Source organism: Chryseobacterium sp. JAH (assembly GCF_001507335.1).
Taxonomy (GTDB): Bacteria; Bacteroidota; Bacteroidia; order Flavobacteriales; family Weeksellaceae; genus Chryseobacterium.
This window is the reverse complement of sequence record NZ_LMAH01000001.1, coordinates 115,344-230,686: the sequence shown is the minus strand read 5'-3', so window position 1 is coordinate 230,686 and position 115,343 is coordinate 115,344. Positions and strand designations below refer to the sequence as shown.

Genomic DNA, 115,343 nt, shown 5'->3' with positions numbered 1-115,343 from the left:
AAATTATGAAATTGATTTTTATTGATTCTGATTTTGTTGAAGATAAGCATCTATTACATCGAATGCTTTCTTCTCATCAAGCAAATCTACCATTACCTTCAGCGAAGTCGCAGTAGGTGTTGTCGTGAAAGTTAAATAATTATTTTCAACGGTATTGGTGATCTGCGCATCTTCTAATTTAGACTTGATTAACTGAATTTCTGAAGGTTTATCGCTTTCAAAAACTGATACTCTCGTGTTACGTTCCATATAAAATTACATTTTGAGTATCTAAATATAGGGTGTTTTTTTTACAATTCCAAATTTTGAAATTTTAAATTTTATTAATATTGCCCTCAATTTTATCTAAAGCAGTCTGAATTTCTTCTTTTGTAACATTCAAATGCGGTCTGAAACGCAATGATTGGTCACCACATGAAAGTATGATTAAACCTTCTTCAAACAAAATTTCTCTCAAATGGTTTCTTTGTTCGTGTGTTGGCAAATCAATAGCACACATCAACCCTCTTCCTCTAGCATTAGCAATTTTATCAGGATATTTTTGAGCTAAATTTTGAAGGCCTTCTAATAAATAGTTGCCGACAACTCTGGCATTTTCAACTAAATTTTCCTTTTCAATTACTTCCATCACCAATTGGAAACGCAGCATATCAATAAAGTTACCACCAAAAGTGGAATTGATTCTTGAGCTTTCTCTGAAAACATTGTTTGGCACTTCGTCAAATTTTTCTCTGTTGGCTAAAACCCCGCAAACCTGTGTTTTTTTTCCGAAAGCAATAATGTCTGGTCTTACACTAAAATGTTCAAATGACCACATTTTTCCAGTAATTCCAATTCCGGTCTGTACTTCATCAAAAATTAATAGAACTTCGTGCTCATCACACAGTTTTCTCAATTCAACGAAAAATTCATCTCTGAAGTGATTGTCACCACCTTCTGCCTGAATAGGCTCGATGATGATACACGCAACCTTGTCAGGATTTGATAAAATTGCTTCGCCAATATTAAGTAAAGCTAGGTTTTCATTATTGATCGTTTCCTCAAGATTTTCCTCTGTGATAGGGAAATTCAGTTTAGGATTGATAATTCTTGGCCATTCAAACATCGGGAAATACTGATATTTTCTTGGATCTGACGTATTTGTTAAGCTTAAAGTATAACCACTTCGTCCATGAAACGCCTGTCTGAAATGAATGCATATTCCGGCTTCAATATCAAGACCTTTATCGAAATTTTTTCTTGTTTTCCAGTCAAAACATGCTTTCATCGCATTCTCAACTCCTAGAGTTCCACCTTCGATGAAGAATGCATACTGAAGCTCGTTTGGCATCACTACTCTTTCGAAAGTATCCAAGAAGTCTGCATATTCTTTAGAATAAACGTCTGCTAAAGTTGGTTTATTGATGGCCATTTTTCCCAACCAATCTGATTTTTCAACCAGGTAAGGATGATTGTAGCCAATGGAAGCTGAGCCGAACATTGAAAACATATCCAGATAATTTTTACCTGTTAGAGAATCATGAATCCACGATCCATGAGAATTTTCTATGTCCATGACAAAATCAAAACCGTCTGCTAAAACGTGCTTTCCTACGGTTTCTTTTACTTTATTTATTTTTGTTTCTACTGTGTGTTCCATATTATTGTGATTGAATAATTAAAAATGTTTAAAGATTTTTAATTGTAAATTTTTGCTTTTTAGATCTTTAAATGACTTGAATATTTTAATTGAATACTTTATAAATCAAATTTAATTCCCTGTGCTAATGGAAGATTTGCGGTATAATTAATCGTGTTGGTTTGCCTTCTCATGTAATATTTCCAAACATCAGATCCCGATTCTCTACCACCTCCTGTTTCTTTTTCACCACCAAAAGCTCCGCCGATTTCTGCACCGGAAGTTCCGATATTGACGTTTGCAATTCCACAGTCTGAACCGGCCTGAGAAAGAAATAATTCAGCTTCTCTAAGATTTTGAGTCATAATTGCAGATGATAATCCTTGAGGAACATCATTCTGAATTTCAATGGCTTCCTCCAAAGTCTTATATTTAATTAAATACAAAATTGGTGCAAAAGTTTCGTGTTGTACGATTTCAAAAGAATTTTCAACTTCAGCGATACACGGTTTTACATAGCATCCAGATTCATAATCTTTCCCTTCTAAAACTCCGCCTTCCACAACAAATTTTCCGCCTTCCTGAATACAGTTTTCTATGGCCATTTCGTACTGATTCACTGCATGAACGTCGATAAGTGGTCCAACGTGCATATTTTCGTCTAAAGGATTTCCAATTTTTAACTGTCCGTAAGCTTTTACCAAGCGGTTTTTCACTTCATCATAAACATCTTCATGAATGATCAATCTTCTGGTTGATGTACATCTTTGTCCTGCAGTTCCTACGGCTCCGAAAACTGCTCCGATGATTGACATATCCAAATCGGCATCTTTAGAAATGATGATGGCATTATTTCCACCCAATTCTAGGATTGATTTTCCGAATCGTTCAGCTACTTTAGAAGAAACCATTCTTCCTACTTTGGTTGAACCAGTAAATGAAATCAATGATACTCGTTTGTCATCAACTAATTTTTGTCCGATTTCGTGATCTGAAACCAAAACACTAGAAATACCTTCTGGAAGATTGTTTTCCTTTAAAACTTCCATCATAATATTCTGACAGGCAATGGCACAGAAAGGAGTTTTCTCTGACGGCTTCCAAATCGTAACATTTCCACAAATCCATGCTAGAGCGGTATTCCAAGCCCACACAGCAACAGGAAAGTTGAAAGCGGTAATAACACCAACAATTCCAAGCGGATGATATTGTTCGTACATTCTGTGTCCCGGTCTTTCGGAATGCATTGTGTAACCGTGAAGCTGTCTTGAAAGTCCAACCGCAAAATCACAGATGTCGATCATTTCCTGCACTTCACCAAGACCTTCCTGTAAAGATTTCCCCATTTCATAAGAAACAAGTTTCCCTAAATCGTCTTTATATTCTCTTAATTTCTGACCCAATTGTCTTACGAACTCTCCTCTCTTAGGAGCAGGAATCATTCTGAATTCTTTGAAAGCAGTTTGTGCAGTTTCGATTACCTTGTCGTAATCTTTCTCTGCCGAAGTTTTTATTTTTCCGATTAATCTTCCGTCTGACGGCGAATAACTTTCAATCGTTTTTCCGGAAGCGAAAAATTTACCTCCTGTGGAAGTTCCTTTATTTTCATCTTTTATTCCAAGATTTTTTAAAGATTTTTCAATTCCGAAGTCTTTGACTTTTTTTGACATAAATATTACTTTTCGTTTTGCCTAAGATAAAAAGATTTCTTAGACTAATGAAATTTTAATCATTTAAAGCTATTTTTATTTGGAATGATTATAAACATCTTTATCTTTGTAGTATAAATCTTTGTCGAAATGGAAACCAATAAATCTGTAAAAGAACCTACAGAAGAGAAAAAATCTCGCTGGAAGAAAATGCTGAAGAAATTTGGAATCGGCGGAATTATCTTTTTTACAATAAAGGGAATTATTACCTCCACATTGATTTACTTTTTAGGTAAAAATTTCTGGACAATTATCAGTGGATATTTTTCGGGAATATTCCAATAAAAAAGGCAAAGAATTTCTTCTATGCCCATCATTTTAATTAAAACTTTACTATCATTTTTTTTCTCCCAGAATTGACTAAAAAAATCAATATTCGTTAATGAAGATTTTTTCAAAAATAGTTTTGCCCTTGACTGATCTCTGATTCAAGTTTATTTTATTGCTTACATCACAAGCTGCTTAACACCTCTAAAATGTTAGTATAAACCAAGTCTAATTCATTAGCGGTGATACAATAAGGAGGTACCAAATACATTACATTTCCCAAAGGGCGCATGATAATTCCTCTTTTTAAGAATTTATTATATAGAAGTTTTCCTATCTCATTAAAATAAGAAGTCTGTTCATTATTTTTAATTTCCCATGCCAAAATAGTTCCTATTTGTCGGACATTTTCAACCTGTGAATTTTGCTCTAAAATTTTAGAAAACTGAAAATGCTGTTGAGAAATACGCTTTATATTTTGTTGAGTTTCATCATTTAATAATAATTCCATACTTGCCAGAGCAGCAGTACAAGCCAAAGGATTTGCAGTAAAAGAATGTCCGTGAAATAATGTCATGTATTTTTCATCCGATAAAAAAGCATTGTAGATTTCATTAGAACAAGTTGTGATTCCCATAGGCATCGTACCGCCCGTTAAACCTTTAGAAAAACACATGATATCGGGTTTTTCTAACAGATAATTGGCCGCAAATAACCTTCCTGTACGTCCAAAACCGGTAAAAACTTCATCCTGAATCATTAAAATTTTCTGTTCGCGGCAGAATTTCATTAATTCATCCAAATCTTCAGCATCGTACATCAACATTCCCGCCGCACCTTGTACAAGTGGCTCAAAAATAAAACCTGCAATATCATCTCCATGATTTAGAATTTGATTTTTTAAGCTTTCCAGATTTTCAGAAGTCGGAGTGTCGATGAAAATAACTTCAAAGAGCATTTCACCGAAAGGCTTTGTCCATAAGCTTCTTCCACTCACCGACATTGCTCCGAAAGTGTCTCCATGGTATGCATTTTTAAAAGCTAACATTTTTGATTTCTTTTGACCTTGATTGTGAGCGAATTGAATGCACATTTTTAAAGCAACTTCCACTGCTGTAGAGCCATTATCGGAATAAAAGACTTTGTGCTGATTGGTGGGTAAGAGGTTTAGTAAATTTTCAGAAAGCTGTATGGCTGGTTCATGGGTAAAACCTGCAAAAATAACCTGTTCCAAGGTGTTTAACTGTTCTGAAACCTTTTTTGCAATGTATGGGTGAGCATGCCCGTGCAGAGTCACCCACCATGAAGAAACGGCGTCGATATATTTGTTTCCTCTATCATCATAAAGATAAACTCCCTTTCCTCGGGTAATGGGAATTACATTATCCGCTGTTTTCATTTGAGTGTAAGGATGCCAATTAACAGCTCTGTCTCTTTCTTGTAATTTCATTATTTTAGAAATTATACTATGCGTTAGTTTTCCAAGTTTCAAATTGATCCATCACTTTTTCTGCTTGTCTTTTCATTGGTTTTAACCCTAAAGTCTGCAGCATTTGCGTATCTTCAGAAACTCCCGGATTAGGTGTTACCAGTAATGTTTCTCTTTCTCCTGTAAAAATTGAATTTGCTCCGGCCATAAAGCACCAGCCCTGTTCAAATTCGGTCATTTCAATTCTTCCCGCACTCAGACGAACCATTGAAGAAGGCATTACGATTCTTGCAGTGGCAATCATCCTTACCATTTCCCAGGTATCTGTTTTTTTATTGTTTTCAAGCGGCGTTCCGGCTACTCTCGCCAATGCATTAATGGGAACAGATTCGGGATGTTTAGGCATTGTTGCTAAGGTAAGTAGCATTGAAATTCTGTCTGCGTGTGTTTCCCCTAGACCGATGATTCCACCCGAACAAACAGTAATTCCCGCTTTTCTTACTTTGCGTATTGTATTGATTCTGTTGTCAAAAGTTCTCGTAGAAATAATTTCGTCATAATATTGCTCTGAAGTATCCAGATTGTGATTGTAGGCGTATAAACCTGCCTCCTGAAGGCGGATTGCTTGTTCTTCGGTCAGCATTCCAAGGGTGCAGCAGACTTCAAGTCCGAGTTCATTGACCCCTTTTACCATATCAATCACACGGTCAAAATCACGGTTATTTCTCACCTCTCTCCATGCCGCAGCCATACAGAAACGGGATGAGCCGCTGTTTTTTGCTTTTTGGGCATGCTCAATCACTTTTTCCGTTGGAAGCAGAGCCTGAACTTTAATATTGGTATGATAGCGAGCAGCCTGTCCGCAGTAGGAGCAGTCTTCTGTACAGCCTCCTGTTTTTATTGAGAGCAATGTCGACATCTGTACTTCTTCGGGATTATGCCATTCGCGATGGACGGTTGCTGCCTTGTAAATAAGCTCAAGTAATGGTAAATTATAAATCTCCTCTATTTCTTCTTTTTTCCAATTATTTCTCAATTTTGTTCTATCCATTATCTTTTTTTTTTGTTACTTGTTTTGTAATACTTTCAATATTTACCCTTGTTAAATCTTCGATGTTTGGAATTCTTATGATTTCAGTTTCTGTTTGAATGTTTTTACATATAATTTGCTCTGTATCTATTGGGAAATCCCCATTAAGAATCAAATGTTTTAGATTAATTTTTCTTTGATTTATAGCTGTGATCGACAGTAAACTGTGATTGATACAGCCTAAATAATTTCTAACGACGAGGGCAACCGGAATGTCAAGTTTTTCTATTAAATCAATCATCAATTCATTATCAGATAACGGAACCATAAGACCTCCCGCACCTTCTATGATTAAATTATTCTGAGTTTCGGGAAGTGTAAAATCATTTATACTAATTGAAATTCCTTCTTCCGCCGCCGATTGGTGAGGCGAAGCCGCAAGTTTTAACCGATATGTTTCAGGATGAATCACCACATCTTCATCAAGCCAATTTCTAATTTTCATACTGTCTGAAAAATGTAAATCTCCTGACTGTACCGGTTTCCAGTAATCTGCTTTGAAATACTGAACTAAGATTGCTGAGCAAACAGTTTTCCCGACTTCCGTTCCTATTCCTGTTACGAATAATTTCATAGTACCTTATGCTTTTTAAATAAATTCTTTAATAATTCTTGTAAGCTTCATAATCTCTTTCTCTGTATTAAAACTGTGAATACAAATCCTGAGGCGTTCTGTTCCTTCTTTTACTGCAGGACTAAAAACAGCGTAGGTTAAAAATCCTTCATCTAATAAAGTTTGCTTTGTTCTTTTCAGTAGGTCATGATTGGAAATCAAGATTGACTGAATCGGGCTGTTTGCAGAAGAAAGCATTTTCAAATTTTGGTGACGAAAACTTTCAATATTATGCTGTAGTTTGATTCTTGCAGAATTGTTCATTTCTAAAAATTCATATCCCGTTTTTATACTTCTCCATTGAATATCCGGAGCCGAGGTTGTATAAATGAAAGGAGAAGCAAAATTGATCAGATAAGATTTAACCACATCATTAGTGAGAACCGCTGCTCCGTGTGAACCCAATGCTTTTCCATAAGTGATGACAGTTGCCAACACCTTTTTCTGAAGTTGAAACTTATCGACTAAACCATTCCCAAAAATCCCAAAAGAATGCGCTTCATCAACAATTAAAAAGGCATTGTATTTCTCAGCAACTGCAGCAATTTCTTCAATGGGTGCAAAGTCTCCATCCATCGAATAAAGACTTTCTATGGCGATGTATGATTTTCCGTTTTGGTTTTTTAAAATACGTTCGAGATCATCAACATGATTATGACTGAATTTTACTTTTTTAGCATGAGACATTTTGCATGCATCATGCACAGAACGGTGAATCTTCTCGTCAACTATAATTGTGTCATGCCTAGTCGGAAGCGTTGAGAATAATGCCAGATTAGCATTGTATCCTGAGGAAAAAAGAAGGGCGTCAGAATACTGATGTTTTTCTGCAATCAATTTTTCTGTCTTAACCACTTCGGAGCTATTTCCGCTAATCAACCTTGAACCAGTACTTCCCGAAAGTAAACAAGGATTTTTGATCACCTCTTTTAGTAATAAATTTTGCAACTCTTTATTTTGAGCAAACCCCAAATAATCATTAGAATAGAAATCTACACCCTCTACCTGGGGTTTTAGTAGCCTCAAAGTTCCATCTGTTTTTCTTTGTTCAAGGGTGTTTTGAAAATGACTAAACATGTTCGATTTTTACAACATCTTTGATGATTGAATTGATCCATTGGGTATGTAATTCGTTTTCAATTTGAAGAATATGATCGGCATGAGTTTTCCAATCTGTTGAAAAGTCATCCAGCTGATTAATCATTTCCTCCAAATGGCCTTCTTCTTCGAGAATGATAGATTTTACCATAATTTTTGAAGATGTTTTGGTAAGAATTTCCTGATAGACAGGATACAGCTCATCGGCACGAACTTCAATGGCATAGGTCACAAAAAGATATGCTGCGTATTTCAATTCATCTTTTGTAAGATTGAAATGGGTGTAAAGATATTTACATGCTCTGATGTCCAAAGAATGAAGATAATGACGTGTTGCAAAAGGTGCCAAAAGCTCCTCGTTTTCGTACGTTTTGCAAAGCTCTGAATCTATTTTTGAAATTTGTTTTTTGAGATAATAGGCATGTCGATGTTCTTCACAGGCATGCTTGAGCTGAATCAGATTAACTTTAGTAGGATGTTCACAAGCAGAAATCTTTCTGGCTCCTGCATTTTCCATAAAAGAAAGGGTATTAAGCCATTGGGCATGAGTGTGGTGATTCTGTACTATTTTCTCAAGAAGTTTGTAAAATTCCATTTTTTTGATTTGTGTCAAAAGTAGTATATTGCCGGATGGTTGAATAGTGCCAGTTTTCATATTATGAGTAGTCCGGTTGATTTTCCTTACGAGAGTTTCATTACAATTGATAGAAGTTCTGATATTTCTATGTATATGCAGATTTCAACTCAATTAATCAATGCTATTCAAAGAGGTGTTCTTCCATTCGGAACCAAGCTTCCCGGAACCAGAACTTTAAGTATCAATTTAAAAGTTCACAGAAATACCATTGTGGCCGTATATGATGAATTATTTTCTCAGGGTTGGGTTGAAAGCCTACCCAATAAAGGGACATTTGTTATCGGAAAGGAAAATGAGAAACCTGTAAATATTTTAAATTTCGAAAAGAAACAACTCGTTAATTACCCAACATCTACCGGTTTCACCTTTAAAACATCAAATATTCTTGACAATCCTTTTGAACATTCCAATTGCGAATTTGTTTTTGATGACGGAACTCCTGACGTTCGACTTACCCAGATAGATCATCATTCTAGAATTTACAGCTCCACACTGAAGCGAAAAGCGCACAAAGTAGGGCATTATAATAACGACGGCAGCGAGTTTTTTAAGAAAAACCTTTCACATTATTTAAATATATCAAGAGGGTTACCCATTTCAAAGAATAACGTCCTCATTACAAGAAGCACAGAAATGAGCATCTATATTGTTTCTGAAATTTTACTTTCGGCCGGAGATATTGTTTTGGTTGGTGAGTTAAGCTATTTTTCAGTGAATATGATTTTTCAGAAATCTAAAGTCAATATCCAGACAATACCTATTGACGATGAAGGGATAGATGTAGAAGAAGTAAGAAAAATATGCAAGAAACAGAAAATCAGAATGCTTTATCTTACACCACATCACCACTATCCTACCACTGTAACATTAAGCGTGCAACGAAGATTAGAATTACTGAAGCTTTCCCAAGAGTATGGATTTATCATCCTTGAAGATGATTACGATTATGATTTCAATTACGACAAAAGTCCTATTCTTCCTTTGGCGAGTGCCGACACCAATGGAATGGTCATTTATATCGGATCTTTTGGGAAATCTCTAGTCCCTGGTTTCAGAACGGGATTTATCGTTGCCCCTGAAAATTTGATGAATGAAATGCGAAAGTACTTAGGAATTATAGACCGCCAGGGTGATGTTCTTATGGAACATGTTTTGGGTGAAATGATAGCAGAAGGCGAAATCAACAGATACCTAAAAAAATCATTAAAAATATACAAGGAACGCAGAGATTATTTCACCATGCTTTTAGAACAGCGAATGGGTGATCACCTTGATTTTAAAAAACCTTCAGGAGGGTTGGCAGTGTGGATGAAATGGAAAAGTCCAGTGAATCTTTTGCAGCTAAGCCATAATTGTATTAAAGACAATCTTTTCATTCCAAAAACATTACTTTACCAAAATAAACATTTTACCGCCATGCGGTTAGGTTTCGGAAATTTAAGCATCGAAGAGATGGAAAAGAGTATTGATATTTTAGCTAAAAATATAAAATAAGATTAGATAATAAATTAAACTAATTGGTGTAGAAACCGTATAAAATAACAGAATCACAGATAAAAAAAACTCCCGAAAATTAATTTTTTCGGGAGTTTTAAATATATAAATTTAATTTATTTTTTCTTTAAAGCAGCAAATTTAAAGTAAGAAACTACGGCTAAAATTAGCATTGATGCTAGGCCTATGTATACCCAAGCCGGTACAGGAACTGGGTCACCTGCTGCGTAAGAGTGCAATCCGCTTAAGTAGTAGTTCACTCCAAAATAAGTCATCACCATTGAGCAGAATGCAAACATTGTTGCAACGTGGAATGCCCATCTGCTTCTCAATCCTGGAACCAATCTCATGTGCAGTACAAAAGCATAAACCATAATTGAAATAAATGCCCAAGTTTCTTTTGGATCCCAGCTCCAGTATCTTCCCCATGACTCATTAGCCCAAATTCCACCTAAAAAGTTTCCTACAGTAAGAGCGAAAAGACCCATCGTTAAAGACATTTCGGAAACGATTGCCAGTTCTTTCAATGTTGTATCGTTATGAATTTTAAATGCATTCTTATTTGAAATGATATAAAATACAAGTGAAATTACAGCGATAATCATCGAAAGTCCAAAGAAGCCATAACTTGAAGTAATAATTGCAACGTGTACAATCAACCAATACGACTTCAACACAGGAACCAGTGGGGTAATCTGAGGATCAAGGGCTGAACCTCCGTGAGCAAATCCCATCATGATTACAGCCACCATAAATCCAGCTGCGGGAATTAATGCATTAGAAGTATTTCCTTTACTGACTAATCTCATCGTGGCCGAAGCAGCTCGCTGCTCCAAATTTGGTTTCCCAAATCCGAAGTAGAACATTAATCCTGCAGAAATTCCGATCCATGAGATGAAGATAATTGCTTCATACCCGTTACTCCAGGGAGCGTGACCTGAAATAAACCATCTTGCAACAAGACCTAAGAAATGAAAGAAATACCCTACAACACCTGAATAGATAATTATTTTAATGATTTTATTCAAAAGTTTATTAGGCTTAAATAATTCAACAAAACCTAAAATCAGCAATAAACTCCCGATTATTGTATAGAAAATTAAAAGTTTGAAGTTAAGATTCACTTCATTCATGAAAACTTCCAAATCAACTTTAGTTTTAGAAGGAACTACGCTTTTGCCCCACTTCTGCTGATATGCCGAAAGCTTTGCTAATTCAGCATCAGCTTTGCTCCAGTCTCCTGTTTTCTGAGCCTGAAGAACTTCTGCGAAGTAAGGTCCCATTACCTGTTGAGATTCCTGATCCGGTTCCATTTTCTGATCAAGCCAAGAATGCCAAGTGTGATTTGGGTCATTTTTCACAGGAACAATTCTCATAAACTGTCCGCTGAAAAACTCGTTGAAAATCTGTACTCTTTCGTTTATTTTAATGACTTGCTTGTCGTATTCATTCTGTTCAGAAGCTTTTTTACGGAAAGCAAGATTGTAGTCTTCATCTAAAATATAAGTCAAGTTTCCGTTAGCATCCGCCGGGAAAAGACTCATCAGAGAAGTATAACCATCTTCGTTCGCTTTTGTTTTTCTTAAAAGTTCTTTCCCCCCTTTTGCATCAATTTTAATCATAGGAACCATCGTCCAGCTTGGAGTGTCTGTATTTACAGATAAAAACCATTGGTTTGCGGTAAGATATTTTCCGTCAGTCCCTCTGAAAGCATCTTTTTGATACAGTTTTCTTAGAACATCTAAAGCCTGTGTATTAATTGGAACAATTCTTCCTTCAATGTTCTGAACTAAAAGATATCCGAATTTATCTGCATGTTCTTTGCTGATTTTATTTCTTGCAATGATCTCGTCAGGAGAAATCAATTTCATTTTCGTTAACGGTACTGCTACAGAGTTCTGTTGTGAGCTTGCCTGTGGCTGAACTGATTGCGGAGCTGTTTCATGTGTGTGACCATCGCCTTCCACGTGCACGTGTTCTCTGCTTCCGTCTGTAGTTCCGTGAGTTTCAATTTTTTGAGCATTGAAACCGAAACTTAAAAACAATAATAAAACTGCTGCTGCTCGTTTTTTGTTAATGTCTTTCAGCATTTTATTTAATTTCCAGAAGTGAGTTCCTTTCCAGAAGAACATTACAAACATACCACCAAATAAAAATGCATATCCTATATATGAAATCAAAGTTCCCCAGAAATCATGATTTACAGATAAAACGGTTCCCATTCTGTCCGGTGAAAAACTCGACTGGAAGAAACGGTAACCTTTATAATTTAAAACATTATTCATATAAATTTTATACGCAGTCTGTTTGCCCTGATCGATAATTTTCACATGACTCTCATAAGCACTTGGAGATGAGCTTCCAGGATATGTTTCCATCACGAAGTCATCTAATTTTAAGGCGAAAGGAGTGTTGTAAATCTTAGGGCCAAATCCTACCATGATATTAAGATTGTCAATTGAAACCTGCTTGTATGCATTGGGATTTCCTCTTTCAACTGAGAGATCGACAATTTGTTTTGTTTTAGGACCTTGAAGTTCGATAGTCATTACATCTGGAACATTTTGGTCTTTCTTTCTATCTCCTTCAAAAGCTAACAATTTGCCTTTTCTCAGGCCTTCAGGCACTACTAATTTTAGTTCATTAATGGTATATAAACTTCTCAGAACTAAAGGTTGGAACTGATCTTTAACAGTCGTTCCTGTAGCTTGAGTTGCCATCGTCATGAAGTTGGCGTCAACGGGAGTTTTAATGAAAATCTGTCCATTTTCCTTTTTAAATTCAACTGCACCTTCAATAGCTCTGTTGAACGTTACCAAAGTACCATTGATTGATTTGGTTTCGCCCGGTTTGATATAAATATTTTGTCTTCCCGTTTCAGCAGTAGAAACCAAATGAAGATATTCTGTACCATTAGAATCAACAATCAGACTGTCTTTTTTTCTCTGAACATAATCTAATGTCTTAACCTTAACCTGTTTTCCGTGGAAATCATATGTTGCAGCAAAATTTTTGTGTAAAGGTGACATTAGGTAAGGCACATCCTGATAATTCAGAACATCACCCTTATCTTCAATCTGAATTTTAAAGAAATGTTTGTCAGTCACAATTTCATTAGAAGTCTCTCCTTCTCTGATCACCATTTGACCTTCAAAACTAATATATCTTGTGATTGCTCCCCCGATAAAAATGAGAATGAAAGCAAGGTGAAAAACCATAACAGGCCATTTTTCTCTTTTCCAAAGACGGTAACGTGAAATGTTTCCGATAAAATTGAGAATAAGAAGAACCATGATCAATTCAAACCATTTCGCTTCATAAATTAATGCTTTCGCTGTGGGCGTTCCATAGTCGTTTTCTAAAAATGTTGCGTATGCCATAGAAAAGGCATAAATTAACAAAAGAACAGCCATTGTTCTGGTTGAAATAAGAATATCTTGGATCTTCTTCATGATTTTTTTTACTTGACATGCAAAAATAAGGATGATAAAACGAAAGGGAGAGAAAAAAAGCTGTTTTTTGTCATTAGAGCACCATGAAAGCGTTATTTTGAATCATTCTTAATAACATTGTAAGCTTTGTTAAAAACTCAAATCATCTCTAAATCAGCTTAGAAAATCACCTTCGTTTTAATGAAAAAAAATAAACACAATATTAAAAAAACACTAAATTTGCCGGGATTGATATTATGGAAAAGAAAACACAAAAACCACAGACCGAGTCGCCTGAAAAAGGCAAGATTTTATCAAAACCGCGCATCTTTTTCGGATTAACGTTTATCGTTTTTTCAGGAGTTCTGGCGTTGTCATTTATTTCCTACTTAATGAATTGGAAATCAGATCAAAGTCAATCAGGAACAATGCTCGATAAAAGTATAAAGTCTTCCAATATTTTCGGGAAACTGGGTGATTGGCTTGGTAATATTTTTATTTTTGAAAGTATTGGCGTTGCATCATTTATAGTTGCCTTTCTTTTTGTGGTTTTCGGGACGATGATTTTAAAGAAAAAAATCTTCAAACCCTGGATGACTTTTGGGCATTCTTTATTTTTTATCTGCTGGCTCCCTATTTTTTTCGGGGCCATTACTAAAGGTCAAGGAAACGCAGGAGTGTTAAGCGGAGTGTATGGTTACCAAATTATGGATTCTCTGAATGCCATCATCGGAAGTGTTGGTCTTTGGCTCGTTTTGGTGGTAAGTATTGCTCTTTATTTTATTTTGGAATTTAATCTTCGCCCAAGTTCAATCAAATCAAAATTTAACGAAATAAACGAAAATACAATTGGCAGAGTAAAATCGATGATGCCGAATTCAAGTGAAAATTTTGAAGCGGATGAGGAATTAGAAAATGAAATTCAGGACTCATCATCAAACATAACCGTAACCGATCTTTCAGATCAACCAAATGTTCAGGATGCAGTAAAAGTGACAAAAGTTTCCAATGAAGCGCAATCTTCGTCAAACGTAGAAGCTATTGTAACACCTAATCAGACTTCATTTGAAGAGGTAATACGAGATCCTTCACCAACTGTTAGTTTAGATTTAAATACAAAACCTATCATACCAGTTGCAAAACCTGAAGATGCTTTTGATATCAAACCTTCATCAGACGGAATTAAATTTAATGTAGAAGTTGCACCGCCTGTAGAAATTTTGACTGATGCAGAATTGCATTCAAATGATCTGGTGGAGAAACACGGTTTGTATGACCACCGTTTGGATTTGGCTCAATTCCAAATGCCGACTTTAGATTTACTGAAAGATTACGGCAATGAAGAGATATCTGTTAATAAGGAAGAATTAGAAGAAAATAAAAATAAAATTGTTGGACTCCTAAAAAACTTCAACGTTGGAATTGCAGAAATCAAAGCGACTATTGGACCCACAGTTACTTTATATGAAATTGTACCGGAAGCAGGAATTAGAGTTTCTGCTATCAAAAAACTGCAGGATGATATTGCTCTGAATCTTTCAGCTTTAGGGATCAGAATTATCGCACCAATGCCTGGAAAAGGAACGATCGGAATTGAAGTTCCGAGAAAAAATCCTACGATGGTTTCTATGCGTTCGGTGATTGCTTCGCAGAAATTCCAAAATACCGACATGGATCTTCCGGTTGTGTTTGGAAAAACAATTTCGAATGAAGTTTTTATGGCTGATTTATCAAAAATGCCTCACCTTTTGATGGCAGGTTCTACAGGTCAGGGAAAATCAGTGGGTATTAATGCAATTCTTACTTCCCTACTCTATAAGAAACATCCAAGCGAATTGAAGTTTGTCATGGTAGATCCTAAAAAAGTGGAACTTTCATTATACTCAAAAATTGAAAGACATTATTTAGCTAAACTTCCTGACTCTGATGACGCGATTATAACAGATACGCATAAGGTCATCAATACCTTAAACTCTCTTTGCGTTGAAATGGATCAGCGATATGATTTACTTAAAAATGCTTTCTGTAAAAACTTAAAAGAGTACAACAAAAAATTCAGCGAAAGAAAATTAAATCCTGAAAACGGACACAGATACTTACCTTATATTGTTTTGGTAGTCGATGAGTTTGCAGATTTGATAATGACAGCAGGAAAAGAGGTTGAACTTCCTATTGCAAGATTGGCGCAGCTAGCTAGAGCTGTCGGAATTCACTTGATTGTTGCAACACAAAGACCATCAGTCAACGTAATTACGGGTATGATTAAAGCTAATTTCCCTGCGAGAGCGGCGTTTAGAGTAATTTCGAGTGTTGATTCAAGAACTATTCTGGATTCTCCGGGAGCAGATCAGCTGATCGGAAAAGGGGATATGCTTTATTTTAACGGAAATGAAATTTTAAGACTTCAATGTGCCTTCGTTGATACTCCTGAAGTTGAAAGATTAGCCGAATTTATTGGTGAACAGAAAGGATATGCTTCGGCATTTATGTTGCCTGAATACGTCAACGAAGAAGCGACAAGTTCTGTTGGATCTTTTGATCCAAATGAAAAAGATCAGTTATTTGATGAAGCAGCGAGAATTATTGTTTCTACACAGCAAGGTTCTACTTCAATGCTTCAGAGACAATTGAAATTGGGTTACAACAGAGCGGGAAGAATTATGGATCAGCTTGAGGCAAGCGGTATTGTTGGCGGATTTAACGGGGCAAAAGCCAGAGAGGTTTTGATCAGTGATTTAAATTCTTTGGAACAGTTTTTGGAAGACCTGCGAAGTTAAAAACGTACATTTTAACTTTTAATAGTAGAAACTGTCTAAGTAGTAGAAAAATTAGAAAAAAATGAAGAAAATAATTTCAAAAATAGTAATTGGAAGTTTTGTAGTGGGAAGTATGGCTTTCGTTCAGGCTCAGAAAATAGATGCCAAAGCGAAAAAAATACTGGATGATGTAACGGCTAATTATAAATCTAAAAAAAATTCTTATTTTAAATTTGCTTTCGGTAGCGGTGTAAATGGTGTTGTAAGTAAAAACGAACCTGGAATTTATTACACAGCAGGAGATAAATACAAACTGAAAATCATGGAAACGGAACAGATTTTCGATGGCAGCAAAATTTACAATATCAATACAGAAGATAAGGAAGTCACGGTAGCGAAACCTAATGAAAGCTCAACGATGTTCTCCCCTATTAACTATTTAACCTCATATAGAAATGATTACAACGTTTCGTACAATGGCAAAAAGACAGTTGATGGAGTAAGTGCAGATTTCATCAAGTTGACTCCAGTAAAAGCAAATGGTTTGAAATATATCTATATTTATATCGATGGGGCAAAAAAACAAATGCTGAAATTGGAGCAGCACGGTAATAACAAAGACATTGCGGTGATTTCTATTAAGGAGTATAAAGAAAATCAGCAATTGGACCCTAATATGTTTGTTTTTGATAAGAATAAATTTAAAAATTATCTTGTTACAGAATTATAATTCTAAATAAATATTAAAATTTAAAGTCACAAAGGAAACTTTGTGGCTTTTTCATTAATTTTGGCAAATGTTTAAACTACTAGACCGATACATCATTAAAACCTTTTTTGGTCCGTTTTTATTTATATTCAGCGTATTGTTTTTCATTTTTATTGTAAACATTATATGGATTCAGCTCGGGCAGTTTATGGGAAAGGGGCTTACCACGTTTCAGATCATGAAACTTCTTTTCTATCTGGGAGTAAGTGTCGTCAGTATGGTTTTACCTTTAACGATACTTTTGGCGAGTATCATGTCTTTCGGCGAATTGGGTGAAAGATATGAGCTTGCGGCCATGAAAGCCGCCGGTATATCTTTAACACGTGTCATGATGCCTCTTTTTGGAGTAGCAGCAGTGCTCGCTATATTACTTTATTTTTTCTCCAACAATATTATTCCGGATTTTCAGCGGAAAGCGAAGAATATGCTTTTCAATATTGCTCAGACTAAACCAGCCCTGAATTTTACGCCGGGTCAGTTTATTGATCAGATTCCTGGATACATGGTGAAATTTGATAAAATTGAAGGTGAAGACGGAAGAAATCTTGAAGGAATTTTCATTCATAAAAAAGCAAGTACTTTTGAAAATCAACAATCAATTGTAGCGAAAAAAGGGAAATTTGTGACACCTCCAAATAAAAATTATCTGCAGCTCGTTCTATATGACGGTTATGTTTTTGAAGACAGCTACGCAGGAAAAGCCGAGAATGTACGATTAAAACAACCTGATCAGGCAATAAAATTTGACACTCTGGTTTCGCATTTTGATGTTAGTGAAATTATCAATAAAGCTATTGAACAGGAGAGAATTACTGATGACTATCGCTTCCAGACATTCAATGAATTATATTCCACCATTGATAAAACAAGGAAAGATAATGCTAAATTGGCAACCAATGTAAGCACGGAGCTCATATCCCAAACCAATGCAGTAGTTAGTTATATGGATAAAAATAAATCTAAAGCTCCCATAAAACAACAGTATAAATTGGATACTATAAAAGTTGATAAAAAACTGGAGCTGATTTACAATGCACACAACAGACTAGATAATCTAAAATCATCGCTAGAATCTAAAGAATTGGAGCTCGATTCGAGCGTCAAATACTTTAGCAAAGTAGTTATCTATCAGCAGCGGATCATCTCCTACTCTTTTACATGTATCATTTTCTTTATGATCGGTGCAAGTTTGGGTTCCATTATCAGAAAAGGAGGAATGGGAGTTCCGGTAATTGTAGCAATCGTTATTTTCATTATATTTTATGTGATTAATGTCGGTTTTGAAAATGTTGCCTGGTCAGGGAAAATGAGTCCTTATCTCGCAGCGTGGCTTCCAAATATCATCTTATTCCCTTTCGGAGTTTTGATGACTTATAAAGCACTAACAGATTCTCAACTATTCGATTCTGAGAAATACAAAACGTTCTTTAAACCAATTACGAAACTTTTTGTAAAGAATAAAGAACATCAAAGATATCAGTAAATGTCAGTCCGGAGCTTGTCTCCGGATTTTTTTTTGTTATTTAATGAAGGTTTCTGGTATAATCTTTCTCAAAAAACATAGAATATTTACATTTCAAATAAAAATCTCATATTTATAGACTAATTTGAATGAAATTAATAATGAGAAAAATTTTACGGTTTGGCTGTTCAGTTTAATGACTACGACTGTCTACGCTCAAGAAGAAAATACAGATTACGAACTGAAGGCTGACGAAAAGTTTGGATATGTTATCGACAAAAGCGGAAAGAAAATCGAAGGAATTGTAAGGTTGGCGGCCAACGATATGAGTCCGTGGGTAAATCAGAAAAAAGCAAAATTTATTGCTGTTGCTGATATCGACAAATCAAAGAAAAAACAGAAATTCAAAACAGTGGATTCTGATGATCTGAAAGAATATGTTGCTTATGATGACAGTAATGTTGAGAGGCATTTTGAAGTTGTGAAATACACCAATACCAAAGAAGGTTTTAACACAGCAACCAGTGGATTGAGCGGTAACATCAAAGCCTTTAACAATCTTACCAAAAGCAATCAGTTTGCGGAAGTGGTGACAGACGGTAAAATTAAAGTATATAAACTCTACGGTTATCCCACGACTTTCTCTGCAGGCCAGAACCAGATCAACAAAGCCGATAAAGAAACCGAAAGAATGAGGAAAATCCTTCTTTTATTTATACTAAAAAAGGAAGTAAACTGAAGGAACTGACTTTGCAAGAATCTAAAATTATTACTGCAGACTGCAGCTATGTGAAAGAAAAAATCTGTAGTGGTGCATATGCATCGCTGAAAGAAGATGAGAAGAAAAGATCAGGCCTGGGAAAATTTATTAAAAATCGGATTGATGATGTAATGTCTCATGTTCCTCAGATTGTTGACGAAGTAATTTTAGATTATAATGAAAACTGTAAATAATCTTTATCCTTGAAAATTAATCAAGCAACTGCGTACGCAGTTGCTTTTTTTTATAAATAAATATTCTCATTGTAAATTTGCTGAAAGTGCCATAAACATTATATTTGCAAAATAAATTTATTCAAGAATAAGTGATTATTTAATCAAAAAAAACTATGCTTAAAAACATTTTAAAAGTTTCTGTCTTCGGATTTGTACTACTCTCCTGTTCTGGGACAGATGAGCTGATTGATAATCTTAATCAGGAAGAAACAATTGTTAATGATGAAAATCTAACGAAACTGGGGATTAAAATTACTGCCGACAAATCACAAGGTAATATCTTTGAGAGCTTCCAGTTTAAACTTGATCAGAACAGCCAGTCTTCCTACTTTGGAGAGCTTGAGTATCATTTAGATTCACTGGTCTTTAAAATGTCTGACAGCCACGTGACAAAAAAACTTTTTCAGAAGTTAGAAAATGGCAACGTAGGTGTTACCACATTTAATCATCATTTTTATTTTCCCGGAGAATACAGCGCAGGCATCGTGGGATATAAGAAAGGTAAAGTTATTTACAAAGATCAGGTTATTTTAAAAGTGACCGACAAGAATGACTTTTTAACCATCAATTGGAATAATTTTCAGGCCAGCGGAAATTCAGTAGGTTACACAAATGCGTTACTGAAAAATAACCTGTCAGTGTATTCAGCATTTGAAGGAAATTACCCCTATGTTTTGGTAGGAAATTCATGGAATAATTCATCCAACTACAGTTCAGATCAGATCAACCAGATGGACAGAGATTTTCTGTATAATTACCTGTTTAAGTTGTATGGTGAGCCTCAATATTCTGAATCAAATACAGCCAATTTAAAGAATGTATACTTAGAGAATTTTAAAAAATCAATCAACAATGATATTCCTGTCAGTATTTGGATAACTCCCAAGAATAAGATTGCTTTAATGAAAGAATATTCTAAGAACAATCCGGCTCAGTTTTATGGATATAGAATTTCAGCCGAACCTAGAAATTAGAAATTCAAATTACATTTTGTGCAGTTAATTTTAGCTGCATTTTGATTTTATGATAAAGTTGAGAATGTTTAACGGTAAGATTGTCGAATTTCATATCTTTAAATTAATTTTATCCAAATCTTTCAGCCATGAAGAAGCTATTATTCATTTTATTTATCTCAACAGGTGTTTTCGGATTTGCTCAGCAAGCAGATCAAGAAGCTTATATCAGAAAAGAAAGCATCGGTGGCAAGCTGGATTTCTCAAAGAGAATTGAAGAAAAATATAGTGATGCCCCTTTCATCAAATTCGGAGAAACTTTGTACAATAAAAAAGATTTTACCATATTAATTTGGGCTGCGAATGTAAGGACAGTAGGTATTGAATCATTTGATCAGGCTGCTAAGATTTGGGAAGAAATTAATAAAAGAAGTTTAACAGAAGCTGAAAGAAAAGCTTTAAAAACAGGATTTGAAGCTAAATTTTAAATACATAAAATTGACTTGCACATTTTTTGTTGTAGCAAAAGCCCAATCTCAAAATGGAAACAATGAAAAAACTATTTTTAATTTCAGGTTTCATAGCGATTATTTCCTGTAAAAAAGAAAATCAACAAAAGACTGTTGAGAATTCTAACCCGGCAGACAGCTTAAACATACAATCAAATGTAGATTCTCTACGTTCGCAAAATGATTTAAGTTCAATTGACGGAATAAAAAAAGAATACGATCTTGTCAATTCAAAACTCACTACAAAGACATTAGATTCTGTCAGTTTTAAGTTTGAATGCGAAGAAAGATCCGGTGATGTCGTTTATTATTCTGAAAAAGGAACTTTAAAAGCAATCAAATATTTCACTGCTGACAGTCATTTTTCTTCGGTAGAAAAATATTTCATCAGTGATGATCAGCCTTTTTTTGTATTCAAAGATGAGACAGTCTGGAGTTTTGATGGTGGTTCACCAGAAAAACCGGAAACAAAAGATGAAGTTACACAACAGCGTATTTATCTTGCAAACAACAAAATCATCCAATGTTTAGAAAAGAAGTTTACGATAAAATCAAGCGTTGCAAACAAACCAAATCCTGAAACTATTCCTAACAACGAAAATAAGAATTGTTCTGCAAATGAAGTTCTGGAAACTTTCGAATTACTCATTAAAAATAAAGGTAAAAAGGGAAGCATTAAATGTCTCTAAAACAAAAAATTGGCTTCGAATATTTCGAAGCCAATTTTTGTATAAAATAAAACTGAAAATTATACTTTCATAATTTCAGCTTCTTTTGTCTTAAGATGATCATCACAAAGCTTTACATGTTTGTCTGTCAGTACCTGAATTTCTTCTTCAGTACTTTTTATAGCATCTTCAGAAATACCGTCTAGCTTTTTCAGCTCTTTGATTCCGTTTTGTCTTGCGTTTCTTACCACGATTTTCGTATCTTCAGTTTCTCCTTTGGCCTGTTTTGCCAATTCTCTCCTTCTGTCCTCTGTTAAAGGTGGAACATTAAGAATAATATTTTCTCCATTATTTGAAGGGGCAAAACCTAAGTTAGAATTAATAATCGCTTTTTCAATAGCATTGATTGCCGTTCTATCCCAAGGTTGAATAGAGATGGTCATCGCATCGGGTACAGAAACGTTGGCAACTTGATTAAGAGGAGTTGGAGCACCATAATATTCTACCATCACATCCTGAACCATATTTGTAGACGCACGTCCCGCTCTGATTCTTTGAAATGCATGATCCAAGTGCTTTACAGCTGCTTCCATATCATGTTTTACAGATTCTACGATAAGATCTAATTCTTCCATTATATAATAAAAATTTGAAAGGTTACACATTTTTTGTAAGCAATAAGTAATAAATTAATATTTTACTAAATAATACTTTTTACTATTGCCTTTTATCTTTTTTAAATATTGACTAAGGTTCCTACATTTTCTCCTTCTACAATCTTCACCAAATTACCATCTTTATTCATATCAAAAACAATGATCGGCAATTTGTTTTCGTGGCTTAAAGTAAATGCAGTCATATCCATCACTTTAAGATTTTTCTCGAAAACTTCGTCGAAAGATAATGAATTGTATTTTACTGCATTTTCGTTTTTCTCAGGATCGCTGTCATAGATTCCGTCTACTCTAGTTCCTTTTAGAATAACATCTGCACCTATTTCGATAGCTCTTAGAGTTGCTGCTGTATCAGTAGTAAAATAAGGGTTTCCTGTACCCGCTCCGAAGATTACTACTCTACCTTTTTCAAGATGTCTCACCGCTCTTCTTTTGATGAATGGTTCAGCTACTTTGTCCATTTCGATGGCAGATTGCAGTCTTGTTTTGATTCCTGCGTCTTCTAAAGCGCCTTGTAATGCCATACCGTTGATGACAGTTGCAAGCATTCCCATATAATCACCTTGTACTCTGTCCATTCCTGCTGCAGCTCCGGCCACACCGCGGAAAATATTTCCTCCTCCAATTACAATGGCAATTTCACAACCTAAGTCAACTACCTTTTTAATTTCATGAGCGTACTCCATCAGCCTTTCAGGATCGATACCGTATTGTCTGTTCCCCATCAATGCCTCACCACTCAGTTTTAGAAGGATTCTTTTATATTTCATCTTTAAATTTATAATAGTTTTTGAGAATTAATTTCGTCGAAAATTAACTTTGCAAATATAATCATTATAAATATTGAAAAAAGAAAAATATTTAATAGTAAATAATGTTCTAAATATTTTGATAAGTACGAAAAAGGATTATTTTTGCATTAATTAATTACTGATTTGAAGAAAGTTCTAATTTTTTCACTATTTCTTTCGGGAATTGTTTCATTTGCACAAACTGGAACAAACGTATATCCGTTTCTGAATATTCCGGTTTCTGCAAGACAAGCTGCTTTAGGCGGTGATGCCATTACCATGAGAGATCATGATGTTTCTTTTGCTATTGCCAATCCTGCTTTACTTAATAAAGAATCAGATAAACAGCTTTCTGTAAATGCAACTGCATATCTTGCAGATTCAAAATATGGAACTATCGCTTTTGCCAAAGATCTTGATAACGGTCATATGGTAACAGTGAATGCGCGTTACATGAGCTACGGAAATATTCCGCGAACGGATGACAGTGGTTTTGAGATGGGAGAATTTTCAGCCTCGGATGTTGCTGTTGGCGGTGGATATGCCTACCAGTTTGAAGAAGACTGGACGATTGGTGGTGGTTTAAATTTCATTACATCAAAAATAGATACTTACACATCTTCTGCGTTGGCAGGAACATTAGGAGTTACTTATCATCCGAAACAAAGCAAAGAAGTAGTTTCTGTAGTTCTTAGAAATTTTGGATATCAGTTTAAATCATTCAATGGAGAGAGAGAGAACCTTCCTTTCAGAATAGATTTGGGATACACCAAGATTTTGAAAGCTTTCCCATTAGCAATTACCATTACTGCACACGATTTACAACAATTTGATATTTCTTCAGAATTAAACGTGAACGGACAGGAAGTTAATATCGGGAGGAAAATTGCTGATCACTTTTCTTTAGGTGCAGAACTTTTTCCTGAAAAAAGTTTCAACTTCAGGATAGGTTATAATGTAAGAAGAGGTAATGAATTGGCGGTTGCAGACCAGAGAAATTTCTCCGGACTTTCTGCAGGTTTCGGACTTAAAGTTTCAAAATTTCGTATCGATTACGCGCACGTGAGATATCACAATTCATCCAATGTCAATCAAATCGGGATTTCAGTGGATCTGAGCGGTCACCAGGGAGAGTGATTTTATATTAAATTCAAACATTAGATACACGTTGACCTTGTTGGTGTTTGCTGAGTAAATGTCGTGGTGAACGTAAAAAACAGTTAACAGCTAAGAAAAATTTTTCCGGCTTTGCGTTACAATTAAGTTGTAATAATATTGAGTATTTTTCGAGTTAAATCTTATATTTTTTTGAATTTTTCAGAATTTTTCTTGAACTTTGTCTTATGAAAAAACCAGTAATCGCGATTGACGGATTCTCATCTACAGGAAAAAGTTCCATTTCAAAAATTATTGCCGAAAAATTAGGAATTGTCCATCTCGACACCGGAGCTTTATATCGCGGTATCACATGGTTTGCCCTTCAGAATTGTCATAATGAAGATCAAACAATAAACCTTGAACAGCTTTTTAATTCTTTTTCATTAATTGAACTTGAATTTAAAAATGATCATGGTGAATTGGTTTTGTTTTTAAATCATATCAATGTATCAAAAGAAATTCGTTCCAACGAAGTTTCTGATAACGTAAGTTTTATTGCCAAACAAAAAGAAGTTAGAGATTTTCTTCTGCAAACTCAGCGCAATTTGGCAGAGAAAGGAGGAATCATTATGGATGGCAGAGATATTGGCACAGTCGTACTGCCAAATGCTGATTTTAAATTTTTTCTGACAGCAAGTATTGATGAAAGAACCAAAAGAAGACATCAGGAACTGCTGAGCTTAGGAATTGATTCTGATGAGCAACAGGTGAGAGAAAATCTAATTGCCAGAGATAAGATAGACAGTGAACGTGAAATTGCACCTCTAAAACAAGCAGATGATGCAATTGTCATCGATAATACGATGCTTACTAAGAAAGAGACAATAGAAAGTATCCTTTCACATTTAAAAAAATAACAATTTTTATAGCTCAGAATATTCATTTGGTATATTAATTGTAAGATTTAAAGTATAAAATATTTATTAACAATAATTAAAAAAACAAGGAATGGCTAGAAAAGAGAATAATACAGCAGGTATTTTAGCGGGTCTTCTTGCAGGTGCAGCAGCGGGAGTAATCTTAGGAATGTTATATGCTCCTGAAGAAGGTAAAGAAACTAGAAAAAAAATCAAAACAAAAGCTAACGACCTTAAGGAAGAAGCTAAAAACAAATACGGAGAAGTTTCTGAAAAAGTAAAAGATCAATATGGAAACATATCTTCTACATTCAAAGAAACAGCAAGTAACGTGGCTCATACAGTAAAAGATGGTTACGATAAATACAAAGATCAGATTGTTTCTAAAACTACTGACATTGTAAAAGATGTTGAAACAGGATTGAATGATCTTAAAAGATAAATTCATTTTAATTTAAATGATAAAAGGAACTTTGACCAAATTAAAGTTCCTTTTTTTGTAACTTTAAAAAAAAACAATGATTGAAACTATAAAAGAATATGCATCTAAGCGAATAGATTTGCTGAAAATACAGGCGACAGAAAAATCATCAATTTCTGCTGGAGTCATTGCCTATCTTGTTATTTTATTAGTTGCCTTTGCTTTTTTTATCATCCTCTTTAATTTTGGATTGGCATTTTTTATCGGTAAACTATTAAATAATACTTCTTACGGATTTTTAATCGTTGCAGCATTTTATTTGGTGATAACATTCATAATTGTCGCATTTAAAAAACGCATTGTAAACAGTATCGCAGATAAAGTAATTGAATTTTTAAATCACTAATTATGGGCAGAAACTACAGTAGTTTAGAGGAACTAAGAATTAAGAAAAAGCTTTTGAAAGGTGAAATTGAAGATCTGGAAGGATTGTTGACTTTCAAAAACACAAAAGAAAGCCTGAGCGCATTTACAAACGGAATGACCGATCAATATCTGAAAGAAAAAATTGATGATGACGGTGAAGAGACTACAGTTCTCAGAAAAGATGTAATCGCTAAACAATTGACTTCTGAAGTGAAAGATTTATTACTGAACAGAAATACAGCAATGGGAATTGCCGGAAGCGCATTTAAAGGTGATGCAATGGATACCGTTGTGAAACTTGCCGTAACTGCATTTGTGGCCAATTATGCAAAGAAAAACATGAGAAGCTCAAACTGGAAAAAGAAAGTGTTAGGAGCTGTTTTGATTTATGTCGCACCGATGGCTTTAAAATTTGTCAGAAAAAAACTGGAAGCTTATCAAAAAACTAAGAGTGTATCCAGTATGGAACAACTAATATAACTAGGAAGTTAGAAGTTAGAATCTAAAATTTAGTTTAATGTAAACTCTATTTAATATTTCTAATTTCTAGCTTCTATTTTGAGTATAATTGTCCTAAAATTATTCCTGCTGCCATAGAAACATTCAGGCTTTCTGTTGATTGAGAATTTCCAAACCTTGGAATAGATATTTTTTTGTGAAGTAACATTTCGGTATCCTCACGCATTCCCTTCCCTTCGTTTCCTAAAATCAAATTAATTTTTTGAGGTTTTTGGAAGGAATATATATTTTCCCCATCCATATCGGTACCTATGTTAGTGTTTTTTGTCTCAGATAAGTACTGTACCAAATTGCAGTACATCAAATTAACTCTAGTGAAAGATCCCATACTCGCCTGAATGACTTTTGGGTTATAAAAATCTACGGTGTCTTCGCTACAAATAATTTGTTCAATCCCAAACCAATCTGCCAAGCGAATTATTGTCCCCAAATTTCCGGGATCCTGAATTCCGTCTAAAACGAGTTGAATATCCTGATCTTCCAATTTATATTCTTGTTTCAGTTCACATACCGCTACCGAATCTTTAGGGTTTTGCAGAAAACTGATTTTTTTTAGTTCATTTTCAGTGATTTGATGAACAGTAATCTCCTTAAAATCTAAATTTTGAGGATTTGTAGAAAATATTTCTTTAATTTTAAAGTTAGAATCCGGAAGTTCTGAAATTATTTTATTCCCTTCAACCAAAAACAAATTGTATTTTTGTCTGAACTTCTTTTTATCTAAAGACTGTAAAACTTTTATTGTATGAGCTGTAAGCATTATAAGAATTCTCCTCAAAAATATTACAAAATTATATCATTTGCAACAGCTGTTGGTTTACTTTATGCTTGCAGTACGACAAAAAAAGTACCAGAGGGAGAATTTTTGCTAACCAAGAACAAGTTTCAGTTTGAAGATAAAAAAGAATTTTTTGATGAGGAACTAAAAGATTATGTGCAGCAAAAACCGAATAAAAAACAGTTTTTGTTCATGCCTTTAGGTCTATTGCTATACAATGCCGCCAATCCTAAGTACGACACTATTTTTAATGAATATATGACGTATCCTAGTGAAATGAGAAATCAGAAACTCAGAGATTCATTGTTTATTAAATACGATATGCAGAGCAGTGTAGGGAAAAGTCTATTGTTTGACAGACTCTTGCATAACTGGGGAACCCCTCCATCAATACTAGATCAAACAAAAACTCAAAAAAGTGCTGAGTCTATAGAAAAGAGAATGACTTACAGAGGATATTGGGACTCTGAAGTTAAATTTAAACATGACATAGACTCAGCGGCTAAAAAAGCGGCCGTAACTTACTTTATCAAGCATAACAGTCCGACGATGATTAAAGAATATTATTACAATATTCCAGATCTTGGCATTAAAGCACTTTATCAGCAGAAAATACATGAAACACTCGTAAAATCGAATAAAGTTCTTGATCAGACGGCACTTGAAAAAGAGGTAACCAGAATTAATGAGGTAATGAGAGCGAATGGTTATTACAGATTTAATAATGGTAATAATGAAGTTTACTTTGTTGCCGATTCTTTGAGAGACAGAAAAAATGTTCCGCTGACTTTAGAGATTCATAAAGATTCCGCAGATAGCCCTTACAAAGTTTCTACGATCGGAAATATTGATATTGCAATTGTAGATGAGCCAAGTGATTTTGGCAGGAAGACGGTGAAAGACAGTCTCAGAAGAATCAGATTTCACAAAATGAATGAAGATTATAAGACCAACTCATTGTGGAGAGCTATCATAGTGGACAGCAAATCTATATATGATCAGAAAAAACTTGATCTTACCAAGAGAAATCTTTTAGCTATGAATAATTTCAGCATTTTAAAAGCTAAAGATTCTTTAAGGCAAGGCGGGGCAATGAAGCCTAATGACAGCATTATTGATGTACTTTATTTACTGAAACCTCTTCCAAAATACGAGGTGAAAGTTGGAACTGATATTAACTATTCACAGCTTTTAAACTTAGGAATTTCGCCATCTGTAGATCTTACCACCAGAAACATTTTCAGAGGTGCAGAAAACCTTTCTACAAGTCTTTCCGGAACGTTTGGTTCGATACGGAATCCTAAAAATTTAGATAAAAGAATTTTAGCATACGAAATATCAGCACAGGCATCACTGAGTTTTCCACGTCTGTTGCTTCCTTTTAATTATTATAAACTTATTCCGAAGCGTTACACTCCTACTTCATCAATTGTTTTGGGAACTTCTATACAGAACAATATCGGTTTGGGAAGAGTCAATTTTAATACGGGATTAAACTATTTTGCCAATGTAAATGATCAGTCTTCTCACAGATTGACTTTATTTAATACGCTTTTCAGTTTAACTAAAAATAAAGACAGCTATTATGATTTCTTTCTGAATGACAACCAAATCAGAGAAGAAGTTTTTAATGATTACTTTGCGTACAGTCCTTCAACCAAGCAACTTTTTGATTCTGGCGTTCTGACAAGAGATCAGGTCTCAGAACAGATTATTAAAGATATCGACTACGCAGCCAGCCTTACTCCTGAAAAGGCCGATAAAATGCTTCTACCGTTCTTGGGAACCCTTGTTAATAAAGACAGACAGACCCAGGATGTTATTATTTCATCGATGATTTATAATTTTATTTATAATGAAATTGGAAAAAAAGAATATCCTAATGCATTTTATTTTAACGGAAAAGTAGAACTGGCAGGTAATATTCCAAGTATATTCAATCAGAAAAGAGATGACGGCGGAGGTATTATCAGAAGTCCGGAACGAACAATTTTTGGGATACCTTACGCACAGTTTGTAAAATTTGATTTTGACGTTAGGAAATACTTTAAGTTTAACGGAAATCAAACTTTAGCATTACGTCAGTTCATAGGTTTGGGAATTCCTTATGGAAACTCTTCTTCAATGCCGTTTGTAAGATCTTACTTTAACGGAGGTTCTAATGACATACGTGCATGGGTTGCATTCGGAGGTTTAGGGCCTGGCGGTTCTCAGGTTGACGAAAGAGTACGAACTTATCTGATGGGAAATATTAAACTTACCACAAATTTAGAATACAGAATTCCTTTCAATGATATGTATGAAGGAGCAATTTTTACAGATATTGGTAACGTTTGGAATACAGACAACAGTGGATTCGGTGATCAGTTTAAATTCAATAAATTCATCAGAGAAATGGGTGTTGGTAGCGGATTTGGTTTAAGAGTGAATGTTGCTTACATTACTTTAAGAGTCGATTTAGCGTATAAAATTTATGATCCCAACAAACCTGATGGCGAAAGATGGAGATTTGATAAATTTCAGCCTTTAAAGCCTACTTTAAACATCGCATTCGGATATCCTTTCTAATCTGGAGATATTCCCAGAACAAAATACACTACAGCAACCACTCGTGCAAGAATTTCTCTCGACTGGTTTCTGTAGAAACTTTCGGGTTTGTTGACATCCTGTGCATCAAAACCTAATGCGTTCATATTATTATTTCTTGCAAAAAACAGTGCACGAAGATTATGGAATCCTTGTGAAACAATGATGACATTCTTCTTTTTGTAAATGTCTTTGCAGCGCAAAATGCTCTTGTAGGTATTGAATCCTTTTGGGTCTTCAATGATAATGTCTTCAGGCACACCTTCCTGATAAATAAGGTAATTTTTCATTGCAGCAGGCTCATTATAGCCTTTGCTTTTTTCGCCGCTGACAATAATTTTTTTAATCTTTCCATGATGATAAAGCAACGCTGTCGCATCCATTCTTTTGGTAAAATACGGATTGGAAACCCCTGATCTCATTCTCGGTGAAGTTCCCAATACCAGAGCTATTTCGCGGGGTGGAATTTTTGATATCTTATTGTACGTTCTTCCATTAGTCAGTCCGAAAACCCATATATTAGAAAGGCATATCAATAGAAAAACTAGTTCTAATGATGCTATTATCAGTTTAAATATGTTTCGGATGATTCTCAATTGAAATCAAAGTTAAGCTTTATTTTCTTAGTTTTCGCTATTGACATGCATGCCAAAATTTTACCTTGCGCTTCTTCTTTTTCAGTGAGATACTCATTTTCAAGAAGCTCAACTTCTCCATCTTCCAATGTACATTCGCAGCTCCCGCAAATTCCTGACTTACAGGAATAAGGAACATTGAATTTTTGAATTAATAGTTGCTGAAGAATTTTTTCACGGTTATTAGGGAGCTCTGTATGATATTCTTTTCCAAACATTTTAAAATCTACCTGCACATTTTCGATTAAGGGAAATTCTTTTTCTACAGGATAAATGTCATCATTGAACTCCTCAAACAATTCGAAATGAATATTTTTTTTTGGAATTCCGTGATGGTAGCAAGCATTTGCAAGAGTTTTAATCATCTCACCTTTTCCGCAGATCAGAACTTCATCTACTGCATCCCAGATTGTTGATTCTTCATCGGTATCATCCAAATGAAGGATCTGATTGATAATTAAATTTAATTTTTTAGCATCTAATCTTCCGTAGAAAAATTGGTCTGATGTTTTTTCCTGTGAATAAAAATAAAAAATCTGCAGTCTGTTTGCATGTTGTCTTGCTAAATTATCAAGAAGTTCACGGTACATCAATTCTTCAGCACTCTTATTTCCTAGAAACAGATACAGTCTGGTTCTTGGTTCTCGGTGTAAGATATTTTTAAAATGACTTAAAATAGGTGTAATGCCAATTCCTCCTGCAAAACCAACTATGGTTCTAAATTCACTAGGTTTTGAAACCAGAGTGAATCTTCCGTTAGGTTCGCTCACAAGAAGTTCATCTCCGACATTATAATTTTGGTAAAGTTGAGAAGCTGCTCCATCAGGAGAAGCGACTTTTATTCCTAAAATTATTTTTTTCTCGTACGGAGCTGAAGTCATCGAGTAATCATTGACAATATCCTTACCATGAGATTTGAAATATATACTGATATATTGCCCCGCTTCAAACTTAAAATTATCCTCTAAATTCTCAGGAATATCGAGCTCTAGAGAAAAAGTATTTTTGGTCAGGTCTTCCTTTTTAGCTATTTTTAGACGGTGAAACTGCGTCAGTTTTCCTTTGTAGATTTGTTGTTCCATACTTCAAATCAAAAATAGATAAAAAATAATTACGAAATCGTATCGACGTTATTTTCTTGCAAACAAAACCAGTGAGAAGTACACATCGTATATTTCATTGTAACAATAGAATATTTACCTATGAAATCTTTATAATGAACTTTTGGGTAAGATATAAAAGAAAATAAACGGTATTATTAAAACCATTAAGGTACATATATGAAAAAGATATTATTATCAATATTTCTAGCAGCGACACTTTTCAGTTGCAAAAAAGAAGCAGAAAAATCAGAGGCAGATACATCTTCAAATGATTCAATTTCAGCTGCAGTTCCAGAAACTGGAATAGTGCATACAACGGTAGATCTAAAAGTTTTAAATCCCCAACAAACAACTGATTTTCTTCAGACGAAAAATGATACTTTATATGTAACCAATTTCTTCGCAACCTGGTGTGGTCCTTGTGTAAGAGAAATTCCACATTTTAAGGATAAGATTGCAGAAATGAAAGGTCAGCCTGTAAAAATCACATTCATTAGTTTAGATACAAAAGAAGTTTGGAATTCTGAGGTACAGAAATTTGTTGATGCACAGGGAATCAGAAGTAACACTATTCTTTTGGATGGCGGTCAACTTGATGAAACATTTTTTAAGAACAATTTTAAAGAATGGAAAGGTGATGCAATACCATTTACTTATATGAGAAAGGGTGATAAAACCGATGAATATTTAGGAATGATGACTTCAGATTTGTTGAATTCAAAAATCAATTTGTTAATTAAATAGTTCTTTCAGAATTTATTGTGCTATGTCAAACAAATTTAAGACTCTGTGTTTATTATTAATCATCGCAATTATTTTTATGGCGTTCATTAATCTGAATACAGGATTTTTAAATTTAAAGCTACATGATTTTTTTCAAAGTTCAGAAAACGGACAAATTGCGGAGATCAGAGTCAACCGAGTGTTGGTCATGCTTTTGGCAGGAATTTCTATCCCGACATCGGGATTTTTGATGCAAGAATACTTCCAAAATCCGCTTGCAGGACCTGATATTTTGGGAATTACATCTGTTGCAAGCTTATCTGTAGCATTTTATATTTTTTTTTCGCACAGTATTCTACTTCCTGAATTTTTACAAAATAGTTTTTTAAGTTTATCAGCAATTGTCGGAAGTCTGCTATTGATGTTGGTTTTACTTTCAATGTCAAATAAATTCCAGGATAAATCATATTTGATTATTTTCGGATTTTTAGTTTCCGCTTTTGCAGGAGCAATAGTTTCTTTGCTTCAGTTTTATGCCGAAAATCAAAGTTTGAAAAATTATATTTTGTGGTCTTTTGGAGCTAATAATATGGTTTCAAGGAATCAAATTATAGTGTTGTCGATTTTAGTCGGGATTGGGTTATTTTTTTGTTTTAAAACGATCAAACCTCTGATAGGAAATTCTTTAGGAAGTTCTTATGCACAAAGTCTAGGAGTTAATTTAAGTCATTTAAAAATACTGATTATTGTAACGTCATCTCTCTTATCTGCCTCTATTACAGCTTTTTTAGGACCCATTTTGTTTATAGGGATTATCGTTCCCCACTTCTGCAGATTAGTTTACAATCCTGCAAAATTGTGGCAGCAGTGGATTTTGAATATGTTTTTGGGGATGTTAATGATGTTGATGTTTTCTATTGCAGCTGAAAAAAGTCAGATACCTTTAAATGTAATTAGTTCAGTATTTGGAATTCCTGTCATTTTGGTGATGCTTTTGAAGCAAAATAAGGTTTAAAAGTGCATTATGAGTGAGTCAACTTTTAATTGGAAAGAAATTACTTAAAATAAAATGTTATAATTATTATGAAGTAGCCACCTAAACTGAATATCAAGTAACACAGAGACAAATTAATTATTACACTTATATTATTTATCATTTTTATTTCTATTAAATAAAAGAATGCACCTACAAATCAAACAAGCTAACATCGGCTACAGCACAACCTTAATTTCAAATGCCAATGCATCTTTGAATTTAGGTGACATATGCCTTTTGATTGGTAACAATGGTGTAGGAAAAACAACTTTAATCAAATCAATTCTTAACCAGAATCGATTGTTGAGTGGGGAAATTTTAATTAACAATAAAAATGTAAAAGATTTTTCAGTAAAAGGAATTGCAGAAAATATTGCTATTGTTTTTTCTAAAGCTATCATACCTCAGAACTATACCGTTGAAGATTTAATTTCCTTAGGTAAATACATTTATTATCCTTTTTATTTTGAACTGAAAAAGCAAGACCGAGAGGAAGTTAAAAACATTATAGAAGAATTAGATTTAACTCAGTATAAAAATACACTCCTTAGGAATCTTTCAGACGGAAATCTGCAAAAAGCATTTATAGGAAGAGCTTTGACGCAAAATTCCCCAATAATTATTTTGGATGAACCCACGACTCATCTGGATGAAAAAAATAAATTAATTATTCTTAAAACCCTTCGGAAATTAGCCAGACAACAAAACAAACTCATTGTATTTTCATCTCACGACTGGCGGTTAGCAAAAGAATTTGCCGATAAATTGTGGTATATTAAAGACAGTCAACTTTATTCAGGAATTGTAGAAGATGTTTTGCTGCAGCATGATGAGTTGACGAATGCATCAGTTTTTAAGTTTAATGAGAATTTTGTATCTCCTTCCATAAAATCTCCTGAGATCCAAAAAGAAATGTTGTATTCTTTGCTACAGAAAAACTTTCAAAAAGATTTATCAGCTTTCACTTTCGATTTCAACGATTCAATTTGGGAGATTTCATATGAGAATAAATGCTACAAATGTGAATCCTTTGAAGAAATACTTAAATTAATCTCAACACTTCATTAAATCAATACTTTAATTGTATTTCTCACATACTATGCATGCATAGTATTATGCTAATCATACATTTTAATCAATTGTAAATCAGGTTGTTAATAAATTTTAACATTCAATAATACTATGCATGCATAATATTTGCTACATTTGATACATACCGATTAGCAAAAACATGATGGATAATAATAAAGAAAAAACAGAAAATGTTGATCTCATTTTAAAGCAGACTTGGTTAGCTGTTTCTAAAATGTACACTGAGCTGGCACAGGAACACGATTCTACAGCTGTTCAAGCTCTTACTCTATTGAAAATAGATCCCAAAGAAGGCACAAGAAGCACTAATTTAGGACCTAAAATGGCAATCGAGCCTACTTCTCTTACAAGAATTATAAAACTCCTCGAAGACAACGGATATATTTATAAAGAAAAAACCACAACTGATAAGCGCGAAGTAATAATAAAGCTTACGGATAAAGGGTTAAGTTCACGAAATATGTCTAAAGAAGTCGTTGTGAATTTCAACAAAAAAGTCATGGAAAAAATTGCTCCGGAAAAACTGGAAACTTTCAAAGAAGTTATGACAGAGATTATGAAAATTGCTGCAGATCTCAATCATAGAAAGTAAGGTAATCGAAGCCCGATCAATTGCAAATAACTAAAATAAATATTAATGAAAAGACGAATCAAACATGTAACGGTTTTAGGTTCAGGAATTATGGGAAGCGGTATTGCAGCACACTTTGCCAACATCGGAGTGCAGGTTTCACTGCTTGATATTGTTCCTTTTGAACTGAATGAAGCTGAACAGAAAAAAGGTTTGACCAAAGATGATAAAGCTGTTCGTAACCGAATTGCTTCTGAAAACTTTGAAAAACTAAAGAAATCTAGCCCTGCACTACTCTATTCCCCAAAATTTGCGGAGAGAATTAAAGTAGGAAATTTCGATGATGATTTAAAGAAAATAAAAGATACTGACTGGATTATTGAAGTCGTTGTAGAAAAACTTGACATCAAAAAATCGGTTTATGAAAAAATCGAGCAGTTCAGGAGACCAGGAACTTTGGTGTCTTCCAATACTTCCGGAATTCCAATCAATATGTTGGTAGAAGGACGAAGTGATGATTTCAAAAAATATTTTGCAGGAACTCACTTTTTTAATCCTGTAAGGTATCTTCCTCTTTTGGAGGTAATTCCAACCCATGATACAGATCCGGAAGTTGCTGAATTTTACATGAATTACGGAGCAAAATTCCTTGGGAAAACAACAGTTTTAGCTAAAGATACTCCTGCGTTTATTGCCAACAGAATTGGTGTTTTCTCGATGATGGATTTGCTACACAATGTTCAGAAATTAGGTTTAAATGTTTCTGATGTTGACAAATTAACAGGTCCAATAATCGGGCGACCAAAATCGGCAACATTCAGAACAGCCGATGTTGTTGGTTTGGATACTTTGGTGATGGTAGCAAATGGAGTTCGTCAAAGTGGTGCTGAAGCGAATAATTTCAACAATGTTTTTGCCCTTCCTGAGTACATTCAGAAAATGGTTGCTAATAAATGGTTGGGTTCAAAAACCGAACAGGGCTTCTACAAAAAAGTAAAAAGTGCTGACGGAAAATCTGAAATTCACGGGTTAAATCTTGACACTTTAGAATACGAACTGCAAGGGAAATCTTCTTTCCCTACTTTAGAATTAACAAAAAATATCGACAAGCCAATTGATAGGTTTAAAGTCTTAATTGGTGGAAAAGACAAAGCTGGAGAGCTTTACAGAAAATCTTTGGGCGCATTATTCGCTTATGTTTCTCACAAAGTTCCGGAAATTTCGGATGAAGTTTACAAAATAGACGATGCGATGAGGGCTGGTTTCGGCTGGGAAGACGGACCTTTCGAAATTTGGGACGCTGTGGGAGTTCAAAAAGGAATCGAATTGGCAATAGAAGCAGGCTACGAAGTTTCGGATTGGGTGAATAATGTCGAATCGTTTTATAAAGTTAATGACGACGGACAAAGTATTTTCTTTGATAAAAACTCAGGAAATTACAACAATATTCCGGGTCAGGAATCATTTATCATTTTAGATAATATCCGAAAAAATAAGACGCTTTGGAGCAATTCAGGTTCGTCGATTGAAGATTTGGGTGACGGAATTATCAACTTTGAGATCCGTTCTAAAATGAACTCTTTGGGTGGAGAAGTTTTGGATGGATTAAACAGGGCGATTGATTTAGCCGAAAAAGAATATGATGGATTGGTCATCGGAAATCAAGGTACCAATTTCTCTGTCGGAGCTAATTTGGCGATGATTCTAATGATGGCGATCGAACAAGATTGGGACGATTTGAATATGGCGATTGCATATTTCCAAAAATCAATGATGAGAGTTCGTTACTCATCAATTCCTGTTGTAGTTGCTCCTCACGGAATGACTTTAGGAGGTGGTTGCGAAATGACCATGCACGCCGACAGAGTGGTTGCAGCAGCAGAAACTTATATAGGATTGGTAGAAACCGGAGTTGGTGTGATTCCAGGTGGTGGTGGAACGAAAGAATTTGCTTTGAGAACTTCAAGAGAGTTTCATAGTGATGATGTTAAAAACAACAGACTTCGTGAAGCTTTCATGAATATTGCGATGGGTAAAGTTGCCACTTCAGCTTACGAAGCTTACGATATGGGAATTTTAGAAAAAGGAAAAGATGTAGTCGTAGTTGATAAGAAACGTCAGATCATGACCGCAAAAATGATGGCAAAAAGTTTGGCAGAGCATGGTTACACCCAACCCATTGAACAGACGGTGAAAGTTCTTGGAAAAGACGCTCTTGGAATGTTCTATGTGGGAACGGATCAGATGTTAACGGGTAATTTTATTTCGAAACATGATAAATTAATTGCCGATAAATTAGCTAATGTTTTAGTAGGTGGAAATCTTTCTGAGCCAACAGTCGTTACCGAACAATACTTATTGAATCTTGAAAGAGAAACGTTCCTTCAGCTTTGTGGTGAAAGAAAAACTTTGGAGAGAATTCAGTTTATGTTACAGAAAGGGAAACCGTTGAGAAATTAATAACTATAAATATTTTAACACGAAGTTTGTCATTCCGCAGAAATCTAAACTTAGATTCTTTCAGCATGACAAATGTATGTTTAAATTAAAATCAATAAAAAAATGTCAAGACAAGCATATATAATCAAGGGATTTCGTACAGCAGTCGGAAAAGCGCCAAAAGGCTCACTCCGCTTTACACGTCCCGACGTAATGGCAGCAACCGTCATTGAAAAACTGATGGCGGCCGTTCCTCAATTAGACAAAGACAGAGTCGACGACTTGATCGTTGGAAATGCAATGCCGGAAGCTGAGCAAGGCTTAAATGTGGCTCGTTTAATTTCATTAATGGGACTAAACACGGATAAAGTTCCGGGAGTTACCGTAAACAGATACTGTGCGTCCGGAAGTGAGGCGATTGCTATTGCTTCAGCAAAAATTCAGGCAGGTATGGCAGACTGCATCATTGCAGGTGGTACCGAATCTATGTCTTATATTCCAATGGGAGGTTACAAACCAGTTCCGGAAACAGATATTGCAAAAACCAATCCTGATTATTATTGGGGAATGGGATATACGGCGGAGGAAGTTGCAAAACAATTCAATATTTCCCGTGAAGAGCAGGATCAGTTTGCTTTTGAATCTCATCAAAAAGCTCTGAGAGCAAATCAGGAAGGCAAATTTGCCAATCAGATTATACCAATTCCTGTAGAATATAATTTCCTGGATGAAAACCAGAAGATGCAGACTAAAAAGTTTGATTTTTCGGTGGATGAAGGTCCAAGATTAGACACTTCTCTGGAAGGTTTAGCCAAACTAAAGCCTGTATTTGCGAATGGAGGAAGTGTAACTGCTGGAAACTCATCTCAAATGAGCGATGGAGCGGCTTTCGTAATCGTGATGTCTGAAGAATTGGTGAAAGAATTAGGACTGGAACCGGAAGCAAGATTAGTTGCGTATGCTGCTGCCGGACTTGAGCCAAGAATCATGGGAATGGGACCAATTTATGCAATTCCAAAAGCTTTAAAACAGGCAGGGCTAGAACTAAAAGATATTGAATTGATTGAATTAAATGAAGCTTTCGCATCACAATCAGTTGCAATCAAAAAAGAATTAAACTTAAATCCAGATATTTTAAACGTGAATGGTGGCGCAATTGCTCTTGGACACCCGCTGGGTTGTACAGGAACGAAACTGACCGTTCAGCTTCTTGACGAAATGAGAAAACGAGGAAACAAATACGGAATGGTTTCTATGTGCGTTGGAACAGGACAGGGAGCGGCTTCAATCTTTGAATTACTTTAAAAAATAGAACAAAGAATAAAGAGAAAAGACAGAGGTGAAACATAATTTTAAGAATTTAAACATTTGGAAGTTGGCTATTGAATTAGCTAATGACACTTATATTCTTACTGATAGTTTTCCGAAAAATGAAGAATTTGGATTAAAATCTCAATTGAGAAGATGTTCTGTTTCGGTTGCTTCAAATATTGCTGAAGGATCAAGCAGAAGTTCAAATAAAGATTTCAATCGGTTTTTGGAAATAAGTCTTGGATCTCTTTACGAATTACAAACTCAAATTATAATTTCCTCAAACAGAAGTTATTTTGATTTGTCTAAACTTGAAAATATAGAAAATAAAATCACAGAATTACAGAGAATGATTTCTGGCTTTCAAAAAAACTTAAAGTTGTAAGTCTTTACTCTTTTCTCTTTATTCTGTAAATCTAAAAAATTAAAACAATGAGTGATACACTTAATAAAACATTAAAGGGCGGTGAGTTTTTAATTAAAGAAATTCCTGCAAACGATATCTTCACTTTAGAAGAACTTTCAGAAGAGCAAAAAATGCTTCGTGATTCTGCGAAAGAATTTATCGACAGAGAAGTGATTCCGCATCATGATCGTTTTGAGAAAAAAGATTATGCATTGACTGAAGAAACCATGCGCAAATTAGGAGAAATGGGACTTCTTGGAATCACCGTTCCTGAAGAGTATGGAGGTCTTGGGATGGGATTCGTTAGTACCATGTTGGCTTGCGATTACGTTTCAGGAGGAAACGGTTCATTGGCAACAGCTTACGGAGCGCACACAGGAATTGGAACGCTCCCAACTCTTCTTTACGGAAGCGAAGAATTAAAAAAGAAATATCTTTCGGATCTCGCTACAGGAACAAAATTCGGGGCGTATTGTTTGACTGAGCCGGACGCTGGTTCAGACGCAAATTCAGGGAAAACAAGAGCGAAATTGTCAGAAGATGGCAAACATTACATCATCAACGGACAAAAGATGTGGATTTCAAATGCAGGGTTTGCAGATACTTTTACATTGTTCGCAAAAATTGATGATGACAAAAACATTACAGGTTTTGTAATCAACCGTTCAGAATTGGAAGATCCAAACAGCTTAACTTTTGGTGAAGAGGAGCATAAGTTAGGGATCCGTTCATCTTCTACCCGTCAGGTTTTCTTCAATGACATGAAAATTCCTGTTGAAAATATGCTGGGTGAAAGAAATAATGGTTTTAAAATCGCTTTGAATGCATTAAATGTAGGCAGAATCAAATTAGCTGCTGCCAATCTTGACGGACAGAGAAGAATCTTGAATCATTCAATTCAGTATTCAAATGAAAGAAAACAATTTGGGGTTTCTATTTCAACCTTCGGAGCAATCAGAAAGAAATTGGCAGAAATGGCAACCGGAGTTTTCGTAAGTGAAGCAGGTTCTTATCGTTTGGCAAAAAATGTTGAAGATAAGATTGAGGAATTGGTTTCTGGAGGAATGAATCATCAACAAGCTGAATTGAAAGGTGTTGAAGAGTTCGCAGTAGAAGCTTCTATTCTTAAAGTTTTCGTATCGGATCTTACTCAGGTTACTGCCGATGAAGGAATTCAGATTTACGGTGGAATGGGATTCTCGGAAGACACTCCAATGGAAGCTGCATGGAGAGATGCCAGAATTGGAAGAATCTATGAAGGAACGAACGAAATCAACCGTCTTTTGGCCGTAGGAATGTTGATCAAAAAAGCAATGAAAGGTGAATTGGATTTACTTTCTCCGGCAATGGCAATTTCTAAAGAATTAATGGGAATTCCTTCATTTGAAGTTCCTGATTATTCTGAATTAATGAGCGAAGAAAAAGCAATTTTGGCAAATCTTAAAAAAGTATTTTTAATGGTTTCAGGAGCTGCCCTTCAAAAATACATGATGGATATTGAGAAGCAACAGCATTTATTATTGAATGCTTCTGAAATTCTTAACCAGATATACATGGCAGAATCTGCAGTTTTAAGAGCTGAAAAACATTTCACTGCTGATTCTGTAGAAGTTGCAATGGCTCAGTTGAATCTTTACAAAGCAATCGAAAAAATAATCTCCGCTGCCAAAGAAGGAATTGTTTCTTTCGCTGAAGGCGACGAACAGAGAATGATGCTTTCAGGATTAAGAAGGTTTACAAAATACACCAATCATCCTAATGTTGTCGCTTTAACAGAAAAAGTGGCCGCTGCTTATATTGCGAAAGGGCATTATTAAAAGAGAAAGTCAATTTACTTTTACTTTATCTAAAAACCTGACAGACTTTCTATCTGTCAGGTTTTTCCTTTTTAATTATATTAATTATCATATGATTTCTCTCGATAATTTATAAAAACTTTTTGAAAATCATTTAAATTTACTGCTTCTGACTTGATGATTTTTCCGTTTTTATAAATGTTATAATTATTCTTTTCATTGATTTTTTTGTTTTTAAAATCCATAAAAATACCGTCTTTTATTTTACCTGAAGCATCTGTTTTCAAAAAAGCTAAAACTTGAGGAGCAAATTTTTCAGCATAACTTCCATAAAATATTTTTAAAAGTGCATCTTCTTCGCTGAAAAAATCGCCAATGTTTTCAAATATAGCATCTAAGTTATCTAAATCTGGGCGAACTGTTAACCCGTGAAAAAGTTTGAAAGTTTTGTCGGGAAAATCATCGCCGAACATTTTATCGTTAGAAAAATAGGTGTTGCTGAAAACCATATTATCAGAAATTAAGGTAGAAATAACCGTACTCTTCGGTAGATTTTCGATGTCAAAATCTATATTTTCAACAATAACGACTGGCTCTTCTTTATAGAACAAAGTTCTGACTTGTTTCTTATTTTTTAATTCAATCTTTATGACAGAATTTTTATCGGCTGCATTGGTAATGCGAATTTCATTATTTGATTTAGAAACAATTAAGGTATTGCCATAGTTTACAGCTGCCATTGTAATGATGATGCTATCTAACTTACCATTCTTATATTTTTTAAAAGTGCTTCCGCTCTCAATCTTTTTCTCAGTAAAATTTGAATAATTTTCGTTTTGTCCGAAAACCATTATTGAGCATACTAAAAATGTAAAAAGGCTGAAAAAATATTTCATAAGATCAATTTAAATATTTGAAGATAAGCATTAAAGTGCATTTGTTATCATTAACCGTAACGTAAATAAAATTTTAATAAAATATTTGCGTAGTCAAATAACTACATTTATATTTGTAGTCAAATAGCTACATAATAAAATTTCTATTTTAATTAAATCTATAAGTACACCATATGAATCTTAGAAGAGATGTTTTTCAGGCAATTGCAGATCCTACCAGAAGATCAATTCTTCTTTTGGTGGCAACTCAATCTATGACAGCGGGTACAATTGCTTCTAAGTTTGACACAGCAAGGCCAACAGTTTCAAAGCATTTACAAATCCTTACTGAATGTGAGTTATTGAAAAAGGAGCAAAATGGAAGGGAAATCTTGTACCATCTTAATCCCAATAAAATGAAAGAAATTTCCGATTTCATTGAGCCTTTCAGGAAAATGTGGGATGACCGGTTTAATACGTTAGAATCTGTAATGAAAAACTATAAAAACAACAAATAAAATGGAATTAAGAACGAAAATCACAGCCGAAGATGATAAGCAGGAATTGATTATCACCAGAGTTTTTGATCTTCCTTTAGATCTGCTTTTTAAAGCTTATGAAGATCCTGAAATTGTAGAACAGTGGATGGGAACAAAAGTACAAAAGTTGGAAAACAAAGCGCATGGTAGTTGGTGTTTTGAAACTTCTCACAACGGACAAATTGTTTTTTCTGCCAACGGAGTTATCCTAGAATTTATTCCCAATGAAAAAATCACCAGAACTTTTCAGATGAAAAACAGCGCGTTTCCTGTTCAGTTGGAATTTTTTGAATTTGAAAAAATAAATGAGGAAACAAGTCAACTTACAATGCAAATTGTTTTTAAGTCTGTTGAATTTCGTAATCAGCTATTAAAAATGCCTTTTGCTCAAGGTTTAAGTATGGCACATGACCGTCTGCAGAATTTAATTCTAACTCAAGAAAATAATCAATAATGAAACGAGATAAAATAATATATTGGATTACAACTGTTTTCCTATCCACCGGAATGTTGGCGGGAGGTATACAACAAACCTTGCAAATTGGTGGTTACAACGAAATTGTTACTAAACTTGGTTATCCCTTATATCTTCTGACCATTCTCGGTGTCTGGAAAATTTTGGGTGTTATTATAATTTTGCTTCCAAAATTACCATTGATAAAAGAATGGGCTTATGCAGGATTTTTCTTTGCAATGACGGGAGCCGTAATCTCACATTTTGCAGTGGGACAATCATTTGTTGAGGCTATTCCGTCAATTGTTCTATTAGTTGTTACTATTATTTCATGGATTTTCAGACCATCTGAAAGGAAATTAATCCCTTAAAATAGCAAGACGATGAATACTGAGGCCGAAATATTTTTTGAAAAAGCTAGAAAATGGAATGAGGAGTTTTATCTTTTGAGAGAAATTATTCTTGAAAATAAACTTCTTGTAGAAGATTTTAAATGGATGCATCCCTGTTATACTTTCGAAGGGAAAAACATAGTGTTGATTCACGGATTTAAGGAATATTGCGCATTGCTTTTCTATAAAGGAGTTTTACTGAAAGATCCTGACAATATTTTGATACAGCAAACTAAAAATGTACAGTCTGCAAGACAGTTGCGCTTTATAAATAGTAAAGAGATTACAGAAGTAAAATCTCTAATCACAAACTACATTAAAGAAGCGGTTGATATTGAGAAATCAGGGTTGATAGTAGAATTAAAAACAGTTAAAGACTACCCTATTCCTGATGAATTTAACAAGGTTCTGGATGATGATGATGAGTTTAAAAAAGCATTTTATTCTCTGACACCAGGACGTCAGAAGGGATATCTGTTTTACTTTTCACAAGCCAAACAATCTAAAACGCGTGAAGCACGAATTGAAAAATATTACAATAAAATTCTTGAAGTAAAAGGACTTGATGATTGATGCTAAATAGGTTGCGATTCGATTCTTGAGTTTAACATTTTATTTACCTATTGAAATTCCGTTGTAACAAAATTATTTTTACAAAATAAAATCAAATCAGAAAAAATAATTAAAAAGGGGTTATATCAGAAAACCACTTTTTTATCTTCATCAGATGAGAATCACATTGACAGTACTTTAGTGCAACTTTATAAAATGTCCGTTACCAAGCCGTAAAATCCTGAAAATATATTCAAGTTTGAACAGATTGGTGAAAAAAATACTCAATTTAAAATTCTTAATTCTTTTCGATTCAATAAAATCAAAAAAGCTAGCAACAAAATAAATTGTAAAACATCATTAATTGTTGATAACATCTTCTAAAATTATTAAAAAAATGTAGAAGTTATAAAGGCTGTTTTATATTTTTGTAGTCTATTTTTTATGAAATGACTAAAGAAGAACTTCTACATAAAGCTATAAAAATTGCTGACAAAGCACATAAAGGTCAAAAAGATAAATACCATGCTCCATACATCGCTCATGTAATGCGTGTCATGGAATACGGTAAAACTATGGACGAGAAAATCGTGGGAGTTTTACATGATGTGGTGGAAGATAATCCACAAGACTTCAGCCTCGAATATTTGAGGAATGAAGGTTTTCCGGAATATATTTTATACGCTGTCAGCTGTCTTACTAAATATGATCCTGATGAGATTTACGATGATTTTGTAAGAAGAACAGAAAGATCTCGGTTGGCAGTTGCGGTAAAGCTGAATGACCTGCGTGATAATATGGATTTGAGAAGAGTCAATCGTGAACTTACCCCGAAGGACATTACAAGATTCAACAAATACCTGAAGGCGTATCGATACTTATCTGAGAAATATTAGTCGGCTCCCGGGAAATGGTAGGTTTTTGGTTGGGGGTCTTTTGTGTCATCGATATTGATGTTTAAGGCAAAGTAGATGAAATGTACATTTTTGTTACCTTTTGCTTCAAATTCTCTTTGCCATAAATAACCGCCTAAAACACCGAAGTTTTCATCAATCTGATAACCGAGACCTCCATATACTCTATTTCTTGCAAATGCCGGTTTGATCGGTGATACAATAAAAATTTCGTCATAAACGTTTGCAAATAAAGTTCCTGGTGCAATTTTCTTAGCATTTAAAGGAACGGAAACATTCAAACGGTATCGGTAACGCATCCTTTCTGATCTTTTGTCGGTTTGCGGTTCGTAAAACCATGACTTTTCTGCACGAAATCTGTTTTCAAATTTTACAACTCCCGTTTTAAAATCAATCACATCCTGCAGCCAAACACGAAATTCTTCTTTATTGATTGCATGCTCTTTGTAAGTTGCGTATCGTCCTAACCCTATAAATGGCTTGTGATTTTTAGTCAAATTGTATCCTAAACCACCTTTTATTTCGTAATAATCAGGATAAGTATATTCTTCGATACCTCTGGATTGTCCTTCAGCATAAAGGAAAAATTTTGGATGAAACTTATAGGTCACAGTCAGCGCATTAAAAGAGGAAATATGTTCCTGAGCACTAAAAAGACTCATCATCAAAACAAAACCAAGACTTGTAATAAGTTTCATCCAAAAAATTTTTGCAAAAGTAAATGATTTAACAATTCGGTAATGTTAAGTTTACTTAACATTAATATTGTAAGTCAAACCAATGTGAAACCATCTCTGAGGCATCGGTACACCAAATGTTTCTGTGTAATCAGAATCTGTGACATTGTTAATCAAAACATAAACCGATAAGTCATTTTTTGTAAAGCTTATTTTTTCATCCAAAAGATTATAACTTCCCAAATTCACACGGTCGCTATATCTGTAAACTAATTCGTTAGTGAAATATTTTAAAAATTTAGTATTTAATTTTGCTACAAACTGATGTTTTAGATTATCAAGTACATATCTTGAATATCCGTTATTGAATTCTTTGAATTTATTATCTAAATAAGTGTATCCAAGAGTATATTTCATCCAATCCAAAATTTGATGACTCACTTCAGCTTCAACACCCTTGATTTCTGTATCACCCACATTTTTTGCATACCAGATAGGATCTTGCAAAGAGTTTTTTACCCAATCGATAGCATCCGATGAGCCCCTGTAGAAACCACTTACTTTTCCTAAGATATTTTTGTTCTGATATTGATATCCAACTTCTGCATACACTGCACTTTCAGGCAGCAAGTTTTCATTTCCCCGTTCTGTTTTGCTGGTATAATATAAGTCTGTGAAAGTTGGTACACGGTGAACTTTTGAGATGTTTCCGTAGATTTTATTGTTTTCGTAGAAAGTATAACCCACATCCAATCCGGGATAAAAGAAATTTCCTTCATTAGAATAATTTGCCCATGAAATCCCTGGAGTAATGTTCAATTTTTTATCTAAAAGAGATAAATGATGTTCAAAGAAAACCTGAGAAACAAAACGTTCTCTGTGACCTAAATTGTTACTTGCCAAAAATTCTTTTCTCAATTCTACACCTATCCCCGTAGTTCCCAGTTTTGAAGTGTAACTTGAATTCACTTCGCCACCCACATTATTTCCGATGTGCATGTTTCTGTAGATTTCGGGTTTTTCTCTGTTAAAAAGATACATATCCTGCCCACGTCGCCAATACACATTTGAATTTAATTTTAATTTTCCAAACGTTTGTTGATGAGCCAAACTTACGATTGAAGCCTGAAGTTCCTCATACTGTTCAGTCGCAGCAGGTGATGAATAAAAACCGTTCGCTCCAAATTTTTTCTCAGAAATACCAGCCTGTAATCTGATGCTTCCGTTTTTAATTTGTAACTGATTTTGATAAAAGACATTTTTCATTTCAAAATCTGTATTGTGGCGGTACCCTTGCGAAGAATTTGAGTTTGCCTGTAGTAGATTTGAAAATTTTCCATTTCCAAAATTGGCATTCAAACCAAGACCGTACGTTTCGTAATCGCCTGCTTCAGCTTTTATTTTCACTCTTCTTCCGGGAGTCGCTTTCGTGATGATATTAATGGCTCCGGCATAAGCATTTTGTCCGAAACGTCTTGCTGCCGGACCTTTGATAATCTCAATTCTCTCAACATCTTCCAAATCTACCGGCACATTCAGTGAATTGTGACCGGTTTGAGAATCATTCATTCTGATTCCGTTTATGAGCAAAAGAACCTGTTCGAAAGAACTTCCACGAAAGCTAATATCACTCTGCACACCGTTGGCACCTCTCCTTCTTATATCCATTCCTGCAATTTGCTGAAGAATCTCGTCAATACTTGTTGCAGGTGAATTTAAGATATCTGTTCTCGTAATGACTGAAATATTCTGGTTGGCAGATTTGTAAGGAGTTGAGATAAATTTCCCCTGAATCTCTACAGAATCAATCTCTGCAAATTTTTCCTGAGCTGAAACCGAAAAAAAAAGTGAAGCAGTGGAAAGGGTAATCAGTTTTCTGATCATAGTTTTATATAGTTAAGTTTGAAGCGTTCAAAATTAGCAGACTTCAATCAGACCAAAAAATGATACTTGTCATATTATATTTTGACAAATTTTACTATAAATTATGTCTGTTGTTTTTAAAGATTGCCGATATATTGTTTCTGTATTTGAAATAAAAAATCCACGTTTTGCAAAGTGGATTTTTATTGGTCGATTAATAATTTATACTTTAATCTAAAAGAATATTTTCATTTACCTGTAGTGACTTTCTTTTGTCAACTTTTATTTCCTTTCCGTCAAGGGTGTAAGCTTTGTAAGGTGAAGAAAACTTATCAGCATTAGGATTGTCAATATATTCTGATCTTTTTTTTATAAAATCAGCTTTCTCTTTTAAATGTACTGTATTTACGTAAGCAATTGGCTCAATAATATCGTTTGATTTTTCTATTTTAGTTGCCTCGATGATCAGGCTTCTGTTTTCGTTATGTACTTCTAAAATTAATCCCGCAAGTCCTTTAAAACGAAATGGTCCTTCAGGAATTGGAATTTTGGGACAATACCATGCATAATATAATTGGCCTGTGTCTGTAATTGCCTTTGCCTTTAAACACAGATTTCCTAAAATCTCTTTTTTTTCATTTGAAACTGTTTCCCATTTCAATTCAGGCTCATTAAAACTATACAGATTATTCCCAACCGGCAAAGTTACAACTACACTTCCACCCTCTTTATATACGCTGCTCTTAGATTTTGGATACAGACTTCTATCTAGGCTTGGTGCCTGTCTGTTACTTCTGCTTTTTCGGATAAATTCATAGTAATTTTGCAATCCATTATTTGCGTAAATTGATTTTACCGCATTACATAAAAGAGTGAAATCATACGAATGTCGCACGTCAGTCCCGTTGTTATTGACTTGATCATCTGAGATAATCATTTGATAATCAATTTTAAGCTCTGCATTATCATATTTATTTTGCGAATGTATTGACTGAAAGGTAAGTACGCAGATAAACAAAAATCTTTTAAAACGCATATTGAATCATGTTGAATAAAACCACTGTTTGTTTTTACAGCCAATGCTGTCATTTTTTTGGATATAAATTTTAATTTTGCAATTAAAAACAAATTAAGACTAAAATTAAAATAAACTTCAAAAAAACATTCACTTTTAAAGAAATTTTTGCGAACAGTATTTTGGAGAACCAAAGGTTTTATTACAAAATCTTTTAAATTTACTACTCAGAATTTCGTATTTTTGTTGGTCACAATTTTACTATGGCTCCAATTACAGAAATAGATATAAAAAAACAGGTTTTCGTTAAGAATGCACATCTTAACAACCTGAAACACATAGATGTATTAATTCCTAAAAATAAATTGATCGTCATTACAGGAGTTTCCGGAAGCGGAAAATCTTCTCTGGCATTTGATACGATTTATGCTGAAGGACAAAGACGTTATGTAGAAAGTTTGAGTTCTTATGCACGTCAGTTTTTAGGCAAGTTAGAAAAACCTAAAGTTGATGATATCAAAGGGTTAGCACCTTCGATTGCAATACAGCAGAAAGTAATTTCTTCGAATCCTCGTTCGACGGTGGGAACTTCCACTGAGATTTACGATTATATGAAACTTCTTTTTGCAAGAATCGGGAGAACATTTTCTCCGGTTTCAGGTGATGAAGTGAAAAAAGATTCAGTTTCTGATGTGATTGATTACATTAAATCGGCAAAAAGTGATACCTCATTTCTATTAACTGCTCCTTTGGAATATGATATTGAAAATTTCACTGAAAATTTAAATATTCTGAAACTTGCAGGATTCACAAGATTGGAAGTTAATGGAAATGTTGCCGGAATAGAAGATTTAGAAAGCTTCGGATTCAAGCCTGAAAAAGGAATGATAATCAATTTGGTCATCGACCGTTTTTCGTATGAAGATGACGAAAGTTTTCTTCAGCGTTTGGCAGATTCGATTCAAATGGCTTTCTATGAAGGTCGCGGATATTGTTCATTAAAAAATATTGCAAACGGAGACAGGAAAGATTTCTCTAATAAATTTGAGCTTGACGGATTAGAATTTCTTGAGCCGAACGTTCATTTTTTTAGTTTTAATAATCCTTACGGTGCTTGTCCGACCTGTGAGGGGTACGGAAAAGTGATTGGAATTGATGAAGATTTGGTTATTCCCAATAAAGCCTTATCTGTTTTTGAAGACGCCATTGCTTCATGGAAAGGTGAAACGATGAGCGAATGGAAAAAAGATTTCATTAAAAAAGCAAAAGACTTCCCTATTCATAAGCCTTATCATCAATTGTCCAAAGAACAGAAGAATTATCTTTGGAAAGGTGACGGAAGTAAAACGTTTCCTTCTCTGAATAATTTCTTCGTAATGCTTGAAGAAAATTTATATAAAATTCAGTATCGTGTGATGTTGTCCCGTTACCGTGGAAAAACGCTTTGCCCGACTTGTGAAGGTCTTCGCTTGCGTGAGGAAACGATTTGGGTGAAAATTGACGGACATAATATTCAATCGATGATTGAGCTTCCTTTGGATGAATTGTCACCGATGATTAACAGCTTACAACTTAGTCAGCACGATAAAGATATTGCTAAGAGATTATTATATGAAATCACTACCCGATTGGAGTTTTTACTGAAAGTCGGTTTAGGATATTTATCGATTAACAGAACATCAAACACGCTTTCAGGTGGGGAAAGTCAGAGGATTAATCTGGCAACAAGTTTGGGGAGTTCTTTGGTGGGTTCCATTTATATATTAGATGAGCCATCGATAGGATTGCACTCTCGTGATACCGAAAATCTGATTGGTGTTTTAAAAAATCTCCGTGATTTAGGAAATACTGTAATTGTTGTAGAACATGATGAAGACGTAATGAGAGCTGCAGACTATATCATTGATATCGGTCCGGAAGCAGGTTATCTAGGTGGTGAATTGGTTTTTGCAGGAAATTATAAAGAATTGAAAGATGCTGCTACGCTGACTTCAAAATATCTCACGGGAAAGTTAGAAATTAAAGTTCCTGAAAAACGAAGAAAAGCAAAGGAATTCATTCATATCAAAGGTGCAAGAACCAATAATCTTAAAAATATAGATGTTGATGTTCCTTTAGAAAGTTTGGTTGTGATTTCAGGAGTTTCCGGAAGTGGAAAATCTACTTTGATGAAGGAAATTCTTACCAATGACATCCAGATTCAGCTGGGGATGGGTGGAAAAAAAGGTGACTATGATTCTGTGGAATTTCCGAAAAAACTGGTAAAACACATTGAATTAATTGATCAAAATCCTATCGGAAAATCATCCCGATCAAATCCTGTAACGTATTTGAAAGCGTATGACGACATCAGAGATTTATTTTCAAAACAGAAAGTTTCGAAAATGATGGGTTACAAGCCGAAGCATTTTTCTTTTAACGTTGATGGTGGAAGATGTGACGAATGTAAAGGAGAGGGAGTCATCAATGTTTCCATGCAGTTTATGGCTGATATTGAACTGGAATGTGAAGTCTGTAAAGGAACACGTTTCAAAAACGAGATTCTTGAAGTACGATTTGACGAAAAAAATATTTCGGATATTCTTCACATGACTGTTGATGAAGCTTTGACCTTTTTTAAAGATAATAAAGAAGATAAAATTGTCACCAAACTGACACCGCTTCAGGAAGTTGGTTTGGGATATCTGCAGTTGGGACAAAGCTCTTCTACTCTTTCCGGAGGTGAAGCGCAGCGTGTGAAATTGGCATCATTCCTTGTGAAAGGTGTGACAACAGATAAGACTTTGTTTATTTTTGATGAACCTTCAACAGGATTGCATTTCCATGATATTCAGAAATTATTAAAATCTCTTCAGGCTTTGATTGATCTTGGACATTCTGTGATTGTCATTGAACATCAACCCGATATTATGAAATCTGCAGATCATATCATCGACATTGGTCCGGAAGCCGGAAAATACGGTGGAGAAGTTGTTTTTGCAGGAACTCCGGAAGATTTAGCTAAAAATAAAAAATCGCATACTGCGAAGTATATCGCAGAGAAGTTGTAATACAATATCATATTTAAACATAAAAGGAAGCAAAATTTGCTTCCTTTTTTTATTATCTCACGGTCATTTTAAAAACTTTCAGCTTCATACCTTTTTCAGATTTTACTTCAAGCAGATAATTGCCAGTTGTTAATTTATAACGTAAATTAAATTGATTGGTTTTCTTTTTTTCAAATGAAGTCTGATGAATTAATTTCCCAGACATATCGAATATGGCAAGGCTTGCTTTCTGCTTTTCTAAAATACTTCCTGAAATACTGAAGTTCCCATTGTTCGGATTGTCATAAAGCTGTAAATCATCGTTTTTAAGTAAATCCGTAGTTCCTAATTGGTTTTTAAGATTAAATTTAACAATGTAGCCAAATGGCATTCCGGGATAAGGATTTATCATCGAAGGAAATGCAGATCCTGAAGTACCTACCGCTGTAGAATTTGAGGTAAATCCCCAAATTATTAATGAACCATCATTCAGCAATACAGGAGAATGCTTATCTCCATAAGTTGAGCTGCCACGGTCTAAAAAATAAGAACAGTATTTTCTGCTCCCGGAAGAATCAAATTCTACAAAAAAAGAATTTGTAGATGTAGGGAGTGTACCAATCGGTGTTGTGAGGTATGCTCCTGCGGTTGAAATATTATCTGTATTGGAATATTGTTTACCTATCATTACAATACGGTCACCTAAAAGACTTAGATTAGGAAAAGCATTTACACCTTCTACATTATTGCTACCAAAGTAGGTTCCCCAAACTCTGTTTCCTGTAAAGTCGAATTTTGTAAGATAGAGATCCGTATTTCCTGTAACAGCGGTTTTGAAAGCTCCGGAAGTTGCGAAATAAGAAGGGTTTGAAGAAATTGAGGTGAGCCCGCTGATGTATATTCCAGTTTCATTTACTTCTACATCATTTGCCATATCGTTATAATCAGTATTATTTGTACCAAGATAAGTACCCCACTGCCTGAAGCCATTTGAAGTATTAAATTTTAAGACTAACTGCTTGCCAAATGTATTTGATTGGAAAGTTCCTATTGTGGCATAACCAGGCACCTGTGTATTCGATGATAAAGTCAAAAGATAGATTCCTGATGCATAAATGTCATAATCATAAATTTGCCGTGCAATATAGGTTGCCCAAACTCTCTGTCCGGAAGTATTAAGTTTTACTAAAAAAGAATTAACATACTCTGTTGAAGAAATTAATGCGAAATTCTCCTGAAATGCTCCGGTTGTTGTAAGATTAGGAATGTCCTGGGCAGTGCGCCCCAATAAATAAATATTGTTATCAGAATCGAACTTTATGGTAAAATAATTATTTGAAGGATTTGGTATATATGTTTTCCAAAGAAGGTTATTAGAATTATCATATTTTGAAAGAAGATAACTGAAATTTCCTGAAGGTGTCTGCTCCACCCAAACTCCGGGAGTTGCAAGATTTGGAACCTGACCAGGAATTGATTGAATGTAGTATTTATTATTATTGTGATCAATACCAATTAAATTTGTAAATCCTAATCCTGATGCTCCGGTATAGCTTCCTTTTAGAAAATTTCCGTCTACAGAAAATTTGGCGTTGTAATGATTATAGGAAACTCCCATTGTCACATTGTTGCCACCGCCATACACATATTGATTGTAGTACGAATCTGGATAACCACTCTGCATATTTGTAACACCGCCAACATAGATATTGTTGTAACTGTCTAAATGAAATGCGTTACCGTACTGATTTTGATCATAAATAAGAGTGCCTGATCCTCCTACATATGTTCCCCATGCTTTCGTATAGGGAAAAACAGATTGCGCTTTTACAAATAGAGTTAAGGAAAATAAATAGAAAAAAAAGGATATTTGTCTCATAAGTGTGAAAATATATCAAATATATAAAATATTTGATGAAAAGTTCATTTATATTTAATCTTATGGCATAAAAATCTTATCCACAAAAAAATGTGGATAAGATGTGAATTTTAACATTAAAATAATGTTGCGTATTAAAAATATTCTTACATTTACTATGTAATAAAACTGAAATGAAATCAATTTTTGCTCTCTTCGTTTTCGGAATTGCAATTAAATTTGAAATAAAAATTTAAGCACAGCATCGTCGGCTGTGCTTTTTTGTTGTTGTCTAATTAAAAAAAATGAGATGTATTTATCTATTGAATCCGCTTCTAAAGAGCGGATTCTTTCGTTAAAATTTCATAAACAAACATTTATATGATACATCTTCTTTATTTTTGAACCAATCAAATAATTTTATGAACAAAAATTTATTCAGTATTCTTTTGTTATGCGGATTTTTTGCGCAGGCACAATTACAAAATTCGGGCTTCGAAAGCTTAAAAGATCATTTTCCTACGGGATGGAATTCAAAGGCCGTTTACCCATATGAAATACAGATTGATCATAATATGAAGTATTCAGGAAATAATTCTTTACAGATTTTATGTTCAAAACAAGATGCAGGTGGATTCCAGCCTTTCTCTCAGGTGGCAACAGTTCCAGGAAAAGGATTGCGTAAAATAGAAATAAGTGCATACATTAAATCTGAAAACACAGTTGGAGATATTGTATTGTGGTCACAGGTAAGAGATAAAGAGAAAAAAATGATTGATTTTGGGAATTCACTTTCTCAGGGAAAAAATATCATTCCTAATGCTGACTGGAAAAAGTATTCTTTAGAATTTATGATAGATGATGAAGCAGATAATTTTTTATTGGGCGGCTATTTATCTAAGGGTGGAAAAGTGTGGTTTGACGATTTCAGCATAACAGAAATTCCGTTTTCGCAAAAACCGGCATCAAAAGAAGCTTTAAACTATATTAATGATTTTAAAAAAATCATTCAGAAATATTCTATTTTCAGGGAAAAAGTAGATTGGACTAAAATGGAAACCAATCTGCAGAGAATTTCTAAAGGAATGGAAAAGACAGATGATACTTCACCAGCTTTGCAATATATGTTAAAAGAATTGCGAAAAGCCGGAGATTCTCATTCTTTTATTGAATCTAAAACTACTGTTGATCAGAAAAACACAACGAATCCTGCAGCTAAAGAACCAGAAAGTAAATTAATTGCAGGAAATATCGGCTATATTATGGTTCCCGGATTTTCATCTGTGAACAGTAAGCTCGGCAATTCGTTTGCAGCAAAGATTCAGCAGATGATAGAAAAACTTGATACCGAAAATGATATCAAGGGCTGGATTGTTGATCTGAGAACCAATACGGGAGGAAATATGTTTCCTATGATCGCCGGTTTGGGACCATTGATTGGCGATGGAACTTTAGGATATTTCACTGATGGAAAAAAGAAAACTCCTTGGAAATATAAAAATGGAAAAACCAACTATACAAAGACGAGCAAACCTTACCACCTTAAAAATGAAAATAATCGCATTGCTGTTTTAATTGGTCCCATGACAGCGAGCAGCGGTGAAGCGACTGCTATTTCTTTTATTGGAAAAACCAATGTGAGAACTTTCGGAACTCCTTCTGCTGGACTGACAAGTGCAAATAAAGGATTCAAACTAAGCGATGGGAAAATGATTCTTCTGGCAAGTTCTTATGAAATGGACAGGACAGGTAAAAATTATACCGGGAAAATACAACCTGATGAATTAGTGGAACCTTCTAAAGATTTAAATAATGATAATCAAATTCAGTTGGCAACTCAGTGGATTTTGAAATAAAATCTCGCCTCTATCTACACGAATTCCAGGCGTTTTAAGAAATAATAGGTTTTTTGATTTTAATGCAGTGTAATTCTCATGTGTTAAATGCACAGCTCTCATATTCTTGTTTTTTTTACTATCACAATTCCAATTTCGGAAGTTTACTTCAATGATTGCTTATTGATTAAAAAACTCTCCAAAATGCCAAAGTATTCCTGAAGGATCGTGTAGGAAACACTCTTTTCCCCAATCCATTGTTTTGATTGGGCTGAGCTTTGCTGTTGCATATTTTTCAGGAAGATTTAGAGCGAGCATTTCATTATAATATGCTTCTGTATCCTCAACTTCAACAAAGACCATTGTATTTTCAATCCATTCTTTTGCATAGTAATCCTGCAGATAAAAAGCAATTTCATTTTTTTTAAAAACTGAGAAGTTGTGTTCAAGAACAACTTCCTCAAAACCCAAATCTCTATAAAATGATCTGCTTTCTTCAAAGTTTTTCGCTCCTATAAAAGGTCGGATTGATTTTATATTTTGTTTCATATTCTTAATGAAAAAAACCTACAAGAAAATTCTTATAGGTTTTAATATTTTAGTTTAACTTATTTTTTGTCTACAACAATTCTAGCTTCTCTGTTGGCAATTTCCCAAGCTGTCGCAAAAACCAGCTGCGTTCTCTTTTGTAACATATCGTAGTCTATTTTTTCTACATCATCGGTTGACTTATGATAGTCTTCATGAATACCGTCAAAATAAAACGCTACAGGAATATTATTTTTTGCAAAATTATAATGATCTGATCTGTAATATAATCTCTGCGGATCATTAGGGTCGTCATACATGTAATTTAATTCTAAATTCACCGTTTTTTTATTAGCAGCTTCATTGATTATTTTCAATTCAGAACTCAACATTTCAGATCCGATGACATACACATATTTTTTACCTCTATTTTCGGGATCATCGCGACCAATCATATCGATATTTAAATCAACAACAGTATTGGCCAAGGGAAAAACAGGATTATCAGAATAATATTCGGATCCAAAGAGTCCGTGTTCTTCACCGGTTACATGAAGAAACAAGATAGATCTTTTGGGACCGTTACCTGCTTTTTTAGCAGTTTGAAATGCTTTGGCAATTTCCATGACGGCAACCGTTCCACTTCCATCATCATCTGCTCCGTTATACACTACACCATTTTGTGTTCCGACATGGTCATAATGTGCAGAAACTACAACTATTTCTTGAGGTTTTTCACTACCTTCTATAAAAGCTAGAATGTTTTCTGAATCAGGTAAATTTCTACCCCCTCTTTTCTGCATATATTCAGCCGGGACTTTTTGGTAATACGATCCTAAGGTTTTCGGAAACGAAACTCCTATACTTTTATAATAATTAATCATGTACTCCCCTGCCTTTTTCTGACCAGGGCTTCCTGTGTCTCGACCTTCCATATCATCGGCTGCAATAACGTAGAGGTTTTTTTTAAGGTCTTCAAGTTTAATAGCTTGATAAGCAGACTGAAAAGCTTTGTCGTCTTTAGGTAAACTTGAACTAACCGACTTTGACGTATCTTGACCAGTTGTAGTAACTTTTGAAGTTCCACAACTTGCCAAAACGAAAGCAGAAAACATAGGAATCAGAATTTTTTTCATATACAGATTTTATTTTTTAAAAGTTTATACCAAAAAGTTGTAACAAGTAATGTTATCGTCTTTTTTATTGGTGTTTGTTAATCAAAACCAATGACGTCGATTTCATTTACAAATTATTTGTTTAAAAATAGCAAAAATAATTTAACTGTGGTACGGCATCGTTTTTTTTATATATTTGATAGTCTATATGAAAAAAAAATACGGATTTAATGACTACACATTTTTCACTGAAATGTCTGAACTTGCGTTAAGACATCAGAGTTACGATTTGTCATTGGGTCTTCCCGATTTTGAAATTGATAAGAGGCTTCGATATTATCTCAAAGAGTCTGCTGACATCATCAGTCACAGCTACGAATCTCTTTCCGGTAACCCTCTACTGATTGATAATATATTAAAGTTTAATTCTCAAAGAATCAATAGTTTGAGACTTAAGAAAGAAGAAGTTAATATTGTTCCGTGTTCTACTTTTGCCTTGTATACCTCACTGAAATCGATCTTAGAATTTGGGGATGAAGTGATTGTTATTCAGCCTTCCTATTATACTTATGCACCATCTATTGTCTTGAATGGCGGAATTCCTGTTTACTATAATCTGGATAATGATTTTTCCATTGAATGGGAAAAACTTCAAAACTGTATTTCAGAAAAAACAAAAGCAATTATTATTAATTCTCCACAAAACCCGACAGGGAAAATGTGGACGGCTTCAGACTGGGAAAAGCTCTATCAGTTGATAAAAAATCAGGAGATTTATGTAATTTCAGAAGAAATATATGACATCTATTGTTATGATGAAGTTGCTCATTACAGTCCGTTTCTTCATTCTGAACTTAAGAAAAGAACCTTCTCTATTTTCTCTTTTGGTAAAATGTTCCATGCTACAGGCTGGAAAGTCAGTTATCTTTTAGCTTCAGAAGAATTACTGGATAACTTCAGACACCACCAGCAATATATCTCATATAGTTCAAATGCTCCTTGTCAGTATGCGATTGCAAAATATCTTGAAATTTTTGACCCTTCAGATAACCAAAAAATCATGCAGAATAAGAGAAATGTCTTCAATGAAATGATTGAAGATACACCATTACAAATCGAACAACAAGCTGAAGGTGGTTTTTTCCAATTGGTAAACTTCAGGAATATTTCAAAAACCATGACCGATGTGGAATTTTCTAAATGGCTGACTGTAGAAAAAAAAGTTTCATGCCTTCCGCTTTCTGCTTTTTACCAGTCAAAACAGGATTCAGATTATATAAGATTTAGTTTTGCCAAAAAAGATGATGTGATTATTCAGGCTTTGGATCATTTGAGAAAAAATTTGTGATATAAACTTAAAAATCTTTTTCATCATGCTTTGGAATAAAAGTCTTCTACTTATTTTACTTCTTGAAAAATGTTACTTTGTCAAGATTAAAATCTGATAGTGATGAAACGTATAAAGTTAGATTTACAACACATACAATGAATGAAGTTTGGGGAGATAATCTTATAATGATCACAAGTAAAATGAAAATACTAAATGATTGCAAATTCGAAACTGAAATTACAAAAATTGAATCAAAATTATTATTTGAGGATAATCTTCATTTTGTTGGAAAAAAGACAGTGTACGAAATCACACGAAATGATAAAAATGAATTTACATATACTTATTGGTGTAATGAAGGAAGAAATATATGTACTGAAATATTAGAAAGAAGATAAATTAGAATTTTTTTAAAACGAAACACCGCAGTTTTTCTGCGGTGTTTCGTTTTAGTTAAGTTTAATTTAATTATAAAGAAAGAACTCTCACATCAATTCTTCTATTTGTTGCCATACATTCATCGGTATCATTAGCTGCACAAACAGGATATTGTGATCCATAACCTTCTGCTTCTACTCTGTCAGCTGCGATTCCTAATTCTAAAAGTTTTAGCTTCGCAGTTTGCGCTCTAAGGTTTGATAACTGCTTGTTTCCTTCCTCGCTTCCTGAATTATCTGTGTAGCCACCTAACTTTATTTTAAGATTTGGATATGCATTTAAAATTTCAGCAAGGTTCATCAGTTGAACTTCGGAGCCTGCTTTTAAGTCGCTGGACTCGGTTTCAAAAAATAAATTTTCGATGGTAAACCATTCATCAGGATCTAAAACGGTCTGCTGGTTATTTTTTATTTGATTATACATCAGCAAGAGTTGGCTCTGATTTCCTAAAGAAATGGTTTTGCCTCCTTTCAGCTTGATCTCCTGAATATTTCCTGTATTATATACAAAATCCCCACTTTCATTGAGTTGCCCTGTTATCGGCGCTGGCACAACCTCTATTGGAGTTCCTGAAACATTTTGTTTGGCAGAAATTGTACCCGTCATTCCTGTTAAGCTCTCAATTTTTGCCTGTCTGTTGGCTTCAATTTTATCTTTGTGCATCACGGCTAGCGTAGGTGCAATTACCAATGAAACAATAGACATTAATTTAATTAAAATATTCATTGATGGTCCTGAAGTATCTTTAAATGGATCTCCGACCGTATCCCCCGTTACTGAGGCCTTGTGTGGTTCTGAACCTTTGTAATACGTTTCACCGTTTATTTTTGCTCCCTTCTCAAAAGACTTTTTAGCATTATCCCAAGCTCCACCTGCATTATTCTGGAACATTCCCATCAAAACACCACAGACTGTTGCTCCGGCTAAAAAACCTCCCAAAACTTCGGGTCCAAAAATAAACCCGACTAAAAGCGGTGAAATAATAGCGATGGCTCCCGGAAGCATCATTTTTCTAATGGAAGCATCGGTAGAAATCGCAACACATTTTTCATATTCAGGTTCTGCCTTACCTTCTAAAATACCAGGTATTTCTCTGAATTGTCTTCTCACTTCTTCTACCATTGCCATTGCTGCCTGTCCAACTGCAGTAATTGCCAGTGATGAAAAAATAAAAGGAATCATTCCTCCAACAAATAAACCGGCGAGGACGTCTGCCCTGTAAATATCAATTCCATCAATTCCTGCAATTCCAACAAAGGCTGCAAATAGAGCTAAAGCGGTCAAAGCTGCTGAAGCAATCGCAAAACCTTTTCCTGTTGCTGCTGTTGTATTTCCTACGGCATCCAAAATATCTGTTTTTTCGCGAACCTCTTTTGGTAGCTCACTCATTTCTGCAATTCCACCGGCATTATCAGCAATTGGCCCGAATGCATCAATGGCTAGCTGCATTGCTGTTGTTGCCATCATACCTGCTGCTGCAATGGCCACACCATATAATCCTGCACATAGATATGAACCGTAGATACCTCCAGCTAAAACAATAATCGGTAAAAATGTAGATTCCATCCCTACTGAAAGTCCACCGATGATGTTTGTTGCATGGCCTGTAGAAGATTGTTTTACAATACTTTTTACTGGCCTTTTGCCCATTGCTGTGTAGTATTCTGTGATGATACTCATTAAGGTTCCTACCACAAGACCTACCATGATGGCTCCGAAAACGCCCATTTTAGTAAATTCAAGTCCACGTAGAACCATTGTTTCCGGTAATAAATAATTAACCAAGAAATAAGAAGATATTGCTGTAATAACGATACTTCCCCAGTTCCCAAGGTTCAAAGCATTCTGAACACTTGATGTAGAAGAATCTTCGTCATCATTAATTTTGACAAATAAAGTTCCGATCATAGAAAAGATAATTCCTGTTCCGGCAATCAACATTGGTAAAAGAACAGGTGCAAAACCTCCGAATGCATCGTCTGACATAGTTTCACGTCCTAAAACCATTGTTGCTAAAACGGTTGCAACATAAGAACCGAATAAATCGGCACCCATTCCGGCAACGTCACCTACATTGTCACCTACATTATCCGCAATAGTAGCCGGATTTCTAGGGTCATCTTCTGGTATTCCTGCTTCAACTTTACCTACTAAATCGGCGCCTACGTCGGCTGCTTTAGTGTAAATTCCGCCACCTACTCTGGCGAAAAGAGCAATTGATTCTGCACCCAAAGAAAATCCTGTAAGAATTTCAATGGTTCTTTCCATTTCATGAGAATCAACAGGGGAATTTGGAGCGAAGATTTGTTTAACAATTAGATACAAAGCTCCCAATCCTAAAACCGCAAGTCCGGCAACGCCCATCCCCATAACAGAACCACCTGCAAAAGAGACTTTAAGAGCTTTCGCTAACGAAGTTTTTGCAGCTTCGGCAGTTCTTACGTTTGCTTTTGTGGCAATTTTCATCCCGATAAATCCCGCCAAAGCAGAAAATACGGCGCCAATAACAAACGCAATACTGATGCTCCAGTGCGAATTTGAATTTGTTGTGCCCATCACAGCCAATAAAATGGCGACAATAACAACGAAATAGGTTAGAATTTTGTATTCTGCTTTCAGGAAGGCCATAGCTCCGTCGGCAATGTGTCCGCTGATTACTTTCATTCGTTCATTTCCTGCATTTTGTTTGGTCACCCAACGGCTTTGAAGAAATGTATAGAGTAATGCGATAACACCAAAAATGGGTACTAAATAAAATAAGTCCATAGTTTAATATTTTTTTGGTAATAGAATAATAAATATACCAAATAATTCTATTCAGAAAATGGAAAATATTATAAAGTGTTTAAAAACTCAATAAAGGGTTAAATTAAATATTGAAAATTTCACAAAAAAAAAAGAGCAAATGAAAATTCATTTACTCTTTTAAATTTATCATAGAAGGAATATTATCCCCCAAATTTGCTTGCGTAATCATTCTGAGATGCAATAATTACTTTTCTAGCGTGTTCAGCTCCGTAAACTTCCTGGATTCTGCATTTTGCAGGCTCATCCGGAAGGTTTTTGTACGTTAAAAAGTAGTGCATCAATCTTTTCACTTCAGCCTCTGGAAGTTCACTGATATCTCTGAAATGTCCGAATGCGTGGTCGCTTACCATTACGGCAACGATTTTATCATCAGCTTCACCACCATCAATCATTTTGAAACCACCGATTGGAATAGCTTCCATCAATAATCCTCCCGAATGAATATTGTGAGAGCTCAAAACACAGATATCCAAAGGATCATGATCTCCCATGGTAACGTCGTCTGCTCCACTTTCTACAGCTAATTTCATTACTTCTTCGTTACAGTATGTTCTTGGAACAAAACCATATAATGCAGGAATAATGTTTGAGAATTTCTGAGGTCTGTCAACCTTTAAATATCCAGTAGCTTTATCAATTTCGTATTTAATAGTATCTGAAGGAACAATTTCCACAAAAACGTTGACAACGTTTGGCGCATCTTCTCCTGCAGAAATCCCATGCCACGGATGTGCTTTAAAATTTGGAATCATTTATTTATTTTTATAGTTTAAGCAATTATTAAAATCTCTCTTCTTAAATCTTCGATGGTCGCTCCTATATAATCATCTCCATTCATGTAATTCATGATGAAAACGGTTTTGAACTCGTTGAGATTAGGATTATTATTAAGACTTTCGTAAGTCTTGTGAAGAAGATCAATGACAGCATTTTTAGAATCAACAATATTCTGCCATGCATTTTTAGTTACGTATAATTGTTGAGATGAATTATATTCAAACTCTTCATTGATAGTTCTTTCCGTCAAAAATACAAACTCGTGAGCTGCCAAATCTTTATCAAATTTTTGAATTAGATTGGAAGGCTTCATTCTCTCTAAAAAGAGCGTCATTCTTTCGTAAGAGTGCGTTTTGTTTTCAGAGTTTGACTTTACAGAAAGTAATTTGATTTCTTGGTTTTTTAAATTGATATATGTGTAGACAAACTGTCTGAGCAAAACCAAAAAAGGAATCGCCACAATCAATGCAAATGCATACGGTAAATAGTCTGAAAAATCTGTCATAATTTGAGGAAGCAAAATTACTAAATATTTGCTATTTAATCGTTATTTTAACAAGTTTTAATAAAAGCTTTGCCGACAAGTAATTACGGTGCGGAAGAAATCATCGGAACAGATATAGTTTAACTGAAATTTAGAGTACTTTTACGCATCTGAAATCCCTAAATTCAAGTATGTCGTTCAGCAATTACATTTCAAAACTATTTTTTACAGGTAAAGTCAGCAGCAGTTTAAAATCATGGATTTCGTTAATCGTGAATTCAAAAAGATACAGCAAGCGATTCAAAAAAGGCAGTTTAGATTTAAAAGATAATGAGACCTTTGTTTATCATTTAAAAAATGAATTTCAAAAATTTGACATTTATCTGAGAACTTTTAAAGGTGACATCGATATTTTTTACGAAGTATTCTGGAAAAAAACATATTCAGAACATCTTTATCTTTTAAAAAAAGATCCAAAAATTATTTTTGATTTGGGAGCGCATATTGGTATCACTTCTATCTACTTGTCTCTGAAATATCCCAATGCAAAAATATATTCGGTAGAAGCCTCTGTAGAAAATTTTGAGTTACTTAAAAATAATACAAGTTCATTCAAAAATATTGTTTGTATGAATGCTGCAGCATATTTTGAAGATGGATCTGTCAATTTCAGCAGCGACGAACTTTCATATAATCAAAAAATATCAGACGTCGGAGTTTCAACACAAGCAGTTTCAATTGAAAGCTTGAAACAGAAATTCGACATTCAACATATAGACCTTATGAAAATAGATATTGAAGGTGGTGAGATTACTTTATTGCATAAAAACACCTCTTGGCTTTCAAATGTCGATCATATAATCATAGAAATCCACCATCCTTATACTTCATCAGATTTAAAAGAAGACCTGAAGCCTTTTGGATTTAATATTAAACGGGATAAAGATTCTGTATTGATATTGACTAAAGATTAGGTAATTCATCTACAATTCAAAAAGTGCGGGCCGTTGAGTCACCTCATGATAACAAATACTGTTTTCGTCAAAATAATGATACACTAAGCTCTTTCTGGTTTTCGATTGATCTACATGGGGTTCACCGCCATGAAGAATATTGGCGTGCCAGATCAGTAAATCACCTTTTTTTGCTTTGAAAACTTCTTTTTTAAGACCTAATTCTTTTACTTTTTCATCAAGGAATTCTTCATATGCTTTATAACTCTTCTTCCCTATTTTGAAAGCCGAACCTTCATTATCATAATCCGAATTTAAAAAATATGGCAACTTATGGCTTCCCGGAATGTAATGTAAAGCTCCGTTTGTTTTATCAACATCTTCTAGAGCAATCCAAACTCCTAAAAGTCCGCCAAGCGGATACGTCGTCATATGAATACTGTCTGAGTGGGTTTTCTGTTGACTTCCGTTGATGAAATTGATGCTTTGAAATAGTTTTGCCTGGCCATCTATCAAAACCGATAAAAATTCAAGTAAACTTTTGTCGTTACCAATATTTTTAATGATTTCAGAATGATGAATCACAAACATCAGTTTACCACCATAGCGGAATTTTACGGTTCCATCTGCCATCAATTTGTCTATCTCAGCATTGATCTGATCAGCGATTTTCTCCGTCAGAAAATTTCTCAATACTAAAAAACCTTTGTCATCAAATTCAAGCACGGAATTCTGATTTTCGGGTGTGAGATTTTTATAAAAATCAGTTTCTATAAGTTTTGGATAATCAACTTTGCGGTCTTCATCAGGAAGATTTGCAAAATCTTTGCTCGAAATACTCGAAAAATAACTTTTATCCAGTCCAAATTTTTTATAAAGCGGAATATTGTGTTTCAGTTTTTTCTTGTTGAAAAAATTGTAAACGATATAAGGAAATTTGTAGTTTCGGATTGTATTGAGCATTGCCGGATTTCGTTGATAATTACAGTATAAATTTAAGAATAATATTTAGAATTAATCTAAACTAGAGTCTTTATTTATAGAAATATTTGAAAAGATATTTTGGACTTAATAATTTAAATAGTAGATCCTTTTTTGATGACTCAATTACCGGAAAAGGTCTCAGGTCGGGACGAAAACCTCGGAAAAACTCTTCAACATTGGGCAATTCACTTCCTTCAAAATCAAAAATCTTTTTTTCTATATTTTCTTTTAAGACATTATCTATAAGAATGGAAGCTCCGGAAAATTTCACATAATTTTTATCATTAAATGTTCCCAGCAATGCATTGGTTTTTTCATCTGAGTAAACTGCAATCACATTTGTTATTTGACTTTTAAAATAATATGCATAAAAAAAGACATATTCAGAATGTGAAAATTTTTTGAAGATCCCTATAAATCGGGCAACATCATTCTCTTTATTGGCACCTAAAAAGTTTGACTGAATGAATTTTTCAGCTTCATTAAACTTAATGACCTGTATTTCAGAATTTCTTAGAATTTCTTCTTCTGACCTTAGCTTTCGTTTTCTTTTGGGAGAATACTTTGAATATACATTTTCGTAAGAATCAGGATAAATAATATAGTTTTTTTTCTTTTTTAAATCTGAATTAAAATGGTTTGCATCATTGAAAGGATAAATTCTGATGAGATAATTTTTTTCTAAGTAAGAAAGAAATTCCTCATTAATTTCAACAGAATCGATGGCCGAAAATATTCCTAATTGCTGACAAAGCATAGGATTGTGAACGATTTTCAAACCAAATTTCAATACAAACGGAATGGGCATTACCGCTTCGTAATCATTGTAAACCAATAATTCCCAGTTTTTATCTGAAGTAATATCGAGATAATCTTTTGCAGCGGAATATTTCCTCTGTTCAGAATTTTCTAAACATTTAGTATATTTAACGAAATCTATTTCCTTGTATTTCAGCCTTTTAATCATAGTAATCCTTCGTCTGCGAAACTTAGATAAGAATTCTGTGTAATAATTAGGTGATCAAGCAGCTGAACATTCATTAGATTTCCTGCTTCCTTAATTTTTTTTGTGATATTGATATCTTCTGCACTTGGTTTTAAATTGCCGGACGGATGATTGTGCGAAATAATAATTCCTGTGGCAAAATAATCTAAAGCTGTTTTAAACAAAATACGGATATCAACAATTGACTGATTAATCCCGCCTTGTGTAAGCTGTGCAATATGAATCACTTTATTGCTTTGATTCAGAAAAATGGCCCAAAATTCTTCTGTCCTTAGATCTGCCATATGAAGTTTCAGGATTTGGTACGCATTTTTACTGCTTGAAATCTGTGCTTTTTCAGGGATTTCCTGGCTAGCCCTTCTCCTACCAATTTCCAATGCTGTTGCTATAGAGATTGCTTTTACTTCTCCTACTCCTTTAAATTTAGTAAGGTCTTTTATCGTTAATAGGCTCAACTGATGCCAATTGTTATTGACAGAAGCTAAAATTTTCCGTGCTAATTCTACGGCCGTTTCATCTCGACTTCCGCTTCCCATGATAATTGCCAAAAGTTCAGAATCAGAAAGTGAATTTTTACCTTTCAGTAAAAATTTTTCTCTGGGTCTGTCATCTTCAGCAAGAAATTTAATGGACATATTTAGAAGTTTAAACGAAAAGTAAATTTAGTAAAAAGCGTATAAAATAATTGTTTTTTTTGACTGGTCAATATATTTTGCTGTTTGATTGAAAGCAATTTTGGAAAGCATTGGGCAACCTAAACTCAAACAGGCTAAATTTTCCGATTCCTGATTGGGTATACAATCATAAGAATGGAGAACAATTGCACGCTGCATCGCATTGCTGTTTGTAGAACCCAAGCCTTGCAATCTATAAGCTTTTCCGAACTTGCCGATATAATTTTCACGGATTTCATACTTTCCGACAGAAGACTGATAAGAACCTTCTACATTTGAGAATTTCAGGGCATTCGATTTAGAAATAACTGAACCCGAGCCATGAGAAACAATTGCTTTCTGTAAAATTTTATCTTTTTTTAAGTCGTAAACGAAATACCGATACTTTCCTGAATGTGTTTTAAAATTAATAAAAACAGCAATATCCTGATTGTAATTTTTACCTTTCAAGAACTCTTTGATTTCAGAAACTTTTGCAGCAGGCAAAACCAAGTGACTTTGCTGAGATTGCGTTTTAGAACAAGATAGAATAAAGAGAAACAGAAAAATAAATTGTTTCATCAGAAAAAGTGTGTTTTAAATTTATATAAAACTAAATTGATAGGCAATTATTCTATAATCAGTCCGTCTTTCATGACGAGTTTTCGGTCTGTGATTTCAGCTAAATTAGGATTATGTGTTACAATCACAAATGTCTGATTGTACTTATCTCTTAAATCAAAAAATAATCTGTGAAGGTCATCTGCATTTTTTGAGTCTAAGTTCCCAGTGGGCTCATCAGCATAGATAATTTTAGGAGAATTAATCAAAGCTCTGGCAACCGCTACTCTTTGCGCTTCACCTCCTGATAATTGATTAGGCTTGTGATGCAATCGATGTGCAATTTTCAAATCTTCAAACAGATCAAATGCCTTTTCTGTTGCCTCTTTTTCGTTGGCACCCGCAATTTTCGTAGGAATCAAGACATTTTCCAAAGCTGTGAATTCGGGTAGAAGTTGGTGAAACTGAAAAACAAAACCGATGTTCTGATTTCTAAATCTTGAAATCTGTTTATCACTCATATGAATGAATGATTCGCCGTTCAGAGCAATTTCCGTATGATAATTTTTAGGATTTGAAGGACTGTCTAAAGTTCCTAAAATCTGCAAAAGTGTAGATTTTCCAGCTCCTGATTCCCCAACAATTGAAACTACTTCACCTGCTTTAATGTGCAGGTCTACACCTTTCAAAACTTCCAGATTTCCATAAGATTTATGGATGTTGCTTGCTCTAATCATGCTTCAAAAATAGTGATTTTTTTTTGCTTTTGGCCTTTTAGATTGTGGTTTTAGATGCATTGAAAAAATGAAATGCAATTATCCTTTTTTAATAAGAATTCTAAAAGTTGTTCCTTTTCCAACTTCAGTTTGCGAAATCTTAATATCACCGTTATGGTATTCCTGCACTACTCTTTTTGCTAAACTTAAACCCAATCCCCATCCTCGTTTTTTTGTAGAATAACCAGGTTTGAAAGCGTTTTGAGCCTGGTATTTAGTCATGCCACTTCCATTATCTTTTACCTCGACCAAAATATTTTTGTTGCGTTCAAAAACAGACATCTGTAAGACTCCCTGTCCCTTCATTGCATCAACCGCATTTTTGACTAAATTTTCAATAACCCAGCTCATCAGAATTTTATTGTGAGGGACCAAAATACTGTATGTTGGAAGAAGAAGTGTAAAGTTTATTTTCTTAGAGATTCTTGTTTTCAAATAATCATAATTCTCCTGAATGGTTTCATTAAAATTCATATCATTAAGTTCAGGAACTGAACCTATTTTAGAAAATCGTTCTGAAATAGTACGCAATCTTTCGATATCTTTTTCTATTTCAAGCACTCCGTCAGACTCCGGGTTTTCGAGCTTCATAATTTCCATCCACCCCATCATCGATGATAAAGGGGTACCGATTTGATGTGCAGTTTCTTTGGCTAAACCTGCCCAAAGATAACCTTCATCGGTTTTTTTTACCGTTCTTAAAAACCAAAAGGAAAACAGGAAATAACAGAGAACAAAAAATCCGAGCAGAAAAGGAAAGTACTGGAGATTATTAAGCATTTCCGAGTTGTCATAATAAACAATTTGGTCATTGCCTCCTTGTACTTTTATTGCTATAGCAGGATATTTTTTTTCCATTCTTTTGGCCAAAGAAATGATCTCCTGAGAATCATCACCAATTCGCTTGGGTAAATGTTTGTATTCTATAATCTGATCATTTTTGTCTAAAATGATGACCGGAATCGTTGTATTAGAACTATAAATGGCAAGAAGGAGCTCCTGAACCTCCAGACTTGGGGTAATATCTTGCTGAAATTTTAGAGCTTTAACCAATATATCAACCCTTTTTACTTCCTCTTTCTTTAAGTAATTAACTACCAAAGTGGAAGCAATTACTATTGCTACAACAACTAAGGTCATCAGAGAAAAAATAAACCAGTTGTTGAATCTGGAAAAAATGGATCTTTTTTTCAATTGATTTTTATTTTAAAACATTTAAAATTTTCTGCAATTCTGTACTTCCGCTTCCTTCATAATTATTGATGATGATGGAATAAACATATTTTTTGCCCTCTTTTGATGTATGATAACCTGCGTAGGATTTTGTATCTCTCATTGTACCACTTTTCATTTTCATCCCATTATCCTGAGTGGGAAATCCGTCATAGTAGGATTCAAACCAAGATTGTTTTTTTGCATAAAGTAAGGCCTGGACTTCTGCTTTTGCCGAGACGTAATTTTGGGGAGAAAGTCCGCTTCCATCGGCAAAATTTATCATGCTTGTATTGATACCTTTTCCTTTCCAGAATTCTCTGAGATAGACTACTCCACTTTTAAAACTGGAGTTTCCTTTCTTTTCTTTTGCTAAAGTCTTAATGAAATTCTCTCCATACATGTTCACAGATTTTCTCAGAAACCAATAAACGATTTTATCTAAAGTTGGAGAATCATACGAGAGTATGATGTTGCTTTTGGGGAAATCTAAAGCTTTTTTTCCTTCAATTTCTAATCGAGAATTGGTTAACACTTTTCCTGAAAAATCAATTCCTGAATCTTTCAGCCAATTTTGTATTTCTACTCCTAACTGCAAAGGAGGATTAGGAACAGCCCCAGAAACGGTTGTTACTTTTCCGGCAGGCAAGCTCCCGTTAATCAAAGCAACATCAGAATACGGAGCTGTGAAAATAAGACTTTGATCTGAACTTCCTCCTGCTTTCAAATCATTTAACCATTTAATTCCGGCTAAAGGATAAGAGAAATTTTTAAAATCGGTTCCGTTAATATTGATATCAAACTGATTCTCGCGCCAGTTGACACCCCAAACACCTGCACCATAATAATTTCCCAAATCATCCCATGGCCAGCCTCCAGGAATCGTCTGATGGTCAAAATAGGAGTCATCAATAATCAAGTCACCCGATATTTTTGTAATCCCGGACTTCTTAATGGCTTCTAATAGTTTTTGTTTAAAATTTTCAGGTTTATAGCCTTCATAACGCCAACTTCCTAATGTAGGGTCACCATTGGAGGTGATGAGCAGGTTTCCGTTTAAATTTCCATTAGAAATTGTACCTGAATAGGCTGACGTTGTTTTATACGTGTAATTTTTTCCTAAAGTTTCCAAAGCGGCGGCGGCAGTGAAGATTTTCTGCGTTGAAGCTGTTGAAAGTCCTTTACTTCCCTGAAATTCATATATTAGATTTCCACTCTCGTCAGCAACATAAAAAGACAGGTTTGATGAAACTGCTAATGAAGAATTCATTAGATTTTTTGTTACCTCGTCTAATTTTTGACTGATGTTTTGAGCAAAAATTATTTGGGTTGAAAACAGTATTAATGCAAATGATTTTTTCATTTAGGAAATGTTTATTCAAATATAAAAATTAAGATCTGAAATTACAGCTGACTGCCAGATTCAATTTCGTATGGTTCTTTTTCTCTTTCAAATATTCTTGTCCGTTCGCTTCCTTCTACAGTTATTTTATCGTCCACTCTTCGAATCCAGTTTCCTTCACGAAGCCCGACAACTTTGATATTATTCTGCGTTAAAAATTCTTTGATTCTGGTTTCTCTGGTTTCTCCATTATGTTTCAACTCCGGGTTTGGATCCAAATAATGAGGATTAATATTAAAAGGAACCAATCCCATACAATCGAAACTTGGTGGGTAAACGATAGGCATATCGTTGGTGTTTTTCATGTTTTGTCCTCCAATATTACTTCCAGCACTGCATCCCAAATAAGGTTTTCCGTTTTCTATGTTCTGTTTTAATAGACTCATCAGGTTTTCTTCATGTAACGTTTTCACCAACAAGAATGTATTTCCGCCGCCTGTGAAAAAGCCTTTAGCATTGTCTAATGCATTATTTTTATCTTCAAACTCATGTAGACCTTTTATGGTGATATTGATTGTTTCAAAAAAAGAACGCGCTTTCTCTGTATAGTCGTCGTGAGAAATCCCGCCCGGTCGTGCAAATGGAATGAAAATAATTTCATCAATACCCTTATATAATTGTTTTAATTCTTCTCTTAAATATTCTAAATACTGCCCACCAAAAAGTGTAGATGTAGAGGCTAAAATAATGTTCATACAAAATAATTTATCTTGATTATTTAAAAACTGTTGAGTTACAAAGATAAACCCAAACCGACATGAATCAAAAATTACGCTAAAAAAAAGACTAATCAGTTAATATTTTCTAAAAAAACTTAAAGCTTCTAAAATTTGAGATTTTATGGAATTATTATTGAATTTTAAATTATAGAATTTTAAAAAATGTAAGATTATGAAAATGACTAAAAGTAATGTTAAAAATCTTTTTTTAGGTTTAATGCTTGTAGGAACTGCTGGTTTTGTGAATGCACAAACGACACCTACAGATACTGCGAAGGCTACTACAACAACTCCGGTACAAACTAACCCAACTGTTGATGCCCTTAAAAAACAAATCGAAACCAATCCTAAGGATTCAGAATCATTAGCAAAACTAGCAACAGCTTATCAAGATGCTGCCGACTGGCCAAATGCAATTGATACATGGAAAAAAATATCTGTCCTTTTACCTGATTGGGCACCTGCTTATTACAGCCAAGGATATGCCTATCAGTCTGCTAAGGATGATGCCAATGCAAAAATTGCTTACGAAAAGTATATTGCTACAGTAAAACCTCAGGAATTGGAGCAGAATAAGAAAAGTTTGGCATATGCGTATCTGTATATTGCCTTTGCAGAGCAACAAACAAATCCTGCCAAAGCAAAAGAGTATATTGCAAAATCGCTGCAGTATGACCCAAGCAATCAGGATGCATTGAAACTAAGTAAAGCTTTAAATTCATAGCATAAATAATCCGGGAAATTTCTCGGATTATTTTTTTTTTGCTTCTACTTATTTTATTCTTTTACCAAAAAAATCAGTTTCACCTAATAAGTACTTAAGTATTTTCTCAATATTTCGCTGAATGGCTGCTTCAGATTTTAAATTGTTGATGTAGCGGATGAGTTCCATTTTTGCAGAAGGAGTAAGTTGATCAAAATTTATTTTTGCAATCGCATTTTCTCTAATGGCTGTTTCTAGATCAGGATGAATGGAAATGGTTCTTTCAGAATCATCAAACTCAACGAAGACTTCAATCACCTCACCGATTCTTTTGGGTGAATCTTTCAGCATGGTGAGATTGATATACAATCTCCATTCGCCGGCGTACTTCATTAAATTTTGTTTAAAGTCTTTACCATTTACCTTCCCTTTTACGGGAATGGGACTTTTATCTCTACCCGATTGATCAAAAATTCTAGATAAGACTTCATCTGGTAAGAATACAAAAGGATTGATTCCTATGATTTCGAGCTGAGTTTTGAAATGACTCTTTTCCATGACAAACAAAATTAAGGTTTTTACTAATTAAATTTAGAAATACGGATAATGAAATCGAACCTTCATTCTCGTGCCTCAATTAAAAGTATTCGTTATCTTTGTAAGAATAAATCTATTATATGAAATTTTTTATTGACACTGCTAATTTAGAGCAAATTAAAGAAGCTAAAGATCTTGGGATTCTAGATGGAGTAACCACAAACCCTTCATTAATGGCAAAAGAAGGAATTCAGGGAGCTGAAGCCATTAAAAATCATTACAAAGCAATATGTGAGATCGTAGACGGAGATATTTCTGCGGAAGTACTTTCTACTACGTATGAAGAGATGATTAAAGAAGGTGATGAGCTGGCAGCAATTCACCCAAATATCGTGGTGAAAATACCAATGATTAAAGACGGTATCAAAGCATTAAAATATTTTTCAGACAAAGGAATCAGAACCAACTGTACTTTGATTTTCTCTGTCGGACAGGCTCTTTTAGCAGCTAAAGCAGGTGCTACTTATGTTTCTCCTTTCTTGGGAAGATTAGATGATATTTCTACTGACGGACTAAACCTAATCGAAGAAATCAGATTGGTTTTTGATAACTATATGTACGAAACTGAAATTTTAGCAGCATCTATCCGTCACTCAATGCACATTATTGACTGTGCAAAGATTGGTGCTGATGTTATTACTTCACCACTTCCTCCAATATTGAGTTTATTGAAGCATCCGTTAACAGACAGCGGATTGGCTCAGTTTATTGCAGATTCTCAGAAACTAGCTTAATCATTTTTAGTTTAAAAATATGAACGCCCGAAACAAAGTTTCGGACGTTTTTTTATTGTAATATATCCAATTCTAAAAGATTATTATCTTTTACATTATTTTCTTTAGCTCTTTTTTCTTGTTCTCTCATCATTTTATTGGTATCAAGTTCTTTTCCGTTTTGATCAGTAAATTTGACGCTTCCACCTCTTGCCATCAATTGTCTCATACCTTTTGTAGGATTATTTCTGTGATCTATCACTTGCTGATTATATTTATCATAATTGAGATTGATCAAAGGGTCGTATCTTTCCCTATCAGTTTCACTGATCCAAATTTCGTCTGCTTTGAGATTTTTTACACCCTTTAAAATAAAAGAATGAGACTTTGCTTTATCTTCAATTTTCACAATCAAACCAGGTAATCCATGAAATTTATACGGACCATCCTGAAAAGGAAGATCTGTTGTAAACCAAGCTGTCCATTTTCTTCCAGCAAAACTAGTGGTTGCTTTTTGAGCACTAAATTCTCCTATTTTTTCTTTTTCAGCAAGAATTTTCCAGTCAATATTTCTTTCATCAGAAACTTTATAATTGTCCATATCTACCGAATTAAAAAATATAATTTTATAATCGGGATATGACTTTTCAACGACAAACTGAACTTTCCCAAACTTTATTCCTGAAAAATCGGGATTGCTTTTTTTGTCTATTTCTTTCATCAGCGAATCTGCAACAGCTTTGTCTCTACTATAAAATTTAGAACCGTTTTTAGAAATATCGAGATACATCAGTTCAGTTTCAGATTTATCTTTTGCTGTAGAATCAGTCACAAATTTATATTCGTAGCTGAATCTTTGATTTTGTGCATATAATAGAATATTTGAAAAAGTGAAAATTATAAGTAATAGGTTTTTCATTAATGTTTTTTTTAAATTATTTTAATAACTCCAGTTCTAATACATTATTGTCTCTGGCATTATTTTCCTTAGCCGCTCTTTCTTTGTCTTTAATTAATTTTTCAATATCTAAGGGTTTTCCGGTTTCATCAATTATATTTATTTTTTGATTGCTTGAAACTATTTGTCTTAAACTTTTAGCCGGATTATTTCTTAAATCAATAAACTGTTTTTTATATTTTATCTCATCGAGTGGAACTGTTGCATTAAAGCTTTTTATTTTATTGTCACTTTCCCACTGATAATCTCCAGCAAGCTTTTTGATTTCTTTTAACACAAAAGAATGTGACTGGGTTTTATCCTCCAATTTTACAATCAATCCGGGAAGACCATGAAACTTATAAGGTCCGTCCTGAATCGGAATATCAGTTGCAAACCACGCTGTCCAAGTTCTTCCGGCAAAATTAACGGAAGCTTTTTGAGTATTAAATTCACCCATTTTCTCTTTATCTGGCAGTATTTTCCAATCTAATTTTCTCCTGTCGGTAACCTTGTATTTATCCATTTCGAACATATTGAAGAACTCAATTTTAAAATCGGGATAGGTTTTTTCAACCACATACAGCACCAATCCATAATCTATTCCTGAAAAATCTTTTTCTCCTTTTTGCACTCTGTCCAGGTGTATCGAGTCTGCCGTGCTTTTTTTCAAACTGTAAAATTTAGAACCTATTTTAGTGGCATCTAAAACCATGAGTTCAGTTTCAGATTTACTTTTTTCGGTAGAATCTTTTACAAATTTGTACTCATAAATAAATCGTTGACTTTGTGCATTAAGATATATGCTTAAAAATGAAAAGGCTGCGATAAATGATACTTTCATTTGACTGATTTATATGAGTTTAATTATTTCAGTAAGTCTAATTCCAAGAGATTATTATTCTTTTTATTGACTTCGATTTGCTTTTTCTCCCTGTCTTTCATCATTTTACTCATATCTACCGGATTTCCAGATGCATCTTTCATCGATATAACCGTGCCTGAAGAAGCCATCTGTCTGGCTCCTTTGTTTGGATCTGCTCGAAAGTCTAAATATGCTTTCTTAAATTTTTTTTGATCTAAAGCAATCAACGAATTATATCTTGTTTTATCTTTAAAGCTTTTGAACTCCGTATCTTCACTCAATTTTTTAATTCCTTTTAACTCATAAGAATGAGATTTTGTCTGGTCCTCAATTTTAACAATCAAACCGGGTAAACCATGAAATTTATATGGTCCATCCTGTATCGGAATTTCGGCAACAAACCAAGCTATCCAGCTGCGACCGGCAAAATTACAAGTAGCTTTTTGTGCCATCAATTCTCCGATTTTTTCTTTGTCGGGGAGAATTTTCCAGTCTTGATTTCTGCTTTCCGTAACCATGTACTCTTCGCCTCCCATCTTTATAAAATAATTAACGAGATAATCGGGATAATTTTTTTCTACCTGATGTCGTACCCTTCCGCCTAGTGCTATTCCTTTCAGATTAATATTCGTACTCCCAGAATTCACCTGTTTTGATATTTCGGCACTCATTGTAGAGTCTGTTTTTGCTACCGCCTGGCTGTAAAACTGTGAACCTTTCGAAAAAACATTAAGAAGCATGATTTCTGTTTCTACTTTATCTTTTTCTGTAGAATCTATCACAAATTTATACTCGTAGGAAAAACGCTGGTTCTGTGCATAAGCTGTGATGCTTAGAAATGAAAGCATTCCGATAATAATTTTCTTCATTTATATTTTTTCACTAAAATAGGATATTATTTTTTATTGGCAAAGATTCTTAAGTTAGAAGTAGAATTAAGAGTTGCACTAAAGAAGAATTTAACACAAAAAAAACCTCTCGAGATGAGAGGTTTTAGTATAATATAAAAAGAAAATTACAGTAACAATGTTAAAGGACTTTCTAAATATGTTTTTAAAGTCTGTAAAAACTGAGCTCCCGTAGCACCGTCTACCACTCTGTGGTCACATGCCAATGAAAGTTTCATAATGTTTCCTACAACGATCTGACCGTTCTTCACGATTGGTTTTTCGATAATTGCCCCTACTGAAAGGATTGCAGCGTTGGGTTGGTTGATGATACTTGTAAAAGTTTCAATTCCGAACATTCCTAAGTTTGAGATAGAGAATGTAGAACCTTCCATTTCGTTTGCTTTAAGCCCTTTAGATTTTGCTCTTCCGGCCATATCTTTCACAGCAGCAGAAATCTGAGTGTAATTCATTTGGTCTGTATTTTTCAGAACCGGAACTACCAATCCATCAGGAATAGCAACTGCTACTCCAACGTTGATATTTCCTCTGTGAATTACTTTATCTCCTGCCCAGCTAGAGTTCACCTGTGGATGTTTTCTTAAAGCAACTGCTGTCGCCTTAATTACCATGTCGTTGAATGAAATTTTTGTATCTGGCAATGAGTTGATTTCTTTTCTTGCTTCAATCGCTTTATCCATGTTGATTTCAACCATCAGATAATAATGAGGAGCAGAGAATTTGCTTTCAGAAAGACGTTTCGCAATGATGTTTCTTACCTGAGAGTTTGGAGTTTCTGTATCTTCTCCCTGTACAAAGCTCAGCGCAACCTGAGCTGCTGCATTACTTTGGTTAGCCGGAGCTGATTCAGTTTTTTGTGCAGGTTGATAGTTTTCAATATCTTTTTTCACAATTCTTCCGTTTTCACCAGAACCTTGAAGGCTGTTGATGTCAACACCTTTATCCTGAGCCATTTTTTTAGCTAAAGGAGAAATTGCTACTCTATCTGATGATGAAGCGTTTGCTGTTTGTGCAACCGATTTCTCTTCTGCTTTCGCTTCAGATTTTTGCTCTGTTGGTTTATCCTCAGACTTTGTTGCAGGTTTTGCAGCTCCAACTCCTGACACATCAGTTCCTTCGGGACCTATGATCGCCAAAACAGTATCAACTGGTGCAGCACCACCTTCTTCAACACCTTGTTTAAGAAGTATTCCATTAAATTCAGATTCAAAATCCTGAACTGCTTTATCTGTTTCAATCTCAGCAAGAAGATCTCCTTCTTTTACTGTATCTCCAACATTTTTGTGCCATTTGGCAACCTTACCTTCTGTCATTGTATCAGAAAGTCTAGGCATAGTGATTACCTCTACACCTGCAGGAACTTCTGCTGAAGTTTGCTCAACGCCTGTAGATTCATTTTCTGTTTTAGATTCTTCCTCAGATTTTTTTTCCTCAGAACCACCTTCAGTTACCGGAGCACTTCCCCCTTTTAGAGAAGAAATATCTTCACCTTCCTGACCAATAATTGCCAAAATAGAATCAACTGCTGCTGCAGCACCTTCTTCAACACCTACAAATAAAAGAGTTCCTTCAATTTCAGATTCGAAATCCTGAACCGCTTTATCCGTTTCAATTTCAGCTAAAATATCTCCTTCCTTTATTTTATCTCCTACTTTTTTATGCCATTTTGCCACTTTTCCTTCCGTCATAGTGTCGGAAAGACGTGGCATTGTAATAACTTCTGCCATATTTTTTTTAATTTGAAAATTTGGGAATTTGAAAATTAAAAAAGGATGTGTTAACGACCTCATTTTCAAATTTTCAAATTGACTTAATTATCGTTTAGTTTTCTAATTTGTCTAAGAATGGATAATCTTCCTGAGCATACACATACTCGTAGATTTTTTCAGCAGTCGGATACGGAGAATTTTCCATAAACTCGATGCACTCTTCTACAAAGTCTCTTGATTTATTATCTGTAGCTTCCAATTCTTCTTCAGTTGCCCAGTTGTTTTCTAAGATTCTCGCTTTGATTAATTCAATTGGATCATCTTTTTTCGCAATAGCAACTTCATCCTTAGATCTGTAAGGCTCAGCATCAGACATTGAGTGACCTCTGAAACGATAGGTTCTTGCTTCGATGAAAGTAGGTCCGTCTCCTCTTCTAGCTCTTTCTATAGCTTCGTAAGCAGCTTCAGCTACTTTCTCAGGATCCATTGCATCAACAGCTAAACAAGGCATTTCGTAACCCAATCCTAGTTTGTAGATATCTTCGTGGTTTGCAGTTCTTTTTACAGAAGTTCCCATTGCATATTGATTGTTTTCAACTACAAATACTACCGGAAGCTTCCAGTTCATTGCCATGTTGAAAGTTTCATGAAGAGAACCTTGTCTTGCAGCACCGTCTCCAAAGAAACAGATGTTTACTGCTTTTCTGTCGAAATATTTATCTGCGAAAGCAATTCCTGCTCCCAAAGGAATCTGTCCTCCTACAATACCGTGACCTCCGTAAAATCTGTGTTCTTTACTGAAGATGTGCATAGATCCACCCATACCTCCGGAAGTACCCGTAGCTTTACCGCAAAGTTCTGCCATGATTCTTTTTGGGTCTACTCCCATCGCCATTGGATGAATGTGACATCTGTAGGCAGTGATCATGCTGTCTTTAGTTAAATCCATTGCATGTGTAAAACCTGCAGGAATAGCCTCCTGACCATTGTACAAATGTAAAAAACCTCTGATTTTTTGTTTTAGATAAAGAGAACGGCATTTGTCTTCAAACCTTCTCCACATTGTCATATCTTCATACCACTTCAGGTATACCTCTTTAGAAAATTCTTTCATGTGCTAGCTTCTTGCTTATTTATTATGAAATAGTTGAGCAAAAATATAAAAAAAACTTTGTTTTTATTATATATAGAGCAATTGTTTTTTTAGTTATAATGTTATATTTACATCACAAACTTCAATATGGAAGAAAAAAAGACCTCTTTACTACACATTGTTTCAAGAATTATCTCAGATTTTTTTAATCCTTTAGTTTCTCTGGTTATCTATTTTATGTATTTCAGTATTCAGAATTACACGTTTAAAGAAGCATTTACACACTTTTTACCGATTTTATTGATTACCATCCTGCCGGTAATTATTTGGATCATATGGAATGTAAAGACAGGCAGGTATACCAATATGGATGTCTCTAATCGGGTTCAAAGAAAAACATTATATATTTTCATTGCGGTATGCGTTATTTCCTATTTAACATTTAATTATATTAAAAACGGATTTATAGATTTCGTGATGTTGTTTATTTTAATTCTTCTGTTCGCTTTACAGTTCAGTAATTTATATATTAAAAGTTCGATGCACACGGCATTCAATGTTTTTGTAGCTGCTTTATTCTTTGCTTTTGATATTGAAATTGGTTTTGCATGGCTCGGAATTGCAATTTTAGTTGGTATTACCAGGATTATTTTGAAAAGACATACCGTAAAAGAAGTATTTATGGGAGCAGGCATCGCTATTTTGGTTTCTTTTATCTATCTTTATTGCAACAATAAGTATCAGCGTAATGATATACCAACTGAAGTGATTCCTGTGGAAACTACAATTAAGTAATATAACGCTACTTATTATTTGATAAGGTTTAAATATGAAATCGAAATGACTAGCTCCTAGCTCTTCATTAACGGTTACATGTTAGCATTAACTAAACATTATATATCCAAATATGAAAATAAATCATCTTACATCAGCAGAAGAAAACTTAATGAAGCTTTTTTGGGATTTGAATTCTTTCTATTTAAAAGAGGTGATGGAAAAGCATCCTGAACCAAAACCACATCAAAATACAGTTTCTACATATTTGAAAATCTTGGTTGAGAAGGGTTATTTATCTACAGAAAAAGAAGGTCGAATCTTTAAGTACAGTGTTCTTGTTCCTTTTGATGAGTATAAAAAGTTTATACTTAGAGATCTTACCCATAATTTTTTCAATAATTCAGGCAGTGAAATTTTAGAATTTTTATTTAAAGAAAGTTTAGTTTCTCAGAATGACCTTAAAGAATATTTTGATCTTAAAATTGAAATGAAACCTGAAAAAGCAAAGGCTCCGACATTAGAATTCGCCGAAGAAATATTGAAAACTAAGAAAGATAAAAAAGGAAAGGATAAGAAAAAGAAAAAGAAAAAAGACTGAAATGTCTAAATCGTAGAGCTTAGATATTTGCTACGTAAGCAACTGTGATATTGTCTAAATTCCACTTCATAAATAAAGAGATAAAAAAAGCGGCTTAAAAGCCGCTTCAATTTTTTACCAACGACTTCCGCCGCCTCCGTTACCTCCACGGTTGTTGTTTCCGTAACCACCTCCAGAGTTACCTCCTGAACGGTTGTTACCATAACTTCCACCTCCGCTTCTGTTATTATCAAAACTTCTTCTTGGTTTTTCTTCTCTTGGCTTAGCCTCAGACACATTAAGAATCTTACCGTTAAGTTCTTTTTGGTTAAGAGCTTCGATAGCTTGAGCTCCTTCTTCATCACCCATTTCTACGAAACCGAAACCTCTAGAACGACCAGTTTCTCTGTCTGTAACAATTTTAGCAGATGATACATCGCCAAATTCTGCGAATAAATCGTGCAACTCATATTCTTTAGTTGCGTAATTGATGTTTGAAACAAAAATGTTCATTTTAAAAAAAAATTAAAAAATTAATATAAATTCTGGTATAAAAGAAAAACAACATAATAATGAACATAATATTGATTCCTGATATAAACGCTTGCAAGATACAATTAAATTAAATAAATCAAAGCTTTTTTGTGATTATTTCATCTGTTAAAGAAAATTTAATATGAAAATGTCGTAATTTAGCTTTAATCAAACGTTTATATGAATCGTCTATAATGAATATAATGATAAAATAGATTAAAAAAACAGACATGAAACAGCATACAACCAACTATACCAATACGTTTATTGAAGTTGCTCAAGACTGTCCGGTTTCAACAAGTCAGATTCCCCCAGAAAAGAAACAGAAAACAGCAGCTCTTCTGCAGTACGAATTTCTTGCTAAAAATGCGTATAAATACACATCAGACGATCTCATTTTTAATTGTTATGTAATTAAAAATGACATTTCTGACAGTGAAAAAGAGATTGAGAGACAGAAGTTTTTTTCCAAAGGTCAACCTTGTCTCCGCTGTTCGTCATTAGCAAAAACTTACGGCTTTGGATTTCATCATAACGAAGATGGTAAAGTCGCAATGGTTCCCCTCGAGAGTCCCGAGTATCAAAGCTTTCTAATAAATGATTCCGTCAAGAAAGTAAAAGCGATGCGATTAAAAAAATAATTGACTATATAAATATTATTGTTTTAATGAAAACATGATGAACAGCGCAAAATTTCAGTTTTAAACATTAAATTTGTTCAGCAAATATCAATTAAATGAATTATCATACCAGAAAATGGGTAAAACCTGAAGATTTAAATCCCAACCAATCACTTTTTGGAGGAAGACTTTTACAATGGATCGATGAGGAAGCCGCTTTGTATGCTGTCATTCAGCTTGAAAACAAAAAGGTAGTAACCAAATATATCTCGGAAATCAATTTTGTAAGTTCTGCAAAACAAGGTGATATAATTGAAATTGGTATTGAAGTTTCAGCTTTTGGATCTACGTCACTTACTTTAAAATGTGCAGTTAGAAATAAAATGACGCATCAGACAATTATTACCGTTGACAGAATTGTAATGGTAAATCTTGATGAAGACGGAAATCCTTCACCACACGGAAAAACAAAAGTAGAATTTGTAAAAGACAGACTGAACAGTCAGCAATGAAAATTTTCATAAAAAATATGGTATGTAACCGCTGTATTTCAGCGGTTGCAGGCATTTTTGATCATTCTGAAATTAAGATTAAAAGCATTGGATTAGGAGAAGTTGATGCAGAATCTGAAATTTCAGAAAGTGAGTTAATTCAACTAGAAAATAAGCTGCAGGAAATTGGTTTTGAGATTATAAAAAATCCGTCACAGCAACTTATCGAAAACATAAAAAATCTTGTAATTCTAAAAGTCGGAAGATTAGACACCGACGAAAATTTCGTTTTATCAAATTTTCTCAGCAGTGCACTTCACAAGGATTACAGCACATTATCTAAAGTTTTTTCGCAAAATGAAAGTGTTACTTTAGAACAATATTATATTTTACAAAAAATTGAAAAAGTAAAGGAGCTTCTATTCAATAACGACTTTACCTTAACCGAAATCGCCGGACATATGGGATATAAAAGTGTGCAGCATCTTTCATCACAGTTCAAAAGCATAACGGGAAATACGCCTACAGAGTTTAAAAAACTAAAAGATCAAAATAGGAAACCTCTTGATTTTATTTAAATAACTGTTGTTTACAAATCTTATTAAAACCCTCCAACTCTTCCACTCAATTCCTGCCAAATTCTGTAACTATTATCCTTAAATGTATAACAGTCTTCCGTTTTCATTTTGGAAATTTGTAGAATAAATTTAGGACCATGCAAAAACAATATCATATTCTTGGAATGACCTGTTCAGGTTGCCAAAAGAAAATTTCAGAAAAACTCAACAGTCTTGAAAATATACACGCAGATATTAATCTTAAAAGCAATACAGCGACTATTAATTCTGACAGAGAAATAAACGTAGAGGAATTAAATAAAGTTTTACAAGACGTAGGAAACTATAAACTTGGAGATCCTGATCATCCCGAAGTCGCCATTGTGAAACCTCAAGACAGAGTTTCTCCATCTTCAGTTTACTATTGCCCGATGGAATGCGAAGGTGAAAAGGTTTATTTTAAACAAGGCGAAAGATGTCAGGTTTGCAATATGTATTTAGTTCCAATTGAAGAGAAACTCGCAAAAGATCCAAACTTCAAACCTACCTTTTCTAAAACCAATTTACCTGAAAATTTCAAAAATCACATTGGAGATTATTACTGTCCGATGTTTTGTGAAGGCGATAAAACTTATGATGAGAAAGGTGATTGTCCGATTTGTCACATGCATTTAGAAGAAATTACTGAAGGTCTAGTTAAAAATTCAGTTTCAAATCATCATTTACATTCTCACAACCATCAGCATCAGGAAAAGCCTAAAGTTACGGATGACATGGCGGGGAAGTATTATTGTCCAATGTTTTGTGAAGGAGATAAAACCTATGATTCGAACGTTGGCTGTCCGGTCTGTGGAATGGATTTGGTAAAATATCCTGATAAAAACGGTGATGGCGAAGAAGATGAGACTTTCAATATTTTAAAAAGAAAATTCATCACATCATTACTATTTACAATTCCCGTTTTTATTTTATCGATGGGAGGAATGGTGATTGATTTTCCTTTTTCACATCATAGTCAAGGTTATATTGAATTGATTCTAACCATTCCTGTGCTGTTTTATTCCGGATGGTTTTTGATGAAAAGAGGTTTTGTTTCATTCAAAACCTGGAACTTAAATATGTTCAGTTTAATAGCCTTGGGTGTTTCTGCGGCATTTATTTTCAGCATTGTCTCTTTACTATTTCCAGATATAATTCCGCATGAAATTCGTGGTCATGGCCATGAGATCCCACTGTACTTTGAGGCAGTTTGTGTGATTATTACATTGGTGATTTTAGGTCAGCTCATGGAAGCTGCCGCTCACAAGAAGACAGGAAATGCCATCAAAGAACTGATGAATCTTTCTCCGGATGAAGCCAATTTGCTGATGAACGGCGAGGAAAAAAGAGTTCTACTGTCTGAAATAAAGATTGGTGATTTATTAAGAGTAAAACCCGGAGAAAAAATTCCTGTCGACGGAAAAATTACCGAAGGAAATTCCGTAATTGACGAAAGTATGATTACCGGAGAACCTATTCCTGTTGAGAAAACTTTGGATGACAAAGTAACGTCAGGAACAATCAACGGAAACCAAGTATTCATCATGAAAGCTGAAAAAGTAGGTGATGACACATTGCTTTCAAAGATTATAAAAATGGTGAACGACGCAAGCCGAAGTCGTGCTCCGATTCAAAAACTTACAGATAAGGTCGCAAAAGTTTTTGTTCCGATTGTGATATTGGTTGCGGTTCTTACATTCATTTTATGGCAGTTTTTCGGTCCGGAAGGTAAAAAAAGTCTGTTCGCTTTTGTGAATGCTGTCGCCGTTCTCATCGTGGCTTGTCCGTGTGCTTTAGGTTTGGCAACTCCAATGTCTCTCATGGTTGGAATTGGTAAGGGAGCGAAGAATGGTATTTTAATCAAAAATGCTGAAGCCCTTGAACAAATGGATAAGGTAGATGTTCTAATCACTGATAAAACAGGTACTTTGACTGAAGGGAAGCCTTCAGTTGAACATATTGAAGCTTTAGTTAGTAATCAAAATTCAGTTTTAAAGTTAGCATATTCACTAAATCAAAATTCAGAACATCCACTGTCAAACGCGGTAATTAAAAAAGCTAAAGACGAAAATATTTCAGCTGAAAAAGTAAGTCATTTTGAAAATATTTCTGGGAAAGGGGTGAAAGGAATTATCAATGGAAAAACAGTTTATTTAGGAAATGAAAATCTTCTGACTTCACATCAGATTCAGATTTCTGAAATTTTAAAACAGAAAGCAGTCGAAATCCAGTCAAAAGCGCATACAATTTCTTACGTTGCGCAAGAAATTGAAGTTTTAGGATTTATAAGTTTTACCGATAAAATAAAAGAAAGTTCTAAAAAAGCAGTCGAATTGCTTCTGAATGAAGGAATCAATGTCATCATGATGACCGGTGATAACGAGCACACCGCAAAAGCGGTTGCAGACGCACTGGGAATTAAGCATTTTAAAGCCAATTGTCTTCCTGCGGATAAATTAAATGAAGTCAAAAAACTTCAGGTACAAGGAAAAATTGTAGCCATGACTGGCGATGGAATCAACGACTCTCCTGCCCTAGCGCAAGCCAATATAGGCATTGCCATGGGAACAGGAACTGATGTCGCCATCGAAAGTGCAGAAATTACTTTATTGAAAGGTGATTTAATCGGTGTTGCCAAAGCAAAAATTCTAAGTGAAAAACTCCTTAAAAATATTAAAGAAAATCTCTTTTTCGCCTTTGTTTATAATGTTCTGGGAATTCCAATTGCGGCAGGATTGTTGTATCCTTTTTTCGGAATTTTATTATCTCCAATGATTGCTGCAGCGTCAATGAGCATCAGCTCTCTGTCTGTTATTTTAAATTCATTGAGATTGAATTCTGTTGATTTGAATGTGAAATAAATCTTCGTTGACATTTTCGCTCGCAGATAAAGTGGATTGAGCAAATTGATGTTTGAAAATAATTATCTGAAAGAATCTGTATAAACTGAAAGGTCTGCGAAAGCATATATTTGTTAAAATGAAAAAAGAAAATCTTTACATCGGATGCTCAGGTTTTTACAACAATGATTGGAAGGGAGTTTTGTATCCCGAAAATGCTAAAAGTAAAGATTATTTAAGTTTGTATTCGCAGCATTTCAATGCTGTTGAAATAAATTCTACATTTTACAGAAAACCAACCGCCAAAACGCTTCAAAAATGGTATGATGAAACTCCTGAAGATTTTAAATTTTTCATTAAAATTCCAAAGACCATTTCGCATGAAAAAAGATTGGAAAACTGCAAAGAAGAAATCACTGAATTCTGCACGCATATTCAAAGCAATTTAAAAGAAAAGCTCGCAGGATTTTTATACCAGTTTCCACCTTCATTTAAAAATACTGAGGAAAATGTAAACCGGATTTTAGAAAATGTTGATTCTCAATTTTTAAAAGTTATTGAATTCCGTCATGAATCCTGGTGGAATGATGAAATCTTTAAATTGCTTCAGAGAAATAAAATTATTTTCTCAGGGGTAAGTTTTCCGGGGAACCTTCCTGAAGAGGTCGTAATCAATTCAGACGATGTATTTTACTATCGGCTTCATGGGAAACCTGTTCTTTACAAATCAGAATACTCAGAAAATTATTTGAATGATTTGGCAGAAAAAATTCAAGGTTCATGTTTGAAATCATTTATCTTTTTCAATAATACCTGGGGAATTTCAGCAATCAAAAATGGCATCTATCTTCAAAAAATATTGGGTTAATAATTTTATTAAAATTAAATTAAATTTTAAAATTTTTCACAATTAGTGGTATTAAAATTGCTAAATTTAAAACTTTAAAATTAACATTTTTTTAACAATTAATACCCTTCGATTTTTATGAAAAAAACTTTTGCGGAAAAGTCTTTCAACAGGACTTTTCTAGGGATGGTTGCAGTGTTCGGTGCAACATCAATTTTGTTTACAGGTTGTAATCAGAAAAAAGACAAGAAAGAATCTGAAACGGTGATTTCTAAAGCACCTCCCTTCGCAAAGCAAGTTTTGAAAATTGATGATGATGAAATCATTTCAGATAAAAGAGTCATTTATCTCACATTTGATGACGGTCCAAATCGAGGGACAGAAAACCTTCTTAAAATTCTTCATAAAAGGAATGTTTCTGCCACTGCATTTTTGGTTGGTGAACATGCTAACGGAAGCACACGACAAAAGGAGGACCTGGAATCACTTAGAAAAGACAGATTAATAGAATTGGCTAATCACAGTCACACTCACGCTCATAACAGATACACAGACTTCTACAAAAATCCCGCATTAGTTGTTCATGATTTTGATACTGCAAAAGACAGCTTAAGATTACAGAATAAAATTGCCAGAACTCCGGGAAGAAATATCTGGAGGCTCAACAACATTACAAGTACTGACATCAAAAGTTCAAAAGAGGCTGCAGACAGATTAAAAACTGCTGGTTATAAAGTAATCGGATGGGATCTCGAATGGAAACCCACGAATAAAATGCAGCTCAAAGATAATCATCAGATGATGATCAAAAGAGTAGATAGTATTTTCTTTAATGACCTTGAAAAAACTTCAAGACATCTTGTGTTTCTTACTCATGATCAGTATTTAACTGATGCTGATTCTGTCAATGAATTGGATTTATTTATTGAAAAACTGCAGAAAACCAATCGTTTTGTATTCCGGAAAATTTCGGAATATCCAAAAATTAATGAAGTTTTAAATTAATTTGATCTCCCACGAATTATACAGTTGCTTGTATATATAATTCTTATTCGCATCTGTGTCAATCTGTGAAATCAGCGAGATAATTTTTTGTACAAATTTCCATCCTTAAAAGTAATTCCATTATTTAATAGTTTTTCGTTTCTAAATTTCAGAAATTTGCAAGTATGAATATTCAGGAAAATTACAACAATATAAAAAAACAACTTCCATCTAATGTTGAATTGGTGACGGTTTCAAAAACACATCCCGTTTCTGCGATTCAGGAAGTGTATGATTTGGGGCAAAAAGTTTTTGGTGAAAATAAAGTACAGGAATTGGTTGAGAAGCATCCTCAGCTTCCACAGGATATTCAATGGCATTTGATTGGGCATCTTCAAACCAACAAAGTCAAATACATTGCAGAATTTATTGATACCATTCAAAGTGTTGATTCTGAAAAGCTTTTAAATGAAATTAATAAAGAAGCAAGGAAGCATAGCCGAAAAATCAAAGTTTTACTTCAGGTAAAGATTGCCGAGGAAGACACAAAGTTCGGATTGCAAATAGAAGAAGCCAAAAGTTTATTTCAAAAATTTATTGACGGAGAATTTCCAAACATCGAAATTACGGGATTGATGGGGATGGCAACTTTTACTGAAGATAAAAACCAAGTAAAAAAAGAATTTGAAAAATTGAAGAAATTTTTCGATAATTTAAATACAAACAAACCATTACAAACACTTTCTATGGGAATGAGTGACGACTTCCCTATCGCAATTGAATGTGGCGCTAACTCTGTACGTGTAGGTTCTGCAATTTTTGGAAGAAGAGATTACTCGATATAGACTTTTGGGAACGATTTTTGCTAATACTCAACCAAAAAATACCTAAATTTGCGACTATGCAAAAAATCCTTATTGTAGAAGACGAAAAAGCAATCTCCGGAGTACTTCACAGTATTCTTTCGGATGAATTGGCCGATTATGAATTTGTTATTGCTGAAGATGGCCTTGAAGGCTATAAACAAGTTGAGAAAGAAGACTTTGCTTTAGTAATTTCAGATATTAAAATGCCTAAAATGTCAGGTACCGAGTTTTTGAAGCAAAGCTTGGTTTTGAAGCCTGAATCAACATTTATAATGATTTCAGGTCATGCCGATATCGATTCTGCGGTAGCTTGCTTAAAGGATGGAGCTTACGATTTTATCTCAAAACCAATCGACATCAACCGATTGATTACAAGTGTGAAAAACGCTTTAGTAAAAGAAACTCTAAAGAAAGAAAATAAAAATCTTCAGACCGAGAACAAAACCCTGAAAAGAAAAGTCAACAAGAAATACCAAATGATTGGTGAATCTGCTCCGTTGAAAAAAATTCAGGAAATGATTGAAAAAGTGGCGGTTTCTGATGCGAGAGTTTTAATTACTGGTCCTAATGGTGCCGGAAAAGAATTGGTAGCCCATGCTATTCATAATTTAAGTGAAAGAGCAAGAGGTCCGATGGTGGAAGTAAACTGTGCTGCGATTCCTTCTGAATTGATTGAGTCTGAACTTTTCGGTCACGTAAAAGGTTCTTTTACAGGGGCTATCAAAGACAAACAAGGGAAATTTGAACAGGCTACCGGCGGTACTATTTTCCTGGATGAAATTGGAGACATGAGTTTAATTGCTCAGGCAAAAGTTTTGAGAGCATTGCAGGAAAGCAAAGTTTCTCCTGTAGGAAGCGATAAAGAGATCAAAGTTGATGTGAGGGTACTTGCAGCAACCAATAAAAATATGGCGACGGAAATCGAGGCTGGTAGATTCAGAGAAGATTTATATCACAGATTATCGGTTATCGAAATCTACGTTCCGCCTTTGGATGAGAGAAAAGAAGATATCAAATTGCTGGTAGACCACTTCTCTACGTTGATTTCTGATGAGCACGGTACAGCTTTGAAAAAGTTTGATGAGACTGCTATTGATGCCTTAAAAGCACTATCATGGACAGGAAATATCAGAGAGCTGAGAAACGTTGTGGAAAGATTAATTATCCTTGGAGGAACTACAGTTTCCCAAGAAGATGTTGCAAGTTTTGTGAGAAAATAATTTAATTATTAATTAAAATAAATTATAAAAATTTGCAGTAACTATACTGCAAATTTTTTTTGAACTATTATGAGCTTTTTAAATAAAAATTACACGAAGGAAGCCCTTACACTGGCACTTCCGGTAATGCTTACCCAAGTTGGGCAGGTTTCTGTAAACCTGTTCGATAATATTATTGTAGGTAGATTATTAGGTGCTGATGCTCTGGCGTCTGTTTCTTTGGGAAATGCAGTTTTTTTCTCAATGTTTGTTTTGGCATTGGGATTTTCGTTTGCCATTCCTCCATTGGTGTCTGAGGCGCATTCTCAGAATGATCATAAGACCATCAATTCAGTTTTCAGTCATGGTTTTGTGATTAATATGACCGTAGGGATTATTCTGATGCTGGTCCTGTTTGCAGGATTACCTCTACTCTATCATTCTGGTCAACCGGCGAAAATAATTCCTGATACAGCAGACTTTTTATGGATCATGGCGATTAGTATTGTTCCGTTTATGGCATTTCAGACATTGAGAGAAGTTTCCGAAGGATTATCATATACAATTGGAGTAACTAAAGCAACTATTATTGCGAATGTAATTAATATCGTTTTGAATTATGTCTTTATCAAAGGACTTTGGATTTTCCCTGAAATGGGTGTAAAAGGTTCAGCTCTAGCGAGTTTAATAGCCAGAATATTCATGGTGGTTTTTCTTTATTTTGTTTTAATAAAGGAACCAAAAACTAGATTATATGTCAAGCAGTTTTCTTTAAAAATACAGGTTTTCTCTAAGCAAATGTTTGAAAAAATGGTGAGATTAGGCTTCCCGACGGCTTTACAAATGTTCTTTGAAGTAACTGCTTTTGCGGCAGCGGCATTTATCTGTGGATTAATTTCTTCTCATGACATTGCTTCGCATCAGATTGCATTGAGTATGGCATCATTTACTTTTAATTTATGTATCGGTTTCAGTGTGGCATCTACGGTGATGATTGGGCGTAAACTTGGCGAACAAAATTTTGTAGAATTTAGAAAAATAGGAATCAACAATCTGAAAATTGCCTTCCTTTTTATGTGTCTTTGTGGAATTATCTTCATATTAGGACGAAATATTTTACCTACATTTTTCACAAAACCTGAAGAAGTGGAAGTGATAATGTTGGCATCAAAACTGATGATCATTGCTGCATTATTCCAGCTTTCTGACGGAATTCAGGTAACCGCATTGGGAATGTTGCGAGGTTTGCAGGATGTCAAAATCCCGTCAATCATTACATTTATTGCCTATTGGCTGATTACCATTCCTTTGGGATATTTTCTTTGTGTAACCTTAAGAATGGGAGCTTTCGGAATGTGGATTGCCCTTGGATTGGGATTAACCGTCTCCGCATTTTTGCTGGTAAAACGTTTTCTCAATATGTCTGCCAGGAGACTTCAATCAAATAATTTATAATATGAAAGCGATTTTTGGATCGCTTTTTTTATTGGTTATCTTTACTTTAAGATTCGCACTTAAAAATGAAAACTATACTAGAAACCAATCGTCTTCTGCTACGAGAATTTAATATTGGTGACGCAGAAGGTTTTTATGAATTAAATTTAAATCCAAACGTCATTAAGTATACAGGAAACTCTGCATTCAAAGATATTGATGAAGCAAGAACTTTTTTAAAAGACTATTCAGATTATCAGCAAAATGGATTTGGAAGATGGGCAGTAATACAAAAATCGACACAAGAATTTCTTGGCTGGTCTGGATTAAAATATACTGAAAAGCTGGATGAAACCGATATCGGCTTTCGGCTTTTCGAGCATTTCTGGAATCAAGGTTTTGCTACGGAAAGCGCAAAGGCCTGCATCAAATATGGTTTTGAAAAATTAAATTAAAAACAATCATTGGAAGATCCATAAAAAAATATTGCTTCTATTAAAGTCTTAGAGAAGATCGGGCTTCAATATCAACAAGATTTTAATTTTGAGGGTCAGGAAGGACTGATTTATTCAATTGAAAAGAAAAGTTAATTAGTAAAATCATGCAAGAAATTATATTAAAACAAATTGGAATAGAAAACGTAGATCAGCTTCAAAAAATTGCCAAACAAACTTTTTTCGACACGTTCTCACCAGACAATACGGAAGAAAACATGGCTGAATACATGGCTAAGGGTTTCACCATTGAAAAATTAACAGCAGAAATTAAAAACGAAAACTCGGAATTTTTCTTTGCATTATCAGATGAAGAAGCTGTTGGATACTTGAAAATAAATTTTAGAGATGCTCAAACAGAGCTGCAGGATAACGACTCCCTTGAAATTGAAAGAATATATGTTTTAAAAGATTTTCACGGTAAAAAAGTCGGACAAATTCTTTATAAGAAAGCTTTAGAAATTGCCAAAGATAAAAATTTAGGGTATGTTTGGTTAGGTGTTTGGGAAGAAAATCGCAGAGCAGTTCAGTTTTATAGGAAAAACGGTTTTGTGGAATTTGGTCAACATATTTTCAAATTTGGAAATGAGGATCAGACTGATTTGATGATGAAAAAGGCCCTTTGAATATCACTTAAAAAAATTCCATAAAAAACCTCGCTCAATTGAGCGAGGTTTTATCATTTATTTCTTTAAACATTTCTCCAGAAATTGATCCTGTTCCCAAAGAAGATGAAGTATGTTTTCTTTAGCTACGTAACCGTGAGCTTCTTTCGGAAGAAGAACCATCTTTACAGGTGCACCAAGATTTTTCAAAGCCTGAAAATATCTTTCCGTCTGCAAAGTGAATGTTCCCGGATTATTATCGGCATCACCATGAATCAGCAACATCGGCGTTTTCATTTTATCCGCATTCATAAAAGGTGACATCGTGTTATAGATTTCAGGAACATCCCAGAAATTTCTCTGTTCGCTTTGGAAACCAAACGGCGTCAAAGTTCTGTTATACGCACCACTTCTTGCAATTCCGCAGGCATAATCTTTAGAATGGGTCAAAAGATTGGCTGTCATAAATGCGCCGTAAGAATGTCCACCAACTGCTACTTTTGTTCTATCAATATAACCCAATTGGTCAACGGCATTGATAGCAGCTTTTCCGTTGGCCACCAATTGAGGAATAAACGTATCGTTGGGTTCTGTTTTTCCTTCTCCAATGATTGGGAAAGCAGCATCATCCAAGACCGCATATCCTTTTGCTGTCCAGTATACAAATGAGCCATAGTAAGGGAACGTAAAATCGTTCGGGTTCTGAGTATTTTGCCCTGCTGTATTTTTGTCTTTATATTCTGTAGGATAAGCCCAAATCAACAATGGAAGTTTTTCTTTTTTTGCCTTTCTGTCGTAGTTTGCAGGTAAATAAAGAGTTCCAGTTAAAGTCACGCCATCATTTCTTTTGTACGTAATGACTTCTTTGTACACATCTTTGATGCTTTCAAAAGGATTGGCAAAATTGGTAACCGCTTCGGTCTTATTAGATTTAATATTTTTCTTAAAGTAATTCGGATACTGACTTGCCGACTGCTGAATCGTCAATACTTCTCCTTTCGAGGGATTGATAATATCGATAATCTCTTCTTTGGCACCTTTAAGATTTGAAGTGTAAAGTCTTTTCTTTTTCAAAGATTTCATATCCATCTCATCAATAAAAGGATGCTGTCCGTCTTTGGTAAATCCTGCTCCAATCAGATAAGCTTTGTCATTTTTCATGTCTAAAACATATCTTCCGAAATCATTTTTGGTGGTATTGAAACTTCCTGGATCGCTGTAGACATCCTGATAATTCCGGTCTTCGATAACCTGTGATTTTCCGTCATTTAAATCTACCAAATAAGATTTTGTATTTCTCGTATCATACCAACCTTCAGAAACAATCGCATAATGATTATTCGTCCAGCTTGTACCTTCATACCGCTGTTTTGTCTTAAAGAAAGACTTTGGCTGCGCATTAAACGGAGCTTCCCAGGTGAAAACTTCATCTCTAAAATCAACGGTTTTAGACTGATCTCCCCCATCTAAAGCTTCAGCGAAAACCAAAGTTGCAGGTTGATCAGCTCTCCAGCTCATATCTCTCTTTCCGGTTCTCACCGATGAAAATCCTTTCGGCATGATCTCATTCAACGGAACTTCATTCACCACCTTCACAACATTTCCTTTCGCATCATAAACCGTCGTTGTCATCGGAAACCTACTTAGCGGAACAATATACGAAAATGGCTTTTTAAGTGTAGTGAGCATAAGATAATTTCCATCTGGAGAATAACTAACCCCTCCATACAAATCCTGATCTTTTATCTTTTTTACATTTCCATTTAAATCTACTTGATACAATTCGGAAGCGGTCAGAATTTCAAAATTCTTTTCATCCTGTGGATTTTTAAGCAAATCCTGATATGTTCTGTTCTGAGATACCTTTCCGTCAGCTGTAGAAACAATAGGACCTGTGGGTAAATCTTTAGAAGAATCTGTAAGTTTGGGTCTGTTTTCAGGAAGAACTTTAATAAGAAAGCTTTGTGAATCTTTGATCCAGCTATACGGATTTCCTAAATTGGCATTCAGATTATCTTTTGTGATTTTCTTTGCCGTTGCCGTTTCTAAGTCAACAATCCAAAGTTCAACACCTTTATCGGTCGTATTGGTAAAAGCTAATTTTTTCTCGTCCGGTGAAAAAGAAGTATTGGTAATTTTCGGATTTGTCGGTAAACCTTTCACCTGAACTTCATTTTTATCATTCATCTTTCTTACTTTTAAATTGTAAGAATAAGATGTAGAGCTTGAAATATTCGTTACCGGATTGATTCTTAATCCACCCAATTTCATTTCCTGCTGATTGAGATCATCAAGAGTTTTGTATGTTGGACGATAGGTAAAAACAACCCAGTCTTTTTTTGAATTGGTCATTACACTAGGTGGTCTGTCATAATCTGCCAATTTTAAGATCTCGGCAGAGGGTTTTTGGTAAGAAATATTTTCCTGAGCTTCATAAAAATTAAGAAACGCCAGCAAACAGATGGTTAATTTGATCTTCATTATCTTTTTGATTTTTTACGAATTTAATAAAAACTAATTAACCAAAAAAGCAGCACGAAATCAGATTGAAAATTTAGACATTTTATTTATTTTAAAACGTTTTAGAACAGGCTCATTGTCACATAAGAACCCTGTAACAGAGTACGAGATCAATTCCAATTAAACAAAAAAAAGCGGTAAATAAATTACCGCTCTATATATTTTTCATGTTATGATCTTACCAATCTGAAGCTCTCCTTCTTTTTTCAATCATGCCGTCAATGGAGAATCTTCCTGCTCCTAAAGTCATGACCAGAGCATACACTGATAAATAAAGCAGACTTACCTCTCTCTTTTCAAAAGGATCTGAGCCATGTACTACAAAACCTGCAATAATCATCGTAAACATAAGGAATCCCACTGCAATTCTTGTAAACAATCCTAAAATCAGAAAGATTGAACAGATAAATTCTGCAAAAACAGTTAATCCCAAAGAAATAGTAGGTCCCAATCCCAAGAAATCAAAAAATTTAATATCACCACCTTCTAACAATGTCTGGAGTTTTGGAAAACCGTGAGATAACATCGCAAAACCAATAAATAATCTTACTATCAATAAAACGATGTCAATGTATATTGGATTAGCTTTTAAGTTTGAATAGCTCATTGATTAAAAATTTAGTTTAAAGATAATAAAAATCTTTTAATTCAATGATGAATATTGACTTTTTTAGTCTATCGATATCCGAAATTCTTCAAATCTCTGTCATTCTTTCTCCAATCTTTTTTCACTTTCACAAACAGGTTCAAATGTATTTTTTTTGAGAAAAATTTCTCCAGATCTATTCTTGCTTCCGTTCCTACTTTTTTAATTGCTTCCCCCTTATGACCAATGATAATTCCTTTTTGAGTATCTCTTTCCACATAAATAATCGAGTCGATAAAGATAATACCCTCCTTTTCTTTAAACATTTCGGTCACCACTTCTACAGAATAGGGAATTTCTTTGTCATAATTCAAAAGAATTTTCTCTCTGATCGCTTCGTTTACAAAAAATCGCTCAGGCTTGTCGGTGTACATATCTTTATCATAGTACGCCGGACTTTCCGGTAACATTGATTTCAGTTTTGGTAAAATAACATCAATATTAAACGCGTTCAAGGCCGAAATAGGTAGAATTTCAGCTTTTGGAATTCTCTCGTGCCATTCCGTAGCTATTTTTTCTAGACCTTCCTGATTGGTCTGGTCAATTTTATTTAATAGCAACAACACGGGTACAGGAATTTTATTTAATTTCTCAATTAAAAATGCTGATTGTTCAGATTTATCAGTAACGTCTACTATATAAAGAAAAACGTCTGCATCCTGTAATGAATCTTTTACAAAATCCATCATTTTTTCCTGCAAACCGTATTTAGGATCTAAAACTCCGGGAGTATCAGAAAATACGATCTGTAAGTCTTCTTCATTATAAATTCCAAAAATTCTATGTCTTGTTGTCTGTGCCTTTTGGGTAACGATTGCTAGTTTTTCACCCATCAATTGATTCAGAAGGGTTGATTTTCCAGCGTTTGGCTTTCCAACGATATTTACAAATCCTGCTTTATGCATATAAAAAAATTAAGTCGCTTTTATTACGATTTGCAAAGTTAGTAAAACAAAATCGGTCTTGTGCTCTATATTAAAATTAGATGTTGAAAAAAGTGTATTTTTGAATACTTTAAAAGTTTTGATCTCAAGGTTGAACGAAAGATTTTGTAGGATGAATATTTAATAAAGTTAAATAAAGTTGTTCACTTCAAAACGAAATACAAAGAATTATGTTTCAACAAATAACTTCTGCAATTATTATTTTTTATGAATATTGACGAGATTATTGATCGCATCTACCCTCTTCCGACTATTTCTAAAGACAAACTAAAGCAATACATCACCGAAGTTACGCATCCAAAAGGTCTTGTTTTAATGGAAGCTGATAAGGTTGTTCCTCATATTTACTTTTTGAAAAAAGGAATTGTTCGAGCCTTTACTTCTTCAGAGAATAATGATATCACCTTCTGGTTTGGCTTGGAAGGTGAACCTGTAGTCTCAATGAAAAGTTACGTTGAAGAGAAACCCGGATATGAAAGTATTGAACTTTTGGAAGATTGCGAACTTTACCGTTTGGAAACTTCAACATTAAAAGCTTTATTTAATGAAGATATTCATATTGCCAATTGGGGAAGAAAGTTTGCTGAACGTGAACTGATTAAAACTGAAGAACTGATTATATCTAGACAATACAAAACGGCTTTGGAACGGTATAAAGATTTACTGAGAGACAAACCTTATCTTATACAAAGAGTTCAACTGGGACATATTGCTTCTTATCTGGGAATTACGCAGGTAAGTTTGAGTAGGATTCGTGCAGAAATAAGGTGATTTTTTTCACTCTTGCTAATTATGCAGATACTGCAGATTTATTTTAAAATTGATTTGCTTCATTTGCTAAAACTACGAGATAATATTTTTATTTTAAATTAAATTTTTATTTCAAAATCAAATTTCATAATCTCTAGGATTGATTTGCTTTTTAACAAATGTAAAATTTTAAGCTAAACGAAATCCTCACCTTTGTACTGTAAATTATAAATCATGAATTGGATTATCTTAATTATCGCAGGGCTATTTGAAGTCGGGTTTGCCTCTTGTTTAGGTAAAGTAAAAGAAACATCGGGAAACGAAATGTATTGGTGGTTCGGAGGTTTTCTAGCCTGTCTTACCATCAGTATGCTTTTACTTATCAAAGCTACCGAAACTCTTCCAATAGGAACCGCCTATGCAGTCTGGACGGGAATTGGTGCTGTAGGAACAGTTTTAATGGGAATTTTGGTATTTAAAGATCCGATAAGTTTTTGGAGGATATTTTTTATCTGTACACTGATTGGTTCAGTGATTGGTTTGAAAGCAGTTTCTCATTAGTTTTCAATACCACTTTCATAAGTTTTGAAAGTTTCGATACAAACAAAAACGTCTTCAAAATTGAAGACGTTTTATTATTTTTTATAAACGACAGGTAAAATCTCGTTGTGATTGAGCCCGTATTTTAAAATTTCTGCATCAGAGAATTGTTTTGAGTAAAAATTAGGTTCTGTTTCGAAACCTACTTTTCTTAAGCGGTCAAAATAATCCATTCCGTACCAGCGAACGTGATCATACTGACCGAAATGTTTCTGACGTTCTTTTGGATCTTTAATGGTGAAATCTTCATAAGTTTTTTCCAAAGAATTTTTCATCGGAACCTGAACGATTCCCCAGCCGCCCGGTTTCAGAACACGGTACAATTCGCTCATTGCCTTAGAATCATCTTCAATATGTTCTAAAACATGATTGCAAAAAATCACATCAAAACTGTCATTATCAAAAGGTAAATCTAAAATATCGGCTTTCACATCTACAATCGGCGAGTAAAGATCTGCCGAAATATAATTGAGATTGCTCATTCTTTTAAATTTTCTTAAAAATTCCTGTTCTGGAGCTATGTGTAAAACTTTTGAGTTCTTTATGAAAAAATCAGTTTCATTCTGCAGATACAGCCACATTTGACGGTGTCTTTCCAAACTTAACGTTCCTGGTGATAAAGCATTTTCTCTTTGCTTACCATAACCGTAAGGTAGAAATTTTCGATAAGATCTTCCGTCAATTGGATCAAAAAACTGATCTCCTTTGAAGAACTGGTAGATTAAAGGTCGTGCCCAAACACTCATCTGAATAAGCATCGGACGAGGGATTTTGTTGAGTAAAAACTTAGTCAGCTTTTTCATTAAAATTCCATTTGGAAAGGCTTTTCTTCATCACTTTTGATTCCTAACGCTTCATACACGTATTTGAAAGTAGAAAGTAACACGGGTTTGCCATTAATTACGGCTACGTCATGTTCAAAGTGCGCAGAAGTTTGATTATCAAGAGTGGTAACTGTCCAGCCGTCATTATGAAATTTCACTTTTTCGGTTCCCAAATTGATCATCGGCTCGATTGCAATCGTTAAACCGTCTTTAATGACTTTTCCACTTCCTTGTTTTCCATAGTTCGGAACACTTGGATCTTCGTGCATTTTTCTGCCTAAACCATGACCTACCAACTCTTTCACAACACCATAACCTTCTTTCTCACAATACGACTGAATTGCATGAGAAATATCTCCAATTCTCTTTCCTCTTACACATTGTGCAATTCCTTTGTATAGAGATTCTTTGGTTATTTTAAGTAATTTTTTGATTTCGGGTTTCACTTCACCGATTTCAAAAGTATAAGCGTGATCACCTACAAAACCGTTTAACACCGCTCCACAATCTACTGAGAGTACATCTCCTTCTTTTATTTCTTCTTTGCTTGGAAAACCGTGGACTACTTGTTCGTTAGGCGAAATACATAACGAATATGGAAAACCTCCATATCCTAAAAACGCTGGTTCTGCACCATGATCTTTGATGAAATCATGAGCTAATTTATCTAAATATAAAGTGGTAATTCCCGGTTTGATTTCTTTTGCCAACATTCCTAATGTGCGTGAAACCAACTGAGCACTTTCTCTCATCAGACGAAGCTCGTCTATCGTTTTTAATTGAATCATTTTTTAATAGATATTAAATAATAGATGACAGACATTGGACTAACTTAATGAAAAATCTTAAGTTCTATAATCTTCAATCATCTATATTCTTTATTATAAATCAAAAGTAGTTTTAAAAAATAATTTCTAATTACTGACTTCTAATTTCTAAGTTATTTTACCAGAAAAGCCCTTTTTTCTTTTCTTTTTTTAATTTTGAATAGGCTAAAACTTCCTTCCCTTCTACACGGAATTCTATTCTTTCGTTAATAATATTATAAATCTCACCCCATCCAGGAAAGCCACCAATATTTCTGTCATCAATAAACCAGTCTGCATCCAATTTTCTTGATTGTGTTTCGCTATCAAAAACTTCTCCTTCAAAACTAGAATTAATTGCATAAAACTCAATTCCGTTTTTTCTACAGAATTCTATGGCTTCATCAAGAGTTTTACCGTGTCTGTATGTCCAAAGTATTAATCTGTATCCTTGAGATTGTAATTTTTTCAATGTATCAAATGCGAAAATTTTAGCTTTCCCAATTCCAGGATATGCATCGTCTACAATTGTTCCGTCGAAATCTACAGCAATTTTTTTATTACTAACCATTTTGTTCTTTTTTAGCTTGGCAAAGATAATAAATAAAAAAGAGTGTCGAAAAAACATCCGACACTCCTACTTATAATTTAATGTTAAATTGGAAACTAATTTTTAACCCAGCTGAATTGAAACTGTAAATCAGGAGTTGAAACCCTGTCGGTAATCTTCTGTAATCTGGATGGAAGTTTCATTAGATATTCCTGTGCTTTTTCAGCTTTTTCGGTAAGACCTGTCACATGTTCGATTTTCCATTCGTCTAACAAATCTTTCATGATATTGATATAATCCTGACCTGTGTAAACCATGCATCTTTGTGCAGCATCCGAAAAATGTCCCCAAAGCTCACCTGCTTTCTGTCCTGACTGTCTCATTAAGTGTGCAGGCATTACAATTTTTTTACGCATCATATCTTCAAACGCTAAAATCATTTCCGAAGGATCTAATTCAAGAATTTTTGCTACGAAATGTTTATACGCTTTTGCATGTCGTGCTTCATCTGCAGCAATAACCCCACACATTTTTGCCAATTTGCCATTCCCGCATTGTTTTGCCAAAGTTCCTACTCTACGGTGAGAAATATTGGTAGCAGTTTCCTGGAAGCTGGTATAAACAAAGTTTCTGTAAGGATCCATGCTCGTTCCCAGATCAAAACCGTCGCTGATCAGATATTGGGTAGTGATTTCAACTTCTCTCATGTTCACTCTTCCGCACAAATAAAGGTATTTGTTTAATAAATCTCCATGACGGTTTTCTTCACCCGTCCAAGATCTCACCCAGTTTGCCCATCCCACTTTTTCTTCCTGATCAACACCATCAACGCCCATTAGCCAAGATTCGTACGAAGGCAATGCTTCTTCTGTAATACAGTCACCAATTAAGGTTACGAACAAATCATAAGGCATTTCACGTGCAAAAGTCTGAATTTCATCTAAATCGTATTTAAAGTTTTCACTTGAAGGATCCGGTAAATAGTCAGATGGCTGCCAAATCTTTTCAATTGGCGTTAAAAATTTATCTAAAAAAGAACCAACTTCTTTTTCCAAAATACCCATTACCTCTTTTCTTACGAGCTTATTGTACATTCTTAAATACGTTTATAATTTACAAAGATATTAATATTTTATTATTTAGCGCATAATATTCTATGTCTCTCATAGCATGTCTGACCAAAATCATAAAAAATACCGCCATCTCTATAGACAACGGTATAAATTTCATAATCGTATACAGTTAGCTTACTAATATATCACCCGTCATAATTGCAGGGATTTCAACGCCCATTACTGATAAGATCGTTGGAGCCATATCACCAAGTTTTCCAGGTTTCAAATTCCATTGATGATCTTTATCCATAACGATTAACGGCACCAAATTAGTTGAATGCTGTGTGTTTGGCGAACCATCTGCATTTTTCATTACATCAGAATTTCCATGATCTGCAAGAATGAAGACTGCATAACCATGTTCGAAAGCTGTTGTAGCAACTTTTTCGATGCATTTGTCCACTGTTTCTGCTGCTCTTACCGCTGCTTCAAAAACTCCGGTGTGTCCAACCATATCTGTATTGGCAAAATTTAAACAGATAAAATCGGCCGTTTCATTTTCTAATTCAGGTAAAATTGAATTTGTAATTTCATAGGCAGACATTTCAGGTTTAAGATCGTAAGTCGGAACATCTTTAGGGCTCGGGCAAAGCAATCTTTTTTCACCATGAAACTCTTCTTCACGCCCTCCCGAAAAGAAAAATGTAACGTGAGGATATTTTTCTGTTTCAGCAATTCTTATTTGGGATTTCCCGTTTCTTTCAAGAATTTCGCCCATAGTTTCCTTTAAAACATCTTCATCAAAAACTACTTTTACGTTTTCGTAAGTTTTGTCGTAATTGGTTAGAGTAACATAGTGAAGATTCAGTTTTCGCATGAAATATTCAGGCATATCATGTTGACAGAGAACTTCAGTAATCTCTCTACCTCTGTCTGTACGGAAATTAAAACAAATCACCACATCATTATCAACAATGTTTGCGACCGGAACAATGTTTCCAATCTGCGTTTCTTTCACCAAAATAATCGGTTTAATAAACTCATCTGTTACACCCTCATTATATGAATTTTGAATCAGAGAAACTGCATCAGTGGTTCGCTCACCAATACCGTTCACCATTGCATCATAAGCCAGTTTTACACGCTCCCAGCGTCTGTCTCTATCCATTGCGAAATATCTGCCAATCACGGTTGCCAACTCACCGGTTGTTGCAGACATGTGATCCTGAAGTTCTTTAATAAAAACTAAACCAGAATGAGGATCGCAATCTCTACCATCTGTAAATGCATGAACATACACATTTTCGTGCAATCCGTATTCGCTTGCAGCAGTTAATAATCCTTTTAAGTGATTGATATGTGAATGCACTCCTCCGTTGGATACTAATCCAATGAAATGCACATTTTTATTTTCTGTCTTGGCATAAGCAAAAGCTTCCTGAATAACTTCTTCATGACCTAAAGTTCCATTTTCAACTGCCATATTGAGTTTTACCAGATTTTGATACACTACTCTTCCGGCACCCAAATTCATGTGTCCTACTTCAGAGTTTCCCATCTGGCCTACAGGAAGCCCTACTGCGAGACCACTTGCCTCTAAAGTTGTATGAGGATATTTTTGATAACAACTGTCTATAAACGGTGTATTTGCCTGTGCGATTGCGGAAACTTCAGGATTTTGACCCAAACCCCATCCGTCAAGTATTGCCAGTATTGCTTTTTTTGACATTTTAAATTTATTTTTAACAAACAAATTTATCGATTTAGAAATGAATTCAAGAATTTGAACAACTTAAATTTTTATTAAAAAATTATATTACTGAACCCAATATTATAGTTTACTTTAAACAGTGAAACGTAGTATTTAAATCTTTGTTTTCGAAAATTAATAAAACTGCTTTTTGCAACTTCTCTTTAGTATATGATTCTTTGTACATCGTTGCATTGTTTTCAATTGCACTAAAAAACAAGTTTTTTTAATTAATTATCCTTTACTAAGGATAAACAAAGCCCATTTCATTTAGCAACGTAATACGAACAATCATATACATGTCAGTCATCCAAATTATACGTATATATTTATCTAAGCTCCAAACCTTTTAAAAATTTTATTAATTTTGTCCTATGGATTTACGTGATCAACTTAAAAACCTTTTTCCCGAGCATGAAGAGCAGGATTTTAAAATGCCTGAAGAAGAGTTTAAGCAAAAAGAACCGTTGGTTTGCAAGTTTGAAAAGAAAGGCAGAAACGGGAAACCCGTGACCATCGTCGAAGGTTGGGAAGGTAGTGAGGAAGATTTGAAAAAAATTTCAAAAAAAATAAAAACCACGCTGGGAATAGGTGGCTCTGAAAAAGACGGAACGATTATCATTCAAGGTGATAACCGCGATAAAATCATGAATATCCTGAAGGACCTGGGATTTAAAACAAAAAGAGTCGGTGGGTAATTTTAAAAATAGATTTGCGTTTGAGGCATTAATTTTTTTAATTTTTGAATCGTTTCCTTTTCCATTGGATTTCCGGCTAAAATTAATGTTTTTAGATTTTTAAGCTGGTGAAATTCTTTCGGAAGATCATTCAGTTGATTGTTTGCCAAATTCATGCTCACAATCCCTTTTAAACCTTTTACTTTAGATGAAACTTCTTTAAGATGATTATTACTCACATTCAAAAATTCAATATTTTTTGATTTAAATAAAGATTCGGGAAGTTTGACAATAGCATTCTGCTGGAGTTCCAAATATTTTAATTTTTTGGGAAATTTCACACCTGTTAGATCATTAATTTGATTGGCTGACAGGTTTAAATATTTTAAATTTTTAATTTTATCTAAATCCTGAGAAACAAAACTGATCTGATTGCTGTGAAGATTGATTTCTTCCAATGTCGGAATTCCTAACAATGCTTCGGGAAAAACATTCAGATTATTGGCATCAAAATGTACTGTCTTCAGCTTCTGAAGTTTGGCAAGATTAGGATTTATTTTTGTGAGACTGTTCAGGTTTATTGAAAAAGTGGTCAGTTTTCTTAATTCTCCAATTTCGTCAGGGATAAATTTTATACTGTTGACATTGAGATTTAATATTTCCAATTCTTTCAAACTAAAAATTCCCTCATCCATTTTCTCTAGTTTATTTCCCATCAGATTAAGGAAAAAAATCGAATCTATCTTCACGAGATCAGGAGGAATATTAAAAATTCCTTTATCTCTGAAGCTCATACTGTACACTGTTTTTTTGCTTTTCAAAGCATCCTCAATATCGGTATATGTCGGATATTTTATCGGATCAATCTGTGCCTTAAATTGATAAGCAGACAATAGAGTTAAGATTAGAAATATTTTTTTCATACGGGAGACTAAAAAAATTAACAACAATTTTTAAAAATAAAAAAGCCACCGACAAAGAAACTGCCGGCAGCTGAGAAAGAAATTAAGTAATTATTTTTTGAGAATTTTCACGGTTTTCTGGAAACCTTCAGCTTCGATGTTTAGCATTAATACTCTTGAAGTTTGTAATTGAGATGTAAAATCTAAGTCTATAGATGAATTGTTTCCTGTAAACTTCTTTTGATAAACAATCTTACCATCCATGCTGTAAGCTGTCATATGAAGGTTTTTCAAGGCTTTAGCAGAATTTATTTTCACCAATCCTGATGTAGGATTCGGTGATACTGTAACCTCTGTTTCTTTGATTGTTTCTGTAGTCTCTAACACCGCAGCGGTACCTAAAAACTGCTGTAAGGCAACGACCATAGTAGCCGATTTTCCTTTATAATTGATTACGTTACCCGTAGCATCAATATCTGTATCAATTGTCGCATTCGGATGCTGGATAGAGAAAAAACCAAATTTATGATCGGGTGTAAATGTTAAACCTGTAGGCTCGGAACCCGCAGGCATTGAAGCAAATAATCTTACTTTAGGATTTGCTGCCGTATGATCCGGTGCTACTACCCAAATGTAGTTTTTACCACCATCCTGAAGAACCCATAGATTTCCTAACTCGTCAAAGGTAAGGTTGTCATTTCCTGACCCCCATGCTTCAGTTTTAATACCTTGTGCTGTGTTGAATGAGTATTGTGTAGAAGATCCGCCAACGAAAACTTCAACTTGAGATGCGGTCATACCATTATCCTGCATACGGTACACTTTGCTTAAACCTTTTGCCGTAAAGTAAATTTTGCCGTCCAAAGGGCTAATTTCTATATCTTCAATTCCGTTGAACGAAGTTCCTCCCAATGACTGTGCTAAAGCCGTGGTATTATTCTGGTCCGCCTGTATTTTATTTGGAACCTGAACCCACGTAGCTGTTGTTGTTACAGGATTTCCACTGCTCAAACCTTGATCTAACTTTAATACATATAAATTTCCTGAAGATAGATTATTAGGAGTGTCCATCACATATTTGTAAACCATGTGTGTACCGCCATCTTCGCCGTAATATGCAATGGTTCCTGTATTATTGATCACCACATTTTCATGGTTCATAATTCCCATCTGCCAAAGCTTGTCTTTTGTTCCCGCGGGATTATGTGACATTACCTGAGCGGTTACCGGATTAATTTCTACCAACCATCCGTAATCATGGTATCCATCTGCATTGGTATCATTTCCTGTAACAGATTCTTCAGCTGTAACAATGGTTCCCCAAGGTGTAACACCACCAGAACAGTTTCTAATCGTCTGAACCAAGCTCGTTCCAGAAAAATCAACACCTCTTGATTTTGTCAGCGCCCAAAGTTTTGACGAAGGATTATAATTAATTTCAGCCATTGTCACTCCACCAGGATTGGTTTCGTGGTTTACCGAAAGATAACCGTCTACGCTGCTCGCATTTTTAGCTACATATCCAGTGAAGTCATTCAGTCCGCCAACAAGTCCGCCTCCTTCTGTATATGCATCACCTTCCTTTAAAATCATTTGGAATCTGTGTTCCGCAGGAATAATTAGTTTTGAAGTTTGAGTAGTGGGTACAATCGAAGTAAAACAGCTGATGTGAGTACCTGTACACGTGTAGACTGGAGGTATTACTACAGTAGAATTTTTGAGATAAGCATCCATTTTCAGATCTGAACTTGTAAGATCTCTGTTGTGAACCTCAATAGAGATTCTGTTATTTCCCTGTACAAATTTTGTTTTTGGAATAATAAAAGTATTGTACGTAGTTTCTGCAGCTCCGTCAACAATAGTGCTTGAAAATGTATTGTGCGTAATTACGCCTGCAGGCATATTATCTCTCACTACTTCTTCGCCGTTAACATAAACAACAACTCCATCATCTCTCATTACACCAAGTTCCATACTGCTCGAAAGATCTGCCAAATTAACAGTGAAATCTTTAGTAAAATACGCTGTTGCCAATCCTGAACCAATGATCGTTGTTACGGGATCTCCATATCCTAAAGGACCGTTTCCTGAAGACCATGCTGAAGTATCAAAACTTGTATCTTTCCACTGTGCAACCTGAGCCTGGTTATCATCTTTATATTTCCATGAAGAACCTTGAGCAAATACAGTTCCAGCAGGAGGAGTCACCACTGTAGTTTTAAGATAGGCATCAATCGTCAAATCTGAACTTCCGGTGCTTCTGTTATGCAGTTCTATTGCAATTCTGTTAACTCCCTGTACAAATTTGTTTTTAGGAATTGAAAAAACATTGATTGCCGTTTCCGCTGAGCCGTCAACCGTTGTACTGGATAAAGTAGTATGCGTCACTACTCCTGTAGGCATATTGTCTCTAAAAACCTCTTCGCCGTTCAGATAAACGACAATACCGTCATCTCTTCTAACTCCAAATTCCATAGTTGCGCTAAGATCGGCTAAGTTTACTGTGAAATCTTTCGTAAGATAAGCTGTGTCTACACCTGTAACAAAGGCAGTTGTCACGGGATCACCATAGCCCAAAGGTCCGTTTCCAGAGGCCCATGCCGACGTATCATAGTTGGAATCTTTCCAAGTACTAGCAAGAGCTACGTCGTTATCACTAAATTTCCATGATGATCCTAAAGGAAAAATGGTAGTTTGTGCCTGAACTATTGATGTCGTCATCACTGCAAGTGCTGCAACTGAAAGTAGTTTTCTTTTCACTTTTAAATACTTTTATTTTTTCTTTTGCAAAGCTATTTTATTAGAACGAGCCCTCTGTTAATAAGGTTTTAATAAAATCAACTCAAATATTAATTAATTTCAAATCAAATATTACGGAGATTAATTTATTGTTAACCTTCGAGATGAAAAGAACGAAAACAAAAAGACGTAATTTTACCAATTATCAATATAATTAGGACAGATTTCAATAGAAAGTCTTTTAGAAATAATGCTGTAGAAAAACTACTTAAAAAAAATCGCATCAATAGTGCCTCTAAAATAAGTAGATTAATATAACGAAAGCCATCCCATATGGGTGGCTTGTACTACATAATAATCGACTATAAATGTTACTTCACGTTTGTTTTACTGATATCTGTTAAAGAATTCAGAAATGCGATGAGTTGCTTAATTTCGGTGTCGCTAAGATTAAGTTTGTCTGCAGGTAAAGTTTGATTATTAATTTTTAAACCTAAACCTTCTGCGCCCCCTTCATTATAGAAATCTAGAACTTCTTCCAAAGTATTGAAAGCACCGTTGTGGAAATAAGGCTTCGTCAAAGCAATATTTCTTACAGTCATCGTTTTAAAAGAGTTTTCGTAGATCCAGGAATCTTCTTTTTTTACATTACTTTTTATTCTTCCTTGGTCAGAATCAATTTCCAGAGGAGATTTTTTAATTGGCTGCTTTGTCACTCCCAAAACTTCAGATTCATTTTCATTGAATAACGGTGGCACCAGCCCTGAAAAATGGGGAGCAAAATGACAGGTCGCACAGTTGGCTTTTCCCATAAATAGATTAAAACCTTTTTTAGCATCATCAGAAATGTCTTTTTCATTTCTCATAAAACGGTCAAAATCGCTGTCAAAAGAGTAAAGCGAAGCTACGTAAGAACTCAACGCTTTAGAAAATTTCTGCTTATTGATGTCTCCGTTTTTAAAAGCTTTACGGAATGCTTTTTTGTAATCAGATTTATTTTTCAGCTTTTTGATGATGCTTTCATAGCTGGTATTAAACTCATCATGGTTATAGATCACATGTTCTGCCTGCTGCTCTAGGTAAAAAGCACGCATGTCATAGAAAAATCTTTTGGCAAACACAGCATTATATAATGAAGGTGAATTGCGCAAAACCGTTTTCCCTTCCACGTTACTTAAAGATTTAGTTTTAAGATCAGTAAATGCATTTTCGGGAAGATGACAGGATGCACAGCTCATTTTTCCGTTGTCGCTGAGATTCCGGTCGTAGAAAATTTCTTTGCCTAAAGCTTTTAAATCATCGTTATCTTCCGAACCTTTTAAAATGGTATAAAAATATGGGTCTAAAAAATCACTGCTGAAAAAGTTTTTATTAGCCACATTCCATCCCGAAAATTCTTTTAAATCATCCGTATTTCCGTCCCAGTTTCCTAATTCTTCATACAGTGGCTGCAGATACTTCTTGTAAAACTCAATTCTGTCAAATTTTTCAAAATCTTTGTTTTTATTTAGATAAAGAGCGCCTTCATCTAAAAATTGGTGTGCTTTAACTGAATTAAAATTCTTAAAATAAGCATCATCCTCAATGTATTTTTTCATTCCCTTTAAAGCAAATGCAGCTTCCTCAGAGATGTTTAGCGAGCCTGGCGTATCAAAACCAGTCAATCCTAATGTATAAATTCTGATCAACTCGATTCTCAGGGGCAGTGTTTTGTTATTTCCTTTGCTTAACCCATTTGTGATGGAGCTTAGATAGAAATTATTGTAATTGTTGTACAAATAATCTGTAATCTCGATGATTTTTTCCTTTTGTTCGTTTACTTCCTCAGAAAAAATCAATTCATCCAAAACCTGCAATCCTTCCGGTGGAAGCGTATAAGCACTCGTTCCTGCTGCTTCAATTCTGAACAAAGGAGCAGCATTGAGATGCGTTTTAGAAAATTCAGGATAATGATAAGCGATGAAAAACTCAATTTCCTTATATGAATTTCGGGTAATTCTTAATGAGTTCCGAAGCTGTTCTGCATTGACTTTATCTTCTCTGAAAAGATACACATCGGTCTTTAAACTTTCAAGATGATTTTTAAAACGGAGTAAACCTTGTGCAACAAATGTTTTTTGGTTTTCAAATCCTTTATGAACCGGATTGAATGACATCGCCGCAATTCCAATGAAAGCAATAAGAATAAGTAAAGGATAAGACCCTTGAAAATTTTTCATCTGCAAAACTATCATCCCAACGTTACCGCAGTTTTAACGAAAAATTAAATAATGTTTATATTTTCCTTCATTTAATTTTAAGTAATTTTAAATCCCTGAAAAATTCAGGTTTAGCAATTTCAATCAAACTAAAAAAATATGCTCAATAAACTCGCAGCCTCAGAGCTGGTGCTGAATGAAGACGGAAGTGTTTACCATCTGAATCTTTTACCTGAAGATATTGCCGATAAAGTAATCCTTGTGGGCGATCCTGATCGTGTTCCGAAGGTTTCAAAATATTTCGATAGTGTAGAAATTAAAAAGAACAAAAGAGAATTCTATACCCACACCGGAACTTTGCGTGGTGAAAGAATTTCTGTAATGTCTACGGGCATTGGAACAGAAAACATCGACATCGTGATGAACGAGCTTGATGCTTTGGTAAATATTGATCTTCAGAAAAAGGAATTCAAGACTGAGCACAAATCTTTAAAACTTTTCAGAATGGGAACCTGCGGCAGCGTAAACCCTGATGTGCAGGTCGATAATATGCTGGTTACTCAAAATGTGGTAGGGTTAGACGGATTGATGAATTTCTATCAGGATTACCATTTTGAGAATGAATTTTCTAAGAACTTTTTAGAAAAATTTCCTTACGAAAAGATTAAGCCTATGCTGTATTTCTCTGAGTGGTCTGAAGAATTGGGAGAAGTTTTTAAAGATGCAAAATACCACGGCAATACGGCAACTTTCCCTGGGTTTTATGCACCACAGGGAAGAGAACTTCGTTTAAAAGCTTTGGATGACAAGTTTCTCGAAACTTTAAATGGTCTTGGCATTACCAATTTTGAAATGGAAACTTCTGCGATTTATGCTTTCTCTAAACTTCTAGGTCATCAAGCAATTACTGTAAACAACGTGATTGCTAACAGAAGACGTGGAGAATTCTCAGTAGACCATCATCAGTCTGAAAAAAGGCTGATTGACTGGGTGCTGGAGCGAGTGATTAATTAAAACATAAGGGGTTTCAAAATTTGAAATCCTTTTGTTTTAATTAATAAGGACAGTTTCTTTCATACTTTTACGATGCCGATGTTTTGCTTATCTGTTTTTATGAATAAACTATTGCAGTAAAGCTAGAATGGCAACGATATAACTTTTGATGGTATTAACAATTTGGGCATTCTATTTTTTTCGGACATATAGAATTTATCTTTATTTTTAATAACAATTTTAATCATTTTAAAATTTATTTCTCAAGTTAATTTTACCAAAATAACGATAAACTATACCTTGGACAATCATTTTACTATTGAAAATATAGACCGAACAATCTATGTAAAAACCAGCGTAAAACCAAAGTTCTATGCTTACATTTTATTATTTATAGTAATCGGAGTTCTTTTAATTCCTTTAATCTTTGTTGGATTCACTACTCCAGATTCAATGATGCTCAGTTCAACTTTTATTGTTTTATGGATTCTATTTCCTACTAAATATGCATGGTGGAATGTATTCGGAACTGAAATACTGATCATCAACGATAAATCAATCAGTTATCAATACGACTTTGGATTTATACAAAGCCAACTTATATCGAAGCCATATAAAGATTTGACTATAAATCTTGAAAACTTAATTATTAACGATAATAATTATTTTGGTAAAATATATTTTTTTGAAGAAGATGAATTGACAGGTTTAAAAAAAGTTTTGCATCAAACCTCTATTTATATATCAAATGAACAATTTTCTTATCTTACTGATGAAATTGCTAAAAGTCAGATTTCTCCTGAATATTTTTCCTTAAACTAACAATCGAAAACAATTATGAAAAATTTAACATTATAGAAATTTTTTAGGAATAGTTCTTGTTTATTCTATACCATATAACACTCAAATACAATAATATTATGGACAACCAAGATTACAACAAAGCAGAAAAAGCAGTTGATAACACAGAAAATGCATTAAGAGATACTGCGTCTGATGCAAAATGGAAAATCAGTGATCTGGCAGACAAAGCTAGAGATTATATTAAAGAGAAAAGAGATAATGATCAGGAAGCTACACAAGAAGATTGGCTTGACAGAGTGAAAGCAAATGCTTCTGATACATGGGAAGATATCAAAGATGGCGCAAGCGATGCCTGGGAAAAAACCAAAGATGCTGCTGAAGATGTAAAAGCAGAATGGAACAAAAAAACGAATTAGAAAAAATTCAGTCTTTTAAATATATTCAAAGAAAACGGAGTCTTTTTACAAAGGCTCCGTTTTTTATTATGTGCCAAACATAAATTATTGCTACATTTGTAGATATTAAACATTAAAAAATTATGTCATACGGTTTACTTAAAGGGAAGAAAGGAATTATTTTTGGAGCCCTTAATGAACAATCTATCGCATGGAAAGTTGCTGAGAGATGCCATGAAGAAGGCGCTGAATTTATATTATCTAACGCTCCTATCGCTTTGAGAATGGGAGAATTGAACGGATTAGCAGAAAAAACAGGTTCTGAAGTGATTGGTGCAGATGCAACTTCTACAGAAGATCTTGATAAACTTTTTGATGCTGCTATCGCTAAATTCGGGAAAATAGATTTCATCCTTCACTCTATAGGAATGTCCGTGAATGTAAGAAAAGGAAAGCATTATACCGATATGAATTACGACTGGACAGAAAAAGGTTGGGATATCTCAGCGGTTTCTTTCCATAAAGTAATGCGTACGGCTTGGGCAAAAGACTGTATGAACGAATGGGGAAGCATCTTGGCTTTAACATATATTGCAGCTCAAAGAACATTCCCAGATTATAATGATATGTCTGACAACAAAGCATACCTGGAAAGCATCGCAAGAACTTTCGGATATTACTGGGGGGACAGAAAAGTACGTGTAAACACGGTTTCTCAGTCTCCAACAGTTACTACTGCAGGAAGCGGAGTAAAAGGTTTCGGAGGTTTCTTAGGATATGCTGAAGATATGTCTCCACTAGGAAATGCATCGGCTCTTGAGTGCGCGGATTACTGTGTAACATTGTTCTCTGACCTTACTAAGAAAGTAACAATGCAGAATTTATTCCACGATGGAGGATTCAGCAACACTGGAGTTACTCAGAAAGTTATTGAAAAATATGATTTTTAAGAGATCACAGATCTCTAATCGCAATAAAAAGACCAAAGTAAACATACTTTGGTCTTTTTTATGTTATTTTTTTTGAGTTAAATCAAATCGGCGGCACCAAAGGTGCCGCCGATTCTTAATAAAAATATCAATATGAAGTGTTATAAAATTACAGTCTGTATAGAGTGTGCAGGTGCAGATAATTTGGCAGACATTCCTTCTATCCAGAGATTGGTATCGATATCATTATCAGAATCATTCATGATGACAGTTACCAATTGACCATTTTCATTCATAAAAGTAGTCGATGTTAATGCTGCTCGGTTTGATGAAGTTCCGATTCTCTGTGCGTTGGGTTTTATAAATTTTGAGACGTGACCTACGTAATAATATTCATAAGTATAATGAACTTCGCCTGTTTTCGTGTCTGCAATAATCGGTGCAAAGCAAAAATTACCAACATGGTTGGGTCCACCTGTTTCATCAAGAAGAACGTTCCAATCTGTCCATAAAGCGGTGCCCTTATTAAAATCGTTGATCATATTTCTTCCGTACAGTTCACCTAAACTAACATCGTAAATTTTAGACATATCAAATTGCTCCTTACAACCTTCGGTAAAGGCTAAAAATTTATCCGGAAAAGCTCTTTGAGTTTCCAACAAATTATCGAATAGCTGGGTTTTATTGTTCCATGTTTCATACCAGTGATAACCGATTCCGTGGGCATATTTTGAGGTTTCAGGATCACTTAATGTTGTTGTGGCTCTTTGATAAATCAAATCACGGTTGTGATCCCAGATCATTACTTTTTTGTCTTTAAAACCATTTTTCCAAAGTGTAGGTCCCAAATTATTTTTAAGAAACTCCCCTTCTTCCTCAGCCGTATAAATACAAGATTCCCAAGTCTGTGTTGCCATTGGTTCATTTTGAATGGTAAGTCCCCAAACATTAATTCCTCTTTTTTCGTATTCTTTGATGAATTTAATGTAATAATCTGCCCAGGTCTGGTAAAATGGATTTTCCAATCTTCCCCCTTTCAGCATACTTTTATTAGATTTCATCCAAGATGGAGGGCTCCATGGAGAGAAGTAAAAGGTAAAGTTGTTTCCAATAGCTTTCTGTGCTTCCTTGATCATTGGGATTTTAAACTTCTCATCATGCGCTACATTAAAAGATTTTAAGGATTGATCATTTTCAGTTACATAAGTGTAAGAATCACTTGAAAAATCACAAGAGTTCATATTAGTACGAACAACCGTGTAGCCTAAACCGTTTTTTCCATAATAGGCTTCAATTATTTCTTTCTGCTTATTCTTTGGAAGTTTATAAAAAGTTTCAGCAGACGCATCGGTGATTGCTCCACCAATTCCAATTAATTTCTGATATTTATAATCGGGATCCACGAAAATACAGGCGTCGGTTTCTTTGGGCTGAGCCATTTTTTCGAATTTCACCATTCCCTTCTCAACCATTTTTTCGCTGGTTTTAGAATTGGTTAAAATTACCTTTGCTGTGTTTCCTGCATTTTTTTTCCAATAGTTTTGTGCATTTGCATTAAAAGTCATTCCGACTACAAAACAACTTACCACTAATTTCTTCATATTTTTTCTTTCTTTTCTTTACTCCTTAATGAGCGTTTAAAAATTTTGTCGAATCTCCCCACATTAGTTATTTTTATACACTCTTACGTAATCAATATAATACTTCTGAGGGAAAATAGTATCGTCGATTCCTTCTTTTCCACCCCACATTCCGCCAACTGCCAAGTTTAAAATAATAAAGTATGGTTTATCAAAAGGCCAGGTTTCATACGTTTTGGTTTCATTCTCGTAGGAAAAGAACTTTTTGTTATCGATATAAAAATCGATTTTATCAGGAGTCCAGTCAGCTTTATAAATATGAAATTTTTCACTGGCATCTGCTACCTTCAGCGTATCCGTTTTTTGGGTTGCCTTTAAATGATTATAATTTTTTGTATGAATGGAAGCATGAATAAATCCCTGATTGTATCCTACGTGCTCCATAATATCTATCTCTCCGTCATTAGGCCATTCTTTTATCTCTTCACTCAACATCCAGATGGCAGGCCAGGTTCCGCGACCTTTCGGAAGTTTTGCACGAACTTCAATAGTGCCATATTTAAATGAAAATTTTCCTTTGGTTAAAAGTCTTGCTGACGTGTATTTATTCTCTTCCCAACTTTCTCTTTTAGCTTCAATAACTAAATTTCCGTTTTCAACCCTTGCGTTTTCTATTCTGTTTTTGGTATAAAACTGAGCTTCCTCATTTCCGAATCCGTGGCCACCTACATCGTAATTCCATTTTGTGGAATCTGGTAGTCCTCTGTTCTTAAACTCGTCGCTCCAGATTAGTTTTCTGTTTGGATCAGGTTTGTTGGACGCACAGTATAATGATGAAAAAATTAGAGTTCCTCCGATCAAGATATTGATGATATTTAGAAATTTTATATTCAATTTTTAAGTTTAATGTTTTACAAAGCTTTTTTTAACACAAAAGATTTATTTTGAAATACTATCTCACGAGCAAAGTTTGAATCAATTTCATTGATTTGATGAAGCTATCTTAATGAGCTACTTGAGGTCATTCTTTGCTCCTTACAATTTACGCTAAGTTTTCTACCACCAAAAGCGGGTTTCATCCCGCTCTCAGTTTTATAAACTTATATTTATTTTTCCCAATTAATTCTCTTTGTCTGAACATTTTGAGAATCAGTTCCCACCATAATCTCAAATTCTCCTGCTTCCCAATCATAGTTCAAGGCATCGTCATAGAATTTTAAACTTTCCGGACTTAATGTAAAACTGATTGTTTTGCTTTCGCCTTTTTTAATGAAAACCTTTTGAAAACCCTTTAATTCTTTTACCGGTCTTACAACTTTTCCCACCAAATCTCTGATGTACAACTGCACCACTTCTTCCCCATCATAATTTCCTTTGTTGGAAACGTTGACACTGATATTTAAATTCTGATTTCCTTTCAGATTTGTAGAACTTAACTTCATGTCAGCATATTTAAACTGGGTATAGCTTAAACCATATCCAAAAGGAAATTTCGGGTCGTTATCCAAATCGATATATGCCGAAACATAGTTTCTGTCTGTATTATTCTTAGCCGGTCTTCCAGTATTATAATGATTGTAGTAAATGGGAACCTGACCAACCGTTCTCGGAAAAGTCATTGGTAATTTACCAGCTGGATTAACCGTTCCGAAAAGTACATCTGCTATAGAATTCCCTGCTTCAGTTCCCAACCACCAAGTGTAAACAATGGTCGGAATATTGTCAGCAGCCCAATCGAAAACCAAAGGTCTTCCTGCGTTAATCATTAAAATAATCGGTTTTCCGGTTTTAGCAATTTCCTTCAGCAAATCTTCCTGAACGCCAGAAAAATGAAGATCACTTCTGCTTTTCGCTTCTCCACTCATTGCGTGTCCTTCTCCTAAAGTCATAATGACCACATCTGCTTTTTTTGCCGTTTCTACAGCTTCGGTAAACATCGATTTGTCCTGATCATCAACATTTGCACCCTTTGCATACAATAACGTTGAATTTTTATCTAACTGATTTTTAATTCCGTCAAACTGAGTGACAATTCGTTGATTATCATCTTTGAAAGCAACTGACCAAAATCCGTGATTGGCAACGGTTTCTTTTCCGAAAGGACCTATCAATGCAATCGTTTTCGTAGTTTTTGAAAGTGGAAGAATATTCTTTTGATTCTTTAACAAAACAATACTTTTTGAACCAAACACCCTTCCAAATTTTCTATTTTCGTGATTATTTAATTGCTCTTTCTGTCTTTTGTCATTGCTGAATCTGTAAGGATCATCAAACAATCCCATCTCAAATTTCTTCAGTAAAATTCTTCTTACTGCATCATCAATTAGTTTAGGATCAACCTTTCCTTCTTTTACTAAGTTTGGAAGTTCAGCCATATATGCACGGCTTTCCATATCCATATCGCTACCTGCATTGATTGCTTTTTCTGCAGCTTCTTTATTATCTTTTGCATAACCGTGAGGAACCATTTCTCCAATACTTCCCCAGTCTGAAACTACAAAACCCTGATACTTCCAATGATCTTTTAATAAATCTCTTAAAATATATTTGTTTGCTGTTGCCGGAATTCCATTGATATCGTTAAAAGAATTCATAAAAGTTGCAACACCCGCTTCTGCAGCTGCTTTAAAGGGAGGTAAATAGGTTTCACTTAATTGTCTTAAACTCATATCAACCGAATTGTAATCTCTTCCGCCCACTGCCGATCCATATGCTGCAAAGT

General features: G+C 34.4%; 109 protein-coding genes (1 of these 109 only partly in view). 56 read left to right on the top strand and 53 right to left on the bottom strand.

Annotation, left to right across the window (positions count from 1 at the left end; translation table 11 throughout):
- Positions 1-18 precede the first annotated feature (18 nt).
- From AR685_RS01080 to AR685_RS01070, 3 genes are all read right to left on the bottom strand, one after another.
- Positions 19-249, bottom strand: a complete 231-nt coding sequence (locus AR685_RS01080) for a DUF2007 domain-containing protein (protein WP_047444019.1) — start codon at positions 247-249, stop codon at positions 19-21.
- Between the two features lie 64 nt (positions 250-313).
- On the bottom strand, positions 314-1,639 hold the full coding sequence (gene lat / locus AR685_RS01075) for an L-lysine 6-transaminase (RefSeq protein ID WP_059123463.1): 1,326 nt from the start codon (positions 1,637-1,639) through the stop codon (positions 314-316).
- A 98-nt stretch (positions 1,640-1,737) separates the two neighbouring features.
- Positions 1,738-3,288 (bottom strand): aldehyde dehydrogenase family protein, encoded by a 1,551-nt coding sequence (locus AR685_RS01070; RefSeq protein WP_047444017.1) that lies wholly within the window; start codon positions 3,286-3,288, stop codon positions 1,738-1,740.
- Between the two features lie 129 nt (positions 3,289-3,417).
- Between AR685_RS01070 and AR685_RS01065 the strand changes: the two genes are divergently transcribed.
- Entirely contained in the window at positions 3,418-3,612 is a 195-nt protein-coding gene (locus tag AR685_RS01065; RefSeq protein WP_047444016.1) for a hypothetical protein, read from the top strand.
- A 166-nt stretch (positions 3,613-3,778) separates the two neighbouring features.
- On the opposite strand, the gene bioA is transcribed toward AR685_RS01065, so the two are convergent.
- The 5 genes from bioA to AR685_RS01040 are packed head-to-tail and all read right to left on the bottom strand — an operon-like array spanning position 3,779 to position 8,419.
- Entirely contained in the window at positions 3,779-5,044 is a 1,266-nt protein-coding gene (gene bioA, locus AR685_RS01060) for an adenosylmethionine--8-amino-7-oxononanoate transaminase (protein ID WP_059123462.1), read from the bottom strand.
- Positions 5,045-5,060: 16 nt separating this feature from the next.
- Entirely contained in the window at positions 5,061-6,074 is a 1,014-nt protein-coding gene (bioB, locus tag AR685_RS01055; RefSeq protein WP_059123461.1) for a biotin synthase BioB, read from the bottom strand.
- A complete protein-coding gene (gene bioD, locus AR685_RS01050; protein WP_059123460.1) occupies positions 6,067-6,687 on the bottom strand; it encodes a dethiobiotin synthase in 621 nt (206 codons plus the stop codon). The genes bioB and bioD overlap by 8 nt, the downstream gene beginning before the upstream one ends.
- A 15-nt stretch (positions 6,688-6,702) precedes the next feature.
- A complete protein-coding gene (locus AR685_RS01045; RefSeq protein ID WP_059123459.1) occupies positions 6,703-7,803 on the bottom strand; it encodes an aminotransferase class I/II-fold pyridoxal phosphate-dependent enzyme in 1,101 nt (366 codons plus the stop codon).
- A complete protein-coding gene (locus AR685_RS01040) occupies positions 7,796-8,419 on the bottom strand; it encodes a hypothetical protein (protein WP_047444011.1) in 624 nt (207 codons plus the stop codon). The genes AR685_RS01045 and AR685_RS01040 overlap by 8 nt, the downstream gene beginning before the upstream one ends.
- Before the next feature lie 63 nt (positions 8,420-8,482).
- Between AR685_RS01040 and AR685_RS01035 the strand changes: the two genes are divergently transcribed.
- Positions 8,483-9,955 carry a PLP-dependent aminotransferase family protein gene (locus AR685_RS01035; protein ID WP_047444010.1) on the top strand — a complete coding sequence of 491 codons (1,473 nt, stop codon included), beginning with the start codon at positions 8,483-8,485 and terminating at the stop codon, positions 9,953-9,955.
- Between the two features lie 116 nt (positions 9,956-10,071).
- Here AR685_RS01035 and ccsA read toward each other — a convergent pair whose 3' ends face one another.
- Positions 10,072-13,407: a cytochrome c biogenesis protein gene (gene ccsA, locus AR685_RS01030; RefSeq protein ID WP_059123458.1), complete on the bottom strand. Its 3,336-nt coding sequence runs from the start codon at positions 13,405-13,407 to the stop codon at positions 10,072-10,074.
- Positions 13,408-13,643: 236 nt separating this feature from the next.
- Here ccsA and AR685_RS01025 point away from each other — a divergent pair, with 236 nt between their 5' ends.
- The 8 genes from AR685_RS01025 (at position 13,644) to AR685_RS00990 (ending at position 21,520) form a co-directional block, all read left to right on the top strand.
- Complete coding sequence (locus AR685_RS01025; RefSeq protein ID WP_059123457.1) at positions 13,644-16,163, top strand: FtsK/SpoIIIE family DNA translocase; 2,520 nt, start codon at positions 13,644-13,646, stop codon at positions 16,161-16,163.
- A gap of 61 nt (positions 16,164-16,224) precedes the next feature.
- Positions 16,225-16,872, top strand: a complete 648-nt coding sequence (locus tag AR685_RS01020; RefSeq protein WP_047444007.1) for a LolA family protein — start codon at positions 16,225-16,227, stop codon at positions 16,870-16,872.
- A 67-nt stretch (positions 16,873-16,939) separates the two neighbouring features.
- Complete coding sequence (locus tag AR685_RS01015) at positions 16,940-18,394, top strand: LptF/LptG family permease (protein ID WP_047444006.1); 1,455 nt, start codon at positions 16,940-16,942, stop codon at positions 18,392-18,394.
- A gap of 124 nt (positions 18,395-18,518) precedes the next feature.
- Complete coding sequence (locus tag AR685_RS01010; protein WP_059123456.1) at positions 18,519-19,112, top strand: hypothetical protein; 594 nt, start codon at positions 18,519-18,521, stop codon at positions 19,110-19,112.
- A gap of 11 nt (positions 19,113-19,123) precedes the next feature.
- Positions 19,124-19,327, top strand: coding sequence for a hypothetical protein (locus tag AR685_RS01005; protein WP_059123455.1), 204 nt, complete (start codon positions 19,124-19,126; stop codon positions 19,325-19,327).
- Positions 19,328-19,482: 155 nt separating this feature from the next.
- Positions 19,483-20,343, top strand: coding sequence for a hypothetical protein (locus tag AR685_RS01000; protein WP_047444005.1), 861 nt, complete (start codon positions 19,483-19,485; stop codon positions 20,341-20,343).
- A gap of 128 nt (positions 20,344-20,471) precedes the next feature.
- A complete protein-coding gene (locus tag AR685_RS00995) occupies positions 20,472-20,810 on the top strand; it encodes a hypothetical protein (protein WP_059123454.1) in 339 nt (112 codons plus the stop codon).
- 62 nt (positions 20,811-20,872) lie between these two features.
- Positions 20,873-21,520 (top strand): hypothetical protein, encoded by a 648-nt coding sequence (locus tag AR685_RS00990; protein WP_131777581.1) that lies wholly within the window; start codon positions 20,873-20,875, stop codon positions 21,518-21,520.
- A gap of 59 nt (positions 21,521-21,579) precedes the next feature.
- Here the strand turns inward: AR685_RS00990 and frr are convergent, their stop codons facing one another.
- A complete protein-coding gene (gene frr / locus AR685_RS00985) occupies positions 21,580-22,134 on the bottom strand; it encodes a ribosome recycling factor (protein WP_047444002.1) in 555 nt (184 codons plus the stop codon).
- Positions 22,135-22,235: 101 nt separating this feature from the next.
- On the bottom strand, positions 22,236-22,943 hold the full coding sequence (pyrH, locus tag AR685_RS00980) for a UMP kinase (RefSeq protein ID WP_047444001.1): 708 nt from the start codon (positions 22,941-22,943) through the stop codon (positions 22,236-22,238).
- Between the two features lie 165 nt (positions 22,944-23,108).
- On the opposite strand from pyrH, the gene porQ reads away from it, so the two are divergent.
- The 5 genes from porQ to AR685_RS00955 all read left to right on the top strand — a co-directional run bounded on the left by porQ (position 23,109) and on the right by AR685_RS00955 (position 26,306).
- Entirely contained in the window at positions 23,109-24,101 is a 993-nt protein-coding gene (porQ, locus tag AR685_RS00975) for a type IX secretion system protein PorQ (RefSeq protein WP_047444000.1), read from the top strand.
- A gap of 206 nt (positions 24,102-24,307) precedes the next feature.
- The gene (gene cmk / locus AR685_RS00970; RefSeq protein WP_047443999.1) at positions 24,308-24,979 is read left to right on the top strand and encodes a (d)CMP kinase; all 672 of its coding nucleotides are present in this window, start codon (positions 24,308-24,310) and stop codon (positions 24,977-24,979) included.
- A 91-nt stretch (positions 24,980-25,070) separates the two neighbouring features.
- Positions 25,071-25,421, top strand: coding sequence for a YtxH domain-containing protein (locus AR685_RS00965; protein ID WP_047443998.1), 351 nt, complete (start codon positions 25,071-25,073; stop codon positions 25,419-25,421).
- A 76-nt stretch (positions 25,422-25,497) separates the two neighbouring features.
- The gene (locus AR685_RS00960; protein WP_059123452.1) at positions 25,498-25,806 is read left to right on the top strand and encodes a phage holin family protein; all 309 of its coding nucleotides are present in this window, start codon (positions 25,498-25,500) and stop codon (positions 25,804-25,806) included.
- Positions 25,807-25,808: 2 nt separating this feature from the next.
- A complete protein-coding gene (locus tag AR685_RS00955) occupies positions 25,809-26,306 on the top strand; it encodes a hypothetical protein (protein ID WP_059123451.1) in 498 nt (165 codons plus the stop codon).
- 73 nt (positions 26,307-26,379) lie between these two features.
- Here AR685_RS00955 and AR685_RS00950 read toward each other — a convergent pair whose 3' ends face one another.
- Entirely contained in the window at positions 26,380-27,105 is a 726-nt protein-coding gene (locus AR685_RS00950; RefSeq protein ID WP_059123450.1) for a TrmH family RNA methyltransferase, read from the bottom strand.
- Between AR685_RS00950 and AR685_RS00945 the strand changes: the two genes are divergently transcribed.
- Positions 27,091-29,691: a BamA/TamA family outer membrane protein gene (locus AR685_RS00945; protein WP_047443994.1), complete on the top strand. Its 2,601-nt coding sequence runs from the start codon at positions 27,091-27,093 to the stop codon at positions 29,689-29,691. The two genes, AR685_RS00950 and AR685_RS00945, sit on opposite strands and share 15 nt — an antisense overlap.
- Here the strand turns inward: AR685_RS00945 and AR685_RS00940 are convergent.
- Together AR685_RS00940 and AR685_RS00935 are read right to left on the bottom strand one after the other, a co-directional pair.
- Positions 29,688-30,305: a vancomycin high temperature exclusion protein gene (locus AR685_RS00940; protein ID WP_047443993.1), complete on the bottom strand. Its 618-nt coding sequence runs from the start codon at positions 30,303-30,305 to the stop codon at positions 29,688-29,690. The two genes, AR685_RS00945 and AR685_RS00940, sit on opposite strands and share 4 nt — an antisense overlap.
- A complete protein-coding gene (locus AR685_RS00935; protein ID WP_059123449.1) occupies positions 30,302-31,426 on the bottom strand; it encodes a flavin reductase family protein in 1,125 nt (374 codons plus the stop codon). Before AR685_RS00935 ends, AR685_RS00940 begins: the two co-directional genes overlap by 4 nt.
- A gap of 198 nt (positions 31,427-31,624) precedes the next feature.
- Between AR685_RS00935 and AR685_RS00930 the strand changes: the two genes are divergently transcribed.
- The 8 genes from AR685_RS00930 (at position 31,625) to AR685_RS00895 (ending at position 40,842) form a co-directional block, all read left to right on the top strand.
- Positions 31,625-32,191: a TlpA disulfide reductase family protein gene (locus AR685_RS00930; protein WP_059123448.1), complete on the top strand. Its 567-nt coding sequence runs from the start codon at positions 31,625-31,627 to the stop codon at positions 32,189-32,191.
- 22 nt (positions 32,192-32,213) lie between these two features.
- Positions 32,214-33,185 (top strand): FecCD family ABC transporter permease, encoded by a 972-nt coding sequence (locus AR685_RS00925; protein ID WP_047443990.1) that lies wholly within the window; start codon positions 32,214-32,216, stop codon positions 33,183-33,185.
- 165 nt (positions 33,186-33,350) lie between these two features.
- Positions 33,351-34,274 (top strand): ABC transporter ATP-binding protein, encoded by a 924-nt coding sequence (locus AR685_RS00920; protein WP_059123447.1) that lies wholly within the window; start codon positions 33,351-33,353, stop codon positions 34,272-34,274.
- A 166-nt stretch (positions 34,275-34,440) separates the two neighbouring features.
- Positions 34,441-34,890, top strand: a complete 450-nt coding sequence (locus AR685_RS00915) for a MarR family winged helix-turn-helix transcriptional regulator (RefSeq protein ID WP_047444364.1) — start codon at positions 34,441-34,443, stop codon at positions 34,888-34,890.
- A 45-nt stretch (positions 34,891-34,935) separates the two neighbouring features.
- Positions 34,936-37,329 (top strand): 3-hydroxyacyl-CoA dehydrogenase/enoyl-CoA hydratase family protein, encoded by a 2,394-nt coding sequence (locus AR685_RS00910; protein ID WP_047443988.1) that lies wholly within the window; start codon positions 34,936-34,938, stop codon positions 37,327-37,329.
- Positions 37,330-37,431: 102 nt separating this feature from the next.
- On the top strand, positions 37,432-38,613 hold the full coding sequence (locus AR685_RS00905; protein ID WP_059123446.1) for an acetyl-CoA C-acyltransferase: 1,182 nt from the start codon (positions 37,432-37,434) through the stop codon (positions 38,611-38,613).
- A 34-nt stretch (positions 38,614-38,647) separates the two neighbouring features.
- The gene (locus AR685_RS00900) at positions 38,648-39,004 is read left to right on the top strand and encodes a four helix bundle protein (RefSeq protein WP_047443986.1); all 357 of its coding nucleotides are present in this window, start codon (positions 38,648-38,650) and stop codon (positions 39,002-39,004) included.
- A gap of 47 nt (positions 39,005-39,051) precedes the next feature.
- On the top strand, positions 39,052-40,842 hold the full coding sequence (locus tag AR685_RS00895) for an acyl-CoA dehydrogenase family protein (protein ID WP_059123445.1): 1,791 nt from the start codon (positions 39,052-39,054) through the stop codon (positions 40,840-40,842).
- A gap of 80 nt (positions 40,843-40,922) precedes the next feature.
- Here the strand turns inward: AR685_RS00895 and AR685_RS00890 are convergent, their stop codons facing one another.
- Positions 40,923-41,717 carry a hypothetical protein gene (locus AR685_RS00890; RefSeq protein WP_047443984.1) on the bottom strand — a complete coding sequence of 265 codons (795 nt, stop codon included), beginning with the start codon at positions 41,715-41,717 and terminating at the stop codon, positions 40,923-40,925.
- Between the two features lie 173 nt (positions 41,718-41,890).
- On the opposite strand from AR685_RS00890, the gene AR685_RS00885 reads away from it, so the two are divergent.
- The 5 genes from AR685_RS00885 to AR685_RS00865 all read left to right on the top strand — a co-directional run bounded on the left by AR685_RS00885 (position 41,891) and on the right by AR685_RS00865 (position 44,529).
- Positions 41,891-42,214, top strand: coding sequence for an ArsR/SmtB family transcription factor (locus AR685_RS00885; RefSeq protein ID WP_047443983.1), 324 nt, complete (start codon positions 41,891-41,893; stop codon positions 42,212-42,214).
- A gap of 1 nt (position 42,215) precedes the next feature.
- Positions 42,216-42,689 (top strand): SRPBCC domain-containing protein, encoded by a 474-nt coding sequence (locus AR685_RS00880; RefSeq protein WP_047443982.1) that lies wholly within the window; start codon positions 42,216-42,218, stop codon positions 42,687-42,689.
- Positions 42,689-43,060: a DoxX family protein gene (locus AR685_RS00875; RefSeq protein ID WP_047443981.1), complete on the top strand. Its 372-nt coding sequence runs from the start codon at positions 42,689-42,691 to the stop codon at positions 43,058-43,060. Before AR685_RS00880 ends, AR685_RS00875 begins: the two co-directional genes overlap by 1 nt.
- A 12-nt stretch (positions 43,061-43,072) precedes the next feature.
- Positions 43,073-43,654 carry a YdeI/OmpD-associated family protein gene (locus tag AR685_RS00870; RefSeq protein WP_047443980.1) on the top strand — a complete coding sequence of 194 codons (582 nt, stop codon included), beginning with the start codon at positions 43,073-43,075 and terminating at the stop codon, positions 43,652-43,654.
- A gap of 428 nt (positions 43,655-44,082) precedes the next feature.
- Positions 44,083-44,529, top strand: a complete 447-nt coding sequence (locus AR685_RS00865) for a phosphohydrolase (RefSeq protein WP_047443979.1) — start codon at positions 44,083-44,085, stop codon at positions 44,527-44,529.
- Here the strand turns inward: AR685_RS00865 and AR685_RS00860 are convergent.
- The 3 genes from AR685_RS00860 to AR685_RS00850 form a co-directional block, all read right to left on the bottom strand.
- Positions 44,526-45,245: a DUF2490 domain-containing protein gene (locus AR685_RS00860; protein ID WP_047443978.1), complete on the bottom strand. Its 720-nt coding sequence runs from the start codon at positions 45,243-45,245 to the stop codon at positions 44,526-44,528. The two genes, AR685_RS00865 and AR685_RS00860, sit on opposite strands and share 4 nt — an antisense overlap.
- 51 nt (positions 45,246-45,296) lie before the next feature.
- Entirely contained in the window at positions 45,297-47,108 is a 1,812-nt protein-coding gene (locus AR685_RS00855; protein ID WP_047443977.1) for a TonB-dependent receptor plug domain-containing protein, read from the bottom strand.
- Between the two features lie 208 nt (positions 47,109-47,316).
- Entirely contained in the window at positions 47,317-48,123 is an 807-nt protein-coding gene (locus AR685_RS00850) for a GLPGLI family protein (RefSeq protein WP_059123444.1), read from the bottom strand.
- A 242-nt stretch (positions 48,124-48,365) separates the two neighbouring features.
- On the opposite strand from AR685_RS00850, the gene uvrA reads away from it, so the two are divergent.
- Positions 48,366-51,152, top strand: coding sequence for an excinuclease ABC subunit UvrA (uvrA, locus tag AR685_RS00845; protein ID WP_059123443.1), 2,787 nt, complete (start codon positions 48,366-48,368; stop codon positions 51,150-51,152).
- A gap of 52 nt (positions 51,153-51,204) precedes the next feature.
- On the opposite strand, the gene AR685_RS00840 is transcribed toward uvrA, so the two are convergent.
- Positions 51,205-53,010, bottom strand: coding sequence for a T9SS type A sorting domain-containing protein (locus AR685_RS00840; protein WP_047443974.1), 1,806 nt, complete (start codon positions 53,008-53,010; stop codon positions 51,205-51,207).
- Between the two features lie 401 nt (positions 53,011-53,411).
- Here AR685_RS00840 and AR685_RS00835 point away from each other — a divergent pair, with 401 nt between their 5' ends.
- Positions 53,412-54,845 carry a S41 family peptidase gene (locus AR685_RS00835; RefSeq protein WP_059123442.1) on the top strand — a complete coding sequence of 478 codons (1,434 nt, stop codon included), beginning with the start codon at positions 53,412-53,414 and terminating at the stop codon, positions 54,843-54,845.
- 159 nt (positions 54,846-55,004) lie between these two features.
- Here AR685_RS00835 and AR685_RS00830 read toward each other — a convergent pair whose 3' ends face one another.
- Positions 55,005-55,373 carry a glyoxalase gene (locus AR685_RS00830; RefSeq protein ID WP_059123441.1) on the bottom strand — a complete coding sequence of 123 codons (369 nt, stop codon included), beginning with the start codon at positions 55,371-55,373 and terminating at the stop codon, positions 55,005-55,007.
- A gap of 59 nt (positions 55,374-55,432) precedes the next feature.
- Entirely contained in the window at positions 55,433-56,488 is a 1,056-nt protein-coding gene (locus AR685_RS00825) for a M28 family metallopeptidase (protein ID WP_059123440.1), read from the bottom strand.
- Positions 56,489-56,675: 187 nt separating this feature from the next.
- On the opposite strand from AR685_RS00825, the gene AR685_RS00820 reads away from it, so the two are divergent.
- Positions 56,676-57,815: an aminotransferase class I/II-fold pyridoxal phosphate-dependent enzyme gene (locus AR685_RS00820; protein WP_059123439.1), complete on the top strand. Its 1,140-nt coding sequence runs from the start codon at positions 56,676-56,678 to the stop codon at positions 57,813-57,815.
- 77 nt (positions 57,816-57,892) lie between these two features.
- Positions 57,893-58,195 (top strand): hypothetical protein, encoded by a 303-nt coding sequence (locus AR685_RS00815; protein WP_131777580.1) that lies wholly within the window; start codon positions 57,893-57,895, stop codon positions 58,193-58,195.
- 70 nt (positions 58,196-58,265) lie between these two features.
- On the opposite strand, the gene AR685_RS00810 is transcribed toward AR685_RS00815, so the two are convergent.
- The 3 genes from AR685_RS00810 to AR685_RS00800 form a co-directional block, all read right to left on the bottom strand.
- Positions 58,266-61,001, bottom strand: coding sequence for a sodium-translocating pyrophosphatase (locus tag AR685_RS00810; protein ID WP_059123437.1), 2,736 nt, complete (start codon positions 60,999-61,001; stop codon positions 58,266-58,268).
- A 182-nt stretch (positions 61,002-61,183) separates the two neighbouring features.
- Positions 61,184-61,795 carry an inorganic pyrophosphatase gene (locus tag AR685_RS00805; protein ID WP_047443967.1) on the bottom strand — a complete coding sequence of 204 codons (612 nt, stop codon included), beginning with the start codon at positions 61,793-61,795 and terminating at the stop codon, positions 61,184-61,186.
- 17 nt (positions 61,796-61,812) lie between these two features.
- Positions 61,813-62,325 (bottom strand): hypothetical protein, encoded by a 513-nt coding sequence (locus AR685_RS00800; RefSeq protein WP_047443966.1) that lies wholly within the window; start codon positions 62,323-62,325, stop codon positions 61,813-61,815.
- 170 nt (positions 62,326-62,495) lie between these two features.
- Between AR685_RS00800 and AR685_RS00795 the strand changes: the two genes are divergently transcribed.
- On the top strand, positions 62,496-63,278 hold the full coding sequence (locus AR685_RS00795; protein ID WP_047443965.1) for an FkbM family methyltransferase: 783 nt from the start codon (positions 62,496-62,498) through the stop codon (positions 63,276-63,278).
- A 9-nt stretch (positions 63,279-63,287) separates the two neighbouring features.
- Here the strand turns inward: AR685_RS00795 and AR685_RS00790 are convergent, their stop codons facing one another.
- The 8 genes from AR685_RS00790 to pepE all read right to left on the bottom strand — a co-directional run bounded on the left by AR685_RS00790 (position 63,288) and on the right by pepE (position 70,546).
- On the bottom strand, positions 63,288-64,220 hold the full coding sequence (locus tag AR685_RS00790) for a phytanoyl-CoA dioxygenase family protein (RefSeq protein ID WP_059123436.1): 933 nt from the start codon (positions 64,218-64,220) through the stop codon (positions 63,288-63,290).
- A 70-nt stretch (positions 64,221-64,290) separates the two neighbouring features.
- Entirely contained in the window at positions 64,291-65,208 is a 918-nt protein-coding gene (locus AR685_RS00785; RefSeq protein WP_047443963.1) for a hypothetical protein, read from the bottom strand.
- A complete protein-coding gene (gene radC, locus AR685_RS00780; RefSeq protein WP_047443962.1) occupies positions 65,205-65,882 on the bottom strand; it encodes a RadC family protein in 678 nt (225 codons plus the stop codon). The genes AR685_RS00785 and radC overlap by 4 nt, the downstream gene beginning before the upstream one ends.
- Before the next feature lie 27 nt (positions 65,883-65,909).
- Complete coding sequence (locus tag AR685_RS00775) at positions 65,910-66,482, bottom strand: murein L,D-transpeptidase catalytic domain-containing protein (RefSeq protein WP_228376365.1); 573 nt, start codon at positions 66,480-66,482, stop codon at positions 65,910-65,912.
- A gap of 47 nt (positions 66,483-66,529) precedes the next feature.
- Complete coding sequence (locus AR685_RS00770; protein WP_047443960.1) at positions 66,530-67,198, bottom strand: ABC transporter ATP-binding protein; 669 nt, start codon at positions 67,196-67,198, stop codon at positions 66,530-66,532.
- A 78-nt stretch (positions 67,199-67,276) separates the two neighbouring features.
- Positions 67,277-68,431, bottom strand: a complete 1,155-nt coding sequence (locus AR685_RS00765; protein ID WP_047443959.1) for a sensor histidine kinase — start codon at positions 68,429-68,431, stop codon at positions 67,277-67,279.
- A gap of 7 nt (positions 68,432-68,438) precedes the next feature.
- Positions 68,439-69,812, bottom strand: coding sequence for a D-alanyl-D-alanine carboxypeptidase/D-alanyl-D-alanine-endopeptidase (gene dacB, locus AR685_RS00760; protein WP_059123434.1), 1,374 nt, complete (start codon positions 69,810-69,812; stop codon positions 68,439-68,441).
- A gap of 41 nt (positions 69,813-69,853) precedes the next feature.
- Positions 69,854-70,546, bottom strand: a complete 693-nt coding sequence (gene pepE, locus AR685_RS00755) for a dipeptidase PepE (RefSeq protein WP_047443957.1) — start codon at positions 70,544-70,546, stop codon at positions 69,854-69,856.
- 196 nt (positions 70,547-70,742) lie between these two features.
- On the opposite strand from pepE, the gene AR685_RS00750 reads away from it, so the two are divergent.
- Positions 70,743-71,294: a tetratricopeptide repeat protein gene (locus AR685_RS00750; protein WP_047443956.1), complete on the top strand. Its 552-nt coding sequence runs from the start codon at positions 70,743-70,745 to the stop codon at positions 71,292-71,294.
- A gap of 48 nt (positions 71,295-71,342) precedes the next feature.
- Here the strand turns inward: AR685_RS00750 and AR685_RS00745 are convergent, their stop codons facing one another.
- Complete coding sequence (locus AR685_RS00745) at positions 71,343-71,831, bottom strand: YdeI/OmpD-associated family protein (protein WP_047443955.1); 489 nt, start codon at positions 71,829-71,831, stop codon at positions 71,343-71,345.
- Positions 71,832-71,950: 119 nt separating this feature from the next.
- Between AR685_RS00745 and fsa the strand changes: the two genes are divergently transcribed.
- Positions 71,951-72,604 (top strand): fructose-6-phosphate aldolase, encoded by a 654-nt coding sequence (gene fsa / locus AR685_RS00740; protein WP_047443954.1) that lies wholly within the window; start codon positions 71,951-71,953, stop codon positions 72,602-72,604.
- A gap of 52 nt (positions 72,605-72,656) precedes the next feature.
- On the opposite strand, the gene AR685_RS00735 is transcribed toward fsa, so the two are convergent.
- The 5 genes from AR685_RS00735 to pdhA all read right to left on the bottom strand — a co-directional run bounded on the left by AR685_RS00735 (position 72,657) and on the right by pdhA (position 78,116).
- On the bottom strand, positions 72,657-73,502 hold the full coding sequence (locus AR685_RS00735; RefSeq protein ID WP_059123433.1) for a GLPGLI family protein: 846 nt from the start codon (positions 73,500-73,502) through the stop codon (positions 72,657-72,659).
- Positions 73,503-73,518: 16 nt separating this feature from the next.
- Complete coding sequence (locus AR685_RS00730; protein ID WP_059123432.1) at positions 73,519-74,364, bottom strand: GLPGLI family protein; 846 nt, start codon at positions 74,362-74,364, stop codon at positions 73,519-73,521.
- A gap of 23 nt (positions 74,365-74,387) precedes the next feature.
- Positions 74,388-75,254: a GLPGLI family protein gene (locus AR685_RS00725; RefSeq protein ID WP_059123431.1), complete on the bottom strand. Its 867-nt coding sequence runs from the start codon at positions 75,252-75,254 to the stop codon at positions 74,388-74,390.
- A gap of 146 nt (positions 75,255-75,400) precedes the next feature.
- Entirely contained in the window at positions 75,401-77,020 is a 1,620-nt protein-coding gene (locus AR685_RS00720; protein WP_059123761.1) for a pyruvate dehydrogenase complex dihydrolipoamide acetyltransferase, read from the bottom strand.
- Between the two features lie 94 nt (positions 77,021-77,114).
- Positions 77,115-78,116: a pyruvate dehydrogenase (acetyl-transferring) E1 component subunit alpha gene (pdhA, locus tag AR685_RS00715; protein WP_047443950.1), complete on the bottom strand. Its 1,002-nt coding sequence runs from the start codon at positions 78,114-78,116 to the stop codon at positions 77,115-77,117.
- A 126-nt stretch (positions 78,117-78,242) separates the two neighbouring features.
- Between pdhA and AR685_RS00710 the strand changes: the two genes are divergently transcribed.
- Both AR685_RS00710 and AR685_RS00705 read left to right on the top strand, forming a co-directional pair.
- Positions 78,243-78,890, top strand: coding sequence for a phosphatase PAP2 family protein (locus tag AR685_RS00710; protein WP_059123430.1), 648 nt, complete (start codon positions 78,243-78,245; stop codon positions 78,888-78,890).
- A 112-nt stretch (positions 78,891-79,002) separates the two neighbouring features.
- Positions 79,003-79,470, top strand: coding sequence for a BlaI/MecI/CopY family transcriptional regulator (locus AR685_RS00705; protein WP_059123429.1), 468 nt, complete (start codon positions 79,003-79,005; stop codon positions 79,468-79,470).
- A gap of 114 nt (positions 79,471-79,584) precedes the next feature.
- Here AR685_RS00705 and AR685_RS00700 read toward each other — a convergent pair whose 3' ends face one another.
- The gene (locus tag AR685_RS00700) at positions 79,585-79,962 is read right to left on the bottom strand and encodes an RNA recognition motif domain-containing protein (RefSeq protein WP_047443948.1); all 378 of its coding nucleotides are present in this window, start codon (positions 79,960-79,962) and stop codon (positions 79,585-79,587) included.
- 251 nt (positions 79,963-80,213) lie between these two features.
- Between AR685_RS00700 and AR685_RS00695 the strand changes: the two genes are divergently transcribed.
- The 11 genes from AR685_RS00695 to AR685_RS00645 all read left to right on the top strand — a co-directional run bounded on the left by AR685_RS00695 (position 80,214) and on the right by AR685_RS00645 (position 90,980).
- A complete protein-coding gene (locus AR685_RS00695) occupies positions 80,214-80,624 on the top strand; it encodes a DUF6157 family protein (protein ID WP_059123428.1) in 411 nt (136 codons plus the stop codon).
- A gap of 95 nt (positions 80,625-80,719) precedes the next feature.
- Positions 80,720-81,115: an acyl-CoA thioesterase gene (locus AR685_RS00690; protein WP_047443947.1), complete on the top strand. Its 396-nt coding sequence runs from the start codon at positions 80,720-80,722 to the stop codon at positions 81,113-81,115.
- Positions 81,112-81,672 carry a helix-turn-helix domain-containing protein gene (locus AR685_RS00685; protein WP_047443946.1) on the top strand — a complete coding sequence of 187 codons (561 nt, stop codon included), beginning with the start codon at positions 81,112-81,114 and terminating at the stop codon, positions 81,670-81,672. The genes AR685_RS00690 and AR685_RS00685 overlap by 4 nt, the downstream gene beginning before the upstream one ends.
- Before the next feature lie 137 nt (positions 81,673-81,809).
- Positions 81,810-84,551: a heavy metal translocating P-type ATPase gene (locus AR685_RS00680; RefSeq protein WP_059123427.1), complete on the top strand. Its 2,742-nt coding sequence runs from the start codon at positions 81,810-81,812 to the stop codon at positions 84,549-84,551.
- 118 nt (positions 84,552-84,669) lie between these two features.
- On the top strand, positions 84,670-85,398 hold the full coding sequence (locus tag AR685_RS00675; RefSeq protein WP_047443944.1) for a DUF72 domain-containing protein: 729 nt from the start codon (positions 84,670-84,672) through the stop codon (positions 85,396-85,398).
- A gap of 117 nt (positions 85,399-85,515) precedes the next feature.
- Positions 85,516-86,382 carry a polysaccharide deacetylase family protein gene (locus AR685_RS00670; RefSeq protein ID WP_059123426.1) on the top strand — a complete coding sequence of 289 codons (867 nt, stop codon included), beginning with the start codon at positions 85,516-85,518 and terminating at the stop codon, positions 86,380-86,382.
- Between the two features lie 164 nt (positions 86,383-86,546).
- Positions 86,547-87,206 (top strand): YggS family pyridoxal phosphate-dependent enzyme, encoded by a 660-nt coding sequence (locus AR685_RS00665; protein WP_047443942.1) that lies wholly within the window; start codon positions 86,547-86,549, stop codon positions 87,204-87,206.
- Positions 87,207-87,262: 56 nt separating this feature from the next.
- A complete protein-coding gene (locus AR685_RS00660) occupies positions 87,263-88,447 on the top strand; it encodes a sigma-54-dependent transcriptional regulator (protein ID WP_059123425.1) in 1,185 nt (394 codons plus the stop codon).
- A gap of 69 nt (positions 88,448-88,516) precedes the next feature.
- Positions 88,517-89,881 carry an MATE family efflux transporter gene (locus AR685_RS00655; protein WP_059123424.1) on the top strand — a complete coding sequence of 455 codons (1,365 nt, stop codon included), beginning with the start codon at positions 88,517-88,519 and terminating at the stop codon, positions 89,879-89,881.
- A 65-nt stretch (positions 89,882-89,946) separates the two neighbouring features.
- Positions 89,947-90,315, top strand: a complete 369-nt coding sequence (locus AR685_RS00650) for a GNAT family N-acetyltransferase (protein WP_317040552.1) — start codon at positions 89,947-89,949, stop codon at positions 90,313-90,315.
- Positions 90,316-90,461: 146 nt separating this feature from the next.
- Complete coding sequence (locus AR685_RS00645) at positions 90,462-90,980, top strand: GNAT family N-acetyltransferase (protein WP_059123423.1); 519 nt, start codon at positions 90,462-90,464, stop codon at positions 90,978-90,980.
- Positions 90,981-91,037: 57 nt separating this feature from the next.
- On the opposite strand, the gene AR685_RS00640 is transcribed toward AR685_RS00645, so the two are convergent.
- From AR685_RS00640 to era, 3 genes are all read right to left on the bottom strand, one after another.
- Positions 91,038-93,440 carry an alpha/beta hydrolase family protein gene (locus tag AR685_RS00640; RefSeq protein ID WP_059123422.1) on the bottom strand — a complete coding sequence of 801 codons (2,403 nt, stop codon included), beginning with the start codon at positions 93,438-93,440 and terminating at the stop codon, positions 91,038-91,040.
- A 217-nt stretch (positions 93,441-93,657) separates the two neighbouring features.
- Positions 93,658-94,086: a DoxX family protein gene (locus tag AR685_RS00635; protein ID WP_059123421.1), complete on the bottom strand. Its 429-nt coding sequence runs from the start codon at positions 94,084-94,086 to the stop codon at positions 93,658-93,660.
- Positions 94,087-94,154: 68 nt separating this feature from the next.
- The gene (era, locus tag AR685_RS00630) at positions 94,155-95,030 is read right to left on the bottom strand and encodes a GTPase Era (protein ID WP_047443936.1); all 876 of its coding nucleotides are present in this window, start codon (positions 95,028-95,030) and stop codon (positions 94,155-94,157) included.
- A gap of 246 nt (positions 95,031-95,276) precedes the next feature.
- Between era and AR685_RS00625 the strand changes: the two genes are divergently transcribed.
- On the top strand, positions 95,277-95,840 hold the full coding sequence (locus tag AR685_RS00625) for a Crp/Fnr family transcriptional regulator (protein WP_047443935.1): 564 nt from the start codon (positions 95,277-95,279) through the stop codon (positions 95,838-95,840).
- 213 nt (positions 95,841-96,053) lie between these two features.
- Complete coding sequence (locus AR685_RS00620; RefSeq protein ID WP_059123420.1) at positions 96,054-96,380, top strand: DMT family transporter; 327 nt, start codon at positions 96,054-96,056, stop codon at positions 96,378-96,380.
- 74 nt (positions 96,381-96,454) lie between these two features.
- Here AR685_RS00620 and AR685_RS00615 read toward each other — a convergent pair whose 3' ends face one another.
- From AR685_RS00615 to gpmI, 5 genes are all read right to left on the bottom strand, one after another.
- Positions 96,455-97,222 (bottom strand): class I SAM-dependent methyltransferase, encoded by a 768-nt coding sequence (locus tag AR685_RS00615; protein WP_047443933.1) that lies wholly within the window; start codon positions 97,220-97,222, stop codon positions 96,455-96,457.
- Entirely contained in the window at positions 97,222-98,031 is an 810-nt protein-coding gene (map, locus tag AR685_RS00610; protein WP_047443932.1) for a type I methionyl aminopeptidase, read from the bottom strand. Before map ends, AR685_RS00615 begins: the two co-directional genes overlap by 1 nt.
- A gap of 157 nt (positions 98,032-98,188) precedes the next feature.
- Positions 98,189-98,620: a BT0820 family HAD-type phosphatase gene (locus AR685_RS00605; RefSeq protein WP_047443931.1), complete on the bottom strand. Its 432-nt coding sequence runs from the start codon at positions 98,618-98,620 to the stop codon at positions 98,189-98,191.
- 95 nt (positions 98,621-98,715) lie between these two features.
- Positions 98,716-99,693, bottom strand: coding sequence for an acyl-ACP desaturase (locus AR685_RS00600; RefSeq protein ID WP_047443930.1), 978 nt, complete (start codon positions 99,691-99,693; stop codon positions 98,716-98,718).
- Positions 99,694-99,841: 148 nt separating this feature from the next.
- On the bottom strand, positions 99,842-101,383 hold the full coding sequence (gpmI, locus tag AR685_RS00595; protein ID WP_059123419.1) for a 2,3-bisphosphoglycerate-independent phosphoglycerate mutase: 1,542 nt from the start codon (positions 101,381-101,383) through the stop codon (positions 99,842-99,844).
- Positions 101,384-101,778: 395 nt separating this feature from the next.
- Between gpmI and AR685_RS00590 the strand changes: the two genes are divergently transcribed.
- Positions 101,779-102,102: a translation initiation factor gene (locus AR685_RS00590; RefSeq protein ID WP_047443928.1), complete on the top strand. Its 324-nt coding sequence runs from the start codon at positions 101,779-101,781 to the stop codon at positions 102,100-102,102.
- A gap of 2 nt (positions 102,103-102,104) precedes the next feature.
- Here the strand turns inward: AR685_RS00590 and AR685_RS00585 are convergent, their stop codons facing one another.
- The 3 genes from AR685_RS00585 to AR685_RS00575 form a co-directional block, all read right to left on the bottom strand.
- Positions 102,105-103,004: a leucine-rich repeat domain-containing protein gene (locus tag AR685_RS00585; protein ID WP_059123418.1), complete on the bottom strand. Its 900-nt coding sequence runs from the start codon at positions 103,002-103,004 to the stop codon at positions 102,105-102,107.
- Positions 103,005-103,094: 90 nt separating this feature from the next.
- A complete protein-coding gene (locus AR685_RS00580) occupies positions 103,095-105,743 on the bottom strand; it encodes an alkaline phosphatase PhoX (RefSeq protein ID WP_228376364.1) in 2,649 nt (882 codons plus the stop codon).
- Between the two features lie 350 nt (positions 105,744-106,093).
- Complete coding sequence (locus tag AR685_RS00575) at positions 106,094-107,941, bottom strand: cytochrome-c peroxidase (RefSeq protein WP_059123417.1); 1,848 nt, start codon at positions 107,939-107,941, stop codon at positions 106,094-106,096.
- Positions 107,942-108,079: 138 nt separating this feature from the next.
- Here AR685_RS00575 and AR685_RS00570 point away from each other — a divergent pair, with 138 nt between their 5' ends.
- The 4 genes from AR685_RS00570 (at position 108,080) to AR685_RS00555 (ending at position 111,062) form a co-directional block, all read left to right on the top strand.
- Entirely contained in the window at positions 108,080-108,934 is an 855-nt protein-coding gene (locus tag AR685_RS00570) for a nucleoside phosphorylase (protein ID WP_047443925.1), read from the top strand.
- A 279-nt stretch (positions 108,935-109,213) separates the two neighbouring features.
- The gene (locus tag AR685_RS00565; RefSeq protein ID WP_047443924.1) at positions 109,214-109,735 is read left to right on the top strand and encodes a hypothetical protein; all 522 of its coding nucleotides are present in this window, start codon (positions 109,214-109,216) and stop codon (positions 109,733-109,735) included.
- Between the two features lie 98 nt (positions 109,736-109,833).
- Complete coding sequence (locus AR685_RS00560) at positions 109,834-110,133, top strand: hypothetical protein (protein ID WP_047443923.1); 300 nt, start codon at positions 109,834-109,836, stop codon at positions 110,131-110,133.
- Between the two features lie 122 nt (positions 110,134-110,255).
- Positions 110,256-111,062 carry an enoyl-ACP reductase gene (locus tag AR685_RS00555; protein ID WP_047443922.1) on the top strand — a complete coding sequence of 269 codons (807 nt, stop codon included), beginning with the start codon at positions 110,256-110,258 and terminating at the stop codon, positions 111,060-111,062.
- A gap of 140 nt (positions 111,063-111,202) precedes the next feature.
- On the opposite strand, the gene AR685_RS00550 is transcribed toward AR685_RS00555, so the two are convergent.
- The 3 genes from AR685_RS00550 to AR685_RS00540 all read right to left on the bottom strand — a co-directional run.
- Positions 111,203-112,642 carry a glycoside hydrolase family 30 protein gene (locus AR685_RS00550; RefSeq protein WP_059123416.1) on the bottom strand — a complete coding sequence of 480 codons (1,440 nt, stop codon included), beginning with the start codon at positions 112,640-112,642 and terminating at the stop codon, positions 111,203-111,205.
- Positions 112,643-112,705: 63 nt separating this feature from the next.
- Entirely contained in the window at positions 112,706-113,515 is an 810-nt protein-coding gene (locus AR685_RS00545) for a family 16 glycosylhydrolase (protein WP_059123415.1), read from the bottom strand.
- Positions 113,516-113,727: 212 nt separating this feature from the next.
- Positions 113,728-115,343, bottom strand: the 3' portion of a protein-coding gene (locus tag AR685_RS00540) for a glycoside hydrolase family 3 N-terminal domain-containing protein (RefSeq protein ID WP_059123414.1). 607 nt of this gene lie beyond the right edge of the window; the window shows 1,616 of its 2,223 coding nt (coding positions 608-2,223); the start codon falls outside the window, past its right edge; its stop codon occupies positions 113,728-113,730.

Bases quoted from the DNA above. Each gene is read 5' to 3' on its own strand.
- AR685_RS01080 (WP_047444019.1), bottom strand. From the start codon at position 249: ATGGAACGTAACACGAGAGTATCAGTTTTTGAAAGCGATAAACCTTCA.
- lat (WP_059123463.1), bottom strand. From the start codon at position 1,639: ATGGAACACACAGTAGAAACAAAAATAAATAAAGTAAAAGAAACCGTA.
- AR685_RS01070 (WP_047444017.1), bottom strand. From the start codon at position 3,288: ATGTCAAAAAAAGTCAAAGACTTCGGAATTGAAAAATCTTTAAAAAAT.
- AR685_RS01065 (WP_047444016.1), top strand. From the start codon at position 3,418: ATGGAAACCAATAAATCTGTAAAAGAACCTACAGAAGAGAAAAAATCT.
- bioA (WP_059123462.1), bottom strand. From the start codon at position 5,044: ATGAAATTACAAGAAAGAGACAGAGCTGTTAATTGGCATCCTTACACT.
- bioB (WP_059123461.1), bottom strand. From the start codon at position 6,074: ATGGATAGAACAAAATTGAGAAATAATTGGAAAAAAGAAGAAATAGAG.
- bioD (WP_059123460.1), bottom strand. From the start codon at position 6,687: ATGAAATTATTCGTAACAGGAATAGGAACGGAAGTCGGGAAAACTGTT.
- AR685_RS01045 (WP_059123459.1), bottom strand. From the start codon at position 7,803: ATGTTTAGTCATTTTCAAAACACCCTTGAACAAAGAAAAACAGATGGA.
- AR685_RS01040 (WP_047444011.1), bottom strand. From the start codon at position 8,419: ATGGAATTTTACAAACTTCTTGAGAAAATAGTACAGAATCACCACACT.
- AR685_RS01035 (WP_047444010.1), top strand. From the start codon at position 8,483: ATGAGTAGTCCGGTTGATTTTCCTTACGAGAGTTTCATTACAATTGAT.
- ccsA (WP_059123458.1), bottom strand. From the start codon at position 13,407: ATGAAGAAGATCCAAGATATTCTTATTTCAACCAGAACAATGGCTGTT.
- AR685_RS01025 (WP_059123457.1), top strand. From the start codon at position 13,644: ATGGAAAAGAAAACACAAAAACCACAGACCGAGTCGCCTGAAAAAGGC.
- AR685_RS01020 (WP_047444007.1), top strand. From the start codon at position 16,225: ATGAAGAAAATAATTTCAAAAATAGTAATTGGAAGTTTTGTAGTGGGA.
- AR685_RS01015 (WP_047444006.1), top strand. From the start codon at position 16,940: ATGTTTAAACTACTAGACCGATACATCATTAAAACCTTTTTTGGTCCG.
- AR685_RS01000 (WP_047444005.1), top strand. From the start codon at position 19,483: ATGCTTAAAAACATTTTAAAAGTTTCTGTCTTCGGATTTGTACTACTC.
- AR685_RS00995 (WP_059123454.1), top strand. From the start codon at position 20,472: ATGAAGAAGCTATTATTCATTTTATTTATCTCAACAGGTGTTTTCGGA.
- AR685_RS00990 (WP_131777581.1), top strand. From the start codon at position 20,873: ATGAAAAAACTATTTTTAATTTCAGGTTTCATAGCGATTATTTCCTGT.
- frr (WP_047444002.1), bottom strand. From the start codon at position 22,134: ATGGAAGAATTAGATCTTATCGTAGAATCTGTAAAACATGATATGGAA.
- pyrH (WP_047444001.1), bottom strand. From the start codon at position 22,943: ATGAAATATAAAAGAATCCTTCTAAAACTGAGTGGTGAGGCATTGATG.
- cmk (WP_047443999.1), top strand. From the start codon at position 24,308: ATGAAAAAACCAGTAATCGCGATTGACGGATTCTCATCTACAGGAAAA.
- AR685_RS00965 (WP_047443998.1), top strand. From the start codon at position 25,071: ATGGCTAGAAAAGAGAATAATACAGCAGGTATTTTAGCGGGTCTTCTT.
- AR685_RS00960 (WP_059123452.1), top strand. From the start codon at position 25,498: ATGATTGAAACTATAAAAGAATATGCATCTAAGCGAATAGATTTGCTG.
- AR685_RS00955 (WP_059123451.1), top strand. From the start codon at position 25,809: ATGGGCAGAAACTACAGTAGTTTAGAGGAACTAAGAATTAAGAAAAAG.
- AR685_RS00945 (WP_047443994.1), top strand. From the start codon at position 27,091: ATGAGCTGTAAGCATTATAAGAATTCTCCTCAAAAATATTACAAAATT.
- AR685_RS00950 (WP_059123450.1), bottom strand. From the start codon at position 27,105: ATGCTTACAGCTCATACAATAAAAGTTTTACAGTCTTTAGATAAAAAG.
- AR685_RS00935 (WP_059123449.1), bottom strand. From the start codon at position 31,426: ATGGAACAACAAATCTACAAAGGAAAACTGACGCAGTTTCACCGTCTA.
- AR685_RS00930 (WP_059123448.1), top strand. From the start codon at position 31,625: ATGAAAAAGATATTATTATCAATATTTCTAGCAGCGACACTTTTCAGT.
- AR685_RS00925 (WP_047443990.1), top strand. From the start codon at position 32,214: ATGTCAAACAAATTTAAGACTCTGTGTTTATTATTAATCATCGCAATT.
- AR685_RS00920 (WP_059123447.1), top strand. From the start codon at position 33,351: ATGCACCTACAAATCAAACAAGCTAACATCGGCTACAGCACAACCTTA.
- AR685_RS00915 (WP_047444364.1), top strand. From the start codon at position 34,441: ATGGATAATAATAAAGAAAAAACAGAAAATGTTGATCTCATTTTAAAG.
- AR685_RS00910 (WP_047443988.1), top strand. From the start codon at position 34,936: ATGAAAAGACGAATCAAACATGTAACGGTTTTAGGTTCAGGAATTATG.
- AR685_RS00905 (WP_059123446.1), top strand. From the start codon at position 37,432: ATGTCAAGACAAGCATATATAATCAAGGGATTTCGTACAGCAGTCGGA.
- AR685_RS00895 (WP_059123445.1), top strand. From the start codon at position 39,052: ATGAGTGATACACTTAATAAAACATTAAAGGGCGGTGAGTTTTTAATT.
- AR685_RS00890 (WP_047443984.1), bottom strand. From the start codon at position 41,717: ATGAAATATTTTTTCAGCCTTTTTACATTTTTAGTATGCTCAATAATG.
- AR685_RS00885 (WP_047443983.1), top strand. From the start codon at position 41,891: ATGAATCTTAGAAGAGATGTTTTTCAGGCAATTGCAGATCCTACCAGA.
- AR685_RS00880 (WP_047443982.1), top strand. From the start codon at position 42,216: ATGGAATTAAGAACGAAAATCACAGCCGAAGATGATAAGCAGGAATTG.
- AR685_RS00875 (WP_047443981.1), top strand. From the start codon at position 42,689: ATGAAACGAGATAAAATAATATATTGGATTACAACTGTTTTCCTATCC.
- AR685_RS00870 (WP_047443980.1), top strand. From the start codon at position 43,073: ATGAATACTGAGGCCGAAATATTTTTTGAAAAAGCTAGAAAATGGAAT.
- AR685_RS00865 (WP_047443979.1), top strand. From the start codon at position 44,083: ATGACTAAAGAAGAACTTCTACATAAAGCTATAAAAATTGCTGACAAA.
- AR685_RS00860 (WP_047443978.1), bottom strand. From the start codon at position 45,245: ATGAAACTTATTACAAGTCTTGGTTTTGTTTTGATGATGAGTCTTTTT.
- AR685_RS00855 (WP_047443977.1), bottom strand. From the start codon at position 47,108: ATGATCAGAAAACTGATTACCCTTTCCACTGCTTCACTTTTTTTTTCG.
- AR685_RS00850 (WP_059123444.1), bottom strand. From the start codon at position 48,123: ATGCGTTTTAAAAGATTTTTGTTTATCTGCGTACTTACCTTTCAGTCA.
- uvrA (WP_059123443.1), top strand. From the start codon at position 48,366: ATGGCTCCAATTACAGAAATAGATATAAAAAAACAGGTTTTCGTTAAG.
- AR685_RS00840 (WP_047443974.1), bottom strand. From the start codon at position 53,010: ATGAGACAAATATCCTTTTTTTTCTATTTATTTTCCTTAACTCTATTT.
- AR685_RS00835 (WP_059123442.1), top strand. From the start codon at position 53,412: ATGAACAAAAATTTATTCAGTATTCTTTTGTTATGCGGATTTTTTGCG.
- AR685_RS00830 (WP_059123441.1), bottom strand. From the start codon at position 55,373: ATGAAACAAAATATAAAATCAATCCGACCTTTTATAGGAGCGAAAAAC.
- AR685_RS00825 (WP_059123440.1), bottom strand. From the start codon at position 56,488: ATGAAAAAAATTCTGATTCCTATGTTTTCTGCTTTCGTTTTGGCAAGT.
- AR685_RS00820 (WP_059123439.1), top strand. From the start codon at position 56,676: ATGAAAAAAAAATACGGATTTAATGACTACACATTTTTCACTGAAATG.
- AR685_RS00810 (WP_059123437.1), bottom strand. From the start codon at position 61,001: ATGGACTTATTTTATTTAGTACCCATTTTTGGTGTTATCGCATTACTC.
- AR685_RS00805 (WP_047443967.1), bottom strand. From the start codon at position 61,795: ATGATTCCAAATTTTAAAGCACATCCGTGGCATGGGATTTCTGCAGGA.
- AR685_RS00800 (WP_047443966.1), bottom strand. From the start codon at position 62,325: ATGACAGATTTTTCAGACTATTTACCGTATGCATTTGCATTGATTGTG.
- AR685_RS00795 (WP_047443965.1), top strand. From the start codon at position 62,496: ATGTCGTTCAGCAATTACATTTCAAAACTATTTTTTACAGGTAAAGTC.
- AR685_RS00790 (WP_059123436.1), bottom strand. From the start codon at position 64,220: ATGCTCAATACAATCCGAAACTACAAATTTCCTTATATCGTTTACAAT.
- AR685_RS00785 (WP_047443963.1), bottom strand. From the start codon at position 65,208: ATGATTAAAAGGCTGAAATACAAGGAAATAGATTTCGTTAAATATACT.
- radC (WP_047443962.1), bottom strand. From the start codon at position 65,882: ATGTCCATTAAATTTCTTGCTGAAGATGACAGACCCAGAGAAAAATTT.
- AR685_RS00775 (WP_228376365.1), bottom strand. From the start codon at position 66,482: ATGAAACAATTTATTTTTCTGTTTCTCTTTATTCTATCTTGTTCTAAA.
- AR685_RS00770 (WP_047443960.1), bottom strand. From the start codon at position 67,198: ATGATTAGAGCAAGCAACATCCATAAATCTTATGGAAATCTGGAAGTT.
- dacB (WP_059123434.1), bottom strand. From the start codon at position 69,812: ATGAAAAAATCATTTGCATTAATACTGTTTTCAACCCAAATAATTTTT.
- pepE (WP_047443957.1), bottom strand. From the start codon at position 70,546: ATGAACATTATTTTAGCCTCTACATCTACACTTTTTGGTGGGCAGTAT.
- AR685_RS00750 (WP_047443956.1), top strand. From the start codon at position 70,743: ATGAAAATGACTAAAAGTAATGTTAAAAATCTTTTTTTAGGTTTAATG.
- AR685_RS00745 (WP_047443955.1), bottom strand. From the start codon at position 71,831: ATGGAAAAGAGTCATTTCAAAACTCAGCTCGAAATCATAGGAATCAAT.
- fsa (WP_047443954.1), top strand. From the start codon at position 71,951: ATGAAATTTTTTATTGACACTGCTAATTTAGAGCAAATTAAAGAAGCT.
- AR685_RS00735 (WP_059123433.1), bottom strand. From the start codon at position 73,502: ATGAAAAACCTATTACTTATAATTTTCACTTTTTCAAATATTCTATTA.
- AR685_RS00730 (WP_059123432.1), bottom strand. From the start codon at position 74,364: ATGAAAGTATCATTTATCGCAGCCTTTTCATTTTTAAGCATATATCTT.
- AR685_RS00725 (WP_059123431.1), bottom strand. From the start codon at position 75,254: ATGAAGAAAATTATTATCGGAATGCTTTCATTTCTAAGCATCACAGCT.
- AR685_RS00720 (WP_059123761.1), bottom strand. From the start codon at position 77,020: ATGGCAGAAGTTATTACAATGCCACGTCTTTCCGACACTATGACGGAA.
- pdhA (WP_047443950.1), bottom strand. From the start codon at position 78,116: ATGAAAGAATTTTCTAAAGAGGTATACCTGAAGTGGTATGAAGATATG.
- AR685_RS00710 (WP_059123430.1), top strand. From the start codon at position 78,243: ATGGAAGAAAAAAAGACCTCTTTACTACACATTGTTTCAAGAATTATC.
- AR685_RS00705 (WP_059123429.1), top strand. From the start codon at position 79,003: ATGAAAATAAATCATCTTACATCAGCAGAAGAAAACTTAATGAAGCTT.
- AR685_RS00700 (WP_047443948.1), bottom strand. From the start codon at position 79,962: ATGAACATTTTTGTTTCAAACATCAATTACGCAACTAAAGAATATGAG.
- AR685_RS00695 (WP_059123428.1), top strand. From the start codon at position 80,214: ATGAAACAGCATACAACCAACTATACCAATACGTTTATTGAAGTTGCT.
- AR685_RS00690 (WP_047443947.1), top strand. From the start codon at position 80,720: ATGAATTATCATACCAGAAAATGGGTAAAACCTGAAGATTTAAATCCC.
- AR685_RS00685 (WP_047443946.1), top strand. From the start codon at position 81,112: ATGAAAATTTTCATAAAAAATATGGTATGTAACCGCTGTATTTCAGCG.
- AR685_RS00680 (WP_059123427.1), top strand. From the start codon at position 81,810: ATGCAAAAACAATATCATATTCTTGGAATGACCTGTTCAGGTTGCCAA.
- AR685_RS00675 (WP_047443944.1), top strand. From the start codon at position 84,670: ATGAAAAAAGAAAATCTTTACATCGGATGCTCAGGTTTTTACAACAAT.
- AR685_RS00670 (WP_059123426.1), top strand. From the start codon at position 85,516: ATGAAAAAAACTTTTGCGGAAAAGTCTTTCAACAGGACTTTTCTAGGG.
- AR685_RS00665 (WP_047443942.1), top strand. From the start codon at position 86,547: ATGAATATTCAGGAAAATTACAACAATATAAAAAAACAACTTCCATCT.
- AR685_RS00660 (WP_059123425.1), top strand. From the start codon at position 87,263: ATGCAAAAAATCCTTATTGTAGAAGACGAAAAAGCAATCTCCGGAGTA.
- AR685_RS00655 (WP_059123424.1), top strand. From the start codon at position 88,517: ATGAGCTTTTTAAATAAAAATTACACGAAGGAAGCCCTTACACTGGCA.
- AR685_RS00650 (WP_317040552.1), top strand. From the start codon at position 89,947: ATGAAAACTATACTAGAAACCAATCGTCTTCTGCTACGAGAATTTAAT.
- AR685_RS00645 (WP_059123423.1), top strand. From the start codon at position 90,462: ATGCAAGAAATTATATTAAAACAAATTGGAATAGAAAACGTAGATCAG.
- AR685_RS00640 (WP_059123422.1), bottom strand. From the start codon at position 93,440: ATGAAGATCAAATTAACCATCTGTTTGCTGGCGTTTCTTAATTTTTAT.
- AR685_RS00635 (WP_059123421.1), bottom strand. From the start codon at position 94,086: ATGAGCTATTCAAACTTAAAAGCTAATCCAATATACATTGACATCGTT.
- era (WP_047443936.1), bottom strand. From the start codon at position 95,030: ATGCATAAAGCAGGATTTGTAAATATCGTTGGAAAGCCAAACGCTGGA.
- AR685_RS00625 (WP_047443935.1), top strand. From the start codon at position 95,277: ATGAATATTGACGAGATTATTGATCGCATCTACCCTCTTCCGACTATT.
- AR685_RS00620 (WP_059123420.1), top strand. From the start codon at position 96,054: ATGAATTGGATTATCTTAATTATCGCAGGGCTATTTGAAGTCGGGTTT.
- AR685_RS00615 (WP_047443933.1), bottom strand. From the start codon at position 97,222: ATGAAAAAGCTGACTAAGTTTTTACTCAACAAAATCCCTCGTCCGATG.
- map (WP_047443932.1), bottom strand. From the start codon at position 98,031: ATGATTCAATTAAAAACGATAGACGAGCTTCGTCTGATGAGAGAAAGT.
- AR685_RS00605 (WP_047443931.1), bottom strand. From the start codon at position 98,620: ATGGTTAGTAATAAAAAAATTGCTGTAGATTTCGACGGAACAATTGTA.
- AR685_RS00600 (WP_047443930.1), bottom strand. From the start codon at position 99,693: ATGTACAATAAGCTCGTAAGAAAAGAGGTAATGGGTATTTTGGAAAAA.
- gpmI (WP_059123419.1), bottom strand. From the start codon at position 101,383: ATGTCAAAAAAAGCAATACTGGCAATACTTGACGGATGGGGTTTGGGT.
- AR685_RS00590 (WP_047443928.1), top strand. From the start codon at position 101,779: ATGGATTTACGTGATCAACTTAAAAACCTTTTTCCCGAGCATGAAGAG.
- AR685_RS00585 (WP_059123418.1), bottom strand. From the start codon at position 103,004: ATGAAAAAAATATTTCTAATCTTAACTCTATTGTCTGCTTATCAATTT.
- AR685_RS00575 (WP_059123417.1), bottom strand. From the start codon at position 107,941: ATGAAAAATTTTCAAGGGTCTTATCCTTTACTTATTCTTATTGCTTTC.
- AR685_RS00570 (WP_047443925.1), top strand. From the start codon at position 108,080: ATGCTCAATAAACTCGCAGCCTCAGAGCTGGTGCTGAATGAAGACGGA.
- AR685_RS00560 (WP_047443923.1), top strand. From the start codon at position 109,834: ATGGACAACCAAGATTACAACAAAGCAGAAAAAGCAGTTGATAACACA.
- AR685_RS00555 (WP_047443922.1), top strand. From the start codon at position 110,256: ATGTCATACGGTTTACTTAAAGGGAAGAAAGGAATTATTTTTGGAGCC.
- AR685_RS00550 (WP_059123416.1), bottom strand. From the start codon at position 112,642: ATGAAGAAATTAGTGGTAAGTTGTTTTGTAGTCGGAATGACTTTTAAT.